95 protein-coding genes and 2 pseudogenes (2 of these 97 only partly in view) are annotated in these 115,343 nt (G+C 66.8%); 63 read left to right on the top strand and 34 right to left on the bottom strand.

The genetic code is table 11. The annotated features are described in order from the left end of the window. A protein-coding gene (locus tag JOF56_RS51090; RefSeq protein ID WP_245381014.1) for a bestrophin-like domain crosses the window boundary here: on the bottom strand, positions 1-620 show its 5' portion. It extends 154 nt beyond the left edge of the window; the window shows 620 of its 774 coding nt (coding positions 1-620); the start codon lies at positions 618-620; its stop codon lies beyond the left edge, outside the window. Between the two features lie 123 nt (positions 621-743). Here JOF56_RS51090 and JOF56_RS60570 point away from each other — a divergent pair, with 123 nt between their 5' ends. After that, the gene (locus JOF56_RS60570) at positions 744-2,882 is read left to right on the top strand and encodes a CLIPPER-2 domain-containing protein (protein ID WP_209646675.1); all 2,139 of its coding nucleotides are present in this window, start codon (positions 744-746) and stop codon (positions 2,880-2,882) included. Positions 2,883-2,886: 4 nt separating this feature from the next. Here JOF56_RS60570 and JOF56_RS51080 read toward each other — a convergent pair whose 3' ends face one another. Both JOF56_RS51080 and aspS read right to left on the bottom strand, forming a co-directional pair. Beyond that, a complete protein-coding gene (locus JOF56_RS51080) occupies positions 2,887-3,849 on the bottom strand; it encodes a magnesium transporter CorA family protein (protein WP_209646674.1) in 963 nt (320 codons plus the stop codon). 49 nt (positions 3,850-3,898) lie between these two features. Continuing rightward, the gene (gene aspS / locus JOF56_RS51075) at positions 3,899-5,140 is read right to left on the bottom strand and encodes an aspartate--tRNA(Asn) ligase (protein ID WP_209646673.1); all 1,242 of its coding nucleotides are present in this window, start codon (positions 5,138-5,140) and stop codon (positions 3,899-3,901) included. Positions 5,141-5,511: 371 nt separating this feature from the next. On the opposite strand from aspS, the gene JOF56_RS51070 reads away from it, so the two are divergent. From JOF56_RS51070 to JOF56_RS51045, 6 genes are all read left to right on the top strand, one after another. Beyond that, complete coding sequence (locus tag JOF56_RS51070) at positions 5,512-6,567, top strand: sensor histidine kinase (protein WP_209646672.1); 1,056 nt, start codon at positions 5,512-5,514, stop codon at positions 6,565-6,567. Next, on the top strand, positions 6,567-7,310 hold the full coding sequence (locus JOF56_RS51065; protein ID WP_209646671.1) for a LytR/AlgR family response regulator transcription factor: 744 nt from the start codon (positions 6,567-6,569) through the stop codon (positions 7,308-7,310). Before JOF56_RS51070 ends, JOF56_RS51065 begins: the two co-directional genes overlap by 1 nt. Beyond that, the gene (locus JOF56_RS51060; protein WP_372448335.1) at positions 7,310-7,657 is read left to right on the top strand and encodes a hypothetical protein; all 348 of its coding nucleotides are present in this window, start codon (positions 7,310-7,312) and stop codon (positions 7,655-7,657) included. The genes JOF56_RS51065 and JOF56_RS51060 overlap by 1 nt, the downstream gene beginning before the upstream one ends. Then, on the top strand, positions 7,654-9,393 hold the full coding sequence (locus JOF56_RS51055; protein WP_209646669.1) for a sodium/solute symporter: 1,740 nt from the start codon (positions 7,654-7,656) through the stop codon (positions 9,391-9,393). Before JOF56_RS51060 ends, JOF56_RS51055 begins: the two co-directional genes overlap by 4 nt. A gap of 64 nt (positions 9,394-9,457) precedes the next feature. Further along, a complete protein-coding gene (locus JOF56_RS51050; protein ID WP_209646668.1) occupies positions 9,458-9,802 on the top strand; it encodes a DUF485 domain-containing protein in 345 nt (114 codons plus the stop codon). Then, positions 9,799-11,394 (top strand): monocarboxylic acid transporter, encoded by a 1,596-nt coding sequence (locus tag JOF56_RS51045; RefSeq protein ID WP_209646667.1) that lies wholly within the window; start codon positions 9,799-9,801, stop codon positions 11,392-11,394. The genes JOF56_RS51050 and JOF56_RS51045 overlap by 4 nt, the downstream gene beginning before the upstream one ends. A gap of 105 nt (positions 11,395-11,499) precedes the next feature. Here the strand turns inward: JOF56_RS51045 and JOF56_RS51040 are convergent, their stop codons facing one another. Both JOF56_RS51040 and JOF56_RS51035 read right to left on the bottom strand, forming a co-directional pair. Beyond that, on the bottom strand, positions 11,500-11,913 hold the full coding sequence (locus JOF56_RS51040) for a hypothetical protein (protein ID WP_209646666.1): 414 nt from the start codon (positions 11,911-11,913) through the stop codon (positions 11,500-11,502). 30 nt (positions 11,914-11,943) lie between these two features. After that, complete coding sequence (locus JOF56_RS51035; RefSeq protein WP_209646665.1) at positions 11,944-12,288, bottom strand: YybH family protein; 345 nt, start codon at positions 12,286-12,288, stop codon at positions 11,944-11,946. Positions 12,289-12,872: 584 nt separating this feature from the next. Between JOF56_RS51035 and JOF56_RS51030 the strand changes: the two genes are divergently transcribed. Genes JOF56_RS51030 through pgfA form a run of 3 tightly spaced genes read left to right on the top strand, consistent with a single transcriptional unit; the run spans position 12,873 to position 15,836 of the window. After that, complete coding sequence (locus JOF56_RS51030) at positions 12,873-13,637, top strand: glycosyltransferase (RefSeq protein ID WP_209646664.1); 765 nt, start codon at positions 12,873-12,875, stop codon at positions 13,635-13,637. Between the two features lie 4 nt (positions 13,638-13,641). Continuing rightward, complete coding sequence (locus JOF56_RS51025) at positions 13,642-14,838, top strand: glycosyltransferase family 4 protein (RefSeq protein WP_209646663.1); 1,197 nt, start codon at positions 13,642-13,644, stop codon at positions 14,836-14,838. Continuing rightward, positions 14,823-15,836 (top strand): cell envelope lipid trafficking protein PgfA, encoded by a 1,014-nt coding sequence (pgfA, locus tag JOF56_RS51020; protein ID WP_209646662.1) that lies wholly within the window; start codon positions 14,823-14,825, stop codon positions 15,834-15,836. Before JOF56_RS51025 ends, pgfA begins: the two co-directional genes overlap by 16 nt. Here the strand turns inward: pgfA and JOF56_RS51015 are convergent. The 3 genes from JOF56_RS51015 to JOF56_RS51005 are packed head-to-tail and all read right to left on the bottom strand — an operon-like array spanning position 15,802 to position 18,377. Next, entirely contained in the window at positions 15,802-16,548 is a 747-nt protein-coding gene (locus JOF56_RS51015; RefSeq protein WP_209646661.1) for a class I SAM-dependent methyltransferase, read from the bottom strand. The two genes, pgfA and JOF56_RS51015, sit on opposite strands and share 35 nt — an antisense overlap. 1 nt (position 16,549) lies before the next feature. Further along, positions 16,550-16,717 (bottom strand): hypothetical protein, encoded by a 168-nt coding sequence (locus JOF56_RS51010; RefSeq protein WP_209646660.1) that lies wholly within the window; start codon positions 16,715-16,717, stop codon positions 16,550-16,552. Positions 16,718-16,721: 4 nt separating this feature from the next. Continuing rightward, positions 16,722-18,377 (bottom strand): MmpA family trehalose lipid delivery protein, encoded by a 1,656-nt coding sequence (locus JOF56_RS51005; RefSeq protein WP_209646659.1) that lies wholly within the window; start codon positions 18,375-18,377, stop codon positions 16,722-16,724. Between the two features lie 166 nt (positions 18,378-18,543). Here JOF56_RS51005 and JOF56_RS51000 point away from each other — a divergent pair, with 166 nt between their 5' ends. After that, positions 18,544-19,764: a lipopolysaccharide biosynthesis protein gene (locus tag JOF56_RS51000; protein WP_209646658.1), complete on the top strand. Its 1,221-nt coding sequence runs from the start codon at positions 18,544-18,546 to the stop codon at positions 19,762-19,764. An 891-nt stretch (positions 19,765-20,655) separates the two neighbouring features. Here the strand turns inward: JOF56_RS51000 and JOF56_RS61155 are convergent. The 5 genes and pseudogenes from JOF56_RS61155 to JOF56_RS50975 form a co-directional block, all read right to left on the bottom strand. Then, positions 20,656-23,691, bottom strand: a pseudogene (locus JOF56_RS61155) (alpha-(1->3)-arabinofuranosyltransferase); the annotation flags it as partial. A gap of 46 nt (positions 23,692-23,737) precedes the next feature. Next, a complete protein-coding gene (locus tag JOF56_RS50990; protein WP_209646657.1) occupies positions 23,738-24,472 on the bottom strand; it encodes a class I SAM-dependent methyltransferase in 735 nt (244 codons plus the stop codon). 64 nt (positions 24,473-24,536) lie between these two features. After that, positions 24,537-26,303, bottom strand: coding sequence for a hypothetical protein (locus JOF56_RS50985; RefSeq protein WP_209646656.1), 1,767 nt, complete (start codon positions 26,301-26,303; stop codon positions 24,537-24,539). Beyond that, complete coding sequence (locus JOF56_RS50980) at positions 26,300-27,823, bottom strand: substrate-binding domain-containing protein (RefSeq protein ID WP_209646655.1); 1,524 nt, start codon at positions 27,821-27,823, stop codon at positions 26,300-26,302. The genes JOF56_RS50985 and JOF56_RS50980 overlap by 4 nt, the downstream gene beginning before the upstream one ends. A 95-nt stretch (positions 27,824-27,918) precedes the next feature. Beyond that, on the bottom strand, positions 27,919-28,584 hold the full coding sequence (locus tag JOF56_RS50975) for an MmpS family transport accessory protein (RefSeq protein ID WP_209646654.1): 666 nt from the start codon (positions 28,582-28,584) through the stop codon (positions 27,919-27,921). Positions 28,585-28,703: 119 nt separating this feature from the next. On the opposite strand from JOF56_RS50975, the gene JOF56_RS50970 reads away from it, so the two are divergent. Continuing rightward, a complete protein-coding gene (locus JOF56_RS50970; protein ID WP_307855653.1) occupies positions 28,704-29,381 on the top strand; it encodes an SDR family NAD(P)-dependent oxidoreductase in 678 nt (225 codons plus the stop codon). A 10-nt stretch (positions 29,382-29,391) separates the two neighbouring features. Beyond that, positions 29,392-30,540 (top strand): galactonate dehydratase, encoded by a 1,149-nt coding sequence (gene dgoD / locus JOF56_RS50965; protein ID WP_209646653.1) that lies wholly within the window; start codon positions 29,392-29,394, stop codon positions 30,538-30,540. An 86-nt stretch (positions 30,541-30,626) separates the two neighbouring features. On the opposite strand, the gene JOF56_RS50960 is transcribed toward dgoD, so the two are convergent. Next, positions 30,627-31,337 carry a FadR/GntR family transcriptional regulator gene (locus tag JOF56_RS50960; protein ID WP_209646652.1) on the bottom strand — a complete coding sequence of 237 codons (711 nt, stop codon included), beginning with the start codon at positions 31,335-31,337 and terminating at the stop codon, positions 30,627-30,629. 194 nt (positions 31,338-31,531) lie between these two features. On the opposite strand from JOF56_RS50960, the gene JOF56_RS50955 reads away from it, so the two are divergent. The 5 genes from JOF56_RS50955 to JOF56_RS50935 all read left to right on the top strand — a co-directional run bounded on the left by JOF56_RS50955 (position 31,532) and on the right by JOF56_RS50935 (position 40,042). Further along, positions 31,532-33,085, top strand: coding sequence for a cellulose binding domain-containing protein (locus JOF56_RS50955; protein WP_209646651.1), 1,554 nt, complete (start codon positions 31,532-31,534; stop codon positions 33,083-33,085). 190 nt (positions 33,086-33,275) lie between these two features. Beyond that, the gene (locus JOF56_RS50950; RefSeq protein ID WP_209646650.1) at positions 33,276-34,019 is read left to right on the top strand and encodes a carbonic anhydrase family protein; all 744 of its coding nucleotides are present in this window, start codon (positions 33,276-33,278) and stop codon (positions 34,017-34,019) included. Positions 34,020-34,176: 157 nt separating this feature from the next. Beyond that, complete coding sequence (locus tag JOF56_RS50945) at positions 34,177-34,854, top strand: ABC transporter ATP-binding protein (RefSeq protein WP_307855652.1); 678 nt, start codon at positions 34,177-34,179, stop codon at positions 34,852-34,854. After that, positions 34,851-37,097, top strand: a complete 2,247-nt coding sequence (locus tag JOF56_RS50940; protein ID WP_209646648.1) for an FtsX-like permease family protein — start codon at positions 34,851-34,853, stop codon at positions 37,095-37,097. Before JOF56_RS50945 ends, JOF56_RS50940 begins: the two co-directional genes overlap by 4 nt. Before the next feature lie 191 nt (positions 37,098-37,288). Next, entirely contained in the window at positions 37,289-40,042 is a 2,754-nt protein-coding gene (locus JOF56_RS50935; RefSeq protein WP_209646647.1) for an AfsR/SARP family transcriptional regulator, read from the top strand. A gap of 120 nt (positions 40,043-40,162) precedes the next feature. Here JOF56_RS50935 and JOF56_RS50930 read toward each other — a convergent pair whose 3' ends face one another. Then, positions 40,163-40,576: a nuclear transport factor 2 family protein gene (locus tag JOF56_RS50930; RefSeq protein WP_245378758.1), complete on the bottom strand. Its 414-nt coding sequence runs from the start codon at positions 40,574-40,576 to the stop codon at positions 40,163-40,165. 588 nt (positions 40,577-41,164) lie between these two features. On the opposite strand from JOF56_RS50930, the gene JOF56_RS50925 reads away from it, so the two are divergent. From JOF56_RS50925 to icmF, 5 genes are all read left to right on the top strand, one after another. Then, a complete protein-coding gene (locus JOF56_RS50925; protein ID WP_307855651.1) occupies positions 41,165-43,903 on the top strand; it encodes a DEAD/DEAH box helicase in 2,739 nt (912 codons plus the stop codon). Further along, on the top strand, positions 43,904-44,755 hold the full coding sequence (locus JOF56_RS50920) for an SWIM zinc finger family protein (protein ID WP_209646645.1): 852 nt from the start codon (positions 43,904-43,906) through the stop codon (positions 44,753-44,755). Continuing rightward, the gene (tnpB, locus tag JOF56_RS50915) at positions 44,752-46,116 is read left to right on the top strand and encodes an IS607 family element RNA-guided endonuclease TnpB (protein WP_209646644.1); all 1,365 of its coding nucleotides are present in this window, start codon (positions 44,752-44,754) and stop codon (positions 46,114-46,116) included. The genes JOF56_RS50920 and tnpB overlap by 4 nt, the downstream gene beginning before the upstream one ends. Positions 46,117-46,146: 30 nt before the next feature. After that, entirely contained in the window at positions 46,147-46,812 is a 666-nt protein-coding gene (locus JOF56_RS50910; RefSeq protein ID WP_307855650.1) for a hypothetical protein, read from the top strand. A gap of 81 nt (positions 46,813-46,893) precedes the next feature. After that, positions 46,894-50,121 carry a fused isobutyryl-CoA mutase/GTPase IcmF gene (gene icmF / locus JOF56_RS50905; RefSeq protein WP_209646643.1) on the top strand — a complete coding sequence of 1,076 codons (3,228 nt, stop codon included), beginning with the start codon at positions 46,894-46,896 and terminating at the stop codon, positions 50,119-50,121. A gap of 56 nt (positions 50,122-50,177) precedes the next feature. On the opposite strand, the gene JOF56_RS50900 is transcribed toward icmF, so the two are convergent. Then, on the bottom strand, positions 50,178-51,302 hold the full coding sequence (locus tag JOF56_RS50900; protein ID WP_307855839.1) for an RNA-guided endonuclease InsQ/TnpB family protein: 1,125 nt from the start codon (positions 51,300-51,302) through the stop codon (positions 50,178-50,180). A 68-nt stretch (positions 51,303-51,370) separates the two neighbouring features. Here JOF56_RS50900 and JOF56_RS50895 point away from each other — a divergent pair, with 68 nt between their 5' ends. The 3 genes from JOF56_RS50895 (at position 51,371) to JOF56_RS50885 (ending at position 54,241) form a co-directional block, all read left to right on the top strand. Continuing rightward, positions 51,371-52,237, top strand: coding sequence for a 3-hydroxybutyryl-CoA dehydrogenase (locus JOF56_RS50895; RefSeq protein ID WP_209646641.1), 867 nt, complete (start codon positions 51,371-51,373; stop codon positions 52,235-52,237). Positions 52,238-52,552: 315 nt separating this feature from the next. After that, positions 52,553-53,203: a TetR/AcrR family transcriptional regulator gene (locus tag JOF56_RS50890; RefSeq protein ID WP_209646640.1), complete on the top strand. Its 651-nt coding sequence runs from the start codon at positions 52,553-52,555 to the stop codon at positions 53,201-53,203. Between the two features lie 66 nt (positions 53,204-53,269). Then, the gene (locus JOF56_RS50885) at positions 53,270-54,241 is read left to right on the top strand and encodes a beta-ketoacyl-ACP synthase III (RefSeq protein ID WP_307855649.1); all 972 of its coding nucleotides are present in this window, start codon (positions 53,270-53,272) and stop codon (positions 54,239-54,241) included. Here JOF56_RS50885 and JOF56_RS50880 read toward each other — a convergent pair. From JOF56_RS50880 to JOF56_RS50865, 4 genes are all read right to left on the bottom strand, one after another. Next, on the bottom strand, positions 54,228-54,842 hold the full coding sequence (locus JOF56_RS50880) for a TetR/AcrR family transcriptional regulator (protein ID WP_209646638.1): 615 nt from the start codon (positions 54,840-54,842) through the stop codon (positions 54,228-54,230). The genes JOF56_RS50885 and JOF56_RS50880 overlap by 14 nt on opposite strands. 79 nt (positions 54,843-54,921) lie before the next feature. Beyond that, entirely contained in the window at positions 54,922-55,758 is an 837-nt protein-coding gene (gene ku / locus JOF56_RS50875) for a non-homologous end joining protein Ku (protein ID WP_209646637.1), read from the bottom strand. 59 nt (positions 55,759-55,817) lie between these two features. After that, entirely contained in the window at positions 55,818-56,534 is a 717-nt protein-coding gene (locus JOF56_RS50870; protein ID WP_209648980.1) for an RNA polymerase sigma factor SigF, read from the bottom strand. A gap of 44 nt (positions 56,535-56,578) precedes the next feature. After that, positions 56,579-56,998: an ATP-binding protein gene (locus JOF56_RS50865; protein WP_209648979.1), complete on the bottom strand. Its 420-nt coding sequence runs from the start codon at positions 56,996-56,998 to the stop codon at positions 56,579-56,581. A gap of 49 nt (positions 56,999-57,047) precedes the next feature. Between JOF56_RS50865 and JOF56_RS50860 the strand changes: the two genes are divergently transcribed. Beyond that, on the top strand, positions 57,048-57,719 hold the full coding sequence (locus tag JOF56_RS50860) for a TetR/AcrR family transcriptional regulator (protein WP_209646636.1): 672 nt from the start codon (positions 57,048-57,050) through the stop codon (positions 57,717-57,719). A 46-nt stretch (positions 57,720-57,765) separates the two neighbouring features. On the opposite strand, the gene JOF56_RS50855 is transcribed toward JOF56_RS50860, so the two are convergent. Further along, positions 57,766-58,398, bottom strand: coding sequence for a hypothetical protein (locus JOF56_RS50855; RefSeq protein ID WP_209646635.1), 633 nt, complete (start codon positions 58,396-58,398; stop codon positions 57,766-57,768). A 234-nt stretch (positions 58,399-58,632) separates the two neighbouring features. Here JOF56_RS50855 and JOF56_RS50850 point away from each other — a divergent pair, with 234 nt between their 5' ends. The 3 genes from JOF56_RS50850 to JOF56_RS50840 are packed head-to-tail and all read left to right on the top strand — an operon-like array spanning position 58,633 to position 61,318. Next, a complete protein-coding gene (locus JOF56_RS50850; RefSeq protein ID WP_209646634.1) occupies positions 58,633-59,589 on the top strand; it encodes a sensor histidine kinase in 957 nt (318 codons plus the stop codon). Further along, a complete protein-coding gene (locus tag JOF56_RS50845) occupies positions 59,586-60,710 on the top strand; it encodes a sensor histidine kinase (RefSeq protein ID WP_209646633.1) in 1,125 nt (374 codons plus the stop codon). The genes JOF56_RS50850 and JOF56_RS50845 overlap by 4 nt, the downstream gene beginning before the upstream one ends. Next, positions 60,707-61,318 (top strand): response regulator transcription factor, encoded by a 612-nt coding sequence (locus JOF56_RS50840; RefSeq protein ID WP_209646632.1) that lies wholly within the window; start codon positions 60,707-60,709, stop codon positions 61,316-61,318. Before JOF56_RS50845 ends, JOF56_RS50840 begins: the two co-directional genes overlap by 4 nt. On the opposite strand, the gene JOF56_RS50835 is transcribed toward JOF56_RS50840, so the two are convergent. After that, positions 61,315-62,784 carry a serine/threonine-protein kinase gene (locus JOF56_RS50835; RefSeq protein ID WP_209646631.1) on the bottom strand — a complete coding sequence of 490 codons (1,470 nt, stop codon included), beginning with the start codon at positions 62,782-62,784 and terminating at the stop codon, positions 61,315-61,317. The genes JOF56_RS50840 and JOF56_RS50835 overlap by 4 nt on opposite strands. A gap of 106 nt (positions 62,785-62,890) precedes the next feature. Between JOF56_RS50835 and JOF56_RS50830 the strand changes: the two genes are divergently transcribed. Beyond that, on the top strand, positions 62,891-63,604 hold the full coding sequence (locus JOF56_RS50830) for an NAD-dependent epimerase/dehydratase family protein (RefSeq protein WP_209646630.1): 714 nt from the start codon (positions 62,891-62,893) through the stop codon (positions 63,602-63,604). 60 nt (positions 63,605-63,664) lie between these two features. Here JOF56_RS50830 and JOF56_RS50825 read toward each other — a convergent pair whose 3' ends face one another. Further along, positions 63,665-64,894 carry a serine hydrolase domain-containing protein gene (locus JOF56_RS50825; protein ID WP_209646629.1) on the bottom strand — a complete coding sequence of 410 codons (1,230 nt, stop codon included), beginning with the start codon at positions 64,892-64,894 and terminating at the stop codon, positions 63,665-63,667. Between the two features lie 248 nt (positions 64,895-65,142). On the opposite strand from JOF56_RS50825, the gene JOF56_RS50820 reads away from it, so the two are divergent. Genes JOF56_RS50820 through JOF56_RS50780 form a run of 9 tightly spaced genes read left to right on the top strand, consistent with a single transcriptional unit; the run spans position 65,143 to position 73,835 of the window. Next, the gene (locus tag JOF56_RS50820) at positions 65,143-66,012 is read left to right on the top strand and encodes a fumarylacetoacetate hydrolase family protein (RefSeq protein WP_209646628.1); all 870 of its coding nucleotides are present in this window, start codon (positions 65,143-65,145) and stop codon (positions 66,010-66,012) included. Position 66,013: 1 nt separating this feature from the next. Then, positions 66,014-67,315: an enolase C-terminal domain-like protein gene (locus tag JOF56_RS50815; protein WP_209646627.1), complete on the top strand. Its 1,302-nt coding sequence runs from the start codon at positions 66,014-66,016 to the stop codon at positions 67,313-67,315. Beyond that, the gene (locus JOF56_RS50810; RefSeq protein ID WP_209646626.1) at positions 67,294-68,073 is read left to right on the top strand and encodes an SDR family NAD(P)-dependent oxidoreductase; all 780 of its coding nucleotides are present in this window, start codon (positions 67,294-67,296) and stop codon (positions 68,071-68,073) included. The genes JOF56_RS50815 and JOF56_RS50810 overlap by 22 nt, the downstream gene beginning before the upstream one ends. A 59-nt stretch (positions 68,074-68,132) precedes the next feature. Beyond that, entirely contained in the window at positions 68,133-69,191 is a 1,059-nt protein-coding gene (locus JOF56_RS50805) for a sugar ABC transporter substrate-binding protein (protein WP_209646625.1), read from the top strand. 8 nt (positions 69,192-69,199) lie between these two features. Further along, entirely contained in the window at positions 69,200-70,708 is a 1,509-nt protein-coding gene (locus tag JOF56_RS50800; protein WP_307855648.1) for a sugar ABC transporter ATP-binding protein, read from the top strand. Continuing rightward, positions 70,708-71,739 carry an ABC transporter permease gene (locus JOF56_RS50795; protein ID WP_209646623.1) on the top strand — a complete coding sequence of 344 codons (1,032 nt, stop codon included), beginning with the start codon at positions 70,708-70,710 and terminating at the stop codon, positions 71,737-71,739. The genes JOF56_RS50800 and JOF56_RS50795 overlap by 1 nt, the downstream gene beginning before the upstream one ends. 2 nt (positions 71,740-71,741) lie before the next feature. Next, positions 71,742-72,053: an L-rhamnose mutarotase gene (locus JOF56_RS50790; RefSeq protein WP_209646622.1), complete on the top strand. Its 312-nt coding sequence runs from the start codon at positions 71,742-71,744 to the stop codon at positions 72,051-72,053. Then, a complete protein-coding gene (locus JOF56_RS50785; RefSeq protein ID WP_209646621.1) occupies positions 72,050-73,012 on the top strand; it encodes an aldo/keto reductase in 963 nt (320 codons plus the stop codon). The genes JOF56_RS50790 and JOF56_RS50785 overlap by 4 nt, the downstream gene beginning before the upstream one ends. Beyond that, the gene (locus JOF56_RS50780) at positions 73,002-73,835 is read left to right on the top strand and encodes an amidohydrolase family protein (RefSeq protein ID WP_209646620.1); all 834 of its coding nucleotides are present in this window, start codon (positions 73,002-73,004) and stop codon (positions 73,833-73,835) included. The genes JOF56_RS50785 and JOF56_RS50780 overlap by 11 nt, the downstream gene beginning before the upstream one ends. Positions 73,836-73,873: 38 nt before the next feature. On the opposite strand, the pseudogene JOF56_RS50775 reads toward JOF56_RS50780, so the two are convergent. Next, positions 73,874-74,068, bottom strand: a pseudogene (locus tag JOF56_RS50775) (MFS transporter); the annotation flags it as partial. Positions 74,069-74,188: 120 nt separating this feature from the next. On the opposite strand from JOF56_RS50775, the gene JOF56_RS50770 reads away from it, so the two are divergent. Further along, the gene (locus tag JOF56_RS50770; RefSeq protein WP_209646619.1) at positions 74,189-74,656 is read left to right on the top strand and encodes a MarR family winged helix-turn-helix transcriptional regulator; all 468 of its coding nucleotides are present in this window, start codon (positions 74,189-74,191) and stop codon (positions 74,654-74,656) included. 784 nt (positions 74,657-75,440) lie between these two features. Continuing rightward, complete coding sequence (locus tag JOF56_RS50765; protein ID WP_209646618.1) at positions 75,441-75,908, top strand: DUF4383 domain-containing protein; 468 nt, start codon at positions 75,441-75,443, stop codon at positions 75,906-75,908. A 24-nt stretch (positions 75,909-75,932) separates the two neighbouring features. Here the strand turns inward: JOF56_RS50765 and JOF56_RS50760 are convergent, their stop codons facing one another. Then, the gene (locus tag JOF56_RS50760; protein WP_209646617.1) at positions 75,933-76,670 is read right to left on the bottom strand and encodes an ATP-binding protein; all 738 of its coding nucleotides are present in this window, start codon (positions 76,668-76,670) and stop codon (positions 75,933-75,935) included. Positions 76,671-76,883: 213 nt separating this feature from the next. Between JOF56_RS50760 and JOF56_RS50755 the strand changes: the two genes are divergently transcribed. From JOF56_RS50755 to JOF56_RS50745, 3 genes are all read left to right on the top strand, one after another. Then, entirely contained in the window at positions 76,884-78,416 is a 1,533-nt protein-coding gene (locus tag JOF56_RS50755) for a DUF4331 domain-containing protein (RefSeq protein WP_307855647.1), read from the top strand. A gap of 68 nt (positions 78,417-78,484) precedes the next feature. Then, the gene (locus JOF56_RS60565; protein ID WP_209646615.1) at positions 78,485-79,810 is read left to right on the top strand and encodes a tetratricopeptide repeat protein; all 1,326 of its coding nucleotides are present in this window, start codon (positions 78,485-78,487) and stop codon (positions 79,808-79,810) included. Then, the gene (locus JOF56_RS50745) at positions 79,807-81,222 is read left to right on the top strand and encodes a nickel/cobalt transporter (protein ID WP_245378757.1); all 1,416 of its coding nucleotides are present in this window, start codon (positions 79,807-79,809) and stop codon (positions 81,220-81,222) included. Before JOF56_RS60565 ends, JOF56_RS50745 begins: the two co-directional genes overlap by 4 nt. Before the next feature lies 1 nt (position 81,223). On the opposite strand, the gene JOF56_RS50740 is transcribed toward JOF56_RS50745, so the two are convergent. Next, on the bottom strand, positions 81,224-82,372 hold the full coding sequence (locus tag JOF56_RS50740; RefSeq protein WP_209646614.1) for a cytochrome P450: 1,149 nt from the start codon (positions 82,370-82,372) through the stop codon (positions 81,224-81,226). Positions 82,373-82,447: 75 nt separating this feature from the next. Here JOF56_RS50740 and JOF56_RS50735 point away from each other — a divergent pair, with 75 nt between their 5' ends. The 13 genes from JOF56_RS50735 (at position 82,448) to JOF56_RS50680 (ending at position 94,735) form a co-directional block, all read left to right on the top strand. Continuing rightward, a complete protein-coding gene (locus JOF56_RS50735) occupies positions 82,448-83,269 on the top strand; it encodes a class I SAM-dependent methyltransferase (protein ID WP_209646613.1) in 822 nt (273 codons plus the stop codon). A 119-nt stretch (positions 83,270-83,388) separates the two neighbouring features. Continuing rightward, a complete protein-coding gene (locus JOF56_RS50730) occupies positions 83,389-84,081 on the top strand; it encodes a helix-turn-helix transcriptional regulator (protein ID WP_209646612.1) in 693 nt (230 codons plus the stop codon). Positions 84,082-84,302: 221 nt separating this feature from the next. Beyond that, positions 84,303-85,895 (top strand): phage tail sheath family protein, encoded by a 1,593-nt coding sequence (locus JOF56_RS50725; RefSeq protein ID WP_209646611.1) that lies wholly within the window; start codon positions 84,303-84,305, stop codon positions 85,893-85,895. A gap of 29 nt (positions 85,896-85,924) precedes the next feature. Beyond that, positions 85,925-86,365, top strand: a complete 441-nt coding sequence (locus JOF56_RS50720; RefSeq protein WP_209646610.1) for a phage tail protein — start codon at positions 85,925-85,927, stop codon at positions 86,363-86,365. 1 nt (position 86,366) lies between these two features. Next, positions 86,367-86,720 carry a hypothetical protein gene (locus tag JOF56_RS50715; RefSeq protein ID WP_209646609.1) on the top strand — a complete coding sequence of 118 codons (354 nt, stop codon included), beginning with the start codon at positions 86,367-86,369 and terminating at the stop codon, positions 86,718-86,720. Further along, positions 86,669-86,887, top strand: a complete 219-nt coding sequence (locus JOF56_RS60560) for a DUF6760 family protein (RefSeq protein ID WP_307855838.1) — start codon at positions 86,669-86,671, stop codon at positions 86,885-86,887. Before JOF56_RS50715 ends, JOF56_RS60560 begins: the two co-directional genes overlap by 52 nt. Then, complete coding sequence (locus tag JOF56_RS50710) at positions 86,877-87,347, top strand: phage tail protein (RefSeq protein ID WP_209646608.1); 471 nt, start codon at positions 86,877-86,879, stop codon at positions 87,345-87,347. The genes JOF56_RS60560 and JOF56_RS50710 overlap by 11 nt, the downstream gene beginning before the upstream one ends. 997 nt (positions 87,348-88,344) lie before the next feature. Further along, positions 88,345-89,481 (top strand): eCIS core domain-containing protein, encoded by a 1,137-nt coding sequence (locus tag JOF56_RS50705; protein ID WP_209646607.1) that lies wholly within the window; start codon positions 88,345-88,347, stop codon positions 89,479-89,481. Then, complete coding sequence (locus JOF56_RS50700) at positions 89,482-90,156, top strand: CIS tube protein (protein WP_209646606.1); 675 nt, start codon at positions 89,482-89,484, stop codon at positions 90,154-90,156. Beyond that, positions 90,149-91,804 (top strand): VgrG-related protein, encoded by a 1,656-nt coding sequence (locus JOF56_RS50695; RefSeq protein ID WP_209646605.1) that lies wholly within the window; start codon positions 90,149-90,151, stop codon positions 91,802-91,804. The genes JOF56_RS50700 and JOF56_RS50695 overlap by 8 nt, the downstream gene beginning before the upstream one ends. Positions 91,805-91,818: 14 nt before the next feature. Continuing rightward, on the top strand, positions 91,819-92,235 hold the full coding sequence (locus tag JOF56_RS50690) for a GPW/gp25 family protein (protein WP_209646604.1): 417 nt from the start codon (positions 91,819-91,821) through the stop codon (positions 92,233-92,235). Next, the gene (locus JOF56_RS50685) at positions 92,232-94,193 is read left to right on the top strand and encodes a putative baseplate assembly protein (protein WP_209646603.1); all 1,962 of its coding nucleotides are present in this window, start codon (positions 92,232-92,234) and stop codon (positions 94,191-94,193) included. The genes JOF56_RS50690 and JOF56_RS50685 overlap by 4 nt, the downstream gene beginning before the upstream one ends. After that, positions 94,190-94,735, top strand: coding sequence for a hypothetical protein (locus tag JOF56_RS50680; RefSeq protein WP_307855646.1), 546 nt, complete (start codon positions 94,190-94,192; stop codon positions 94,733-94,735). Before JOF56_RS50685 ends, JOF56_RS50680 begins: the two co-directional genes overlap by 4 nt. Before the next feature lie 563 nt (positions 94,736-95,298). On the opposite strand, the gene JOF56_RS50675 is transcribed toward JOF56_RS50680, so the two are convergent. From JOF56_RS50675 to JOF56_RS50655, 5 genes are all read right to left on the bottom strand, one after another. Beyond that, the gene (locus tag JOF56_RS50675; RefSeq protein ID WP_209646602.1) at positions 95,299-96,834 is read right to left on the bottom strand and encodes a COG1470 family protein; all 1,536 of its coding nucleotides are present in this window, start codon (positions 96,832-96,834) and stop codon (positions 95,299-95,301) included. A gap of 168 nt (positions 96,835-97,002) precedes the next feature. After that, a complete protein-coding gene (locus JOF56_RS50670) occupies positions 97,003-99,054 on the bottom strand; it encodes an InlB B-repeat-containing protein (protein ID WP_209646601.1) in 2,052 nt (683 codons plus the stop codon). A gap of 4 nt (positions 99,055-99,058) precedes the next feature. After that, positions 99,059-101,473: a transglutaminase TgpA family protein gene (locus JOF56_RS50665; protein WP_209646600.1), complete on the bottom strand. Its 2,415-nt coding sequence runs from the start codon at positions 101,471-101,473 to the stop codon at positions 99,059-99,061. Beyond that, on the bottom strand, positions 101,470-102,615 hold the full coding sequence (locus JOF56_RS50660; protein WP_209646599.1) for a DUF58 domain-containing protein: 1,146 nt from the start codon (positions 102,613-102,615) through the stop codon (positions 101,470-101,472). Before JOF56_RS50660 ends, JOF56_RS50665 begins: the two co-directional genes overlap by 4 nt. Before the next feature lie 7 nt (positions 102,616-102,622). Continuing rightward, a complete protein-coding gene (locus JOF56_RS50655) occupies positions 102,623-103,603 on the bottom strand; it encodes an AAA family ATPase (protein ID WP_209646598.1) in 981 nt (326 codons plus the stop codon). 172 nt (positions 103,604-103,775) lie between these two features. On the opposite strand from JOF56_RS50655, the gene JOF56_RS50650 reads away from it, so the two are divergent. The 5 genes from JOF56_RS50650 to JOF56_RS50630 all read left to right on the top strand — a co-directional run bounded on the left by JOF56_RS50650 (position 103,776) and on the right by JOF56_RS50630 (position 111,134). Beyond that, positions 103,776-106,367, top strand: coding sequence for an Hsp70 family protein (locus JOF56_RS50650; protein ID WP_209646597.1), 2,592 nt, complete (start codon positions 103,776-103,778; stop codon positions 106,365-106,367). 117 nt (positions 106,368-106,484) lie between these two features. Then, the gene (locus tag JOF56_RS50645; RefSeq protein WP_209646596.1) at positions 106,485-107,147 is read left to right on the top strand and encodes a Crp/Fnr family transcriptional regulator; all 663 of its coding nucleotides are present in this window, start codon (positions 106,485-106,487) and stop codon (positions 107,145-107,147) included. A 91-nt stretch (positions 107,148-107,238) separates the two neighbouring features. Further along, a complete protein-coding gene (locus tag JOF56_RS50640) occupies positions 107,239-108,234 on the top strand; it encodes a hypothetical protein (RefSeq protein ID WP_307855645.1) in 996 nt (331 codons plus the stop codon). Then, entirely contained in the window at positions 108,231-110,369 is a 2,139-nt protein-coding gene (locus JOF56_RS50635; protein WP_209646595.1) for a hypothetical protein, read from the top strand. Before JOF56_RS50640 ends, JOF56_RS50635 begins: the two co-directional genes overlap by 4 nt. A 6-nt stretch (positions 110,370-110,375) precedes the next feature. Then, positions 110,376-111,134 (top strand): hypothetical protein, encoded by a 759-nt coding sequence (locus JOF56_RS50630; protein WP_209646594.1) that lies wholly within the window; start codon positions 110,376-110,378, stop codon positions 111,132-111,134. 80 nt (positions 111,135-111,214) lie between these two features. Here JOF56_RS50630 and JOF56_RS50625 read toward each other — a convergent pair whose 3' ends face one another. The 3 genes in view from JOF56_RS50625 to JOF56_RS50615 are tightly spaced (each overlapping or abutting the next) and all read right to left on the bottom strand, a layout consistent with a single transcriptional unit that may run on beyond the window. Next, positions 111,215-113,017 carry a dynamin family protein gene (locus tag JOF56_RS50625; RefSeq protein WP_209646593.1) on the bottom strand — a complete coding sequence of 601 codons (1,803 nt, stop codon included), beginning with the start codon at positions 113,015-113,017 and terminating at the stop codon, positions 111,215-111,217. Then, complete coding sequence (locus JOF56_RS50620) at positions 113,014-114,870, bottom strand: dynamin family protein (RefSeq protein ID WP_209646592.1); 1,857 nt, start codon at positions 114,868-114,870, stop codon at positions 113,014-113,016. Before JOF56_RS50620 ends, JOF56_RS50625 begins: the two co-directional genes overlap by 4 nt. Next, a protein-coding gene (locus JOF56_RS50615; protein ID WP_209646591.1) for an NlpC/P60 family protein crosses the window boundary here: on the bottom strand, positions 114,867-115,343 show its end. Its footprint extends 1,359 nt past the window's final position; 477 of the gene's 1,836 nt are visible here — the last part of the coding sequence; its start codon lies beyond the right edge, outside the window — the gene reads right to left on this strand; its stop codon occupies positions 114,867-114,869. The genes JOF56_RS50620 and JOF56_RS50615 overlap by 4 nt, the downstream gene beginning before the upstream one ends.

The raw sequence follows: 115,343 nt of genomic DNA, 5'->3' as shown, positions 1-115,343 counted from the left end.
TCGGCGCTGAAACCGATCAGCAGCGGAAACGTCACCATCGCCACGCCGCCGACAATTGTTCCGAACAGCAACAATTTTAGTAGCGAACTATCTCCGGTCGCCTGTTCGATTCGGGCGCGTCGCTCGTCAGTGACGGTACGGACGTTTTCCAGAGCGGCGTCGCGAGCTGCCGCGACCGGTTCCGGTTCGGCGGGGATCCGGGTGATTTCGGCGCGCAGCGCGACGAGAAGATCATCTGCTTTGGGGTCCGATTTTCGCTGATCCATCAATGACCATTCGCGGTCGGCGACCTCGGCTGTGTACTCGCGTACCAAAGCGCGGACCTGGTCGCGTTCCGGTTCCGGAACGCTTGCGACCTGCCAGTAGATCTCCACGAGACTGGCGGCCTCGGCCGCCGTGTGCTGCTCGGTGGTGTCGGCCTCGGTCCAGGTGATCACCGTGTAGAACGCGAGGACCACGATGAAGAGCGCGTTGAACACGCCGCCGACAAAGCCGAGAGCGTCGGAGTTGTACTCACCCTCCTTTGCGCGTTTTCTGCGACCCGCGAAAACCATGACGACCGCAGTGATCAACATTGATCCGACAACCAGCAGATACACGTAGCCCGGCACGGCAATCATGTTTGACACACCGTTGTGGATAAATCCATGGTGTCGGTGGAAATCCACCGATAGGGGTGAACGTTCTGGCGGGTCGTCACAGACGTGACCTATGGTCCGGTTACTCGTCGTATGGAGGTCGATGTGCGCATATGGGGCCTGATGGGCACACTCTCATTGCTCATTCTCTCAGCGCCCCCGGCGGCCTCCGCAGTCGATCCGATGGCATTGCCGGTGGCCTACGACGAAACCGTTTACGGCGATTTTGCCGCAATAGGCAATACTGTCACGGCTTGTCCGGCGAAACCAGGACACTATCCGGTGAAACTGTGCCTCGACGCGCAGAACCGGGTCGGCAGCGGTCCGTCGGCGCAGAACAACGGACACCCGATGACCTGGGCGGACGTCGATTCCAACGCGAGCACCTTCAACTCCTCCACCGCCCGGCTGACCATTCCGGCCGGCGCCAGGATCGCGTACGCCAAACTGACCTGGGCGGGCGACACCGGCGAGCCGGCGAACGTCCCCTGTGGACGCGGCACGAAACCGCCGGGCCTGCCGCAGCAGCAGGCAGTCTCACTGACCGTCAACGACAAGACCGCTGCCGTGAAACCGGCTCGCTACACCGAAGACGCGTTGAACGACCTGTCCAACATCGACCACCAGTTCTACAGCGCATCTGCAGACGTGACCGGCGAGTTGCGTGCGGTGACCGGCCCGGTGACCGTGACCGTCGGCAATGTCTGGACGCCACAAGGGTTTGACTGCTTCGGCGGCTGGTCGCTGGTGGCGGTCTGGGCGTTCGACCGGCCGCAGCCCAAGGTCGCACCGGCTCGCAAGCAGGTCACGGTGTTCGACGCCCACGTCCACGCCTTCAGCGGCCGAAGCCAGGCGGATGCCCGGCTCCCGGCGGTCAAACCCGCTGGTGGGACGTCTCGTTTCAGCGTCACGGGGTTCGAAGGCGATTGGGCGGTCCCCGGCGACGAGCTGGTGATCAACGGCCGCAACGCCGGTGGCACCGGCAACTTCTTCGTGTCCAGTGCGGACGGACGCGTGAATCCCAACGCACTCAACAACATGAGCGTGGATGTGCAGACCCTGGACGTCGGCGGTGATGTGCTGAGGCCAGGCGACGCCGGCGCCAACCTGTCGTTCACCAGCGGGATGGATGCATACCTGGTCGGCGGTATCGCCGTGTCTGCTCCCCGTCCTGAGCTGACCATCGTGACCTCGTTGGAGCAAAACGCCGCACATCCAGGTGACCAGATCACCCAAATGGTTCTCGTCACCAATACCGGTGGTGCGCCTGCGGTGGACGTCCGGCTGACCGAGGATCTCGGCTGTGACCACACCATTGATCAACTCAAAGCCGGGCAGTCGGTGAAAGCCAGTTGCACCCGCGCCGCGCCCGAACAGGACAAGCAGTTGACCGCGCGAGTGACCGGCCAAAGCCTGATCGGCGACAAGCTTGCCGCCGAGGCCACGACATCGCTCGACATCATCCGGCCCGCGATCGCGGCCACGAAGACCGCATCGCCGACGACTGTCCTCAGCGGACAGACAGTGAACTACACGATCACGGTCCGCAACACCGGTGACACGCCTCTGACCGGTGTCGCTGTGGACGACAAGCAAGTCGACGCCTGCGACAAACTCGAGCCCGGCGAACTCCCGTCAGGCATGGAGAAGATCTTGGAGTGCACAGTCGTCGCAGGTGACGAGGGCTTCACCAACATGGTGACCGCGACCGGGACCGACAAGATCGGCAAGAAGGTCACCAGCGAATCCCGCGCGGCCTTCACGGTCGTCCACCCCAAGATCGACTTCACCGTTCAGCCGTCCACCCGAGCCGCGCGCCCCGGCGAAGTCGTGACGTTCACGGTGACAGTGGGCAATCCAACCGGCATCCCACTCGGCGCAGTGCGCGTGACCGGCACCCCACCCCAGTGCACGCGCGAAATCGGTGACCTCGCCCCCAAGAAGTCGACGACGTACACCTGCCAGGTCGTCATGGGGGAGCGGCTCACCACCGAGCTGACCGTGACCGCGTCGCCGATCATGAACGGCCAACTCATCGCCACCCGCCGCGACACCGTGACCAGGTCAATCACGACGACCGTCTCTGTCGTCACGCCAGTGACCGAGCAGCCTCCGGTGAAGAAGGCGGCCGCTGTCCCCCCAGCCCCACCTGCTCCAATAGCGATGTTCGTCGCCGGCCTCGCGGCCGTGAGCACCTTCGTCACTGTCGGCGCTATCAGCGCAACGGCCCGGCCGAAAAAGTGAGGTCCTACAGCCAGTCTTTGCGTTTGAACGTCGCGTACAGGGTGATCGAGACCAGGACGATGGCGATGGTGGAGATCCACAGGCCGAGGGGGTGGTCGACGCCGGGGACGGGGACGTTCTGGCCGTAGAAGCCGGTGATCGCGGTCGGGACGGCGATGATCGCCGCCCAGCTGGTGACCTTTTTCATGATCAGGTTCATCCGGTTGCCCTGGAGGTTGAGCTGGGTGTCGCGGATGGTGGCGACCAGGTCGCGCAGGGATTCCACCTGCTCGGACGCCCACAGGACATGGTCGAGCACGTCCTGGAAGTAGGGGAGCATGTGCTCGCTGTAGATGGCGCTGTCGCGGCGCATCAAGGGCGTCAGCACCTCGCGCATCGGCGAAACCTTGCGCCGCAACTGCCCCAGGCTCTTGTGCATCGACAGGGACCGGCGTTGCATGTCCGCGGAGTTCGGCGCCTGGGTGAAGATGTCGTCCTCGAGGGTCTCGGTGCGGTCGTCCAGGGCGACCACAGCGTCCAGGTAACTGTCCACAATGTAGTCGAGGACGCCGTGCAGGAGGTAGCCGACGCCGTCTATTTCGGACTCGGCGTCCCAGCGGGTGACCACTTTCTCCATGTTGAAGGCCGGGTCCTTGCGCACTGTGACAAGCGTTTGCTTCGCTATGAAGACAGCCAGTTCGAAGGCTCGCAACTCGCCGGATTCCAGGGTTTCCACGGCATACGCGATGATCAGCGCGTGGCCGGGGTAATGGCTCAGTTTGGGGCGTTCGTGCTGTTGCGTGGCGTCTTCCACCGCGATTTCGTGCAGGCCGAGCAGGCGGCTGATCTCGGCGAGGTCCTGCTTGCCCGGTGCGGCAAGGTCCAGCCAGACGGTCGTGTCCGGATCGGCCAGATTGTCCGCGAGCTGCTCGGGTGCGAAGTTCTCTGATTCCAGCCGGCCATGCCGATACACCCGCGAACGCGTCATACCCAGCCACTTTAGTGCGGGTCCCCGAATGCGCGGGGACCCGCGTCGGTCATGGCGAGAGACGGTTCAGGTCACGTGGGAAGAGCGTGGTCTGGCGAATGTTCGCCGCGCCGACAAGCCGGGCGGTCCAGCGTTCGAGGCCGAGTGCGAAGCCACCGTGCGGTGGCATGCCGTAGGCGAAGGCGTCCAGATAACTCCGATACGGCTCGGGGTCCGGCAGGACCGCGAGGTAGTCGGCGTAGCTGTGCAGCCGTTGGCCTCCGGTGACCAGTTCGACTCCGCGGAACAGCAGGTCGAAACTGTTGGAGTGGTCTGGTCGTCCGGGTTCCGGATGTGTATAGAAAGGACGTTTCCGCATCGGGTATCCGGTGACGTACAAGAACTCTGAGTCGTGTGTGCGCAGCGCCCAGTCCGAAAGGGAGCGTTCGTGCGCTGGCGCCAGGTCGGGTTCGTCCGGCTGTGCGCCGATGAGTGCCAACGCGTTCGCGAAGTGGATCTCCGGGATCTCGGCTGGGACCACCGGCAGTTCGACCTCCGGCAAGCGTTCCCCGATCGTCGAGACCATCGTGCGCAGGGTCTCGGTGAGCACGGCCATCACGTCGTGGTGGTCGGTGATGAAGCCCAGTTCGGCGTCCAGGCTGGTGTACTGGGCCAGGTGCCGGGTGGTGTCGTGCGGTTCGGCCCGGAAGACCGGTCCGACCTCGTAGACCCGCTCGAACACACCCACCAGCGACTGTTTGAACAGCTGAGGGGACTGGGCGAGGTACGCACGGCGGCCGAAGTAGTCGATGCCGAACACGTTCGCGCCGGACTCGGTGACCGTGCCGACGATCTTGGGCGTGTGGATCTCGGTGAACCCCTGGGCGTCCAGGGCTGCCCGGAACCCGGCGACGCTGGCCGCGGTGATCGCGAACTGCGCGCGCATTCCGGGGTGCCGCAAGGCGACGGGCGCGTTGTCCAGGATCGTCGGCAGCGTGGCGGAGAGCCTCGGCCGGTAGAGGTCGAACGGCGGTGCTTTCGCGGGCTCGCTGAGCACGGTGATCACCGGCTGGGTGATCTCCGCGCCGCCGGGCGCCTGTTCGCTGGCCGTGACCATGCCTTCGACCTGCACAACGGTTTCCTCGGTCAGCTCGACCGGCTCGGTCAGCACGACCTGGACCAGTCCGGACCGGTCGCGGATGACGAGGAATGTGACGGATTTCAGCTCACGCCGGCGGTGGATCCAGCCGGCTGTCCGCACGCGGCTGCCGATGTGCCGGGGCACGTCTGCCGCGAGGATACGGGTAATCATCGGGACTCCCTGGTGAAGGAACATCCCCTTGGGAGTGCGGGCGAGAAGGGAACTCGCGGTGCCACCGCACTTTCACCGCCGAAGCGGCCTCTGAAAGCCCGATGACGGGGGCCGGCCGGCGGGGCATTTCCTCCCCGCACTCAGGAGTGTCTTCACCGCGGGGACGCGAGGCCACCTTTCCAGCTACCGGTGGCTCTCTCCGGCTCGCGCGTTCCCTGGCTACTTGTCTCCGTCGACGCGTTGCCAGAAGGATAGGCAGTCAGCTCGCGGAGCACTTACCGATTTTCGCGCAGCTTTGCTCACGTCGAGCGTCTGACCAGGGCAGGCACGTAAGATCTGGGGCTTGGTCGGTCGACGCGGTTGGAGCGGCGATGTCGGTGGTGCCCGGCGCGGGGGCACGGCAGCCCTGGAGAAGGGGCGAGCTGGCGACCCTGGGTGTGGCCAGGCGTGTGGCAGGCGACCTCGCGGGCGGCCTGTCGGGGCCGCGAGTACGTGCGGCGGTGCGTGGAATCCGCAGGTTGCTGGGCGTCAGTGGGGTCGGGCTGGCCGACCTGTCGGGCCGTCTTGAATGGGTCGGGCAGGCGCCGAAGGGCGTCGACACCGACGAGCTGGTCGACGACGTGCTGCACCGCGAGACCCGGGCCGGGCGGTTGCCGACAGTAGCGGTTCCGTTGCACGCGCGGGACGAACTGCTGGGTGTGCTGGTCGTGGCCGGGGCGAGCCGGATGTCGCCGGTGCGGGAGATCGCGGACTGGATCGGCGACGCGCTGGAGCGCAACCGGCTCGAGTCGTTGGCCGACCAGGCCGCCCAAGCCGAACTGCGCGCCCTGCGTGCCGAAATCTCGCCACATTTTGTCTACAACGCGCTGACGGTGATCGCGTCGCTTGTGAAGTCTGATCCGGACCGTTCCAGGGAACTGATGCTCGATTTCGCCGACTACACGCGCTACAGCCTGGCTCGTCACGGCGACTACACAACGGTCGCCGACGAGTTTCATGCGATCGAGACCTATTTGGCGTTGCAGCGCGCGGTCCTGGGCGACAGGCTGCGTGTGCAGATCCGGGTGGCGCCGGAAGTGCTGGCGGTCGCGATTCCGTATCTGGTGTTGCAGCCGTTGGTGGAGAACGCGGTGCGCCACGGGATCGAACCACGGGCCAGGACAGGGCTCGTGCAGGTGCGGGGCGAAGCCGAGGGGTCGGACTGCGTGATCAGCATCGAGGACGACGGGGTCGGCATGGACCCGGTCGTGGCCGAGCGCATTCTCGCCGGTCAGGGCAAAGGGGACAGTGTGGGGTTGACCAATGTGGACCGTCGGCTGCGGAACGTCTACGGTTCGTGGTTCGGGCTCGTGGTGGAGACCGCGCCGGACGCCGGCACACGCGTGGTCGTCCGCGTGCCGATGTTCCAGCCAGGGGTGATGCCCTGATGGGCCTCAACGTCCTCGCGGTCGACGACGTTCCCGCAGCGCTCGACGAACTCTGCCGGCTGCTCAACGACGCCCCGGAAGTCGACGAGGTGGCGGGCGCGGGCGACCCGATCACCGCGCTGAAAATGATCCAGAGCGGCCGGTTCGGCGCGGTGTTCCTGGACATCTCCATGCCCGGACTCGACGGCCTGGAGCTGGCTTCGCTGCTGACGAAGCTGAGCGACCCACCCGCGATCGTGTTCGTGACGGCACATGAGGAGCACGCGGTCGCCGCCTTCGGCATCGGCGCGGTCGACTACTTGCTCAAGCCGCTGCGAGCGGAGCGTCTGGCGGATACCTTGGCACGGGTCACCCGGCACGCCGAGCCGGCGCCTCGCCTCGACGCCATGGCCGCGTTGCCGGTGGAGACCGCTGGGCGGACTCACTATGTGCGCCGGAGCGATGTGCATTTCGTTGAGGCGCATGGGGATTACGTGCGGCTGTACACCGAGGCCGGTTCCCACCTGGTCCGGATGCCGATCTCCCGGCTGCAGGAATACTGGGAGAGTTCGGGTTTCGTCCGGGTGCACCGAGGATTCCTGCTGGCACTGGGGTCCGTCCGCGAGTTGCGCAGCGACTCCGCCGGCGGCCTGCTCGCGCACACAGACGTGGGCGACGTGCCTGTGTCCCGACGGCATTCCCGGGAGTTGCGCGAACGCTTGCTCGCCGCGGCCCAACGCGGCGAACTCGATCGGCGGTCTTGATGCCGCATCGTCGGGTTGCTGTTACCAGTCCGCAGACTCGGTTGGCGCATGCGCGCAGGCGGGCGCGGGGGCGGTGGCGGGTTCCTGTGCTTGATCCGGCGGATGTGGAGCGGGCGCAGCGGCTTTTCCGGGTTCAGCGGCGGCGGGCCATGGTGGCGGTCGGCTGGTTGTTCGCGCTTGTTCTGTTGTTGCCGTTGGGGTTTGAGGTGTGGCCTCAGTTGGATTCGATGCGGGTGTGGGGGATTCCGGTTTCCTGGCTGGCTGTTGTCGTTGTTCCGTTTCCGGCTATGGTTTTTCTGGCGGTCTGGCAGTTGCGGCGGGCTGAGCGGCCGGAGGATGAGGCGTGATCGCCGCTCTGGCTGTTACTCCGGTTGTCCTGATCACTTTGCTGATCGGTCTGCGTGGGGTGGCCGCGATGCGGACGACGTCGGACTTTCTTGTTGCGTCGCGCCGGGTTTCGCCGTTGCTCAACTCGGCGGCTGTGTCGGGGGAGTATCTGTCGGCCGCTTCTTTTCTCGGTGTGGCTGGGCTTGTGGTCAAGGATGGGGTGGGGGCGCTGTGGTACCCGGTCGGGTTCACCGCCGGGTATATCGCGATGCTGGCGTTGGTGGCTGCGCCGATGCGGCGGTCGGGGGCGTTGACTGTGCCGGACTTCGCCGAAGCGAGGCTGGCGTCGCCGCCGTTGCGGAGGCTGGCCGCGGTCGCGATTCTGGTGATCGGCGTTCTTTACCTTGTGCCGCAGTTCCGGACCGCTGGGCTTGTGCTGAGTGTCGTGAGTGGATCGCAGTACTGGGTCGGGGTGGTCATCGCCGGCGCCGTGGTGAGTGTGACGCTCGCGTTGGGCGGGATGAAGGCGGCCACGTACGTCCAGGCGTTCCAGTTCTGTTTGAAACTCGTGCTTTTCATTATCCCGGCCATCTGGCTGCTGCTGCGGGTCGGACCGGACATCCGGGAAGAGGCGCTGCACCCGGTGGAGTTCACGCACTTCGGCCACGACACGTCTGTGACGTTCCGTAGCGCCGTCACGCTGGAAGTCCGCGAGCCGACGAGAGTCCGGACCAGAGGCAGCACGATCACGTTGCCTGTTGGGGATTTTCCGGTTCAGGCGGGCAGCGAGTACACGTTTTTCAAGAACGCTCCGGTGCCCGGCGTTCGAGGGCAGACCCCGCCGGGTGGACCGGGCTGGGAGCGTCCGCTGATCGATCTGCAGGGCGCCGGATATCCGTTGCTGGGAACGTGGGCCGTCCTGCTCGCGACCATGCTCGGCACGATGGGGCTGCCGCATGTGCTCATGCGCTTCCACACCAGCCCGAACGGCCGTGCCGCAAGGAGAACCGCGGCGCTGACGGTCGTGTTGCTGAGCGCGTTCTACTTGTTCCCCGGCATCTACGGGGTGCTGGGCCGGGTGCTGGTACCGCAGCTCTACCTAACGGGTGCGACGGATACTGCAGTTGTCGCACTACCGTCCCAAGTGGATAACGGAGTGTGGGGGGATGCGTTCACCGCGTTACTGACCGCGGGTGCGTTCGCGGCTTTCCTGGCTACCTCACTGGGTTTGCTGCTCGTTGTGTCCGGCGCGATCTCCCATGACCTACTCGCTGGTGGTCTCCGGCAACTGCGTGTGACCGTCGTGTTGTCCGCCGCGGTGGTGGTGCTCCTGGCGTTGCCTGCGGCCCGGCTGGACGCGGGAACCCTTGTGACATGGGGATTCACGGTCGCGGCGTCCACCTTCAGCCCGTTGCTCGTGCTCGGCATCTGGTGGTCGAGGCTCACAGCTCCGGGCGCGATCGCAGGCGTGGCAGTGGGTTTGCTCGCCACCGCCGCCTCGATCGTGATGACGCTGTTCGGCCCGCCGGTCGGCGGCTGGCTGGCGATTCTGGTGGCACAGCCCGCGCCCTGGTCGGTTCCGCTCGCATTCGGCACCATGGTGGTGGTTTCGCTGTTCGGCCGCCCGCCACCCTGGGCGACCACGGCGATGTTGCGGCTGCACCTGCGTGAACAGGAACGTGATCCAGGCCACTCGACCTTCGGTCTCGACCGTTCGTCAACCGTTCGTCGCATGGTTCGGCGGTTTGTCCGATGAGCGAACCAAGGTCCAGACCTCCCTCCTAAGGTGTCGCGGAACACATTCGCGACAGGGAGGTTGCGTGAGTACCGTCTCGCCTGACACACGGCCGCCAGACGCCCAGGATTGGGAGGCGGTCCAAGCCAGCCCCGATTTTGTCGAGTTACGGCGCAGGCTGCGCCGGTTCGTGTTCCCGATGACCGGACTGTTCCTGGTCTGGTACCTGGTCTACGTGCTGCTGGCCGACTACGCGCACGGCTTCATGTCCACCAAGGTCATCGGCAACATCAACGTGGCTCTGATTCTCGGGCTGCTGCAGTTCGTGTCCACCTTCGTGATCACGATGCTGTACGTGCGCTACGCCAACAAGGATCTCGACCCCCAGGCTCAGAAGATCCGTGACGAGATCGAGGGGGACGGCAAGTGAACCTCGCTCAGGCTGTCGCGGGCAGCAACCCGGCACTGAACATCTCGATCTTCGGTGCGTTCGTCGTGGTCACGCTTGTTGTCGTGTTCCGCGCCAGCAAGAACTCCCGCACGGCGGCCGACTACTACGCCGCCGGACGCGCCTTCACCGGCCCGCAGAACGGAATCGCCATCTCCGGCGACTACCTGTCGGCGGCGTCGTTCCTGGGTATCGCGGGTGCCATCGCGCTCAACGGCTACGACGGCTTCCTGTACTCGATCGGCTTCCTGGTGGCGTGGCTGGTCGCGCTGCTGCTCGTCGCGGAACTGCTGCGCAACACCGGCAAGTACACGATGGGTGACGTGCTGGCGTTCCGGATGCGGCAGCGTCCGGTCCGGGCCGCGGCGGCCACGTCCACGCTCGCGGTGAGCTTCTTCTACCTGCTGGCACAGATGGCCGGCGCCGGCGGTCTGGTCGCGTTGCTGCTGGGTATCACCAGCAAGACCGGTCAGGCACTGGTGATCGCGGTCGTCGGCATCCTCATGATCGTTTACGTGCTGATCGGCGGCATGAAGGGCACCACCTGGGTGCAGATCATCAAGGCCGCCCTGCTGATCACCGGTGCCGCCGCGATCACGTTGTGGATCCTCGGCAAGTACGGCTTCAACCTGTCCGCGCTGCTGGGCGACGCGGCGCAGAAGGGCGGCGCGGCCGTCCTCGACCCGGGCAAGCAGTACGGCAAGACCGGTCTCACCCAGATCGACTTCGTCTCGCTGGCACTGGCCCTGGTGCTTGGCACAGCAGGACTTCCGCACATCCTGATGCGCTTCTACACCGTGCCCACGGCCAAGGAGGCCCGCCGCTCGGTGGTCTGGGCCATCTGGCTGATCGGCATCTTCTACCTGTTCACCCTGGTCCTCGGCTACGGCGCCGGTGCGCTGGTCGGGCCCGCGGCGATCAACGCCGCGCCCGGCAAGGCGAACTCCGCCGCACCACTGCTGGCACAGGCACTGGGTGGACCGGTACTGCTCGGATTCATCGCGGCCGTGGCGTTCGCGACGATCCTGGCGGTGGTCGCAGGTCTGACCATCACGGCGTCCGCGTCGTTCGCCCACGACGTGTACGCGAGTGTGATCAAGAAGGGCAAGGCGGACCCGGCCGCAGAGGTCAAGGTCGCCCGGATCACCGCGCTGGTGATCGGCGCGGTCGCGATCGCCGGCGGCATCGTGGCCAACGGCCAGAACATCGCCTTCCTTGTCGCCCTGGCGTTCGCGGTGGCCGCCTCGGCGAACCTGCCGACCATTCTGTACTCGCTGTTCTGGAAGAAGTTCAACACCCGCGGTGCGCTGTGGAGCATCTACGGCGGTCTCGCGGTGTGCCTGTTGCTGATCGTCTTCTCACCGGCGGTGTCCGGCAGCGCCTCGGCGATGTTCCCGTCCGCGGACTTCGACCTGTTCCCGCTGTCCAACCCGGGCATCGTGTCCATCCCGGTCTCGTTCCTGCTGGGCTGGATCGGCACCATCACCTCCAAGGAGCGTGACGACGCCAAGTACGCCGAGATGGAGGTGCGCGCGCTGACCGGTGTGGGCGCCGAGAAGGCAGTCGCGCACTAGGAGAATCACAGCCCTTGGGGCAAGCCTCGGCCGCAGTGTTGGGGTTGGGGCTGGGGAAGAGAAAGGGCCATCCTGCCGCCTGCGGAGGATGGCCCTTTCGCCTGTTCACCAGGTTTTGTAGGAAGTGCCGAGGTTCACCACGACACCGGTGTGTCCTTCGGGGACCGGCCCCTCACCATCGCGAAACATGCTTCCGGCGGGGAACGTCTCGAACGAGAAAGAGGGAAGTTTCTCCTGCCGCGCGAACGTCCAGTAACGCTGCGGGCCGCCGGTCACCAACTTCTGGCCGGTGTAGCCCGCGCTGGACGCTGACTCCAACTGCTGCTGGGTGACCTCGTCCTCACTGCCGGGGCGAATCGTCACGATGAAAAGTCCGGGTGGGGTCAGCAGGTCGCCGGCCCGATAGTCCTGGACAACGGTTCCCCTTCGCGCGCCCAGAACTCTGGCCGCCGCGTTCATCGTGCGCCACGCGATCCTGCGCTGGATGAAGCCGCTGACGATGTAGCGGAGGATGCCCATCGCCCCAGTATGTCCGCGCCACCCGCTTGGCTAGGCAGTTCCGAAGGGATTGTCGACGACGTAGTGCCACTCACCGTCCGGGCCGCGTCGCAGGACGTCAGTCGCGGTGCCCGTCATGCCGACGCCTTCGATGGACCAGTCCACGATGACCAGCGCGATGTCGCAGGCCTGATAGATGTGCCGGATCTCGGCCTTCATGGGCGCACCGAAGCCGAGCAGGTGTGCGGTCGCGGCGCGGCGCTGATCGCCCGTCAGGGGCCGGCCGGGAGCGGGAACAAGGACGCTGTGCTCGTCGTAGAGCTTGTCGAGTGCGTCGGCGTCACCGCGATTGAATGCGGCGACAAAGGTTTCGATCTCGTCATGAATTGTCGTCATGACTCTGTGAGCGTATCACGCGGGTAATCGACTCAAGATCGCGTCCAGTCGGTTATCAACCAGTGCTTGACGATTCGAACATCATGAGTTGGGCCGCCCGGCGGTACGCATCCGGTGCATGCGGGCGTGAAGATCGGCCAGGCCGGGTCCAGCATCGATTCTAGGCGTTGGCAAGATCGATGCCGAGCCCTGAGGGAGATCCACTCCGTGGTCTCGAAAAGTGGCTCTGAACTGTGGAAACTATGGTCTTTAGGGCGGGCGTCAGCGGACCGGTCTGTGAACTTTGTCAGTCGCGAACTGAAACGTGTTCTAGGAGTACAAAATAGTTGGGACGGCTTTGTTCGTGGGAACAATGCCGCCTGTCTCGCTAGTCCACCTGACGCAATTTGGCGAGTCCGGATGGGTGATACCGGCAGTACACTCTCCGGTCGCGGAATTCGAGTGACGTGGATCACAGTCGGGTTCTATTTGCAGGGGCCTACCGTTGGGTAACTTTCTGACCCTGCGATCTGCATCACGTTCACGGGAGGACCGTTGCAACGCCGCGCCGGTTTCACCATGCCAAAATCAGGAGCTCGTCCGACATGACTCTGCTTTCCATTGTCGTGCCGGTACGCAATGAGGAGTCACGGCTGCCTGGCACGTTGCGTGGCTTGACCACCGCGCTGACCGGCATCACCAAGAGCGCCGAGATTGTCGTGGTGGACAACGCGAGCACGGACGGCAGCGTGGACGTCGTCCGCGCGCACCAGTCCGGCCCGATCCCGATCCGGCTCGTGCACTGCCCGCAGCTTGGCAAGGGTGCCGCCGTACGCGCCGGCGTGCTGTCGTCCGACAGTGCCTACGTCGGATTCTGTGACGCCGACCTGGCGACCGATATGGACGCCCTGGGGCCCACACTGCTGCAGCTGGGCGCGGGCGTGAACGTGGTCGTCGGTTCCCGGGCGCACCCGAGCTCGATCGTGCATGCCCGGCACAGCAAGGTCAGACAGGCCGGTGCGTGGTTCTTCCGGCGCGTGGCCAACGGTTTCGTGCCCGGTGTCGGTGACACACAGTGTGGTTACAAGTTCTTCGACCGCAAGACGGCCGACGCTGTGTTCGGTTCGTTGCGCACCATGGGTTTCGCGTTCGACGTGGAGCTTCTGGCGCGGGCGCAACGGATCGGCGCGGTCATCTTCGAGCTGCCGGTGTGCTGGACCGACATCCCGGGGTCGACCTTCCATCCGCTGCGCGACGGCTACCGCAGTTTCGCCGCGCTGGCCCGGATGCGCGCCGTTCTCGCGGAAGTCCAGGAACAGCAGGCCGAAGAGCCTGTCCCGGTCGCGGCGCCGATGCCGGAGGTGGCCTGACTTGGTGTCACCGCTCAACGGTGTGCGAGTGGTGCTGGTGAACTGGCGCGACCGCGAGCATCCGCTCGCCGGTGGCGCCGAGGAATACGCCGTCCGGATGGCCGACGCGATGACCGCGGCAGGCGCCACGGTCACATTCCTCACAGCACGTGGAGAAGGGCAAGGCCCCGGCGATGAGTCGGCCGAAGACCTGCTTGCAGGGTCGAGCATGAGCACAGTCCGCCGGGGTGGCCGGTGGACGGTCTATTTTTGGGCGCTGTGGTGGTTGTTGCGCAACCGAAGCCGGATCGACGTCGTCGTCGATTGCCAGAACGGCATCCCGTTCTTCAGTCCGCTGGTGGTACCCCGGCGGACCAAAGTCGTGCTGGTGATGCACCACGTGCACGACGCCCAGTTCGCGGTGCACTTCCCGCCGTGGCTGGCCCGGATCGGCCGTTGGCTGGAAGGCCCCGCGGCGCGCCGGGTCTATCGGCGTGCGTTGACTGTCGCCGTGTCGGACTCGACCGTTCGCGCGATGCGAGAGCGTTTGGGTTGGCGTGGCAAGGTTGTCGTCGTTCCCAATGGGATGGTCCAACCGCCGGAGGCCGAGCCCGCCCGTTCGGTGCAACCTACTTTGGTCTGCCTAGGACGCTTGGTGACACACAAGCGGGTCGATCGGTTGATAGACATCACCGGCGGCCTGCTCGGCGAATGGCCAGGCCTTCGGCTGCACATCATCGGCACGGGTCCTGAGGAAGACGCGCTGCGAGCTGCGGCGAAACCCTTTGGCGACGCCGTTGTCGTGCACGGCTTCGTCGACGACCCGACAAAAAGCGCTCTGTTACGGCAATCCTGGCTCAACGTGACGCTGTCCGACGGTGAGGGCTGGGGACTGGCTGTGATCGAGGCCGCCGCGCACGGTGTCCCGACGCTGTGCCGCGAGGTCGACGGCCTGTGCGATTCGGTGCGGCACGGGGAAACCGGCTGGCTGGTGGCCTCTGGGGCGGATATCGGCGGAGCCGTCCATGACGCGTTGCGGCTGCTTTCCCGGCCGGACGACGCGGAAATCGTCGCCAAATCGTGCCAGGAGTGGGCCGCGGCCTTCGACTGGGTCTCGAGTGGACATCGGTTTGTCACACATGTCTCGGACCTGCTTTACAGTTCAACCCCGGGCCGTGCCAACGGTCCAGCTTCTCAGGAGGACCTGTGCGACGCGTTGTGAGCCTTGTCGTGCTCGGACTGGGCGTTTTGGCTGTCACAGCCGGAATCACGCTGCGATTCTATGCCTATCCGGCACTGGCCAAGATCCCACACAACATCGAATCCCTCTCGTATGCCAAGGGCAGCGGGATCACCGCGCTGATGTACGTGGAAAAGCCGGGCCAGCCCGCGATCCCCGAGATCCGTCGCAACCTCAGCCTGACGTCGTCGACCTACGTCACCGCCGACATGCAGGCGCCGGAAGTCAAGAAGGACGGCAACATCGCGGTCTGGATCGAGACCAGCCTCGTCACCGAGGACTCGACCAAGTCCACGGTCAACGGCAGTGTCCGTGAGCTGTGCCTGGACCGGTTCACCGCCGAGGCGGTCGGCCCGTGCACCAACGGATACCTGCAGAACACCCTGGAAAAGGGCAAGGACACGCGCAAACGGGCCGACACCAAGGATCCGCAGTTCCCCGGCCTGAACTTCAAGTTCCCGTTCGAGACCGAGAAGAAGACCTACCAGTGGTACGACATCTCCCTGCGCAAGCCGATCGACGCCAAGTTCGAAGCGGTGGACGAGATCGACGGCCTTGAGGTGTACCGGTTCAAGCAGAGCGCGCCGTCGACGAACATCGACAGCCGTGAGGTGCCGGGCTCACTGGTCGGGCAGACCGAGAACACTGTCAAGGCGGGGCTCTACTACGAGGTCGACCGGACGATCTGGATCGAGCCGAACACCGGCGCGGTGATCAAGCTGCGGCAGTGGAGCAAGCAGGAGCTGCGTACCGACACCCAGGGACCCGGTAGCGGCACAGTGGTGTTCGACGGCGCGCTCGAGCTCGACGGGCCGTCGGTGGCCAAGAACGTGTCCATCGCCAAGGAGAACATGTCCCAGCTGTGGCTGCTCACCGGCCTGCCGGTGATCCTGTGGATCGTTGGTGGCGTGCTGACGCTCGCGGGGATCGTGATGCTGGTGCTGTTCAGCCGCCGGCGGGGCGCGCACTCGACTTCCTGAGAACCAGTACCAGGTTCCAGGAAGCCACTTCACGCAGGCCGGGAACGCGCACTACCCAGGTCGCCCACCACGGGTGATAACGGGGCAGTGCGCGTTCCAGCGTGGCGTCCGGATGGTTTCGCGCCCAGCGCAGTGCCGAGCCGATGGATACCGCGAAAAGACTTTCGCCGTAGCAGTTCTTGGGCTCACGGCCGTTTTTCGTGCGGAATCGCTTTCGCGCGTAGTCGCCGCCCAGGAAGTGCCACGGTGACGTTTCATGCCCGCCCCACGGCGAATACCAGGGCGTGAAAGACAGGAAAACCGTGCCGCCCGGTTTGGTCACGCGGACCATCTCGTCGAGCATCCGGCGTGGGTTGCCGACGTGCTCCAGCACGTTGGACGAGTAGCAGATATCGACCGAACCGGTTCGTACCGGCAGTTGCGTGCCGCTGGCGCGAATCATTCCGGGGGTGTACTCACCACGGGCCGAGAGTTCGCCCACATCCGGGTCCAGGCCCAGGTAGTAGGCCCCGGCGGCGCGGAACGCGTCCGCGAAATACCCAGGGCCACCACCGACATCGAGCAATGTGCCGCCGCGCAGGGGCGCGAACTCGGAGACCTGGCGGACAGAGTCGTCGGCCAGGATCCGATAGAAAGTGTCCCGATCGGTCTGTTCGTTGCGGAATGCCTGAAACAGCCGGACCGACCGGTCGAGCGTCGCCGAGCGCGGCACTTTACCGCCGGCCGTAGTCGACAATGCCGTTCGCGTTGTTCGGGGCCGGCAGGTTGTTCCACTCGATCGCACTGTCCGGAGCCCGGTTGTCGACCAGCAGATATGTTCCGCCGCCCGCGATGCCGAGTCCGGCGACCACTGCGATGATCGCACCGACCAGTGTGCCCACGTGCTTACTCCTCGGCTGTGCGTGTCCGGTTTCGAAGCCTGAATCTACCGGCAGGTAACACGAGCCACAATAGCGCTCCGGTCACAACTGTCAATGCTAGTAAATCCCCTGCCAGAACAGGCAAACGCGGCGGTCCCGCCGGTGCGCGGGCGAGCATGCCCGGGACTCGGTAGAGCGTCAGCCACTCGCCCTGCCAGACCGGCTGCAGTCGTTGCAGCACAGCCTGGTCGATCCGGCCAGGGGTCTGATGCTCGACCAGCACCCAGCCGATGCCCATGGCCGCGAGGTTCTCGTTCTCCTCGACAGTGCGGCGGACCTGCTGGGCCCGGGCGTCCTCGCCGGCGATCGGCCGGCCGCCCACCACCACGGTGTCGTCGGTGATCACTGTGCGGGGCAGGATCCTCGGCGCGGGATCGAGCTGGGTCCGGTTGTCGTTCCAGGGAAAACGCCGGAACGCCGACAGCGGAAGGGCGACCACGTCACCGGTCTGCCGGTCGCGTCTGAGCAGGTCGGCGACTGCGGTCCAGTCGCTGGGGTAGGCAGTAGTCGCCAGCCGGTTGAACCCGGCCCACGCGAAGTCCGGCATCGTCACCAGGGGAAGCAACGACGCCACGGTGATCAGGGCGATCCGGTTGGTCAAGTACTTGCTTGCCACCTGGACACCCAGCGCGAACCCGATTGCCATCGGCAACGCCCACCAGGCCGCGTACTTCTGGGAATCCCGCAACAGGCCCGCGCCTGGGATGTGCTCGACCGCCCATCGCAGCGCCACATCACCACCTGGCAGCGTCCCGAACACCGCGATGACCACACCGGCAGCGCCCAGCAACAGCAATCCCCGCAACCACTTCTCGGTCGCGGACTGCAGGCCGATGAACACGACGAGCAACGCGAACAGCGTGAATACCGGCAACAGCGGCATTTCCCGGCTGCCCGGCACCACTTCGGCGTTCCAGATGCCACCGGTGCTGAGCACACTGAGCACTGGTGTGGCCCAGTTCTCCGCCCTGGCCGTGAACGCGCTGATTCCGTCCGGAGAGGACAGTGTCGACTGCAGGATCGACGGCACCCACCAAGGTGCGTTGAGCGCGACCATGGCAGGAGCGGTGACGACAAGCGCCTGCCGTCCGGCGCACACCAACGCCATCCCAGCCGCGAGGATCCCGCCGGTCGGCGTGATCACGGCCGGAGCGCACGCGAGAATGAGCTTGGGCAAGGCCTTGGGCTCGGCGCGCCGCACGGCCAGCCCGGCGGAGGCGATCCACGGAAGACAGGCATACGCGACGAGATACGGCCAATGCCCCATGAACAGCCGCTCGGCCAGATATGCACTCCACCCATACCAGACCGCCGCCACGACACGGATCGGCATGGCGTTGGCCGGCACCAGCCGCCCGGCGCCCCACGGCCCCATCATCAGGGCCAGGAACAGGATGATCTTCTGCACGATGTCGCCGGGCAGAATCGCGGTGAACAACGACATCACGGCGTCCGCGGGCACCGACCGCGGCACGGCCGACCCGAGCCCGAGGCTGTCGGGCACGAGTGGCTGGGCCGGCGCGAAAACCATGTCGTAGTTCAGGACGAACCCGCGTCCGAGCAGCGGGGTGAGGACCAGCAGGGCGAGCAATGCGGATACTGCGGGCAGAACGAACCGCATCTCACCAACTCTCTCCGCGTCGAGCGCCAGATCCGATCATTATCGCCCAGCAAGTACCGGGTATCGCTGTGGTTGCTCCGTGCGGGTGAGGATGATCAGGCGGCCGGGTACCGGCTTCGCGGCTATAGTCCCTTGCGTCCTACCCGTCGGTAGCAAGGGGGACCGTATGGCGAGCACGTTGCCGGCCCGGGCGCGCGTGGACGCTGTCCTGGTCGCGGTGGCATTCGCCGGGTCGAACATCGCGAGCTATCTACTGACGGTGATCGCGGCGCGGACCCTGGCGCCTGCGGTGTTCGGCGAGTTCGGCTCGCTGCTGGCGATCCTGGTGATCGGCGCGGTCCCGGCGATGGGCCTGCAGACCGTCGTCGCCCTCAAGGTGGCGCGAGCGCCGGAGCAGGACCGGGGGCCGCTGGTCACGCTCGGGCTGATGACCAGCGGGACGATCATGGTCGCGGCCTTGGCCGCGTCACCGCTGCTGATGAAACTGCTGCACCTGAACACGCCGTGGGCAGTGCTGTTGCTGGCGCTCGCGCTGGCGCCGATCACCCTTGTGGGGCTCTGCTACGGGATCCTGCAGGGCACGGAACGGTTCAGCCTGATGGCCAGACTGATCGCGACCGAGGCGGTGGGCCGGGTCGGTGGGACGCTGGCCGGGTTGCTGATCGTGCGGACCCCGGTGGGAGCGTTCGCGGGAGCCGCGATCGGCGGCACGCTGGTGGCGCTTACCGGGTGGCTGCTTTGCGGCAGGCCGATGCCGGGTCGGCGGGGCGCAGGGCATGTCAGCGAAGTGCTGCACGCCGTGCAGGCGTTGCTGGCGTTGGTGTTGCTCGTGAACCTCGATCTCGTTCTGGCGCGGCACAGTCTGCCTGCGCACCAGGCGGGTGAGTACGCGGTCGGCGCGGTGGTCACCAAGATCGCGTACTGGCTGCCGTACGCGATCGCGGTCGTCGTGCTGCCGAAGCTGGCCAATGAGGACGTCCGGCGCAAGGTCGTGCCCAAGGCACTGGCGATCGTGGCCGCCGCGGACGCGATCGTCGTGGTGGGGTGCATGCTGTTCGGCCGGACCGTCGTCTCACTGATCGGGGGATCGGCGTACGCGTCGAGCAGCATTCCCGTCTGGCCGTTCGCGCTGGTCGGGTCGTTGCTGTCGCTGGTGCAGATCCTGCTGTACTCCCGGATCGCGAGTGCCGACCGGCGGTCGACCCTGCTGACGTGGCTGGCCGTGGGCGTGGAGATCGCTCTGGTGCTGGGCTGGTGGCACGGGTCGCTGACGCAGGTCGTCTCCGGGGCCGTCGTCGCGACCGCCGCGCTGGCCTGCTTCGGAGCCGTCATCGAGTTCCGCGGCGCCGACTCCCGGTCGCGGGTCGAACCAGTCGATCGACGCTGACGCGGCCGCCGCGAGCGAGAGCAGGATCGCAGCCTGCGCAACGGTTCCGTACGCCCAATCCTGGCCGTGGCCCTGCACCCGGCCGATCACCGCGACGACGGTCGCGATCGCCATGCCACCGCCTGCGAGCAGGCCGGAAACCGCCCGCCGTCGCCGGAACACATAGGCGACAAGCAGACTCGCGATCAGCAGCACAATCGCCAGGACCCCGCCGAGCGCCGCCAGCAGAATCACCAGTGCCACCGGCACCCAGCGACGGCCGCCGGGCGAGGTGCTCACCGGGACACGGCGGCGCACCGGCAGCAGTGTGACGATCAGCAGCAGACCGGCCGCGATCGCGCCGATCAGAAGCCGTTGCCGGTAGGGGATGTCCGGCTCGAACTGCAGGCTGACCGTGACCTCGCCGCCGCCCGGCAGGACCCAGGCCTGCTGCCAGCCGTCGACACGGGTGCGCGCCAACGGCGTCCCGTCGACCTTGGCCACCCAGCCCTCGTTCGCGTTCTCCGGGATGCTGAGGATCGCGGCCTCACCAGGGGCCACGCGTAGTTCCCGTTGCGCCACACCCCATTCCCGGACATCGATCGCACGCTGCCGGGGCGCGGCCGCCGGCGGAGTGTTGGGCAGTACCCGGATGTCCTGCACCACAAAGGCTTCCGACTTCGCGGTGAGCAGTTCGTGCTCACGCGCTTGCAGATCGATGCCTTCGACGAGGTCCCGGCATGTGCCCAGGGCCAGCGGCCGGTGGTTGACGATATCGGCCAGCGTCCCGGAAACCGTTGTCTGGTAAGCGACCCCGTCGACGGTCACGGCTGGGCCCGACCCGCACGGCACGGTGAACGGGGTGGTCTGCGGGATCGGCTTGAACAGATCCTCGGCACCGTTGATCTTGACTTCGCTGATGCCCGCCGGGCCCGCCGGACGGCCGGGTTGCCCCTCGGTCTTGGTGATCGTGATGTCGAGCCGGTTGGTGCTGGCCACGAAATCCACTGAGCCGTCAGAGAACACGGGCACCGTGCGGCTCAGGATCGGTGTACGGATCTCCACCTCGGTCGGCCGGGACGCGCCCGAGGTGGCCGACGTCGTCAGCTTGAGGCCGTTGACGTTGCGGACCTGCGGCCACTCCATCACGATCGTCGGGTCCTGGTCGGTGTAGTCGGAGATCCAGGTCGTCGCCGCGTCGCCGTCGATGGCCGCCCACGCGCCTGCGGCCTGATCGCCCGCGAGCTGGGTGGATGCGGATATCTGGGCCGGAACCGGGACCTTGCCGCCGATCGAGGGCAGGACTGTCCCTTCGAGACGGTAGTTGCCCGGCTGGGACGTGCGGAACAGCCGGTGCACCCCGTCGGGTTCCTCACCGAGCCGGGTCAGCCCGGAATCGCAGCGCTGTTCGCGATCGATCGCGGCACAGGCATAACGGGGCTGCGCCCCACGGCTGAACACGAAACTCGTGCGCTGGCTCGCGCTCGGCGTGACGTCGCTGGGCGCCTGCAGGGCGCGCTGAGCCGTGACACCTGGCACGGCCAGTTCCGCGATCCCGACGGCGCCGGTGTCGCGGTTGGCCGCCACCGACAGCACAGTCACCCGGATCTTGCTGGTCAGACCCGGTGAGACCGGGAACTTCTGCGGCGTTCCGCCACGGCCCACGTCGTGATCACGTGACCCGGAGTCGGTGGTGATCCGGATCCTGGTCACCGGCCAGCCGACCCGCGAGTCGTCCACGATCCTGAGGTCCACCTCGTCGACCACCCGCGGTGTGTCCAGCTCGACCTCCAGCCACTGGCCGGCGGGGCCGCCGACAGTCGAGGACTGCCAGGCGGAGAACGGATCGCCGTCGATCGCGGCGAACGGCATCGAGGACGGGTCCGAGCGTTTGACCGAGTCGGCGAAAGCGGTCGAACTGGACGCGGTGACGCCACGGATACCGCGGTACGCCGCCACTGTCTGATGCTGCAGCCCCTGGAACGGCAGGATGTCGGTGGCCGGGCGATCCTGCCGCGGCTGCTCGTCGGCGGCCAGCGTCTGGCTCAGGTTGTCACGCACGCGCCCGACATTGCGTTCACGGTGCCGCAGACCGTCGGTGACCAGCCAGTCCTGGCCCGGCGCCTGGTTGCTGTCACCGGCCAGGACAGCCGGGCGATCACGTTGCAGCACACCGGCATCCAGCAGCGGCAGGAGCGATTCGGGGCCGCCGCTGACGGTCGCGATGTCGGTGGCGTTGACCGCCATCGCCCGTGCCACAGGCCGTTTGACCTCGTAGATCTCCAGCGTGGGCGAGGCCGGGGCGTCCAGGTCGACCGAGCTGACCGCGGGCTGGTCGCTGGGCTTGGCGTCCGGGCCGAACGTCTTGATCAGCTCGATCCCGGGGGAACGGGCCAGCGCGTCGCGCATCATCGTGACCGGCGGTGCGTTCGTCGCCGCCCGGTCGATGTCGTTACGCAGCAACAGGAAACGATGCCCCGAGCGAGCCAGGAAATCTGCCAGTCCGGGTGAGCCGCGGCCGTCGGCCAGCGCGTCCTCGACCGCGTCCATCAGCCGGGTGTTGCCCTCGGACCCAAGCGGGATCTGACTTCTCAACGCCCATGGCGAACGCGCCAGGGCCTGAGCCGGCTCATCAACGGTCTTTCCCCACGTGTACTCGCCGAACCCGGTGCCGGGCACCAGAAGCGTGCGTGCGTCCGGATCGTTGTCGCCCAGCCACGTCATCGCTGTACGCCAGTAGTCCGGCACGCTCTGCCAACCCGGGCCTGGCCGCAGCGTGAACAACCACGCGGGCGCGGCCATGACCAGCACAAGCGCGACACCAATCGAAAGCCGTGCTCGCGCCGGAACGCCCAGCCGCGATACGGCGTGCATGAACCCGAGCATCAACGGCAGCCGTAACCCGGGCTCGAACTTGTGCACGTTGCGCAGCGGCGCGAGTGGACCGTCCAGCAGCGCACGGACGGTCGTGGACAGCGGGCTGTCGAGCTCGCCGACGTAGCCGATGGTCAGGAAGGTGACGGCGGTGATCACGCCGATCGTGATGAACATCCGTTCGGGCAGGCCACGCCGGACGATTCCGACCAGCCCGACGGCTGCCACCAGGCCGGTGGCGAACATCAGCACGGGGTTGTCGATCAGCATGAACCCCGACGGCCACCAGGGGCTGCCCTCGAAGACGTACGCCACCCACTGGTTCGTCCCGCGCAACGCCTGGAACAGCGACATCGGCGCGGTCGTGTTCGTGGCCGACTCGACGTAGTCCACGAACGGCAGGCTGTACTCGCCGAGCAGCATCAGCGGCAGGAACCACCACACCACCGCCGCGACAACTGCCGCGCACCACCACAGCACAAGCTTCACGTGCTGCTTGGTCCATTGCCGCGTCAGCAGCCAGAGACCTGGCAAAAGCAGCACCATCATCACGACGGCGCCGTTGATACCGCCGATACACAGGATCGCCAGCCCGGACAGGCCTGCCGCGCGCCGCGGCGACCCGATTCTGTCGGCTTTGATCAGCGGCAACAGAACCCAAGGCAGCATCACCGCGGCCAGCATCTCGGCCGACAGCGGGCCGATCTCGGTCAGCATGCGCGGCGCCAGGGCGTACGCCACAGCGCCCGTGTACTGCGCCGCAGGCGTGCCTATCTTCAGCGCTCGTGCGACCGCAAGCACACCAGCGAAGGCGAGGCACAGCAGCAACGCGCACCACAGCCGCTGCGCGATCCAGGGCGGGACCCCGATCAGCTGGAACCCGGCGAAGAACGGCCCCATCGGGAACAGGTAGCCGTACGCCTGGTTCTGCAGCTCACCGCCGGTCGCCGCCGGATTCCACAGGTGCAGCGCGCGCCCGAGGAACGCCACCGGGTCCACGGCCAGGTCAAGCTTGGTGTCGAAAGTGGTGGTACCAGGGCGTTGCAGGAACGAGAGCACGGTCAGGCCGAGCATCACCAGCACGGTGGGATTGCGAAGCCTGGTCAGCACCCGAGAGAGATTAGCCCTTACGGACGACATACCGCGTGGACTGCCAGTGGGTTGCCGGGATGTCCTCGGTCAGACTGTCGACGACTTCGCCGCCGTGTGCGCTCACCACGGATCTCAGACGGTCCGGTGCCAGCGCGGTCATCCGCATGGGAGCCGGGTAGCGCAACACGATCCGCTGTCCGAGCGCGACCAGCCGGTACGGCGCGAACCGCCACATCGCGCCCTTGACCGTCCACAGGGGACGGGTGGTGCACTGCAGGACCGCGACGCCACCGGAATTCAGCACACGCATGAACTCCGCGAGATAGCCGTCGATCACGTCGGCGGGCAGGTGCTGCAGCACGAGTTCGGAGTAGACGAGGTCGAACTGCCCGTCGCCGAACTGCTTGAGGTCCGGTGTGTCGTTGTGCACGAACTGGCACTTTCCACCGGAACGATCCAGTTTGCGGGCCGTGGCCAGCATCGGCTCGGAGACGTCCACACCGACGACCTCGTCGGCGTGCTCGGCCAGCGCCTGCGAGAGCCGGCCGGCGCCGCAGCCGAAGTCCAGCACCCGCTTCCAGCTGGCCGGCAGGGCGAGCCTGGTCAGCCACTCCCGGGCGATGCCCACGTCCGCGCGGCCCAGCTCAAGGAACTGGTCGACATCCCATTTGCCGCCGCGCTTGTCCGGCGCGACGTGTACTGCCCACAGCGGGTCCTCTGCGCCGAGCGTTGTCCAGTCGCGCCGCACCTCGTCGAAACTCACCGCGGCATTCTAGGGACGCCTGAACGATATTCAGGTTTTCCGTTATCCATGTGGTATCAGCCGATCACCGCAGCAGCGGCGCACCGACCTGGACATTCACCACGCACATCGGGTCGACCGGGGTCGCGCGGTTGATGTCGACCCGGTCGAAACCGCCTTCCACCACGATGTACAGCACATGCAGGCCGTCCGGGAAGTAGACATCCTGGGTGGCTTTGCCCAGCCTGATGGTGACCGGGCCCTTGCCGGTGGAGTAATACTCCATTCGCAGCAACGAGTGGTGGTCGACGCGCCTGTTCAACGGGATCGTCGCGGTCTGGTAACCGACCGCGTAGCCGCACTTGTCATACGGCCCAGGCCTGCCGATGGCGGGCTCCTTGATACCGGTGACCTTCTTGGGCGTGCCGGTGTCGTCCAGGGCCCACATCGTCTCGGCGGGCTGGTCGAACTTGGGCGGGCCGGGCAGCAGGCCGATCACGCGCGAGGCCTTGCCGTCCTCGACGAACCACTCGTGCATGATCTCGCGCGGCACAGGGGTGTCGTACAGCGTGATCCCCGGATTCGCCTCAAGGCCGGCCCGTGCGGTGTCCACGTACTGGCGTGACTGGGCGAATTTCAGGCCGGGCGCGAGCTGGAGGAAGCTGAAAGTCGCACTGGCGCCCAGCAACGCCACCAGGCCGATCACCAGCGGCCGCCGGAGCCCGGTCTCCGTTCCACCCGGTTTGAGGAACGCGAACGCACCACAGAGCACCGCGATCGGCACGGCGTCGGCGATGTAGCGCGGGTCGTTGCCGATCAGCGGCCCGACCTGGTGCAGGCGTGTGGTGATCACCAGCGCCAGGTCGACCGCGACGTATCCGAGCAGCAACACCCAGGCCAGCACCGCGCGGGACCGTCCGGCCAGCACGCCGAAGATGATGATCGCGATGGCCAGACCGGCGGCCACCAGCCGGAGCGTCAGCGAAGGCGTGGAAATGGCGCCACCGAACGACGAGTTCGTCCACGGCCCGCCGAGAACACCGGGCACGAACGTGTCCACCACTGTCCGGCGGGCAAGTTCTGCCACGGCCTGGACCGACAACGGCGAATCGCGTACCGGGGTGGCGGTCGACGTGATGTAGATGACCAGATACAGCGCGGTCAGCACGCCTTGAACGAGCCAGACCCGCCAATGCTGCTTCAGCGCGGCCAGCCGTTGCCCGGCCGGCGCGAGCAGGAGCGTGATCCCGGCCAGCAGAGCCACGAACAGGACAGCCTTCTCATAGAAGGCCATTCCGGCCACGCTCCAGATGACTGTGAACCAGATCCGCCGCCGTTCCCCGGTCTCCAGGTACTTCACGTGCGAGCCCAGCGCGCCGAACATCGTCACCAGCAGTGGCAGCAGTTCCATCCCGTACGCCCACCACAGCGTGGGGAACGCGATCAACGGCGAGAACGTGAACACCGCGAACGGCAGCAGAACCGGCCATCGGTGCCCGAAAACCCGGGCGAGCAGCCGCCACAGCAGCACCGACGCGGCCAGTTGCATGGCCAGCAGCGGAATCACCGCCACGGTGTGGCTCAACGGCGCGATCGCGGTGACCAGCCAGGCGATCAGGAACGTACCCGGCTTGATGTGGCCGTTGTAGTCCTGGAAGAGGTACGCCGGGTCGAACGGGCCCTTGCCTGCGGCCCGGTAGAGCACCACGAAGTCGTCGTGTCCGAAGTAGCCGGTGAACAGCACCCAGGCGTGCAGGACGAAGGGGATCCCGGCGACGAGGATCGCCGCGATGGTCACAGGACGGGGAATGGCCAGGGTGGTGGTCACCGGCCGGGTCGCGGTCGCGGTCATTTCTCCAACAACCTGCCTAACGCCGCGTAGAACGTGTCGGTGATCTTGGTCGGGTCCGGGGTCGGGTAGGCCTCGCCGCCCGTGGCATGGGTGATCGTGCGCAGCTCGACCGGGTCGATGTCGGGACCGATGCCGATGCCGAGGATCTGCAGCGGCCGCTTGGGGTCCTGCAGCTTGGCCAGCTCTTCGAGCAACTGCTGCTGGCTGATGCCTTTGCCGTCGTCGTCGTTGCGGCCGTCGGTCAGCACGACGACCAGGTTGATCCGGCCGGGTTCCCAGTTCTGCCGTGCGGACTGGTATGCGGCGAGAACCGTGTCGTACAGGCCGGTTCCGCCGCCGTTGATCGCCTTGATGGCCTGTAGTTTCGCCAGGCCACCGTCGGCCAGCTGCTCGCTGAGCGGCCGCATGGGCAGGACTTCCTGGTAGTCCTTGTCGCCGTCGAGCCTGGTGGAGAACCGCCACAGGCCGATCTTCGTGGTCGGCTTGAGCAACGAGATGCCCACTTCGGCGGCCTTGAGGGTGAGCGTCATCCGGTTGGCGTTGGCCTTGGGCACCGCGGCGGCCATCGAGCCGGAGACGTCCAGCACGACCTGGATCCGTGCGCTGCGGTTGGCCGCGGCCCACTGGTTGAGCAGCTGGTCGACGTCAGCGGGTGGCTTGACCGGCGCGACGAAGGGCTCTCCGGTGCCGTTGGGCGGACGGAATCCCGCTTCGGTGAGCGCCCCGGGCTGCTCGATCAGCTTGCCCAGGAACTGTTGTGCGACAGCACGCCTGTTGTCGGGCGTGCCGGGAAGCACCACATAGGGGAAATCCAGCGAGGGGATCGCCGGGTCGGCGTACGCGCCGACCAGATTGTGCTTGCGTGCCAGGACCTCTGAGGTCACCGCGCCGTCGAGGCCCGGCGCGAACAGTTCGGCCTGCTTCTGGACGGTGTGCTTGGTCAGCTTTCGCAACGTCTGCGCGTACGCCGCCGGTGGATCCGGCGCGGTCTTGGTGAGGTCGCCGGTGCCGATCAGCGCGGACAGGCCGACCGGGTCGGCAGCCGGGTCGACGAACCCGATCGCCGGATCCCCGCTGAACACCTTCGCCCAGGTCAGCGGGGCCTCGGGCCAGCCGTTCTTACGCGCCGCGGCGTCGGTCATGCCAACCACGACCGGTGACGAGGCGACCGACGTTCCCGAGACCGGGATGTTCCATGCGCCGCGTTCCTGTGCCCGCTGCAGCCACAACGAGGATTCCGGGATCCAGACGTCAGGGTTGTTGGTGCCCAAGGCGTCCATCACCGTGCCGGATTCGACCGGAAGCACCTCGACCCGATAACATGCGCCGACGTCCTGTTCGGACACCCGGCTGACGGCGGGCGCGACGTCCGGCGCGGCCATCACACGCAACGTCGTGACCACGTCGCAGTCCGACGAGCCCAGCCGGTCGCGCAGGTAGTCGAACCCGAACCAGCCCGCCAGAGTCAGCACGAGCAGGACGCTCAGGATCACCACCGGCGAGCCGGACCGCCGTGCCATCCGCCTGAACCTCCGTCACTGGGCTACGCAGTGCCGGTCAGACTAGGGGAAACGGCCTCAGTGTGGTCGTCCTGACCGCAACCGTTATCAGATGATCACTCCACAACGGCGTCGCACATCTCGTACGGGGAATCCCTGGTCACGTTTTTCACGTCTTTTTCCTGACCGTCCACCAGAATCCGGCACTGCGCCTTGCCGCCGGCCTGCAATGTGACCGAGAGGAACACCTGCGATTTCGGTGCGAGTTTCTCGAGTTTCTTGGTCCACGGCGGTTTCGCGACCGTTTCCTCGGTGTGGTCGACCTTCCTGAGTACCTCGTAGGTCACATCGACGGCAGCGGTCCCGGTGACCTCCAGGGTGACGTCCTTGGCCACGATCTTCGTGTGCGCCTGGCATTCGAAGGCGGACCCGACCTGCGTGTTGTCGCTCTTGAGGGTCTTGGTCTCCATCTCTTGGCCGTCGAGCGTGGTGCGGCAGGAGACGGTGGACTTGGCCTCGCCGACGACCATCATCTCCATCTTTTCGGTCTTGTCGGTTTTCACGCTCTTCGACCACGGCAGCTGTGTGTTCTCGGTCTGCTGCTTTTTGCCGTCGAAATAGCTGATGGTCGCTTTGCCGGAACCAGTCGCCTCGTAGACCACTTCGTGTTTGCCCGTCGCGGCCTGCGGTGTTTCGCTGCTGCTGGCGGGTTTGTCACTGCCGCATCCGGTGATCAGGACACCGGCGGCGGCGAGCGTCAAGGCGGCTCGCATCGTCTGCATGGCGGAGGATCTTGGTCCAACCGGCCACACGGAATGACCACAGTCGGTGAATAGGTGACAGGTCATTAATTAGTAATAAATATTGACAGCGCCGGGTCATATCGGCCAGCCTCGAAGCTGTGAGCAAGTGTGCGGTGGTGACGGGCGCGGCGTCGGGAATCGGTGCGGCGACCGCTCGTCACCTGTCCTCCTCGGGATACCGGGTCGTCGGGATCGACATCAAGCCTGGTGAGTTCGTGTCGATCGTCGGTGACGTGACCATGGACTCGACCTGGGCGCAGATTCCTGCGGACGTGGATGCCTTGGTGTCCAATGCTTTCGCGGTGACCATCAAGCCGTTGGGAGCGACCACCCGTGAGGAGTGGTCACGTCAGGTCGACGTCAATCTGACGGCGGCGTACCTCGCTGTGCACGCTTGCCTGTCTTCTCTTGTCGCACGCCGGGGTTCGATCGTTCTTGTGTCGTCGGTGCACGCGCGGTTCGGGCTGCCAGGGCATCCGGCTTACGCGGCGGCCAAGGGCGGGTTGGTCTCTCTGGCCGGACAGCTCGCCGTGGAATACGCGCCTGACGTGCGCGTCAACTCCGTGCTGCCGGGGCCGGTACTTACCGCTGCTTGGGACCGGGTCAATGCTGAGGACCGTGCTCGCAGTGCCGCGGCCACACCGTTGGGGCGCTTGGGAGATCCGGCCGAGGTCGCTTCAGTCATCGCGTTCTTGTTGTCAGCACAGGCATCCTTCGTCACGGGTGCCAGCCTCGTCGTGGACGGCGGCTGGTCGGTGGCCAAGGACTCGTCGTGAGGGGGCAGGCTTGAAGATCACCGGTGTCGAGACGTTCCTGGTGGCGCCACGCTGGTTGTTCCTGAAGATCAGCACGGACGACGGCATCTGCGGCTGGGGCGAACCGGTCGTCGAGGGACGCGCCGAAACCGTGCGGGCGGCCGTGCACGAACTGGCCGACCTGGTGATCGGCCAGGACCCGCTGCGGATCGAGGACCACTGGCAGGTCCTGCGTCGCGGCGGCTTCTACCGCGGCGGTCCCGTCCTCTCCAGCGCGGCGGCCGGATTCGACCAGGCCTTGTGGGACATAGCTGGGAAATATCGTGGCGCGCCGGTGCACGAACTGCTGGGCGGACCAGTGCGCGAACGTGTCCGGGTCTATTCGTGGGTCGGCGGTGACCGGCCCACAGGGATAGCCGAAGCCGTTGCCGCGCAGGTAGATCAGGGCTTCACGGCGATCAAGATGAACGGCTGCGGGCCGTTGGACGCGATCGCCACCCCCGCCGAGGCGGCGGCGGTTCTGGAACGCGCCCAGGAGGCACGCGCCGTCCTCGGGCCCCATCGTGACCTGGCCATCGACTTCCACGGCCGGGTGTCCCCGGCAATGGCCCGCCGGCTGCTGCCCATGCTCGAGGAAGTCCAGCCGCTGTTCGTCGAGGAACCCGTCCTGCCCGAGACCCAGGGCGACGTCTGGGCTTCGCTGGTCGCCTGCAGCAGCGTGCCGATCGCGACGGGGGAGCGACTGTATTCCCGGTGGGACTTCAAGTCCGTGCTGGACGCGGGGATAGCCGTGATGCAGCCGGACCCGTCGCACGCCGGCGGAATCTCCGAACTCCGGAGGATCGCGGCGCTGGGCGAGATCTACGGCGCCAGCCTCGCCCCGCACTGCCCCCTGGGCCCGATCTCGCTGGCCGCCGCCCTGCAGGTCGCCTTCGCCACCCCGAACTTCCTGATCCAGGAACAAAGCCTGCGCATGCACTACAACATCGGTACCGAATACACCGACTACCTCGTCGACCCCACCCCGTTGACCTTCACCGACGGCTACGCAACCCGGCCCGAAGCCCCCGGCCTCGGCATCGAGATAGACGAAGCCCAAGTCCGTCAGGCCGCGGAGACCGGCCACCGCTGGCGCTCCCCAGTCTGGCGCCACCCCGACGGCAGCTTCGCCGAATGGTGAGCTGACCGGCGGTCGTGGTGCCCGTGATGCCCCGAAAGCCACTTTGGGGGCATCCAGTGCCCCCAACGCCACTTTGGGGGCATAGCTCAGCCCGTGCGGTGCGGTTCTTTGGTGGTGGCGATCCGGGCGAAGTCCTTGGTGGATTCGTCGAGCAGGGCACGCATGGCTTGTTCGGCGCCGATGGGGTCTCTGGCGCGGATTCGGTCGAGGACGAGGCCGTGGGTGGGGACGGGGTTGCCGGCCTGGGCGGAGCCGTGGACGATCTTGTCGCGCATGGCGAGGCCGTTGGCGAGGACTCGTTGCATTTCGATCAGCAGTTGGTTGTGGGTCGCGCCGAAGAGGGCCCGGTGGAAGTCGAGGTCGGCTTCGACCGCGTCCTCGGTCGGGTCGGCCATGCAGGCCAGGGCCGAGGTGAGGTCGGCCAGGTCCTGCTCGGTGGCGCGTTCGGCGGCCATGCGGGCGGCGGCCGGTTCGACGACCGAGCGGACTTCGGTGAGATTGGACAGCAGGTCCATGTCGGGCGGGCCGGCTGAGCGCCAGCGCATCACGTCCACGTCCAGCGTGTTCCAGAAGGTTCTGGGGCGCACGAAGGTGCCGCGTTTCTGCCGGGCGTCGACGAGACCTTTGGCCGACAACACTTTCAGGGCTTCGCGCAGCGCTGTGAGGCTGACATCGAGCTCTTCGCGCAGGGCCGTCAGGTCCAGTGTGGCGCCCTCCGGGATCTCGCCGGACAGGATGCGGCCCGCCAGCGCCGCCACTGTCTGCCCGTGCACCCCGCGAAGCTGGTAGTCGGCCACTGCTGTCCTCCCGTCGAGAAGTATCACTGTACTAATAATTCAGTAATTATTGGCGCCGGTCCCCGGGGCAAGACCCTTGACGGCCGGATTGGTCTATGCCAATACTTCATGCACGTGAACCACCCGGTCAGGGCGCGTGACCGTGGTTGCTCCGGCTGTTTCTCCTGCCGTCTCAGACCAGAGGAGCAATCTCGATGCGCACCAGACGTATGCTCACCGCGGCTCTCGCCGCGATCGCAGCGGTCGCGTTCTTACCCGTGGCCCAGGCCGGCGCCGCCAACGGGTTGAGCGCGAGCTTCACCAAAGTGTCCGACTGGGGCAGTGGCTTCGAAGGCAAGATCACTGTCACCAACGGCACTTCGGCCGCCCTGCCCAGCTGGACGGTCGAGTTCGACATGCCGTCCGGCGCCCAGATCACGTCCTCATGGGACACTGTCCGCACCAACAGCGGGCAGCACTACACGTTCAAACCGCCGACCTGGGCCGGTCCGCTCGCCGCGGGGGCGAGCGCGTCCTTCGGCTTCAACGGCAGTCCCGGCAATTTCGGCGGAATCCTGAACTGCCGGCTCAACAGCGACACGTGTACCAGCGGTCCCAGCAACCCTGGCGCTCCCGGGATTCCCGGCGCGCCGAGCGTCACCAGCACCACGAACTCCAGCATTTCCCTGTCCTGGGGCGGTTCCACCGGAACGGTCACGGGTTATCGGGTCTACGAGGGCACAACCGTCCGCGCGACCGTGACCGGAACCTCGGCCACAATCTCCGGCCTGGGCACGTGTTCCTCGTACACGTACTCGGTCGCCGCGTACAACAGCCTCGGCGAATCCGGTAAGAGCAGCACTGTCACCGGGACGACAACGGGCTGCCCGCAACCGGTCGGCGGTCGTGGCGCGCCGTACCTCTACATGGGCTGGGGCAATCCACCGAACCCGCAGACGGTCATGAACGCGACCGGCGTCAAGTGGTTCACCATGGCTTTCGTGCTGTCCGGTGGCGGCTGCAGCCCGGCATGGGACGGCAACCGGCCGTTGCAGGGCAGTGCGGACGCGACCGCCATCCAGCAGATCCGTGCCGCGGGTGGGGACATCGTCCCGTCCTTCGGTGGCTGGAGCGGCAACAAACTCGGCCCGAACTGCGGCACGCCGGAAGCGCTTGCCGGGGCGTACCAGCAGGTGATCAACGCCTACAACCTCAAGGCGATCGACATCGACATCGAGAACTCCGACGAGTTCGAGAACGAGACAGTGCAGGAGCGGATCGTCAACGCGCTGCGGATCGTCAAGCAGAACAACCCGGGCATCCAGACGATCGTCACCTTCGGTACCACGACCACCGGCCCGAACTACTACGGCAACCGGTTGATCGAACGGGCGCGGTCGTTGAACGCCAACATCGACATCTTCACGATCATGCCGTTCGACTTCGGCTCCGGCAACATCGGCGCCGACACGCAGAACGCCGGCGAGGGACTGAAGAACAAGCTGAAGTCCACCTTCGGCTGGACCGATGCGCAGGCCTACGCGCACATGGGCATCTCCGGTATGAACGGGCTTTCCGACCAGCAGGAGCTGACCACGACTCAGACGTGGACCCAGATCCGTGACTACGCCAAGTCCCGTGGCCTGGGCAGACTGGCGTTCTGGTCGGTCAACCGTGACCGTGGTTGCCCGGGTGGCGGCGTGGTGTCCAACTGCAGCGGCATCGCGCAGCCCGACTGGGAGTTCAGCCGGATCACCGCAGGCTTCTAGAAGTCCTCAATAGACCCTCGTCTGAGGTGTGTCCCCAATGTGGCATTGGTGGCATCAGATGCCACCAATGCCACATTGGGGACAAAGCGAAGGTGTTGTCGCATGGCGGAAATTCGCCGCGCGTGAATATGTCTGATAACCGACGAAAGTAGCTTGTATACAATCTTTGGTCGTCTGCAGGATCACGCATATGGCAAGAAGAAGAGCTGTCGCCATCCTGGTCCCCTTGGCGCTTTCCCTTGGTGTGGTCGCGTTCACCGGCGCGCCCGCCCAGTCCAAGCCGCCCCAGCAGAGCCCGATCAACGTCACGGTCGGGGCCCTGCGCTTCGATCCGGCCGCACCGCCGTTGAACGTCTCCTATGGTCACTCGGACATCGACCTCGAGTACATCCGCAAGGACGAGTCCAGCCCGACCGGCTGTACCACGCGGAATCACGAGGAGACCGAGGAAGCCGACGTCGAACCAGGCAAGGGATACGTCACCCTGTCCGGCGTCCGCTACGACCTGATCCAGTTCCACTTCCACACGCCGTCCGAGCACAGGTTCGAGGGCCAGAGCACGCCGCTGGAGATGCACCTGGTGCACCGCAACGCGGCGGGCGAGCTCCTGGTCATCGGCGTCCCGCTGCGGGCCGGTGCACCTTCCACAGTGGACAAGGTCTTGTCCAGGCTCGCGCCCGAGTGCGGCGAGGACGTGCACGTCGGCGAGATCGACCTGAACACGCTGCTGCCGCACGACCGGACCACGGCCCGGTACATGGGCTCGCTGACCACCTATCCGTTCAGCGAGAACGTGAAGTGGTTCCTGATGCGGGACAAGACCGTCAGCCAGGCCACCATCAACCGGTTCCAGCACCTGTTCACCAGCGGAAACGCCCGTGCGACGCAGCCGCTGAACGGCCGGACGGTCACGGTGGACCGGCCGCACATCTGATTCCCAGGGCAACGACCCTACGGCCGACCACATGGCCGACCAGCGCATCGGTCATCCGGCCGATGCGCTGTTGCTTTTCCCCGGCTCCGCGGCTGAAGCGGTGACCCGATCGGTCCCGGCAGTCTCCTCACCGTTCCTGCAAACGAGGGGAGTAACGGTGACAGAGCCGATTCTGGCCGGACGTGGTGTGGTCAAGCGCTACGGCGAGGTGACCGCGCTGGCCGGGGTGGACATCACCATCGGGGCCGGCGAGGTGGTCGCGATCGTCGGGCCGTCCGGATCAGGCAAGTCCACCCTGCTGCACGTGCTCGCCGGGATCCTGCCCGCGGACGGCGGCGAGGTGTTCCTGGGCCGCACGCCCATCACCAAACTGTCGGAGACCGAGCGCAGCAAACTGCGCCGCACGTCCTTCGGGTTCGTGTTCCAGTCCGGCATGCTGGTCGCCGAACTGACCGCCGAGGAGAACGTCGCCCTGCCGATGCTGCTGGCCGGCACGCCCCGCGAGCAGGGCATCGCCGCGGCCCGGGAATGGCTGCTCAAGCTGGGGCTGGGCGGGCTGGCCGGCCGACGGCCGGGAGAGGTCTCCGGTGGACAGCTGCAGCGCATGGCGATCGCCCGCGCGCTGGCCCACCGCCCCCAGGTGATCTTCGCGGACGAGCCGACCGGCGCCCTGGACACCAAGACCGGTCAGGAGACGATCAGCGCACTGCTGACCGTCGCCCAGGAGACCAATGCGGCTGTCGTCATCGTTACCCACGATGTATCCGTTGCGAATCGGGCGCAGCGGGTCATCGAGATGCGCGACGGTCTTATCGCAGTGCGAGCGGCGGCGTGAACCCCGTCCAGCTCGCGCTGCGGGTGCTGAGGGGCGATTCCCGGAGCCGGATGTCGGCCATCTTCACAGCAGTGGGTGTCGCGGTCGGGGTGACACTGGTGCTGTGGCTGGCAACGGTTCCGGGCGCTCTGCAGTCCCGGGCCGACCGGGGGACCTGGCGGGGCGAGGCGACCTCCAGCCAGGCCAGTCGCGACGACAAGGACGACGTCGGTGTGCTCGTCGCCCAGACCCGGGACAACGTCGGGGCTGAGCAGATCGTGCGGTTCGACGTCGCGGCCCTGAAACAGAATGTCCCGGTGGCGCCTGGGATTCCGCGAGTTCCCGGGCCGGACGAGGTGCTGCTGTCGCCTGCTTTGGCCAAGCTCGCCGCGAGTATGCCGGCCGATCAGCTGGCAGACCGGTTCAAGGGGACCGTGATCGGGCAGTTCGGGCCGGAGGCGTTGATGTTCCCGGACGAACTCGTGGCCATGGTCGGGCATGCCGAGGCCGACATGCCGCCCTACAGCAATTCCCGCAAAGGTATGACCTCGGCCGTGTCGTCCGGCCGGGTGAACGAGATCCTGGTGATTCTGAGCCAGATCGGGCTTGTGGTGCTGATCGCGCCGTGCCTGGTGCTGGTCGCCTCCGCCGCCCGGTTGACCGCTGCTCGTCGGGAACGGCGTCTTGCGGCGTTGCGTCTGGCCGGTGCCACGCCACAGCAGGTCGTTTCGATGACGGCTGCGGAGACGGTCCTGGCGTCGGTCGCGGGTGCGGCGCTCGGAGTGGCGTTGTCGTTCCCGTTGCGGGATATCACGGCTTTGATTCCGTGGGACGGGGGCGACTGGTATCCGTCGGACTGGACTCCGTCCGGAGCCCTGATCGCGCTGGTCCTGGTACTGGCGCCGGCTCTTGTCGTCGGGGCCGCGGTGCTGGGGCTGCGGCGGGCAGTCAGCCGTCCGCTGGGCGCGGCGCAGCAACAGACCAAACGGCAGCCCAACGTTGCCCGGCTGCTGTTGGTCGCGGGTGCCGCTGTTGCTTTTGTGGTGGCTCTGGGGATTGCCAAGGAGAGCACCGGCGACAGCGGGATGACGTTCGTCCTGCTGGGACTCGCGGCGGTGGCCGTATCCCTGGTGTTCGCCGGGCCGTTGGTGACTTCGTTGCTGGGCAAGATGTTCACCTCGCGGTGGCGGTCGCCTGCGACCCTGCTGGCCGGCCGGCGGCTGCGTGACGATCCGAAGGCGGCGTTCCGGGCTTCGGCCGGCGTCGTGCTGGCCGTGTTCGCCGGTTCCATGGCGCTTGCCATGTTCCCGAGCGTGGAGGAGCAGATCGGCTTCAGCACAGGGCGATGGCGTGACGGTGTCTACATCGCTTACGGCGCTTCGGAGACCAACCGGCAGCAGATCGAGAACGTCCGGACGGACCTGGCCGCACGGGGTGTGGACGCGCCCGTCGTGGGGATCACCGAGGGCATGTTCAGGTCCGGGAAGGACCAGGTGGCGTCCGGGATGATCATTTCGTGCGCCGATGCCGCCAAGGTCATCGGCGGGCAGATCGACGGATGCAAGCCTGGGCCCGCCATCTACGTGCCCAAGGCGACCGCGGTCGACGCGGCCCGGTTGCAGTTCGAGACGAACGGGGGCGCGACCGAAGAGGCTTTGGCTTTGCCGAAGGGGATCTCGGTCCGGGAGTACGTGCCTGCCGGGTACAACGGCATTCTCATCGACCCTGCCGTGTTCCCGCAGATCACAGACGCGAGCACGGTTGCCGTGGCGACCACCCCGGCCAACAAGGAGGTTGTGCACACCATGCTGGTGCGTAACCTCCCGGGGTTTTCGCTCTACAGCAATGAACGGTATGACGCCCGGGGCGACACCCTGGCCGGGGACCTCCGGCGGGCGACGTTGATCGGGCTCAGCATCGCCACTGTGCTCGGTGGGGTGAGCGCAGGGGTCGCTGCTGCCGGGTCTGTTGTGGACCGTCGCCGGACGTTCGGCGCGCTCATCGCCGCCGGGACGCCGGTCGCGGTGCTGACTCGTGCACTCCGGCGGGAGGCCATGTTGCCCGCCCTGGTGGCCACGGTCGGGGCCGGTGCTGCGGGAGTGCTGGTCGGGTCCGGGCTGCTGGGCCTGGTCAAGGGGTCACTGCAGCTCAATCCGTGGATCGTCACTCCGATCGTGCTCGGGCTGGTCGTCGCCCTCATCGCGGCGGCGGCATGCGGGCCGGTCCTGCGGAAGGTCACCGCCCAGGACTACGCCGACGAATAGCCGGCGTTCACGGGTAGGCCGGTGCGAGCCCCTCGCTCGCACCGGCCTACTGGTTGCCGATCGGTGACAGGCAGTGACTCAGGTCACGCGAACTGCTCGGCTCTTATTTCCGCGACGCGGGGTGAACTTGACCTGACCATAGGAGCTCGACACACTGCGCGAATGCGGCGGATAGCGGTAGTCACAGAGCCATGAGGTTCCGGCTTCTGGGCCCGCTGGAGATCCTGGGCGTCCGGATCCCCGCGGACAAGCAGCGCACCGTGCTCGCGATGCTGCTGGTCCACGCCGGAAACGTGGTCCCCGTCAGCACTCTGATCACCGAGGTCTGGGGCGAGCAGCCACCCCGCTCGGCCGCGCCGAACCTGCGTGGTTACGTGATGCAGCTGCGCCGGTTGTTGCCTGCCGACGACCAGCTCGTCACCTCCAAATCGGGGTACCAGCTGCTCGTCGATCCGGACGACTTCGACCTGCCCCGGTTCGAACAGCTGGCCGCGGCGGGCAGGCAGGCCTTGGCCCAGGCAAACCTCACGGCGGCGAACGAGGCGTTCACGGCGGCCGTGAGCCTGTGGCGAGGCGACGTGGCCGAGGACGTACCACTTGGCCCGATCCTGGGAGAGACAGTCACCCGGCTGGCCGAGCTGTACCTGGCCACGGTCGAGGATCACGTCGAGGTCGAGCTGGCCCTGGGCAGGCACGCGCAGATCACCGCGCCGCTGCGGACGTGGATCAGGCAGCATCCGTTGCGGGAGAAGCTGCACAGCCAGCTCATGCTCGCGCTGTACCGCTCAGGCGACGTGCCTGGGGCTTTGGAGGCGTTCACCGCCGCGCGCCGGACCCTTGCCGACGAGCTGGGCATCGATCCCGGGCCTGAGCTGAGCCGCCTGCACGAGCAGGTTCTGCAGCGCGATCCCAGCCTGCTGCTGTCTCGCGTCCAGGCGTCCGTGCCGCATCAGCTGCCGCCTGAGCCTGCCGTGTTCGTCGGCCGGGCTGCGGAGCTCGCTTCGGCCGACGGCCCGGTTGTGGCGTTCCATGGGCCTGGCGGGGTCGGCAAATCCACGCTCGCGCTGAAGGTCGCGCACAGCGTCGCCGACCAGTACCCGGATGGTCAGTTGTACGTTGACCTGCAGGGATCCAGTCCAGGACTGTCCCAGTTGGAGCCCGCCGAGGTCGTCGGCCGGTTCCTGCGGGCGCTGGGTGTCCCGCCCAACGAGGTCGCCGTGGAGCCCGCTGAGGCGTTCGCCCGGTACCAGTCGTTGCTCGCCGACCGGCGTGTCCTGGTGGTGCTCGACAACGCAGCCGACGCCGGCCAGGTGAACCCGTTGCTGCCGGCCAACCGGGACTGCGCGGTCCTGATCACCAGCCGTACCCCGCTGACCACTGTGGACGCCCGGCAGGTCCCGGTCGACGTGCTCAACTCTCAGGACTCGTTGCACCTACTGGGTTTGCTCGCCGGCAACGCGCGCATCGCGGCAGAGTCCCGTGCGGCGGCGGAGATCACCATGTGGTGTGGCGGGCATCCGCTGGCCCTGCGGATCGCCGGTGCCCGCCTGGCCGGACGGCCGGACTGGACGTTGTCGCAGTTCGGGGCACGATTGGCCGACCGGCGCAGGCGTCTGGACGAACTGCGGGTCGCGGATCTGACGGTGCGGACCAGTTTCGCCATCGGATACGAATCGCTGGGCCGGGACGTCATGGCGGCCAAGGCTTTCCGGCTGATGGGCGTGCTCGGCGTGCCCGAGGTCGGTGTGGAGCTGGTCGCGATGCTGCTCGATGTGGACGATTTCCGGGCCGAGCAGGCGTTGGACCATCTTGTCGAGGTGCGTCTGCTCGACCCCGTCCCAGGTGCTCGGTTCCGTACCCACGACTTGCTGCGGCTTTACGCGGCGGAACTCGCCGCAGCGGAGGATCCTTTCGCCGAGCGGACCGAGGCGCTGCGCCGCGCCCTGGACTGGTACCTCGAAATGTGCCGGCGGGCCGAAGCACAGGAGTTCGACTCGTTCGACGCCGAACTGCCATGCCTGGTCGCGGCCGCGACACAGGCCGCCGAACGTGAGCCCGCGATCGCCCGCTTCGCCATCGACCTCGTCCCCGAGATCCGATCGCTCACCATGAAACGCAGCCACTGGCGTGAGCTCGCGACCATCACGGATCTGGCGCTCACTGTGGCCCGGCGCGACAAGGACAGCCGAGGCGAAGCCGCCACCCTCGCGATCTCCAGCACCATGGAATGGCGCGCCGGCCAGATCGACCAAGCCCGAGCCGGCATGCGGCGCGCGCTCGCCCTGTGGCGTGAGATCGGCGACCCCGAAGGCGAAGGCCTCGCCCTGCACAACCTCGGCTGGCTCAGCATGTGGACCAACGACCTCGACCAGGCACTGGAACACCTGACCGAAAGCCTGCGCCTGCTGCGCGCCCACAACTCGGCCAAAGTCATCATCGCCCAGCACAACCTCAGCGAAGTCCTGCTGCGTCTGGGAAAACACACCGAAGCCGTTGACAGCTTCCACGCCTGCCTCGACCTCAGACTGCGCACCGACGACAAAATAGGAGAGAGCGTCACCCTGGTCGCCCTCGGCCGCGCCTACTGCCTGATGGACCAACGCGCCGACGCCCTGCGCACACTGGACAACGCCATAGCCTGCTGCCGACAGGTCGGCAACCGCGACGACGAATGGGAAGCCCTGCTCTGCCGCTCGGAGATCTGGCTGCGCGACGGAAACCCCAACGCGGCCCTGGCCGACGCCCTGGCCGTCCAAGCCCTCACCACAGAAATAGAAGACGACTACGGCCAGGCCACCGCGGCCCGCCAACTGGCCCGCGCTCACACAATCCTCGGCGACCTCCCAGGAGCCGCGGCAGCCAGGCGTCGCGCCTACGAGCTGCTCGCCTGCCCAGCAACCCGCCGGGACCCAATCCTGGAGCAGTTGCTGGCAGAGACCCTGTAGCCCGACTGTACGGGCCGCTGTACACACACCGATTACGCTGTTGTTTTACATGAGTGGATCGCACCTGGGCACACTGTGGTCCGGCGGCTGCTGGAGGTGTCGCCGGCCCACGACCAGGCCCTAACCGAAGACCATGCGGTGCCCCCGAGCAGTGTCCATATACTCACGAACCCGGTGAATCAACCCACCCCGAAGCTCAAAAACAAAGCAATAATCATTGGAATAACGGCGGCCATTGGCAAGCGTCGCCGTCATAGTCTCCTCAATGATCACGCGCTCACCATCGGCATAAAACCCATGGAAGTCGATGGTCACATCCCGCACGAAGAAGCGCGGAAAATCCTCAGCAAGAAATCGCACGATCGCATCCCGGCCAACCATATGACTAGATCCCCCCAACGCAACAGCCGTAGCATTCCCGGCAGGCGCCAACCACTCGGCATCCTCAGTAAAGACCGAGGAAATCAGCTCAGAATCATGACTGCCGAAAACCTTCCAAGCACGCTTCACGACATCCCGACTCTCCAGTGCCATAACCAACGACCTTAGGTGAGCGAAGCCAGAGGAACCGGCGAATTTCGGACACCACCGGCAAACCCGAAAGAGAGGCGGCCAGCCAGTGCCCGACCTGAAGGTCCACTGAGCCCCGGTTACCGAGCCCCAGAAGAGCAAAAAGCGCGTCAGCGCAGCAGAGATCGGCTCTGAGTGTCCTCACCCTCGGTCGGCAGTGAGGATGGGTGTGCGTCCGTGAGGATGTGACCGGTGGTGGTTGCTGGTCTGGTCTGACTCTTCGTTCGGCTGGTTTCGTGCCTTTCCCAGGATCTGTCGTCCGGCCCGGCAGCCACCGTCCGGACGGTAGAGGATGGGGTGGCGGCCGGGATTGTCGGTGGGTGCGGATAGTGTCCTGGCATGCTTGTTGTGCACGCTGCCTGGACCTCCGGCGGGGGAGTGTGTCTGTGGGCTGAGGATGCGACGTTGCCGGCTGGCGTCGCGAAGGGACGCGCGCCCAAAAAGCCTCGGCCGCATCCGTTTGGGGCCAGGCCGGAGACCTTGCGGAAGCTCTTTGACTGCGGGGGCGAATCTGAGCTGAGTCTGCTGCTGCCGTCGCATTCCGGTGGCCCGGTGGCGGCGCCGGAGCTGGTCAGGGCGGCGCCGGAGAAGATGGGCAAGCTCCGGCTGCTGCCGTGGACGGTTTCCACTGTGGAGCTTGAGGGTAAAGAGGCGCTGGAGGTTCTGGGGCGGGAAGCGCCGGAAACGCCGAGTGGGTCGTGGCGGTGGCTCAAGGCTGTGGCCGGGTTCGCGGGTGCGTTGGTGGGCCGAGGGCAGGTTCTGCCTGGGCTGCAAGGGGATCAGGCGAGGTGGATTCCGCAACTGGTCGGTGAGGACGGTGAGTACGCCCGCGCCCTACAGAACGCGATGCCTGCGGTAGTCAGGGCGGAGTACCCGAACGGGAACGCGGACGTCTTCCCGGATGTGCTCAACGCTCTCACGGACGCCACAGCCAGAAGCAGGATCACCACATCCGCAAAGTCCGGCAAGACACCCGCCGAGCGGTGGCTGAAAGCCCTCACCACAGACGAGGCGACGGTCGCGGGCGATCTCACCCGGCTCGAATCGGCCATCAAAACTTGGCATGAGTCGGCGGCGCCGCCTGTTGGGCCGTTGCGGACGTGTTTCCGGCTGGCTCTGCCGGATGAGGACAACGACGACTGGCGGGTCGAGTTCTTCCTGCAGGCCACCGCTGATCCGAGTCTCACCGCGTCGGCCAAGGATGTCTGGCAGGGTGCGGGAGCGGCGAAGTTGCTGGCCAGGCATGCCGAGCATCCCGAAGAGGTACTGCTGGCCGGATTGGGCCGGGCGAGCCGGGTCTACCGGGAGCTGGACGCCGCGTTGAAGGTGAGTGCCCCCAGAGCACTCACCACGGATCCTGAAGGCGCGTACCGTTTCCTCCGGCAGAGTGCGAACGCGTTGACGCTGGCGGGATTCGGGGTTCAGCTGCCGTCGGCGTTGCAGCGGGGCCCGGCGCTGGGGCTGAAACTCAAAGCCAGCTCGGCCAAGCAACCCGGTGCTGTGGTCAAGGGTGGCATGGGGCTCAGCGAGATCCTGAGCTACCAATGGGAACTCGCCGTCGGTGAGAACGAGCTCACCGCCGAGGAGATCGCCGAGCTGGCGAAAGCCAAGGCGCCGCTTGTCCGGCTGCGCGGCCAATGGGTCGAGCTGGACAACGCGAGACTGCGCCGTGCGCTGGACTTCCTGGAGAAGGCAGGCACGGGGGAGATGACCGCGGGCGACCTGCTGCAGGCGGATGCCGAGCTTGCCGCCCATGGTGTCGACGTGCCGGTCACGGATGTGGTGGCCGATGGCTGGTTGGGCGATGTGCTGGCCGGCAAGATCGAGGATCAGCTCGAGCCTGTGTCCACTCCGGACAGTTTCACCGCCACCCTCCGGCCGTACCAGCAGCGGGGCCTTGCCTGGCTGAGTTTCCTTTCCAGGCTTGGGCTCGGCGGCTGCCTCGCCGACGACATGGGGCTGGGCAAGACGGTTCAGCTGCTCGCGTTGATCGCCGCTGAGGGCAGCAAGCCGAATCTGCTGGTGTGCCCGATGTCTGTGGTCGGCAACTGGCAGCGGGAGGCCGCGCGGTTCGCGCCCGGGATGAACGTCTATGTCCACCATGGCGCGAGCCGGGTCGCAGGGGAGAAGCTGACCGCGGCCGTCGCCGAGGCCGACCTGGTGATCACCACTTACGGTGTGGTGGCCAGGGAGACCGAGGAACTGGCCGGTCTGGGCTGGCACCGAATCGTGCTCGACGAGGCCCAGAACATCAAGAACTCGGGGTCGAAGCAGGCCAGAGCCGTACGGGCGCTCCCGGCCGCGCATCGCGTCGCCCTGACCGGAACGCCGGTGGAGAACCGGCTTTCGGAACTGTGGTCGGTGATGGAGTTCGCCAACCCGGGCCTGCTCGGCCCGGCGGGCACGTTCCGCAGCCGGTTCGCCGTGCCGATCGAACGGGACAAGAACCCGGAGGTCACGGCCGCGCTGCGGCGCCGCACCCAGCCGTTCATCCTGCGCCGGGTGAAGACCGACCGGGACATCATCTCCGACCTGCCCGACAAGATCGAGATGACCGAGGTCTGCCAGCTCACCGCCGAGCAGGGCTCGCTGTACCAGGCTGTGGTCGCCGACATGATGGACCGTATCGAGAACAGCGAGGGCATGGAACGCCGCGGCCTGGTGCTGTCCACGCTCTCTCGGCTCAAGCAGGTCTGCAACCACCCGGCGCATCTGCTCAAGGACGGCTCACGGATGCCTGGCCGGTCGGGAAAACTGGCCCGGCTGGAGGAAATCCTGGACGAAGCACTGTCCGAAGGGGACAAAGCACTCTGCTTCACCCAGTTCGCCGAGTTCGGCGAGATGCTGCGCGCCCATCTGACCGCGAGGTTCGAGCAGCCCGTGCTGTTCCTGCATGGCGGCGTCACCAAATCGCAGCGTGACGCGATGGTCGAGCGGTTCCAGTCCGATGCCGGGCCGCCGATCTTCGTGTTGTCGCTCAAGGCAGGCGGCGTCGGGCTCAACCTCACGGCCGCCAGCCATGTCGTGCACGTCGACCGCTGGTGGAACCCGGCTGTCGAGGACCAGGCCACCGACCGGGCGTTCCGGATCGGCCAGCGCCGCAACGTCCAGGTCCGCAAGTTCGTCTGCGCGGGCACGGTGGAGGACCGGATCGACGCGATGATCCGCAGCAAGAAGGCCCTGGCCGAGATGGTCGTCGGCAGCGGTGAGGACTGGCTGACCGAGCTGTCGACCGGCGCGCTGCGGGAGCTGTTCGAACTGGCGCCCGACGCGGTCGGGGAGGCGGCCTAGATGCCCTGGTGGGAGGACTATCCGTCGTCCGGCCCGATCAAGGTCGAGAACGGCATCAAAGCCCGCAGCACCCGCGGCAGGATGGCGAACGCGTGGTGGTCGCAGCGGTTCATCACCGTGCTCGAGCAACTGCAGCTCGGCGGCCGGATGACCAGGGGCAAGACGTACGCCCGGTCCGGCCAGGTGATGTCGCTGGACATCTCGGCCGGCAAGGTCATCGCCCAGGTGCAGGGCTCCCGGCCCAAGCCCTACGCGGTGAAGCTGATCTCCAAACCGCTGAGTGCCGGGCAATGGGACCTGGTCACCGAGAAACTGGCCGGCAAAGCCTTGTTCGCGGCGAAACTGCTGGCCGGCGAGATGCCACCGGAGATCGAGGAGATCTTCGCCGAGCTGGGCATCCCGTTGTTCCCGGCCGCCGCCCGCGATCTGCCGATGCACTGCAGCTGCCCGGACTGGGCCGTGCCGTGCAAACACGTCGCCGCGGTCTGCTTCCTGCTCGCCGAACGCTTCGACGACGACCCGTTCCTGATCTTCGAGTGGCGCGGCCGATCCAAAACGGAGTTGCTCAGCCGCCTGCGTCGCAACCGCGCCGAGACACCGGCCGCCGCAGGTCCCGCGTTGGACGACTTCATCGACGACTTCTTCACCGCCGGCCAGCTGCCACCACTGCCCGAACCCGAGGAGACCGAGGCGGTCATCCTGCGAGTGGACGCCCCGGCGATCAAGGCCCACGGCAGTCCCTTGATCGAAGCGCTTGTCCCGCTGTACCGGCAGTTCGCGCCGCCGGATGACGCTCGCTCCACAGGCGATGACGTGGTTGGCGATGTCGCTACTGATAGCGGGCATGGATGAGTGCGGTCACGGTGATACAGGCGTATCGGTTCGCGTTGGACCCGAGCGCCGCGCAGGCTCGTAATCTGGAACGTCACGTGGGGGCGGCCCGGTTTGCGTTCAATTGGGCGCTTGCGCGGGTGAAGGCAAACATCGGCCAGCGGGCGGCCGAACGTTCCTACGGCCTGGGTGGTGAGGAGTTGACCCCGGCGTTGGCGTGGAACCTGCCCGCGTTGCGTCGCGCGTGGAACGCTGCCAAGCCCGAGGTCGCCCCGTGGTGGAGTGAATGCAGCAAGGAGGCGTTCAATACCGGTCTGGACGGTGTGGCTCGTTCGTTGCGGAACTGGGCGGACTCCGCGTCCGGTAAGCGGTCTGGCCGTAAGGTGGGGTTCCCGCGGTTCAAGGCTCGCCGCCGCACCACACCTAGCGTGAGATTTACCACCGGGGTGATCCGCGTGGAGAGCGACCGTCGGCATGTGACCTTGCCCAGGGTCGGCACGATCAAGACGCATGAGTCGACCCGGAAACTGGCCCGGCGCTTGGAGAGCGGGACCGCGCGGATTCTGTCCGCGACGGTGCGCTTGGAGGCCGGTCGCTGGCATTGCGCGTTCACTGTCGAGGTCGTCCGTCAGGTGCATGTTCCGGCACGGCCTGACGCAACGGTCGGGGTGGATTTGGGTATCAAGGTTCTGGCTGTGCTGTCCACCGGTGACCTGGTGCCCAACCCACGACACGTGACCAGAGCCCTGAAGGCACTGCGAACCGCTTCCCGCACGCTGTCGCGGCGAGTAGGCCCCGATCGGCGTACCGGGCAGCGGCCCTCGGCTCGCTGGGAATCCGCCCAGCGGGAAGTCACACGTATCCACGTGCGGGTCGCGAATCTGCGCAAGGACGCGATCCACAAGCTGACCAGCGAGTTGGCCGCCATCTACGGCGTCGTCGTGGTGGAGGACCTCAACGTTTTGGGCATGCTGAAGAACCACAAGCTGGCCAGGCATATCGCTGATGCCTCCTTCGGTGAGATCAGACGCCAACTCGGCTACAAGACCGGATGGAACGGTGGGCGACTGGTCATCGCCGACCGGTGGTTCCCGTCGAGTAAGACGTGTTCTGGCTGCGGCACAGTGAAACCCAAACTGAGCATGGCAGACCGGATTTTCACTTGCGATGCCTGCGGTTTGGTTATCGACCGGGACCTCAACGCCGCGCTCAATCTCAAGCAGTACGTCGACCTGGAGTGGCCGGGCGACGTGAAAACAGGGCGTGGAGCCGACCAGAAGACCAAGCCCAGCTTGGCAGGTGGCTGTGAAACGCCAACCCCGCACCATCCTGGTGGGCAAGACGGGGACCGCCGACCGGTAACGATCGGCTGCGAGCGGTGAATTCATCAGAGTTCCCCAGTTCGTAACGGTGTGGCCGCCCCACATCTCACCTTGATCGGCTGCCAGGATTACGTCGTGGTCGCCGAGACGAATGATGTCCCCATTGCCCCGAGCCCGGGCCTCAAGCTGGCGAAGATCCTCACCGAGGTGCTGTCGCCCGCGACGATCGTGGTGCTGCTGCCGTTCGCGGTGGCGTGGAACGCCACTGGGCACGGGGTGGTGCCGACGATCCTGTGGTCGCTGGTCGTGGCCGTGTTCTACAGCGTGCTGCCGATGGCGTTCATCATTCGTGGCGCGCGGCGCGGCAAATGGGACGGCCACTGGGTGCGCGAGCGTGAACGCCGGTTCCTGCCGCTGATGATGTGCCTTGCGTCCGCCCTGGTCGGGCTGGTGATCCTGCTCGTCTGGGATGCGCCGCGGGACATCGTCGCGCTCGCGTGGTCGATGGTGACCGTGCTGATCGTGTGCGTGGTGATCACCAAATGGTGGAAGGTCTCCCTGCACGCGACTGTCGCGGGCGGTGCCGTGGCGACGGTGGTGTTGATCTACGGCTGGGTGATGACCCTGCTGATCCCGCTCGTCGCGCTGGTGGCCTGGGCCCGCGTCCGGGTCGCCGACCACACCGCCGCGCAGGTCGCAGTTGGTGCATTTCTGGGCCCGGTGGTCGGCGGCGTGGTGTTCGTTCTTCTTCGCTGATCGGCAGGTAGGGGGCCCTTTCCAAGGAGACTCGGGACACACCGGGTTGTCCGGCAGAAGGTTGGACGTCAAACTATTCTCATGACACCTCAGGCGCCGTTGCACCGGCCGGCGAACCCCGTCCGGTTCGTCACGGCCGCCAGCCTCTTCGACGGTCATGACGCCGCGATCAACATCATGCGGCGAATCCTGCAGTCGCAGGGCGCCGAGGTGATCCACCTCGGGCACAACCGCTCGGTCAAGCAAGTCGTGGCCGCGGCGATCCAGGAGGACGTCCAGGGCGTGGCCATCAGCGCCTACCAGGGCGGGCACGTCGAGTACTTCTCGTACCTGGTGGAGCTGCTGAACGAGCGCGGCGCCGGGCACATCAAGGTCTTCGGCGGCGGGGGCGGCGTGATCGTGCCCGCCGAGATCGAGCTGCTGCACTCGCGCGGTGTCGCGCACATCTTCTCGCCGGCCGACGGCCAGAAGATGGGCCTGGCCAGGATGATCAACACCATGGTCGAGTCCTGCGACTACGACCTCGCCCAGCGCTCGCCGCAGTCGTGGGACGGCCTGCCCGCGGGCAACCAGGACGTGCTGGCCAGGGCGATCACCCAGATCGAAGCGGGCGTGTTCACCGGGCAGGACGCCATCCGGACCAGCGGGCAGGTGCCGGTCCTGGGCATCACCGGTACCGGCGGCTCGGGCAAGTCGTCGCTGACCGACGAGATCGTCCGGCGGTTCCGCCAGGACCAGCAGGACAAGGTCCGGGTCGCGGTGCTGGCGATCGACCCGACTCGCCGCAAGGGCGGCGGTGCGCTGCTGGGCGACCGCATCCGGATGAACAGTGTCGATGGCGAGACGGTTTTCTTCCGCTCGCTTGCCACTCGCAACGCGGGTTCGGAGATCCCCGAGGGCCTCGCGGACGTGATTTCCGCGTGCAAGGCCGCCGGGTATGACCTGGTGATCGTGGAAACCCCTGGTATCGGCCAGGGTGACGCGGCGATTGTGCCGTTCGTCGACCTCTCGCTGTACGTGATGACGCCGGAGTTCGGCGCCGCGTCACAGCTGGAGAAGATCGACATGCTCGACTTCGCCGATGTGGTGGCGATCAACAAGTTCGAGCGCCGGGGCGCCGAGGACGCGCGCCGTGACGTCGGGCGTCAGCTGGTCCGCAACCGGGAGGCGTTCGGCAAGTCCTGGGAGGACATGCCGGTTTACGGCACCAGCGCCGCGACCTTCAACGACGACGGTGTTACCGCGCTGTACCAGCATTTGCGGGACGCGCTCGTGGAGAAGGGCCTCGCGGCGAGCGAAGGCATCCTGCCTGTGGTCGACCACAAGACCTCCACGTCGGCCGCGACGGTCGTGCCGGCTTCACGGGCTCGCTATCTCTCCGACATCGCCGACACGATCCGGGACTACCACGCCACCACCGAACAGCAGGTCGGCGCGGTCCGGGACCTGAACCACTTCTCCGCGACTGAACAAGCGCTTGCTCGTGCCGATCTGTCCACAACGGACGTATCCGGGCTGGTCGCCCAGGCTTCGGAGAAGGTCTCTCCCGGCAGCAGGCAACTGCTGCAGGAGTGGCCGTCGGTCAAGGCGGACTACACCGGCGACGAGCTCGTGGTCAAGATCCGTGACAAGGAGCTGCACACCCCGCTGGTCCGGGAGACGTTGTCCGGCAGCAAGATCCGGCGGGTGGCGTTGCCGTCCTTCGACGACGACGGGGAAGTGTTGCGCTTCCTGCGCAAGGAGAACCTGCCGGGCCGATTCCCGTTCACCGCAGGGGTTTTCCCGTTCAAGCGGGACGGTGAGGACCCGGCCCGGATGTTCGCCGGTGAAGGCGACGCGTTCCGTACCAACCGGCGTTTCAAGTACCTGTCCAGTGGTTCGGAAGCGACCCGGTTGTCCACCGCGTTCGACTCGGTCACGTTGTACGGCCGCGATCCCGACACCCCGCCGGACGTTTACGGCAAGATCGGCACCTCGGGTGTGTCGATCGCGTCCCTGGATGACATGAAAGCGTTGTACGACGGGTTCGACCTGACCTCGCCGACCACGTCCGTGTCGATGACGATCAACGGCCCGGCGCCGACGATCCTGGCGTACTTCCTCAACACCGCGATCGACCAGCGCGTGGACGCCTTCCGCGCGGAACACGGCCGCGAGCCCAATGCCGGGGAGCACGCCGAGCTTTCCGCGTGGGCGCTGGCGAACGTGCGCGGCACTGTGCAGGCCGACATCCTCAAAGAGGACCAGGGCCAGAACACGTGCATCTTCTCCACCGAGTTCTCGCTGCGGATGATGGCCGATGTCCAGGAATGGTTCATCCAGAACAAGGTCCGCAACTTCTACTCGGTGTCGATCTCCGGCTACCACATCGCCGAGGCCGGGGCGAACCCGATCAGCCAGCTGGCGTTCACCCTCGCCAACGGCTTCACGTACGTCGAGTCGTACCTGGCGCGCGGCATGGACATCGACGACTTCGCGCCGAACCTGTCGTTCTTCTTCTCCAACGGGATGGACGCCGAGTACAGCGTGATCGGCCGTGTCGCCCGCCGGATCTGGGCCGTGGCCATGCGCGAGCGTTACGGCGCCAACGAGCGGTCGCAGAAGTTCAAGTACCACGTGCAAACATCAGGCCGCTCGTTGCACGCGCAGGAGATGAGCTTCAACGACATCCGTACGACCCTGCAGGCGTTGTGTGCGCTGTACGACAACTGCAACTCCTTGCACACCAACGCTTATGACGAGGCAATCACCACGCCGACCGAGGCCTCGGTACGCCGCGCGATGGCGATCCAGCTGATCGTCAACAAGGAGTGGGGCCTGTCGAAGAACGAGAACCCGCTGCAGGGCTCGTTCATCATCGACGAGCTGACAGACCTGGTCGAGGAAGCCGTGCTGGCCGAGTTCGACCGGCTGTCCGACCGCGGCGGCGTGCTCGGCGCGATGGAGACCGGTTACCAGCGCGGCCGCATCCAGGACGAGTCGATGCTCTACGAGACGCGTAAGCACGACGGTTCGCTGCCGCTGATCGGCGTGAACACCTTCCTGCCCGACAACGGCTCCGAGGAGCCGATCGAGATCGAGCTGGCGCGTGCGACCGAGGAGGAGAAGCGCTCGCAGGTCGACCGGACCCGGGACTTCCAGGCCAAGCACCGCGACGAGGCCCAGGATGCTTTGAGGGGGCTGCGCGAGGCTGCTTCCTCGGGCGCGAACGTGTTCGCTTCGCTGATGGCCGCGGCGCGCGTTTGCACTCTTGGGCAGGTGACCGAGGCGTTCTTTGAGGTCGGCGGCCAGTACCGCCGTAATGTGTAGCTCCTTGACGTCCTCCCCACGGCTGAAGCCGAAGGATTCCAACCCACCACCAACACTCAGAGAGCGAGGGCAGCGAGTTGAGGTTCGCGGTTCGCAGCCCTGCCCAGTGGCTGGAGGGCTCCCCGCGCTGTCACCGCCCGCCCGGCGGCGATGTTCTTCGCCGCGTTCACGTCAGCGTGACAGGCGAACCCGCAGGCGACGCACTGGAATACCGCTTGGCTCTTACGGTTCTCCGGTGCGATATGCCCACAAGCCGAACACTGCTGCGAGGTGTACGCGGCTTTGACCTTTTCCACCCGGCCTGGCGCCTTGTGCTCCAGCCGGGCTACCAGCATTCCCCATCCGTTGGCCAGGATGCCACGGTTGAGCCCGGCTTTCTGCCGCACACCACGGCCCGGGTTGTCCACTGTGCCCTTCGCCGACAGGGTCATGCCCCGGATCGCGCGTTTGGCTCGGCCTCGCCGGTTCGATCCGCGCTTGCGGCGAGCCAGGGCGCGACGCACGCGGCCCAGTCGTTGTTTCTCACCGGGCGTCAGGCCAGGCACACTCAGCAGTTCCCCGGTCGACAACGCGGCCGACACCACCACACCCCGATCCACCCCCACAACCTTGTTGTTGCCCGGCGCGGGGATCGGAGTGGGCACTACGGCAAACGCGACATGCCACCGATCCGCCCGGTCACGGGTGATTCGGTAGGACTTGACTGCGTTAGGCACGGCACGCGTCCAGCGAAACCGGACCCACCCGACCTTGGACACCCACACCCGCCCCCACCGGCGGTTGAGCCGCTGGATGTGCTCTGGTTTCACCGCGACCTGCCGGAAGCCTTCATGCCGGCTGGCTTTGCGCCAGGTTGGCCTGCGGTGCGTGCCACCAAAGAAGTTCCGCATCGCCTGGGCGAAATCCCGCAACGCCTGCTGCTGCACCGTCACCGACCCGGCACGCAACCACGCGAACTGCGCTCGCGCCTCAGTCAGTTGCCGCGCTTGCTCCACATACCCTGGCGCCGCACCACGTTCCGGCCGCCACCACGAATGTTGCTCCACGGCCAGATTCCATACGAATCGAGCCTGCGCGCAGTGCTCCAGCAACCCGACCTCTTGCTCGAACGTCGGAGACAAGCGGTAGCGGGGCGCGCACGCAACGTTAACATCCGATGCCGACAACTCCGGACACGCCACGCTCGGACCAACGGCCTCGGTTTCCTCCCACACACGGAGGCGGGAGCTCCCGCCGATCAGGAGTCACAATGAGCGAAGGGACAAGCGTGAGCCGCGTTGGTGTGGTCGGGTGCGGTCTGATGGGATCGGGCATCGCGGAGGTGTGCGCCCGGGCCGGCCTGGACGTCAAAGTCACCGAGGCGTCCGTGGACGCCCTGACAGCAGGCAAGGCACGGATCGAGAAATCACTCGACCGAGGTGTCCGCAGCGGCAAACTGTCCGCCGAAGACCGCGACACAGCCTTCGGCCGAATCACCTTCGTCACCGACATAGGTGAACTCGCCGACCGTCAGATCACCATCGAAGCGGTCGCCGAGAACGAGCAGATCAAGACGGACATCTTCGCGGCCCTGGACAAAGTCGTCGAGGACCCGGCGGCGATCTTCGCCTCCAACACCTCCTCGATCCCGATCATGAAGCTCGGCATGGCCACCAGCCGGCCGGAGCAGGTCATCGGCATCCACTTCTTCAACCCGGTCCCGGTCCTCAAACTGGTCGAGCTCGTCCCCTCCCTGCTGACCGGCCCCGAAACCCAGTCACGGGCCGACTCATTCGTAACGGGCGTGCTCGGCAAACAGGTGATTCGTTCCCAGGACCGCGCCGGATTCGTCGTCAACGCGCTGCTGGTGCCGTACCTGCTGTCCGCGATCCGCATGATGGAATCCGGCTTCGCCTCCGCCGACGACATCGACAACGGCATGGTCCTCGGCTGCGCCCACCCCATGGGCCCCCTCCGCCTCACAGACCTGATCGGCCTCGATACAACCAAGGCCATCGCCGAATCGATGTACGCCGAATTCAAAGAACCGCTCTACTCTCCGCCTCCGCTCTTGCTCCGCATGGTCGACGCCGGCCTCTTGGGTAAGAAGAGCGGTCGCGGCTTCCACCAGTACTGAGCCTTTCGTGCCTTGCCCGCGAGGATTTCTTTCTTCGCGGGCACTGGTTTTCCTGGAATATCGTTGATCTTGTGGTTGCTTCGGTGTCGCCGCTGCCGCCGTCGAGCGCCGGTCCTCACTCGACCCTTACTCGACGATGTTGAGCCGATCAGGTGATCCCGGTGCGAACGGTCCTTTCGCGCGGGTTCACCTCTTGCAAACCCCTGCTGACCTTGCTTCCCCGCTCGGGTCCGCCAGACCTTCAAGCTCGGTGACTGGGCGCGCCTGCATCCTCTTCTCAGGGATCGGTGGGGTGGGGGTTCTAGGCTGTTCGGTGTGAAGCCTGCTGAGGCGAATGCGCTGCTGGGTCTTGTGCTGGGTGAGGGGCGGGAGACTGATCCTGTTGGGCAGGGGATTCTGGATGCGGCGTTGGCTGAGTTCCTGGCGTATGGGTTGCGGCGTGCGAACGTGGACGCGGTGGCGAAGCGGGCCGGGGTGTCCAGGGCGACGCTTTACCGGCGGTTCGAGAACAAGGATGTGCTTGTTCAGGCTGTCCTGATCCGGGAGTGCCGGAGGTTCTTCGGGAGTGTCGCGGAGGCGGTCGAGGGGTTGCCGACTGCTACGGAGCGGCTTGTGGAGGGGTTTGTCGTCGGGGTTCGGTACGCGCGTCAGGATCCGTTGCTGCCGAGGCTGCTGGCGAGTGACCCTGAGGCGTTGTTGCCCTATCTCACGGTCAACGGGGGGCTGGTGGTCGCGGTTGCCCGGGATTTCCTGGTCAGTCAGGCAGAAGGGCTGCCGGGCGGTAACACGCCGGTTGACGGGCGGGATCCGGCCGGTGTCGCGGAGCTATTCGTAAGGCTCGCCATCTCGTTCACGCTCACGCCCGACAGTTGCATTCCGCTGGACGACGACGAGTCGGTGCGGGCATTCGCGAGAAGTTACTTGGCAGTATTGATGCGGCCGGCCGCGACACCCAAAGAAATGTAGACCAGAGGATGACACTCTTACTCATTGGTAGGCCCCAAGATGGGCCTCATGGGTGGAGTTTCCGCGGTGAAAGTTTCTCGTCTTCGTCAGGCCAGGCCGGTGGCCGGTGCCCGGATCGTCGGGTTCGGGGCGTATCAGCCGTCCACTGTGGTCACGAGCGAGGAGACGGCTCGCAGATTCGGGCGTACGGGGGAATGGGTGCAGGGGCGCACGGGCATTGTCTCGGTGCGTAAGGCGCAAGACGCCGAAACCGTGCATGAGATGGCAGTCGCCGCCGCTCGGCAGGCGCTGGAGAACTGCAGGCTGGAGGCCGGCAAGATCGGGCTGGTGATCGTCGCGAGCTGCAGTGCCGACCGGCCGATGCCGGATGTGGCGTCCGGGGTCGCGCGTGATGTCGGGGCCGTGACGGCAGGTGCCTTCGATCTCAATGCGGCGTGTGCCGGCTTCTGCTATGCGCTGACGGTCGCGGCGGACGTGGTGCGTAGCGGGTCGGCTGAGCATGTGCTTGTTGTTGGTACGGAACGGATGACGGCCTGGGTCGATCCGGAGGATCTGGGGACTTCGATCATTTTCGGTGACGGGGCCGGTGCCGCGATCGTGGCCGCGTCACCCGATCCGGGCATCGGTCCGGTGGTGTGGGGTAGCGACGGTCAGGGTGCGGACCTGATCCGTATTCCTGATTTCACCCACGGCATGCACATGGAGGGTCAGGCTGTCTTCCGGTGGGCCACCACTGAGCTGTATCCGATCGCGCTGGCCGCGTGCGAACGGGCCGGGGTGAAACCCGAGGATCTGGCCGCGATCGTGCCGCACCAGGCGAATCTGAGGATTATTCACGCCATGGCCAAGAAGATCGGCGCCCCCGGTGCCGTGGTCGCCCAGGACGTGGTCCGCTCCGGCAACACCTCGGCCGCGTCGATTCCCCTTGCGCTGCAACGGCTTGTCGAGGCCAAGGCGGTCGAGCCGGATTCGCTGGCGTTGCTGATCGGCTTCGGCGCCGGGCTGAGCTATGCCGCGCAGGTGGTCACGTTGCCCTGACTTTCGGGAACGTGTCCCGGACCAGGGTGAGCAGGGTCTGGCTGAGCAAAAGGTGAACCTGGTCGCGGCTGAGGTGATTGCCCATCACCCATTCCCGCCCGGCCGCTTTCACCATGGCCGCGTATGCCCGGACCATCGCACGCAACTGTTCCCGGTGTTCGTTGACTTCGGTCAGGCCGACGAATTCCAGAACCCGGTCGGCGGCCAGTTCGTCCGCTTCGGCGAGGATTCGTTCGACATCCGCGTCGTGCCCCACGCCGCCGACCGCGACGAGCCACGTCCTGCTGTGCCGCAGCACCCGGTCGAGGAACCAGTTCACACTCGCGGCGATCCGCTCCTCGAGTGAACCGGGCGGCAGGCCCTGGATCGTCGAGGAGGGAATGGTCACCATTCTGCGGACCACTTCCAGATACAGATCGCGTTTCGTGCCGAAATAATGGTTGATCAAGCCGCGGGCGACGCCCGCTTCCTGTGCGATGTCCGTTGTCGACACCGCCGGGTACGGGCGCTCACCGAATAGCCGGATAGCGCAGACGAGGATCTGTTCCCGCCGTGCGTCTGGTTCGAGTCGTCGCCAGCGTGGTTCGGAAGCAGAACTCATGCCATTACTCTTGCATGCTGCGCCAGGCAGCGTGGAATGACCGGTTAACCCGTTCGGGTTGCCGGCCTGTTCGGTAATGTCAAGCGGTTCGCTTCCCCGACTTGCTCTTCGAAGCCGGCTTCTTCTTCGCGGGTGGCTGCTCGCCTGCCGCCCGGCTCTGTTCGACACTGCGTTCCAATGCCGTCATCAGGTCGATCACATCGCCCTGGTCTTCCTCTTCAGGGCGTTCGGGCAGTTCCGCGCCTTCGGCCTTGGCCGCCACCAGTTCGGCCATGGCGTCGCGATATTCGTCGGTGAACTGCTCGGGCCGGAAGGAGCCGGCCATGTTGTCGATCAATGAAGTCGCCATCTTCAGCTCTTGTGAGCGGACCTCGATGTCCTGGTCGAGGAACCCGAAATCGGGTTTGCGGATCTCGTCGGGCCAGAAGATGGTGTGCAGAACGAGCACGTCATCGCGTGCGCGCAGGATCCCGAGCGATTCCCGCTGCCGGATGGTGATCTTCACAACCGCGTGCCGATCGGTGTCCTCAAGCGCCTGACGCAACAGCACATACGGACGGCCCGCGGTTTTGTCCGGCTCCAGGTAGTACGTCTTCTGGAAAAAGATCGGGTCGACCTCCTGGGTCGGCACGAACTCCAGCACCTGGATCGACTTGTCGGTCGACACCGGCAGCTTGGCGAAATCCTCGTCGGTGAGGATGACCACGCGCCCGTCGTCGAGTTCGTAACCTTTGGCTATGTCGCGGTATTCGATCTCGTTTCCGCAGATCTCGCAGACGCGTTTGTAGCGGATCCGCCCCCCGTCCTCGGGGTGGACCTGGTGGAACCGGAAGTCGTGTTCCTCCGTCGAGCCGAACATCCGCACGGCGATGGTCACCAGGCCGAAGGAGATGGCACCTCGCCAAACGGGTCTCATATGCAGTGCGTACCGACTACACCGTCGTTTTTCAACCCCCCACGCCGGAAAAGGCCTGGTCAGCCGTTGCCGAGCCCGGCCCGCAGCGAGTCGAGGCTCTTGGCCAGCAGCCGGGAGACGTGCATCTGGCTGATGCCGAGCCGGTCAGCGATCTGGGTCTGGGTCAGGTTGCCGAAGAAGCGCAGCGTGATGATCTTCTGCTGGCGTTCCGGCAGCCGTTTGATCAGCGGATACAGCGCTTCACGGGCGTCGACCACGCTCAGCTCGGGGTCGTCGGCGCCGAGCGTGTCGGCCAGCGAGGCGGAGTCCGGATCGTCGGTGAGCAGGTAGTCCAGCGAGAGCGAGTGGTGGGCGTTGGTCGCCTCCAGGCCCTCGAACACCTCTTCCCGGGTGATGCCCAGGTGCTCGGCGATCTGGCTGGGTGTCGGCGCACGGCCGAGCCGCTGGGACAGGTCCGTGACCGCGCCCGCGATCGACAGCCGCAGCTCCTTGAGCCGTCGCGGCACGTGCACCGCCCAGCTCGTGTCCCGGATGTGCCTGCGGACCTCACCCATGATCGTGGGTACGGCATACGACATGAAGTCCGAGCCGTGCTCGGGGTCGAACCGGTCGACCGCGTTGATCAGGCCGATCCGCGCCACCTGGGCGAGGTCCTCCAGGGGCGCGCCCTGGTGGCTGAACCGGCGCGCGATGTGCTCGGCGACCGGCAGGTGCTCGGTGACGAGCCGCTCACGCAGTTCCGCGCGCTCCGCACTGTTCTCCGGAAGGGATGCCATCTGGTCGAACAGCGGGGCGAGGTGGTCGTAGCCGCCGCGTGGGTTCACTCGTGTCCCAGCCCGTTACGTTTGGACAGCTCGATGCGCAGGGTGAAGCCACCCGGATCGGCTGAGGCGGGCGCGACACTGGCGTCGACCGTGTCGGTGAGGGTGGAGAGCACGTGCCAGCCGAACGAACCGGTGTCCGGCCACTCGTCGTTGTCCGACAGCGCGGTCGCCAGCACCCGGATCTCGGCCTTGGCGGGCTGGAACCGGCACGACAGGATCGAGCCCTTGGCCGCGTTGAGTACGAGCATCGAGCACGCCTCGTCCACGGCCATCTTCAGGTCGGCGATCGCGTCAAGGTCGAAATCCTGGCGCATCGCCACCACCGAGGCGATCGCGCGCAGCACCGGCAGCTGGGCGGGGTCGGCTGCGACCCTGACCTCTATCTCGTCGCCGGCAGGCTGTGCCTGGTCAGACATCGTCACCCGGACAACACTAGCCCGTACACACGTTTGCAAGAATGACGGCATGACGGTCCGCCGCCAGCCGCCGGAGTGGACACCACCCGGCGAAGGCGCGAACGAAGAGCAGGCTCGCAAGCCGACCAAGGGTGATCTCACCGCGCAGGCCATTTTGGACACCGCGGCCCGGCTGCTGGCCAAGCGTTCGCTGCGCGAGATCGCCATCGACGAACTCACCTCGGGCGCAGGGGTTTCGCGCTCGACGTTCTACTTCCACTTCGAGTCGCGCGACGCGGTGTTGTACGCCTTGTCCGAGCGTGTGCTGCACGAGATCTACGCCTCGGGCGTGGTGTGGTTCCGTCGTAGCGACGAGACGCCTGGTGTCGCCGTACGCCGGGCGTTGACCGCGACGGTGGCGTTGTGGCGTGAGCACGGCTCGGTGTTGCGTGCGTCGGTTCGTGGCCGGGAGTCGGACCCGCGGCTGGCCGAGCTGTGGGACCAGGTCGCCCGGCGGTTCATGCGGTCGACGGCCGTGCAGATCGAGAGCGAACGCCGGACCGGACTGGCTCTGCCAGGCCCGCCGTCGGCGCAGACGCTGGCCCGCGTGCTCGTACTGATGAACGAGACGACCTGCTACCACCAGTCACTGGCCAAGGTGTCCGCGAAATGGGACGCCGACATGGTCGAGACGCTGGCCTCCATCTGGCTGCGCACGATCTACCGCCCGGAGGTGCTCTGAAACACCCAGGTCGCCGGGCAGGGGACGCTGCCCGGCGACCTGGGCGTCAGATCCGGCGGGAACGCCAGAGCGTCATCCCCAACCAGACGCATCCGACTGCCAGCAGGACGCCGTGCGCGGTACGGACCGCGGCGGGTGTGTAGAACTGCGGGAAGAACAGCAGGAGACCGGCCGCGAACGGCACGCCGCTCCAGCGCTGCAGCGTGCCGGATCGCCAGACGGCGAGCGCGGCGAGCACCCCGGCCACTGCCAGCAGGATCAGGCCTGCCGCGAACATGCCTGCGGCCAGCGGGTCGAAGCGGAACGCTTCGGCCAGTTCCGTGAAGCCCACGTTCGGTTCGCGTACAGCCCGCGCCGCGATCACATGCAGCCCGAAGTCCTCGGCGCCGTAGTACGGCAGAACCAGCCCCGCGCCGATCCAGCTCGTCACGAGCGCGTAGCGGGCGCGTCTGTCGTCGGTCATCTGTAACAGGGCGTACAGGCCGAACGGGACGAGGATGAAGCCGATCATGGCGAAGAAATGCGACGCGACCCAGGCGCCGCTCGCCACCACTTCGGCCGCGTCGCCGGCCGGTCGCACTGCCGGATAGAGCAGGAACATCGCACCTGCCGCCACCGTGGCCGCGCCTGCGAGCCGCGTGGGAACAGGCCGGGTCCGCAGTGAGCTGTCGTTTGTCATGTGCGGAGTCTCGGCCGCCGGAGCACCTGCCCGGCAGATGTCGATGTAGCCGGTTACCGATGATGTTCATCATCACCGGATGTGGACATTCACATCTGCCGGGCCCGTCGGCCGGTCCGGCACGCTGGCCCGTGGCTGCCGGCGGCCGGAAAGTGAGACATGCCGCAGATGTCCGCACCGCTTGTCGGGATGCGTCTCGCACCCATAGCGTTGCCTGGTATTGATCTATGCCAGGTGAGGGTCGTACTGAACACACACGAGCATTCGGGCCGCCTGCCCGGGCTCGCCACGGCCGGTGTGGTCACAGGCAGCTTCGTCCTGATGACTGTGGGCGTTTTCCGGGTGATCTACATCCAGCCTCAGCACGCGGCGGTCACGGTCATTGCCATGTTCGCCTGCATGCTGGTCCTTGTCTGGCACATACGCCATGTGGCGCGGGGCGTTCAGCCGGTCGGCGCGCGATGGGGGCTGACGGGCATGGCTGTCGTGGTGGCGGCTGTGCTTCCGGTTGTCGGAGTGCAGTGGCTGGGTGCGTTGTATCCGCTGGCGGCGTCTGCGCTGCTTGTCTTGCGTTTGCCGTGGTCGCTGGTCGTGTTCGCGATTCTGGCTGTTGTTCCGGTTCCGGTGACGTTCGCGTATGGACAGCCTGAATGGATCGCGTACTTCTCGCTCGGCGTAGTACTCAACGGGCTGACAATCGCCGTTCCGGTCCGGTTCATCGCCGCGGTCCGGCAACTGCGGGCCGCCCGCAATGAGCTGGCCGGTCAGGCAGTCGTGCAGGAGCGAGTGCGGATCGACGCGCGACTACGCGATTCGCTTGGCACCGCACTGGAATCCATTGCCGACACCGGGGACCGGGCCGCAGAACTGGTCACGACGGCACCTGATGACGCGGCCGGGCACCTGCGCGAGGTGGTCGCCGACGCCCGGTCGACGCTGGCCGAGGCACGCCGGACGGTTGCCGGGATCGGGGATTCTCCGCTGCGAGCGGAGCTGGACGCGGCCGTGCGGCTGCTCGCCGCGGCCGGAATCGAGGCAAGGCTGGCACTTCCGCCGGGCGGGCCGCCGGACCACGAAGACATGCTGGTGAGCCTGCGTGCCGAAGTGTCCCGGGTGCTGGCCGACGACACAGCCGGCCGATGCGTGATCAAGGTCGAACCGTCCCAGGTGATCATCGAGGTGGACCGATGACCGCCCGGCACGCCCGATGGCTGCTCGTCGTCCTGCACTTGCCGGTGACCGTCATTCCGGTGTGGTACACGGGATTCGGCGTCGCGGGTTACGCCGGACGGGATCTCGCCGTCGCGGTCGTCTTCGGCCTTGTACTCGGCGGGCTGCAACTGCGTCACAGCCTGGCAGCGTCGCGGGACACACGCCCGCGAGGCTGGGCGTGGACGCTGGCGGCACTGATCGCCATCGTCTACTTGCCGCTGTTGTTGCTGGACTGGTGGCCGAACTGGCAGGCGGCGATGTTCTCCGCCGGGGCATCCGCGCTGATGCTGCTGCGCGGCTGGGTCAGAATCGGGGTCTTCGCCGGGATGACGGCGTTCGCCGTCGTCGCGGAGCTGGCCTCCGACCCGCTGGACTCGGTGGTCGGGATCGTGTTCGCAGTGCTCTACGGAGTCGTTGCCGCCGTCCCGCCGGTGATCATTTACCTGGCTGCCCGGCTGGTCGCGGTTCTCGGCGAACTGGAGTCGACCAGGGCCCGGCTGGCTGAGGCCGCCGTCGCCCAGGAACGGTTGCGTTTGTCGCGTGACCTGCACGATCTGTTCGGGCAGAGTCTGTCGGCCATCTCGTTGAAGGGTGGTCTCGCGTTGCGGCTGCTGCCGGACGATCCGGACGGCGCACGCGAGGAGATCACCGGGCTCACTGGCGTGGCGCGCGATACGTTGCGCACCATGCGTGCCATTTCCCGTGACGAGCACGCGGTGTCGTTGGCCACCGAAGCCCGGGGCGCGGTGGCACTGCTGGCGACCGCCGGTGCCCGTACGACGATCGACGTGGATACGGCTGGGCTGTCTGAGGGAGCCCAGCGGATTTTCGCCTGGGCGGTGCGGGAAGGCGTGACGAACATGTTGCGGCACAGCGAAGTCCGCTGCTGTTCGATCGTCGTGTCCAGGCAGGCGGGCAGTGCGCGGCTGGAGATCGTCAACGACGGGGTACGCGAACAGCCTTCCTCCGACGGCAACGGCCTGACCGGTCTCGCCGCCCGGGCCACCGCGATGGGCGGGTCCCTGATCAGCGGACAGCGGGATGGCGAGTTTCGCGTCGTCGTCGAGATACCGGCCGATAGTGACTGGGGGAACCGATGATCCGGGTGCTCATCGCCGAGGACATGCACATGATCCGCCGTGCGCTGGCGGCGTTGTTGCTGCTGGAGGACGACATCGAGGTGGTCGCCGACCTCGACCGTGGCGACGAGATCGTGGCCACGGCGCTGCGGACGCGCCCGGACGTGGCCGTGCTGGACATCGACCTGCCGGGAATCGACGGGCTCACCGCCGCGGGGCAACTGTACGAGCAGCTGCCGGAATGCCGGACACTCGTGCTGACAGGCCTCACCCAGCCGGGCAACCTGTTGCGCGCGCTCAAACTGCACGTCCGCGGCTTCATCACCAAGGACGCCCCGCCGGACGCTTTGGCCGACGGTATCCGCCGGGTCGCTGCGGGCCAACGCGTCATCGATCCCGACCTGGTGGCCGCGGCTCTGGAAACCGGCGCGAGCCCATTGACCGTGCGGGAAACCGATGTCCTGCGTGCGGCCGAGACGGGGATCTCCACCGAGGAGATCGCCGTCCGGTTGTCGCTGTCTCCCGCGACTGTGCGCAACTACCTCTCGAACTCGATCAGCAAAACCGGTGGCCGCAACCGGATCGACGCGATCCGGATCGCCCGCAACGCCGGCTGGCTGGGCACCTAGCCCTTGGTCATCACGGGCTCGGTGAGCTTCGAGCCGTCCGCCTTGCCGACGAAGCAGTACGTGAGGCGGTTGGAGATGCGGTATCCGTTGGTGGTCTTCACCTTCCATGCCTCTGCGTTGGGCACGACCACCCAGTACTTCAGCGTCTGTTCCTTGTCGGCTCCGATCACCGTGGCGGACAGGAAGATGCTGGTGCAGAACGCGCCCGTCTCGGCGGCCAGCCGCTCGAACGGCGGGTAGGGCACGTCTTTCTCCAGATCCCGGTCCGCCCAGCTCTGTTCGAGGACCTCGGTGTCGTGCGGGCCGTAGCAGCCGACGTCGGAATCCATGTCCGGTGCGGGTCCGCCCTTGACCGGGACCCACGTGAGGCAGTCCCCGGCGAACATCGGGCCGGACAGATCCGCGATGTCTCCTCCAGGGCCGTATGTCAGGACCGGCTGCATGGCTTTGGACGTCGTACGGACGCTGGTCGTCGTGGTCGGGACCGAGGAAGTAGTTGTCGGCGACGCGACCGAGGACTGCGAGTTCTGCACGGAGTAGATGACCACGGTCGCGAAGACCGCCACCGCCAGCACGGCGATCAGGCTGGCGTATACCGGTTTCCGGGACTTCTTCCTCGGTGGCGTTGCCAGGACGGTCGGCAGATCAGGGCTTGGCGCGTGACCCATCGCCTGTTCGATCAGCCGCCGGGCGGCCGGAACCCTGAGCCGCGACTCCGGGTCGGGCTCCAGCAGGCCCATGATCAGCTCTGCCAACGGGCCCTGGCACAGTCGCGGTGCCGGCCGTTCGGTCATCACCGCCAGCAGGGTCGCCGACGTGGTGCTCCGCTGATAGGCCGAATGTCCCTCGACAGCGAAGAAAAGCGTGGCGCCCAACGCCCACAGATCCCAGGCGGGCGAGACCTCGCCGCCCTCCAGGCGTTCCGGCGACATGTAGGCGGGCGACCCGATCAGCGTCCCGGTGGTCGTCAGCCGGGGATCCTCGAACGACTGCGCGATGCCGAAGTCGGTCAGCTTGGCCGAATCCCTCGCGGGCACCATGACGTTGCCAGGCTTGACATCCCGGTGCACAATCCCGGCATCATGAGCCGCTTCCAACGCCGACAGCAGCTGCCCGGCCAGCCTGGCCGCCTGCGTCGCGGGCATCGGCCCATCGCGTTCGACGAGCTCGGTCAACGTGGGAGCCTGAACGAACTCCATCACGATGTACGTGTCGCCCTCGTCCTTGATGAGGTCGTACACCGTGACCACACCAGGATTGGCCAGCCGGCCCGCGATCCGGGCCTCACGCAGAACGCGCTCCTGATACACAGCGCGCTCGCTGACAGGTATCCCGTCCGGCACCATCAGCTCTTTCACTGCCACAGCACGGCTGAGCACAGTGTCGTCCGCCAGCCAGACCACACCCATCCCGCCGCGCCCAAGCTCGCGGACAAGCGTGTACCGCCCACCACCGATCTGCCGCATGACGGCGCAGTGTTCCACCGTGATCGCTTACCCGTGCTGTCCGATCGGGCAGCCGGACGGACACCCTTCCGGGCCACCCCGGACGAAATGACTGCGAGGGGTATGAATGCTCGTCGTGACCGGCGGCCTGGGCCGCGTGGCAACCGTCCTGAGACCGGCCCTCCCCCCGGACACGCGTCTGATCGACCTCCGGCCCGGCGGGGAGAACCTGGATCTGTCCGACCCACGCCAAGCCGCTGAGGCAGTCCACGGCGCTGACGCCGTCCTGCATCTCGCCGCGACGCCCAGCCCGGGACAGGACTGGAGCACGGCCTATCAGGGCAACGTCGTTCTCACTGAGATCCTGCTTCGTGCGTGCGGGGGCAGGGTTCCGCGGATCGTGCTGGCCAGTTCGATACACGCGATGGGTCTGTACCACCGGCCCGATCGCGAGCTGATCAGTCCGGAGTGGACTCCGTGGCCGTGCTGTGCCTATGGGGTGAGCAAAGTCGCGGTCGAGAAGCTGGGACGGCGGCACGCTGAGCGGTATGGCGTGTCCGTGATCTGCCTACGGCTCGGATCCTGCGGGTATCCGCTCGACCAGCGGCGGATCGCCGACATGTGGCTGTCGGATCGCGACGCCCGGCACCTCGCTTCGGCCGCGCTGACCGCTGACGTGGAGTTCGGCACCTACTTCGGGGTCTCGGCCAACACACCCGCCCGCTGGGACACCACCAACGCCCAGGCCGAACTCGGCTACCGGCCCGCCGACGACAGCTCGGCGTTCGACATCCCGGAAGACCGGCCGTACGAGTTCCCGGACTGCCACATGTTCAGCTGACGCATTGCCGCTGACTCCGTCACAAAGCGGTTCGTCAGCGGCAATGCCGTCGGCTTCACCTCACTGCTTGAACCAGGAGCCGCCTTCGGTCATCTGGTGGTAGCCCAGGGCTCGGTAGGTGGCGTCGACCAGGGACTGGCCGCGTTCGTTGACGCCGATTCCGGTGCCCTGCTGGTTCATCGCGTAGCCGAAGGACAGTTTGGCCTTGAGGTCCGCGAAACCCAGGGCACCGCCCATTCCGCTGTGGCCGAAGGCTTCCTCGGACAGCAGGATGCCTTCCTGGTCGTTGGGGGCCAGGTGCCTGTTGTCGGTCGTCTTGCCGAAACCGCGGGCGAATCGGGTGGGCACGAGGACGGCCGCGTCCATCGAGCAGGCCGACGTCACCTGGCCCATGATGGCGACCTGGCTGGGTTTGACCAGCTGGACGTCGGCGAATGTGCCGCCCAGCGCCAAGGGCCGGTACATGCCGGCGAGGCCGCGGGCGTTGGTGCAGGCGCCGACCGCTCCGATGGTGGAGGCGTGCGCCTCCCGGGAGTTGAATCCGGATGGCAGCAGGTAGCCGCCGGTGTTCAGGACCATCAGGCCCGGGATCGTGGCCGGGTCGGCCATCGCGGTCAGATACAGGCTCGGCACCAGTACCCCGGGCTTGGTCATGTCCGGTGGCAGGGTCGGTGCGACCCGGTGTTCCTCCGACTCCGGCAGGCTCAGCCAGAAATCCAGCCCGAGCGGCCCGGCCACCTCCTCGGCGAAGAACTGGGCCAGCGGCCGTCCTGACACCCGGCGGACCACTTCGCCGACCAGGAACCCGAAGGTCAGGCCGTGGTAGCCGTGGGTTGTGCCGGGTGCCCAGAGCGGCTCGGCCGCCGCCAGGAGCCCGGTCATCTTCTCCCAGTCGAAGAACGCGCCTTCCGGCAGCGGTTCGCGGACGCCGCTCAGCCCGGCCTGGTGGTCGAGCAGCTGGTGGACAAGGACCGCCTCTTTGCCGTTCTGGGCGAACTCCGGCCAGTACTTGGCCACGGGCGCGTTCAGGTCCAGTTCGCCGCGGCTGGCGAGGATGTGCGCGCAGAGGGCTGTGGCGCCCTTGGTGCACGACCAGACGTCGACCAGTGTGTCCTCGGACCATTCGGCGCCGGTCGCCGGGTCGGTGACGCCGGCCCAGAGGTCGACGACTGTCTGGCCGTCGACGGTCACCGAGACCGAGGCGCCGACCTCGCCGCGCTCGGCGAAGTTGCGTTCGAATTCCGCCGCCACCTCGGCGAACGGGGGAGAGTACGTGCCCAGGATCGGCATTGATCCTCACTTTCTTGCCGGAGCGGGGGTCAATCCCATCACCACGGTGGCCGATAGGGCCAGTGGCGGAGTTTGTTCGGTCCATGACGAAAGAGGGGGCGATCCACCAGGGGCTTCGGCCGATTCATCGGACATCTCTTCTTTCGATGCGATCACAGCACTGGACGAACGCGCCCCTGAGGGGATATACATCGGATGTCTTGGCTGTGCTGGCCGTGCTGGCTGAGCGAGGAGGGAAGGGAACCGACATGCACCTGATGCGCCTCGGTGGGACCGGCGAGGAGAAGCCCGTGGTCCGTGCCGATGACGGAACGCTGTACGACATCAGCGGCCTGACCGGCGACATTGATGGTGCTTTCCTTGCCGGGGACGGGATCGCCCGCGTGTCCGATGCCGTGGCAGCGGGCTCGTTGCCGGTCGTCGACGACCCGGCTGACGGTACCGGTCTGCGCGTGGGCTCGCCTGTCGTACTGCCCACGAAGGTCGTGTGTATCGGCCTGAACTACCGGGAGCACGCCGCCGAGTCCGGCGCGCCGATCCCGGCCGAGCCCGTCGTCTTCATGAAGGCGCCGGACTGTGTCGTCGGGCCGTACGACGAAGTGCTCATCCCGAGAAAGTCCACGAAGACGGACTGGGAGGTGGAGCTGGCGGTCGTGATCGGCAAGACCGCGCGCTACCTCGACTCGCCGGACGAGGCGCTGGACCACGTCGCCGGCTACACGATCTCCAACGACGTCTCCGAGCGTGAGTTCCAGCTGGAACGCCCCGGCGGCCAGTGGGACAAAGGCAAGTCGTGCGAGACGTTCAACCCGCTCGGCCCGTGGCTGCTGCCCGCGTCCGAGGTCGCCAGCCCACAGGAACTGGGGCTGAGGCTGTGGGTGAACAACGAGCTCAAGCAGGACTCCAGCACCAAGGACATGATCTTCACGGTCGCCGGGATCGTGCACTTCCTCAGCCAGGTGATGGTGCTGCGGCCCGGGGACGTGATCAACACCGGCACGCCGCAGGGCGTCGCGCTCGGCCAGCCCGAGCCCAAGCCGTACCTGCGCGCCGGGGACGTGGTCGAGCTCGAGATCGAAGGTCTCGGCCGGCAGCGCCAGACCCTCGGGCAGGCCTGACATGCCCCGAATCGTCGGTATGGACGTACTGGACGTCCGTTTCCCCACATCCCGTGAGCTCGACGGCTCGGACGCGATGAACCCGGACCCGGACTACTCGGCGGCCTACGTCGTGCTGCACGCCGACGAAGGCCCGGACGGCTACGGGTTCGCGTTCACCATCGGCCGCGGCAACGACGTGCAGGCCGCGGCGATCCGTGCGATGGAGCCGCACGTCGTCGGGCTGCCGGTGCCGGAAGACGCGGCGGCGCTGGCCTCCTTGTCCCAGCGTCTGGTCGGCGACTCACAGTTGCGCTGGCTCGGCCCGGAGAAGGGCGTCGCGCACATGGCCGTGGGCGCCGTGGTGAACGCGGCCTGGGACCTGGCCGCGAGGCGTGCGGACAAGCCGGTCTGGCAGTTCCTCTCGGAGATGACGCCCGAGGAGATCGTCGGCCTGATCGACTTCCGGTACCTCTCCGACGCGCTCACGCCGGAAGAGGCGCTGGAAATCCTGCACAAGGCCCAGGAAGGCAAGGCCGAACGGATCCAGCACGTGCTGGACCACGGATACCGCGCGTACACGACAACGCCCGGCTGGCTCGGATACTCCGACGACAAGCTGGTGCGACTGTCCAAACAGGCCGTCGCGGACGGCTTCGACATGATCAAGCTCAAGGTCGGCGGCAGCCTGGAGGACGACATCCGGCGGTTGCGGCTGGCCCGGGAGGCGGTCGGCGACGACATCCGGATCGCGGTGGACGCCAACCAGCGCTGGGACGTTTCCACCGCGGTGGAATGGATGCAGGCTCTGGCACCGTTCAGTCCCTATTGGATCGAAGAGCCGACCTCGCCGGACGACGTGCTCGCCCACCAGGCCATCGCCCGGCAGATCGCGCCGATCAAGGTCGCGTCCGGTGAACACGTACAGAACCGCGTGGTCTTCAAGCAGTTGCTGCAGGCCGAAGCGATCTCGGTGCTGCAGATCGACGCGGCCAGGGTCGGCGGGGTCAACGAGAACGTGGCGATCCTGTTGCTGGCAGCCAAGTTCGGTGTCCCGGTGTGCCCGCACGCCGGTGGTGTCGGGCTGTGCGAGCTGGTCCGGCACCTGTCGATGTTCGACTACATCGCGGTGTCGGCGAGCCAGACCGACCGGTCCATCGAATGGGTCGACCACCTGCACGAGCACTTCACCGACCCGGCGATCGTGCGGGCGGGGTACTACCTCGCGCCGCGCAAGCCCGGCTTCTCCGCGCGTATGCACGATGCCACACTCCGCCGCTACCGTTTCCCGGATGGTCCTGAATGGACAGGAGAGAACTCGTGAGTGGGGACTTTGACGGTCTGGTCGCCATTGTCACCGGCGGTGCCTCCGGAATCGGCCTGGCCACGGCGAAGCTGCTGGCCGGCAGGGGAGCGCGGGTGGCGGCGCTGGACCTCAAGCCGGACGGTCTGCCCGACGACATCGCCGGGTTCGAGGCCAACGTCAGCGACGACGCCCAGGTCAGGACCGCGGTCGAAGCTGTGGTCGAGCGGTTCGGGCGGCTGGACGTCGTGGTCAACAACGCGGGCATCGGCGCGATTGGTGATGTCGCGACGAACCCTGACGACGAGTGGCTGCGCGTGCTGGATGTGAACGTCGTCGGCATGGCCCGTGTTGCCCGGCATGCGTTGCCGCACTTGCGGAAGTCGCCTGCGGCAGCGATCGTCAACACCTGTTCGATCGCGGCGTGGGCGGGTCTTCCGCAAAGAGCGTTGTACTCCGCCAGCAAAGGTGCGGTGTACGCGCTCACCTTGGCGATGGCCGCAGACCATGTCCGCGAGGGCATCCGGGTCAACTGTGTCGCTCCCGGCACCGCGGACACGCCGTGGGTGAGCCGGTTGCTTGACCAGGCAGCCGACCCTGCGGCCGAGCGTGCCGCCTTGAACGCGCGTCAACCTACGGGCCGGCTCGTGTCGGCCGACGAGGTCGCGAACGCGATCGCCTACCTGGCGAGCCCGTTGTCGGGCGCGACGGTGGGAACGGTGCTTGCCGTGGACGGCGGCATGCACGGCCTGCGGCTGCGGCCGCCTGCCCAGCAGTAGAGACAAGAACACAGCTTGTGACACCGTTCTAAAGACACCGCCGTCAAGGAGGACCTGTGGTGCCCGTCCGCAGATCAGTTCGTGCCGTCGCCACCGCAGCCGCGGTGGTGCTGGCCGCCACCGCGTGTGGCGAATCGTCTCCCAGTTCGGCCCCGGGCGGGGCAGCAGCAGGCGATGCCAACGCCAAGGTCGGGGTGGACTTCCCACGCGCCGACTCGGACTTCTGGAACTCGTACATCAAGTACGTCCCGCAGTTCGGCAAGGAACTTGGCGTCAACATGATGGCGCCGACCAACTCGCAGAACAAGGTCGAGAACCTGGTGGCCAACGTCCAGTCGCTGACCGGCCAGGGCGCCAAGGCGATCGTGATGGCCCCGCAGGACACCGGCGCGATCGCGACCACGCTGCAACGCCTGGAGCAGCAGAAGATCCCAGTGGTCACAGTGGACACCCGGCCGGACCAGGGCAAGGTGTACATGGTCGTCCGCGCGGACAACAAGGCCTACGGCGAGAAGGCCTGCAAGTTCCTCGGTGACAAGCTCGGCGGCAAGGGCAAGGTCGTCGAGTTCCAGGGCGCACTGTCCAGTGTGAATGGACGGGACCGCTCGGAGGCGTTCGCCGCCTGCATGAAGAAGGACTACCCGGGCATCACGGTGTTCGAGGAGCCGACCGACTGGGAGGGCTCGAAGGCCAGTTCCGCGTTGCAGACGCGGCTCAACCAGCACCCGGACATCAAGGGCATCTACATGCAGGCCGGTGGCGTGTTCCTGGCGCCGACCCTGCAGGTTTTGCGCTCGACCAACCACCTGCTGCCGGCTACGGACCCGAACCACATCTTCATCGTGTCCAACGACGGCATCCCGCAGGAGTTCGAGTCGATCCGCAAGGGTGAGATCGACGCGACCGTGTCGCAGCCCGCGGACCTCTATGCCAAGTGGGCGCTGTTCTACGCGAAGGCCGCGCTGGAGGGCAAGAGCTTCAAGCCCGGCCCGACCGACCACGACTCGACCATTGTGGACGTGGGCAACGGCAACCTCGAGGACCAGCTGCCCGCACCCCTGGTGACCAAGGACAACGTCGATGACAAGGCGTTGTGGGGCAACCAGATCGGCAAATGATGAGCTCTGTGAACGAAGCGGCGGCGGGCGGTACGCTCGCCGCCGCGGCGCGCAACATCACCAAGCGCTATGGCAAGACGGTGGCGCTCAACGACGTCGGTATCGAGATCCGCGACGGTGAGTCCCACGCCCTGGTCGGCCGGAACGGCGCCGGAAAGTCCACATTGGTCTCGATCCTCACCGGACTGCAGGCGCCCGACAGTGGTGAAGTCGCCTTCTTCGGGCGGCCCGCTCCGGCGTTGAGCGACCGCGAGGGCTGGCGGCGCAACGTGGCCTGCGTGTACCAGCGGTCCACGATCATGCCCGCGTTGTCGGTGGCGGAGAACCTGTTCATCAACCGCCAGGGCAAGACGGTGATCAGCTGGCCGAAGATGCGCAGGCAGTCCGCCGAGCTGCTCGAACCGTTCGGTGTGGATGTCGACGTGACCAAACCCGCGTCGGAGCTGACTGTGGAGCAACGGCAGCTGGTCGAGATCGCCCGCGCGCTCTCGGTCGGTGCGAAGTTCATCATCCTCGACGAGCCGACCGCCCAGCTGGACGGCCCGGCGATCGAGCGCCTGTTCGAGCGGCTGCGGGCGTTGCAGGACACCGGCATCACGTTCATGTTCATCTCCCATCACCTGGAAGAGATCTACGAGGTCTGCCAGACCGTCACGGTCTTCCGGGACGCCCGCCACATCCTCACCGCTCCGGTCAACGAGCTTGGCCGGGCCGAACTGGTCGACGCGATGACCGGTGAGCCAGGGGGGCTTTCGGTGCCCAGCGCGGCCGACCGGCCCAACGTCGGCCAGAAGGCCACGGTCGCGTTGACCTTGCGTGATCTCAGCGGGGATTCCTTTACTGGCGTGAGCCTTGAGGCCCGCAAAGGCGAGGTGATCGGGCTGGCCGGCAGTGCCTCCAGCGGCAAACACCAGGTCGCCGAGACGATCTACGGCCTGCGCAAGCCCACGTCCGGTGTGATCGAAGTGGACGGACGGAAGGTGAAGCCGGGTTCGGTCGTGGACGCGCTCAGGCACGGAATCGGCTGCGTGCCAAGGGATCGCCACCACCAAGGACTCGTACTCGGCCTGAGCATCGCGGAGAACGCGGCCCTGACGGTGATGGGCAAGCTCGGGCCAGCCGGTCTCGTACCGCCCAGACAGCTTGCCTCGGTGGGCGGCAGCGCGATCGCCTCCTACGACATCGTGGCCTCCGGTGCCGAGCAGCCGGTTTCCGATCTGTCCGGCGGAAACCAGCAGAAAGTCGTGATGGCCCGGGCCCTGGCGGGCGATCCGAAGGTGCTCGTGCTGATCAACCCGACCGCGGGTGTGGACGTGAAGTCCAAGGAGTCGCTGCTCGGGGTGGTCGACCGGGTCGCCCGCACGGGCGCCGCGGTGATCGTGGTGTCCGACGAGCTGGACGATCTGAAGGTTTGCGATCGGGTGGTGGTGATGTTCCACGGCGAGGTCGCGCACGAATTCGGCCGGGACTGGACGGAATCGGCACTGGTCGCGGCGATCGAGGGAGTTGCTGAGTGATGACCAAGACGCTCTCGCCGGACGCGGCGACCGCGACGGCCCCCGCCTCCGGCCGCCGCACGCCGATCCGGCTCGCCCGGTTCCGGGATCTGGCCCTGGTTCCGGCGATCATCGTGCTGATGGTGATCGGCGCGCTGATCAGCCCGACGTTCCTGACTGTGGGCAACCTGACCGACGTGCTGCAGCAGCAGAGCGCCCTGGCCCTGCTGGTGCTGGCCGAAGCGATGATCCTGATCACCGGCAAGTTCGACCTGTCGCTGGAGTCCACCATCGGCTTCGCCCCGGTGCTGGCGATCGCCTTGGTGGTGCCGGCCACCGACCAGGCGCACGGCCTGGGCACCGAGTGGCCACAGTGGATGGCGATCCCGCTGTGCCTGGCCATCGGCGCGGCGATCGGCGCGCTCAACGGCCTGCTGATCCTGAAGTTCCAGCTGTCGGCGTTCATCGTCACGCTCGGCATGCTGATCACGGTCCGCGGTCTGCACGTCGGTGTGTCCGGCGGCAGCAGTCTGTTCCAGCTCCCGCAGTCGTTCATGTACCTCGGCTTCGAGAAGTGGTTCGGGCTGGCGGCCTCGGTCTGGATCGCGCTGATCGCGTTTGTCATCGGCATCGTCGTGCTGTCCTACTTCCGGCAGGGCCGTTCGCTCTACGCCATTGGCGGCAACGTGGACGCGGCCAGGGCCGCAGGCATCCGTACCAATGCGGTGGTCTGGACGGTGCTGATCCTCGGCGGCGTGCTCGCGGCGCTCGCCGGCATCCTGGAGACCGGCCGGCTCGGCGCGATCGGTGCCAACATGGGTGAAGGCATGATCTTCACCGTGTTCGCCGCCGCGGTGATCGGCGGGATCAGCCTCAACGGCGGCAAGGGCACGCTGTTCGGCGCGCTGTGCGGTGTGCTGATGCTCGGGCTGATCCAGAACCTGCTGACGCTGATGAGTGTCGACGGGCACTGGTTCGGAGCGATCAACGGTGTCATCATCCTCATCGCGCTTGTGCTGTCCCGACTGACCACTGGCAAGGCTCAGGAGTAGCTTTGGAGACGGTTGCCCTGCACACCCGGCTCAAACCGGGCAAGGAGTCCGATTACGACCGCATTCATGCGGTGATCCCATCAGAGCTCGACACCGCACTGCGGGAAGCGGGGGTGCGGTCGTGGCGGATCTGGCGCAGCGGCCGGGATCTGTTCCATGTGGTCGAATGCGAGGACTACACCCGCATGCGCGAGAAGCTGCGTGACCACCCCGCCAACATCCCGTGGCAGGCCCGGATGGCCGAGTTGCTCGAGGTGTCCGACGACTACTCCGGCGCGCAACCGGACGTGAAACAGGTGTGGGAGCTCCCATGAAACTGGGTTCGACGAATGTCGGCGTGAGTACGTTCGGGTTCGGCGCGGCCGGGATCGGCAACCTGTACAACGAGGTTTCCGACGCGGACGCCGAAGCCGCGCTGCAGGCGGCGTGGGAAGCCGGTGTGCGGTACTTCGACACCGCGCCGCACTACGGCCTGGGCCTGTCAGAGCGCAGGCTCGGCAAGTTTCTCGCCGGGATCCCGCGGGACTCCTATGTGGTGTCCACAAAGGTGGGACGGTTGCTCGAGCCGTCGGACGGCAAGGGACTCGACCTGGACAACGGGTTCGCCGTGCCCGCGACCCAGCGCCGCATGTGGGACTTCAGCGCCGACGGTGTCCGCCGTTCGGTCGAGTCCTCTTTGGAGCGTCTGGGCCTTGACCGGGTGGACGTCCTGCTGCTGCACGACCCCGACGACCACTGGGCCCAGGCAGCGGGGGAAGGCGCCCCGGCACTGGCTGACCTGCGTTCACAGGGCGCGGTCGGGGCGATCGGAGTGGGGATGAACCAGTGGCAGATGCCTGCCCGGTTCATCCGGGAGACCTCCATCGACGTGGTGATGCTGGCCGGCCGGTACACCCTGCTGGAGCAGAGCGCCGCAGGCGAGTTTCTGCCACTGTGCGCCGAACGTGGTGTTTCGGTTCTGGCGGCGGGTGTTTTCAACTCCGGCCTGCTCGCCCGCCCACAGGTCGCCGACGACGCCAAGTACAACTACGCCCCGGCGCCCCGGGATCTGGTCGTCCGGGCGCAGCGGATCGCCGCGGTGTGTGAGCGCCATGGTGCGACACTGCCGCAGGCGGCCGTACAGTTCGTCCTGCGTCACCCGGCTGTCGCTTCGGTGGTACTCGGTGTGAAGTCGGCTGATCAGGCGGTACGCAACGCCGAACTGTTCGCCGCGCCGGTGCCCGAAGGGCTCTGGGACGACCTGCGTGCGGAGGGTTTCTTGGATGCGAGTTGACGCGCACCACCACCTTTGGGACCTCGCGGTCCGGGATCAGGACTGGATCTCCGCGCAGACGATGGCGGCGATCCGGCGGAACTTCTCGGTCGAGGATCTTCTCTCGGCCGCTGAAGGTTTCGACCGGACCGTGCTCGTACAGACCGTCACCGTTCCCGAGGAAACGCCTGAGTTCCTTGCCGTGGCGGAGTCTTGCGAGGTGGTGGGCGCGGTCGTCGGCTGGGTCGACCTGACGTCGCCTTCGGTCGCCGACGATCTGGCTGCTCTGCGGTCGGGCGCAGGCGGGCAGTGGTTGCGTGGAATCCGGCATCAGGTGCAGGGCGAGGAGGATCCGCGCTGGTTGTGCCGCAATGACGTGCAACGCGGGCTGAAAGCCGTGTTCGACGCCGGGTTGCTGTACGAGCTTCTGGTTCTGCCGCACCAGCTTGAGGCCTCGATCGAGACGGTGGCGGCGTTCCAGGACCATCCGTTCGTCCTGGACCACTGCGCGAAACCGCTGATCGCCAGTGGCGAGCTGGAGCCGTGGGCGTCGTCGCTGCGAGAGCTGGCGGGCTTCGAGAACGTGACCTGCAAGCTGTCCGGGCTGGTCACCGAGGCAGACTGGGCAAAGTGGACAGTGCAGGACCTGGGTCCGTACGCCGAGGTCGTGCTCGACGCTTTCGGGCCAGGCAGGCTGATGTTCGGCTCGGACTGGCCGGTGTGCCTGCTGGCAGGGTCGTACGCCGATGTCGTGAACGCTGCCGAAGAGCTGACCGCGGACCTCTCGGACGAGGAGCGCGGCCAGGTCTTCGGTGGTACGGCGGCTGCCGTCTACACGCTCTGAAGCGTCTTGCGGCGGTCGAGCGACCCGGAGAAGATCGCCACCGCGGGACCCGCCGCGGTCAGCAGCGGCCCGCCCACCATCACACCCAGCGCGTAGCCGGAGATCAGCAGGCCCGCGGTGGGGATGCTGACCGAATAGGTGGCGGCGACCTCGGGCAGCAGGCCCATGATCACGAACTCGGTGGTGCCGATGCCGAAAGCGCCGATTGCCAGGGCGAGAAGCGCGGCAGGCATGGTGTCCTCTCCCGTAAAGTGGTGGTGCAATTACCGGCTCGCGCGATAGTTGCACACGCGGGTAATTGCTCAAGCCTGATGATGCTCCGCGCATGGAGTAGGGGCAAGCGGAGGTGAAAGGTGTCACTGGACGATGACGCTGCTGAGGCGCGCGCTCAGGGCTGGCGCACGCTCGCGGCCCTGCATGCGTCTCTCGAGGACGCCCTTGAGCGCGCCTTGCAGCGTGAGCACGACTTGTCCGTGAGCGAATACAGCGTTCTGGATGTCCTCGCACGTCAGGACGGCTGGCACATGCGTATGAACCAGCTGTCCCGCGCGGTTGTGCTCAGCCAGTCCGCGACGACACGGCTTGTGACGCGCATGGAGAACCGTGGCTTGCTCGCGCGGTACCTGTGCCCGACTGACCGTCGTGGCATCTACACCGAGGTGACGCCCGCCGGGCACGAACTGTTGTCGCAGGCGCGCCCGCTGCATGACGTGACGTTGGCCGAGGCCTTGCGGGAGGCGGAGAAGCTCCCTGAACTGGCGCCTTTGGTCGACGCTCTGGCCCGGCTGCCGATCAGTCCCGCCACTGCCGGCGGTGAATGACGCCGACTGTGTCCGATGTGGACGCATTGCCGGTCGCGGTTCGTTTGTTCCGGCCCGCACCGGGGTAATCGGTTGTATTAAGGCAGTTCCTCGCCGTTGACGAAGCTCGCTTGAGTGAGGCTTTAGCCGCCTGCGAGATGGTTCATCCAGGCGGGGAGCCTGCTGGGAACGTGAAAGGAGACAGTCATGTCGCACACGCAGACACGCGAGGAAGAAGCCGTCGAAGTTCAGAACGAAGATCTCCCGTCGCCCAGAGAGGCCGAGGAGTTCGAGTTCGAGCCGACCATCGTGCGAGGCCGTGAGTGACAGCTGCCCTGCTGTGCACGGCGGGAAATAGTTCCCGCGTAGGCGAATCGACAGCTCGCTGACAGGTTTGCCCCGTGCTCACAATGAAATCCGTGTGAAGACGCGTCCACCCCCGGTCCGCGGAGGGGGACGCGGAAGCCGGGGGTGGACAAGGCGGCTCTGGGGGTAAGCCGCCTCATTCCGGGCGGTTCTGGGGGAGAACCGCCCTGGGAAAGGGCCTTTTAGGCCACCCCCGGCCCGCGGAGGGGGGAGGACGCGAGCCAGGGGTGGGCTTGACCGGTGCGGCGGTCGCCTCTCGGCGAGTGGCGCATGGGGGCTCCGGCTTGACCCGGTATTCCCCGATGGCTGGAGTTGAGGCCCGGGGACACGTTCCGCACCAGTCACTGAGATTAACTCGCCAACTGGCTCTTGTGTTCCGGCGCGGAGTGTGACGTGGCTTGCATCCGGGTAGTCACTGGGCAACAGGAAGGGAGCAGCCATGTCCGCCCATCGGCTACTGCGGCTTTTTGTCCTGGCAGTGGGACTTTTCTTTGTGGTGCTGTCGATCTCTGGCTTCGCCGCGATCAGCGACGAGAGCAGCAGGGGAGGCGATCTGCGGGGTGGCAACCCGCCGGGTCTGTTGTGGGATCTGTTCGGCGTCAGCACAGTACTGAACTTCATTCACTTCCTGTTGGGGGCGTTGACGATCGCCACCGCCATCGTGGCAGGTCGTTCGAAAGTCGGTCTCTGGACGGTCGTCATCGGTTTCGGGCTGGTCGTCGGTTACGACATCGTGTCGCTCGCGGCCCGTCCCGGCTACGACCCGCTCGCGGTCAATCCGGCCGATCTTTGGCTGCACGCGGTGACTTTGGTGATCATGGTCGCGATGGCGGTGCTGCCTGTCGCCGATGACAGGCGTCCGGCTCGCACGTCGCGGTCGGCAGGAGTGACCGTTCACTGGCGCTAGGTCGTCCACAGTGGACCGACCAGGTCATTCGGGGAGTTCGTGCAGACGCAGCACAGCCCAGACGGTCTTGCCGCCTGCCATTGTCGGCATGCAGCCCCAGGCCTGGGCGACCGCCGCCACGAGTAGCAGCCCGGAAGGTGCCACACCGCCTTCCGGGCGTTCATGCAGGATCGGCAGTCCCGGGTCGTCGTCGGACGCCGCGATCGTGAGCGTGCGATACCGCAGTTCCATCTGAAGCAACGCCGGGGAATCCGTGTGGATCAAGGTGTTCTCCACGAGGGCGGTCGCCACCGTCATGGCGTCGATGATCAATGTGGGCACCCGCCAGCGCTCGCAGCTGCACCGGACGAAGGATCGAGCCTCGCGAGTGCTGGCCGGCAACGGCGGGAGTTCGATCACCGCACGCGAGCGGGCCAGTGGCCTCGCCATGCCGGCGGTAGCGGCCTGAACTGTGCCGTAGACCTGCACCTTGCCGTTCGCCAGTGCCGACCGCTGGTCGCCCAGCGGTGTGACCAGGGTCAGCGGTACGCCTGGCCAGTCGGCCACCCGGATCGCGACCAGGGCGAAGACCGAGAGCGCGTGCCTGGACGGCATCTCGAGCTCCTCGACCTCCACGATCAGTCCGTCGGGTTGCTCGGCGGCATACATGAGCAAGGTGTCCCGCAGGCTGGTGTATGTCGCCATGTCGAGCACGCCGACGGGGTGGGCGATGGTGATGCCACGCCGATACTGGACGTCGATTCGCAGGTTCCCGGTCCGCATGGTTCACCTCCCCTGGTGAGGCGCCCGTCACAGAGGTAGTACCCGGAGCGCCCGAAAATAATTCGCCACCGATCGATCCGGATCACTCGCCGTTCCGTATAGAAGGTGTCCAGGGAGGACAAGGCGTGTGCCTGTTCATAAGGAATGGTTATGCCACAACCCCATATCGTGCGTGGACCACGTCGGTCACGTGCTACAGCTGCCCTCTTGGCGGTGGGCGCGGCATTGGTGGGCGGGCTTGTACCCGGTCCGGCCAGCGCGTCCAGCCACCGGGAGGCGCCGCTGATCGCCGCCGACCCGACCGTGGACAACACCGATCTCTACGCGTTCGTCAGTCCGGACCGGCCGGACACGGTGACCGTCGTGGCGAACTACTTCGGGTTCCAGGAAGCCAACGGCGGCCCGAACTTCTACCCCTGGGCGGACAACGCCCGCTACGACATCAACATCGACAACGACGGTGACGCCAAACCCGACCTGATCTTCCGCTACACCTTCGACACCGACGATCGGCGCAAGAACGCCACCTTCCTCTACAACAACGGCGCGGTCACCTCGATCAACGACGAGAACCTGCTGTTCCGCCAGAACTACAAGCTTGAGCTGATCGACCAGCACGGCGGCAGCAAAGTGTTGCTCAAGAGCGCGCGGGCGGCGCCCTCCAACACCGGCCCGGCGTCCTTCCCCGACTTCCGCACCGTGCGTGATCAGGCCATCGCCCAAGTCCCCGGCGGCGCCCTGAGCTACGCCGGCCCGGCCGAGGACTCCTTCTTCGCCGACCTGCGGGTGTTCGATCTGCTGTATGGCGGCAACCTCTCCGAGGTCGGCCAGGACACCCTGCGCGGCTACAACGTCAACACCATCGCCCTGCAGATCCCCGCCCACCTGCTCGCGCTGAAAGGCGACGCGAAGCGCAACCCGGTGATCGGGGTGTGGGCCGACACCGAACGCCAATCCCTGAAGCTCTCGCCGGGCAAGGCCAAGGCCGAGGGTGACTTCGTGCAGGTCTCGAGGCTGGGCAACCCGCTGGTCAACGAGGTCGTCGCACCGGCCGGGCTCAAGGACGCCTTCAACGGCCTGACCCCCGATCAGGACGGCAAGGTCAAAGCCCTGCTCGATCGGGTGACCACGCCGGAGTTGCCGCAGTTGATCGAGCAGATCTACAAGATCAAGGCCCCGGCGGCGCCGCGTAATGATCTGGTGGAGATCTTCCTGACCGGGATCACCACCAAGGCCGGTGGCCCGATCAAGGCCGATCTGAACTCGCAGCTGAACAACAAGGACGTCGCCGCGCATATGTTCGTGCCCTCGGAGATGCTGCGGCTGAACCTCTCGGTGCCGCCGACCGCGAAGCCCAACCGGCTCGGTGTGCTGGGCGGGGACTTGCAGGGCTTCCCCAACGGACGCCGGTTGACCGATGACGTGATCGATATCGCGGTGCAGGCCATGGAAGGCGCCGCGCAGTCCGGTCAGCTGGTCGAGGCCCTGGCCACCGGCGACAAGGTGGATGCCAACGACGTCGCGTTCGAACAGCGTTTCCCCTATGTCGCTGTCCCGAACAACAAGTCGGCGAACGCCGCGGTCGAGGCCAAGGTGGAGACCAAGTCCGCCAACCTGCTCGCTGACCTGCCCGCCGGTGCTCTGGTCGGTGGCGCGCTCGGTGCCCTGGTCCTGCTGGGCGGCGCGGTCTACCTGTGGCGCAAGCGGCCCACCAAGGCCCGCCACCGCAGCAACCGTCCCTGGTGAGTGTCCGTATCGATGCCCGGAGGCGCGACGACAGCAGCCGCGCCTCCGATGATCCCCGAGGGGTAGGAGTGCAGTCGTTTCTCGAACCGGAGTCACCGGGTCTGGTGCGCTGGTGGCCACTGGCGGCGCTGGTGGTCGGCATCGCCACGGTGTTCTCGGTGTTCACCGGTTACCCGGCGGCACCCGCGCCTGCGGCCTCCTCGGCACATCCCACTCTGCAGAGCCGGGTGCTGCAGTCGGTGACCTCGTTGCAGGGCAAGCTGCACCGGTTGCCGAACGACTCCACCGGCTGGGCCCAGCTCGGCTCCTCCTACGTCGAGCTGGCCCGGATCACGGTCGATCCGGCGTACTACGCCAAGGCGCAGGGTGCCCTGGATCGGTCACTGCAACTCAAGCCGCAGGACAACGCCCTGGCGCTGCTCGGAATGGGCGCACTGGCCAACTCCCGGCACGACTTCGGGGCGGCCAGGGACTGGGGAATCCGGGCGCTGGCCGTCGCGCCGACGTCCGCCGAGGTCCACGGTGTGCTCGCGGACGCCTACACCCAGCTGGGCGACGACCAGGCAGCGACCGACGCCGTGCAGAAGATGCTCGACCTCAAGCCGAATGTCGCTTCCTTCACGCGCGCCTCCTACTACTTCGAGACGCACGGGCGCATCGACGAGGCCCGGATGGCGCTGGAGCGCGCGTTGCAGGCGGCCGGCGCACCGGACGAGATCGCGTTCTGCCGGTACTACCTGGGAGAGCTGGCGTTCAACGCCGGCCGGCTCGACGAGGCCGACAGCCAGTACAGCCGGGGACTGGAGCTCGTCCAAGACCAGACTTTGCTGCAGGGCAAGGCCAAAGTGGCCGCCGCCCGCGGCGACATCGACCGCGCGCTGGACGGCTATCGCACGCTGGTCACCCGCGCCCCGCTGCCGCAGTACATCCAGGAGTACGGCGAGCTGCTGGACGCCGCGGGCAGACCCGCCGAAGCCGCGGCACAGTACGAGATCCTGGCCCAGCAGCACAAGCTGATGGCGGCTCAGGGCGCCACCGACGACCTGAGCACGGCCCTGATGCTGGCCGATCACGGCGACAAGGCCGAAGCCCTGAGCCGGGCGGAGGCCGAATGGGGACGGCGGCAGAACGTGCTCGTCGCCGACGCGATGGCATGGGCGTTGCACGTCAACGGCCGTGACGCGGAAGCGTTGCCCTACATGGACAAAGCTGCCGCGTTCGGCTGGGACAACGCGCTGTTCGCCTACCACCGCGGCATGATCCACTCTTCGCTCGGTCAGCTCGCCGAGGCCGAGAAGTACCTGTCCCGAGCGCTGGAGATCAACCCGAACTTCTCCGTGCTGCACGCCCCGCTGGCCAAAAAGCGGCTCGCCGAACTGAGGGTCGTCCGATGAGACTGCTCGCCAAGGCCGGTCTGGTCGCGCTGGTCGCCGTGCCCGCCATGTTCTTCGTGACCGGGCACGCCGACGCGCACCCGCTCGGCAACTTCAGCGTCAACCACTACAATGGCCTGCAGGTGCATCCCGACCGGGTCGACCTGAAGTCTGTTGTGGACTTGGCGGAGATCCCGACCATGCAGGAGAAGTCGCTGGACGCCGCCCGGGAGTGCGGATCGCTCGCGGCCTCGGTCAAGTCCAGTGTGGACGACAAGGCGCTGGCCTTCGCAGTGCGCACGTCGCATGTGGAGCATCCCAAGGGGCAGGCCGATCTGGCGACGACCCGGCTGACGTGCGAGCTGTCCGCGCCCGCCGAGATCAAGGGCCCGGTGACGCTGTCGTTCACCGACACGTTCCGGCCAGACCGGATCGGCTGGCGGGAGATCACCGCTGTCGGCAGCGGAGTCGCACTGGATTCGCCGGTGCCGTCCCGTAGCGTCAGCGACGAGCTGCGCAAATACCCGGAAGACCTGCTGGCCAATCCGATGGATGTGCGGACCGTCAGCCTGAAAGCGCAGCCAGGGCAAGGAGGTACGGTCACGGCACCCGCCCAGTCCGTGGGCGAGGCCGGGATGCTGGATCGGGCTTCGATGGCATTGGCCGACTTCGTGGGCCGCCGCGAGCTGACTCCACTCATCGGATTGCTGGCCATCCTGTTGTCGTTGATCCTGGGCGCCTCGCACGCGGCGTTGCCAGGACACGGCAAAACCGTGATCGCTGCCTACCTGGTGGGCAGGCGGGGGACACCGCGAGACGCCATTGTGGTCGGCGCGACGGTGACGTTGACGCACACCGCCGGGGTTCTGGTCCTGGGGTTGCTGTTGAGCGTGTCGAGCGTGCTGGCGGGCGAGAGCGTGCTGCGGTGGCTCGGCATCGCGAGCGGATTGCTGATCGCCGGGATCGGTGTGGTCCTGCTGCGGTCCGCGGCCCGCAAGCGTGATCCTTTGCTTGTCGGGCACGGCCACGGACATGGCCATGGGCACGGTCGTGACCACGGACATGGGCATGGCCATGGTCACGGGCACGGACATGGGCACGGCCCGAGGTTCGGGCGGGGGAGCCTGATCGGGATGGGTGTGGCCGGTGGCCTTGTGCCCAGTCCGTCCGCGCTTGTCGTGCTGCTCGGTGCGATCGCGTTGGGACGCACCTGGTTCGGTGTGTTGCTCGTGCTGGCCTATGGCCTGGGTATGGCCGCGATGCTGACCGCGGCCGGGCTGCTGCTGGTGAAGTTCTCCGACAAGCTGGAGAACTTCTCGTCCGACCGGCTGAAGCTCCGGATGCGCCGTGTCATCGCCGCCGCACCAGTGCTTACGGCGGGGATGGTCATGGTGGTGGGCATGGGATTGACTGTCCGGGCGGTGCTGGGCTGATTCACCAGGTGACGGGCAGGCTCGCCACGCCGTAGATCCCGCGGCCGGTGTTCAGAGGGACATCCTCCGGCGCGATGGCGAGCTTCAGCCCGGGGAGCCCGGAGATCAGCGCGGCGAAGCCTGCGCGCATCTCGATCCTGGCCAGCTGCTGGCCGAGGCACTGGTGCACGCCGTGGCCGAAAGCCAGATGACCCGAGGTGGACCGGGTGATGTCCAGCTCGGCGGGATTGCCGAACCTGGTCTCGTCGCGATTGACGGCGGGCAACGAGACCAGCACAGTCTCACCGGCTTTGATCAGCTGGCCGCCGAGCTCGACATCCTCGAGCGCGGCCCGGTTCACCTCGTACTGCACGATGCTGAGGTACCGCAACAGTTCCTCGACGGCGCCGTCGATCAGGCCCGGGTCGGCGCGCAGCCTCGCGAGCTGCTCAGGGTGCTGCAGAAGCGCGAAAGTCCCCAGCCCCAGCATGTTCGCGGTGGTCTCGTGGCCGGCGAACAGCAGCATGGCCGAGATTCCGGTGAGTTCGACGTCGGTCAGTTCGCTGGTTTCGATCAGTCCGCTGATCAGGTCGTCGCCGGGGGTGGCACGTTTGCGGCCGACCAGTGCGGCGAGGTAGCCGAAGAGGGCTTCACCCGCGGTGTCCCGCTGGTCGAAGCTGTTGGCCGGGTCCACCATGTTCGCGGAGTTCCGCTCGAAGAACTCGTGATCCTGATAGGGAACGCCGATCAGCTCGCAGATCACGCGGGACGGCAATGGCAGTGCGAACTGTGTGACCAGGTCCGCGCCCGGCTGCAGGGCGTCGAGGAGTTCCGCCGCGATCTCCGCGATCCTTGGGGTGAGGGCCTGCATCCGGCGGACGGTGAACTGACCGGTCAGCAGTTTGCGGTAGGCCGTGTGCTCCGGCGGGTCCATGAACGCGAACGCTCCCGGTGCGGTCGGCTGCGTCTCGGGGCGGATCGGGGACTTGACGCGATCGCCCTGGGCGCTGAACCGGGGATCTGTCAGGACTTTGCGGGCTTCGGCGTGCGTGGTCACGATCCAGCCCGGTGATCCGTCGGCGAACCGTAAGCGGCTCACCGGTGGGCGGCTGGTGATCTCCGCGGGCGGCGTGAAGGGACAGGTGCGGCCGATCGGAAGTGCATCAGTCATGCGTACATCGTATATCGAGTAGTGCACTAGGTTCTGTGGATGCCGCACTAGTGCGCTTGTGCTAACGATGTCCTAATGCAGGACCGCGAGAAGATCACGCTCACTGGTGCGCAGGAGACCATGCTGGCCACGCTTTACGGCCGTGCGCTGGATTCCCGGCTGCCTGGGTCTGTTCTGAACGACCGCGCGGCTGACGAGGCGGTTGCCCGGATCGACTACGACTTCCGCAAAACCCGCGTCCAGGGTACGACAGCGATCGGGATTGCCATCCGTGCCAAGCAACTCGACATCTGGACGCAGCAGTTCCTGGGCGCGAACCCCTCCGCGACCGTGCTGCATCTGGCCTGTGGTCTGGACACCCGCGCTCAGCGGCTCGCCCCGGGGAAGTCTGTCCGGTGGATCGACCTCGACATGCCGGACGTGATCGCGTTGCGGTCCCGGCTGCTGTCGGAGCCCGAGGGCGACTATCGGATGGTCGCCGCTTCGGTCACCAGCGACGAGTGGCTCTCCGAGGTGCCGGCTGACCGGCCGACGGTCGCAGTGTTCGAAGGGCTGGCGATGTATCTGCATGAGCAGGACGGCAAACGGCTGATCCAACGGATCTGCCAGCGCTTTCCCAGTGGGCAGCTGCTGTTCGACGTCTACGGCAGTCTCGGGATCAAGCTGCAGAAGCTCGTGCCTGCCGTCCGCAACGCAGGTGCGACCCTGCATTGGGGCGTCGACGACCCGCGCTCGCTCGAGTCTCTGCATGACGGTCTGACCTGCCTCGACGCGTTGCGCAGCGTCGACCTGCCCTATCTTGACCGGCTCCCGCGGTCCGGCCGGATCAGCATGCGGATGGTGTCCCACATCCCTGCTCTGCGCGACGCCGGCCGGCTCCTGCGGTACCTGTTCTGAGCCCGGTTCGCCACCCGGATGGAGCAACTTTCGGAGATGGCCGGGACGTTTCCGCAGGTCGAACATGTGTTCGAATTTTCGTGTCCAAAACTGTCGTACCCCCGATGTAGCTTCGGGGTATGAACAGAACCGATCGGCAGTTCGCCCTGGTGGAGGAGTTGCAAGCGGCTGCGCCGCAACCGCGTGCGGCACGGTGGCTGGCAGATCGTCTCAACGTCTCGATCCGCACGATCGAGCGTGACCTGGCCGCGTTGCAGCGGTCAGGTCTCCCGGTGTACGGAGACCGGGGCAGACGTGGGGGCTACGTACTGGACAAGGAGCGGACCCTGCCGCTTCTGAACATGACTCCTGATGAGGCAGTGGCCATCTCGGTGGCGTTGCGCGAGTTGCGGGGTGCGCCGTTCGAGGCGGCGGCGCGTACCGTGTTGGACAAGCTGACCTCGATGATGGCCGAGCAGGACGTCGTCACGGCCGAGAAACTGGTCGACCGGGTCCGCCCGGTCACCGCCGCCGGCCCGCGATCGGCCGTGCCCAAGCAGGTGCAGCGGGCCCTGGACACCGGGCGCGTACTGCGTCTGCACTACCGGGATCGCTATGAGCACGAAACGTGGCGGACCGTGGAGCCGATGGGGCTCTTACACGGCCCGCGCGGCTGGTACCTGCTCGCCTGGTGCCGGCTGCGGGACGCACCCCGCGGTTTTCTGCTGGACCGGGTCTCAGGCCTAGAGGTGGGGGAGGAAGTCAAGGTCGACCGTCGAGTCGACCGCGACCCATCGGGGGCCGGCGCCCCCGCCCTGCGCAAAGCCGGCTGAGCAGAAGGCCAAGGGGACGGTCCCGCGGTATTTCGCGGGACCGTCCCCTTTCCCTGTCCAGGCCCGTTGTCCTGCGGATGGGTGAAGCGATCGGTCTTATCGCCCCGGCCGCCCCAGCAACCGGCAGGTCCGCACTCATAGCCGCCCAAAAGGGCGGTGTTGATCAGGTGTGCGCGCGAGAACCTGAAGGCCGAGCCAAGCCGAGGTAGAAGGAGCAATTCATGGCGGCGACTTACGGCGCCCCAGGCGTCTACATCGAGGAGCGTCCCAGCGGGTCGGTACCTGTTCAGGGTGTGGGCACCTCCGTCGCGGCGTTCGTGGGGTTCACCGCGACCTACAACGCAAGCGCGGGCGACTCGACCGACCCCGATGGTGTGAAACCCCAGCTGGTCACCAGCTGGCCGCAGTACGAGCGGATCTACGGCGGGTTCGCGCCCGGCATCCTGCTCCCGCACGCGGTGAAGGGCTTCTTCGAGAACGGCGGCGGCATCGCCTACATCGTCCGGATCCCCAGCGGCAAGGGGCAGGCCAAGGCGCTGCGCGCGCTGCCGGCGTCCGGCAAGCAGGAGATCGAGACCCTGAGCGTCGAGGCGCTCGACCCGGCGTCCTCCTACGAGGTCGTCATCGAGAACACCCCGCCCGCCGAGGGCGAGCAGCCCGGCCAGGAGTTCACTCTCAAGATCGTCGACAACGGCCAGGTCCGTGAGGAGTTCCCCAACGTCCACCTGGGACGCGGCCCCAAGAGCGTCGAGAAGACCGTGAACGAGCGGTCCAAGCTGGTGCGCGTCGAGGTCAAGAACGCGCAGGGCCTGTCGGTCGCCGAGCGCGCGCCGGCCCCCGGCAAGTACGCCATCCAGGCGACCGCGCCGGTCACCAAGTCCGTCTCGCCGGTCGAGTTCGAGGGCAGCGAGGTCACCCGGACCGGTTACGAAGGCCTGGCCATCGCCGAGGACGTCACCATGGTGGCCATCCCCGACCTGGTCACCGTCGCCACCCGCGAGGACGGCACCTTCGACACCGAGGGCTACCTGGCCGCCCAGGCCAAGCTGGTCGACTGGTGCGAGCGCAGCCACACCAAGATGGCCATCCTCGACTCCCCGCCCGGGCTCAACGCCCAGCAGGCGCTCGAGTGGCGGTCCGCGCTGGGCAAGGACAGCGCGTTCGGTGTCGCGTACTACCCCCACATCGTCGTGCAGAACCCGCTCGCGCGGCCGGGTGCGACCAACGGCGACAAGTTCCTCAAGGTCCCGCCGTCCGGTCACATCGCCGGTGTGTGGGCCCGTACCGACTCCAGCCGCGGCGTGTGGAAGGCCCCGGCCAACGAGGTCATCCGCGGCATCGCCCGGCTGGAGACCGACGTCACCACCGGCGAGCAGGATCTGCTCAACCCGCAGCAGGTCAACTGCATCCGTTCGTTCGGCGCCAACGGCATCCGGATCTGGGGCGCGCGCACGCTGGCCGCCACCGACCAGAGCTGGCGCTACATCAACGTGCGGCGGCTGTTCAACTTCATCGAGGAGAGCATCCGCCAGGGCACGCAGTGGGTCGTGTTCGAGCCCAACGACGCCAACCTCTGGGCGCGCGTGCGGCGCACGATCACCTCGTTCCTGCGCGGTCTGTGGATGCAGGGAGCCCTGGTCGGCAACACGCCGGAGCAGGCCTTCTACGTGCTCTGCGACGAGACCAACAACCCAGCGTCCTCTGTGGACGAAGGCAAGCTGATCATCGACATCGGAATCGCGCCGGTCAAGCCGGCCGAGTTCGTGATCTTCCGGCTCAGCCAGTGGCAGGGCGGCGCGGAAACCTCCGAGTGAGCGGCGATTTAAGGAGTAGGGACAGATAAATGGCCGGTACCGTAACCGTAACCAGCGGCTTCATGCTCGAGATCGACAAGGTCCAGATCGCCAGCTTCAAATCGGTGAGCGGGCTGAAGAACGAGATCGAGGCGATCGAGTACAAGAGCTCGACCGCCCAGGGAAAGCTGGAGATCAAGTACCACCCGGGCGCCAGCAAGTGGGGCGACGTCACCCTTGAGCGCAACTACGACGGCACCAGCAACCTCTATGACTGGTTCTACAACCTGACGCAGAACTTCAACCCGGACACCGACAAGGTCACCGGCGCGATCTACGCCAACGACAAGAACAACACCGAGACCATGCGGTGGGAGTTCGAAGGCGCGTGGCCGTCGTCCTACGAGGGCCCGGAGCTGAGTGTCGACAAGAACGAAGTCGCCACCGAGAAAGTCACCATCAAGATCGAGGGCCTGAAGAAGGTCAAGTGACATGGGTCTGAACACTGAGTACCCGTTCACGTTGCCGAAGGGGTTCGTCGACGACGAGGGCACGTTGCACCGCCAAGGCGTGATGCGGCTGGCCACGGCCCGCGACGAGATCGAACCCCTGCGCGACAACCGGGTGAAGGACAACGAGGCGTACGCGACGGTGATCGTGCTCGCGAGGGTGGTCACCGAGCTGGGCACAGTCCGGGTGAACACGGCCACCATCGAGAAGATGTTCGCCAGCGACTACCGCTACCTCCAGGACTTCTACCGGGTGATCAACTTCGGTGACCCCTCGATTCTCGAATCGATGGAGCCGGGCAGCCCTTTCCCGGAGGAGGCGGCGACAGTGGGCTGACACGCTATGCCGCCCAGACGCTGTGGCGCGAGATCACGTACCTGGCCTATCACCTGCACTGGGGGTTGGACCAGCTGCTGGATCTCGAGCACGGCGACCGGATCGTGCTCCTTGAGGAAGTCGGCAGTCTGAACAAACGTTTCTGGCAGGGGATCGATGGCGACTAATTCTTCACCAACCAAGAACCCGGTTCCGCCGTTCACCGCCAGGTTCGTGTTCACCGTCGACGGTCTGACCATCGGCTCGTTCACCGAGGTGACCGGGCTGACGGTGCAGATGGACACCGAGGAGCTCGTGGAGGGCGGCAACAACCAGTTCACCCACAAGCTGCCCAAGCAGCTCAAGTGGCCCAACCTGGTGCTCAAGCGCGGGATCACCGACTCGGACGTGCTGTTCGAGTGGTTCGCGCGCTGCTCCGGGGAGGGCCTGGAGGCTGAGGGCGACAAGCTGGACCGGCGCAACGGGTCGGTCCAGCTGTATGACAACAACGGCAAGGTCGTGCGCCGGTGGAACTTCACGGACGCGTATCCGGTGAAGTGGACCGGGCCGAAACTGGCCGCCTCCTCCAAGGATCTTGCCACCGAGGAGCTGGAGGTGTGTCACTGTGGCTTCAAACCCAGCAAGTAACCGCAAGCCGGCCTCCAGTGGCAAGTCAGGCAGTGGCAGATTGCGCAGCCTGATCCCGTTTTTCCGCAGGCGGCCGCGGCCGGCGACGGTCCCACCGCAGGTGACGACCTCGTCGTTGGCTGTGCGGCCGCCGTGGTGGCGTGGGGTTGTGCAACGCATGACCGGTGGGCTCTGGCCGGGGTCCCGTACCGGCCAGGACAGCCCCAGCTCGCCGAGTTCCAGCGAGGCAACAGGTTCGCCGCGCCGTCCGCTCGTCGTCCGCCGGCGTCCGTTGGGGGACAAGGCTTCTTCTTTGGTGCAAGTGCGCCGTGAGGTCAAGCGCGTCCCGCTGACAGCTCCGCGCGTGCACGACACCGCGATGACCACCACGAATGCTGCCAAGAAGACCGCTGTGTCAGGTGCTTTCAGTGAGCCTGGAGGGCTCGGTGGGCTGACGCTCCCGCCGACGCCGCCCCTGACCATGGCGCCTCCACCTGGGGCGCCTTCCGCTGCCGGCCAAGGACCCGCGCCCCTGGGTGAGTCACCGCGGGGCGAGTCCGCGCCCGGTCAACTGGTGCCAAATCCTTCTGTGTCAACCGCTTCCGCGAAAGGCATCGCGGAATCCGCCGACGCCGCGCCGCTCGCGAAACAGCCGCACCATGTGATTGTGCAACGGGAAGCCGCCAGGCTCGCGCTCGCGACGCCGCCTTCCCGGTCGCTGGCGCACCCGCCGAAGCACACGAGCCCGCAGCCTCAGTCAGGCGTGCGCACAAGCCAGGTGCGAGTGCAGCGATCCGAATCGGCGGTGGCAGCGCGTTCGCTTTCACAGGGTCACACGCACGAGGATTCGCCAAGCATTTCGCATTCACACGCTTCTCATTCGTCTGCTTCTCACTCACACGGTTCGCACGGGCATGACGAGAACCAGACGCTGGCAGCAGAACAACGCTGGCGCGAGGTTGTGTCACAGGTTCCGCTTGAGACTCCGCTGCCGTTCCCGAAGCACATGCAGCCACTGGTGGCTCAGCTGACCGGAAAAGCCCACGGCGCGAGGTATACGACCGGTTCGGCCACGCGCCGCGCGCTAAGAGAGGTCGGCGCACTGGGCGCGACCACCGGCTCGGTGGTGCACCTCGCACAGCAGCCCAGCATGGCTCCGTCTTCGATGGGAGTGCTGGCACACGAACTCACGCACGCCCGCGCACCGGTGTCCCGGCCGCGGTTCATGCTCCACAACCACACCGGCGCAATGGATTCCGACGAGCGGCAGGCCCGTTCGGTCGGCTCGATGTTCGAAGGCGCTTCACTCAGCCCGGCTTCAGCCATGCCGGCCGCTGCGCCCGTGCGGGTGCAGCGTTTTGGGCTTCCCAGCGCTTCCGGTCTGGTGGGCGGGCTGCGCGACCAGGCCAGTGGCGCCTTGGGCGGGCTGCGCGACCAGGCGACCGGTGCCGTTGGTTCGCTGGGCAACCAGGCGGCTGGAGCTGTCGGCGGCTTGCGCGACCGGGCCACGTCGGCGATCGGCGACGGCGCGAGTGCGGTGACCAATCAGGTCAGCAGTGCGGCGAGTGGCCTGAGCGACCGCTTTACCTCCGCGGCAAGCGATTTCGGCAGCCGGATGGCCAACGAGGCGAGCACGGTCACCGCGGGCATCGTGGACAACCTGCCTGTCGGTGGTGGCGCGAACGGCGTCGTGGGCGCGGTGTCGCAAATGGCCCAGACAGTTGTGGAGAACGCGGTCCGTGAGGCCACACAGACCGCCACGGCACAGGCCAGCCAGGCGGTCGGCGAGGTCAGCCAAGCCGCTCAGAACATGGCGAGCAACCTGCAGAGCATGGCCACCGATGGCGTGAGCGGTCTGGCCGGTCAGGCCAACCAGATGGTCAGCGGCGCCATGGGCCAGGCCACCGGCGCGCTGCAAGGCCTGGGAGACCAGGCAATGGGTGCGCTCGGCGACGCTCAGAGCGCCGTCACCAGCGGCCTGGGCAGCCTGGGCGGTATGGCGAACCAGGCGATGGGCGCGGTGGGCAACGCGCTTGGTCCTGGCGCCAGCCAGGCGATGTCCGGTCTTGACCTCGACCGGCTGGCCGAGGCATTGGAAGAACGACTGCTCCGCCAGCTCGAACGCCGCGGCGGGCGCTACGCGGGGGTGTTCTAGATGGCGACCAAGGCATACCTGAAGACCGAGTCGGGCGACCAGATCGACTGCATGTTCAACCCGGCCGAGCTGACCATCAGCAAGTCCAACAGCTGGCAGGGCGGCGAGGCCAAGGGCAAGAACGCGCCAGAGCTGCGGTTCCAGTCCGGCCAGTCGGCCACGCTGACGCTGTCGCTGACGTTCGACACCACCCGTGAGGGCAAGGCGGTCACCGAGTACACCGACAAGCTGCTCAACCTGATGAAGGTGGACACCGCGCTGGCGGGTGCCGACCCGAGCCGCAACAAGGCCCGTCCGCCGTGGGTGGAGTTCCACTGGGGCGGCACGAAGTCGTTCAAGGCGATCGTGGAACGCGTGCAGATCAAGTACACCTACTTCGCCAGTTCCGGAAAACCGTTGCGGGCCAAGGCGGACATCTCGCTCAAGCAGTGGAAGGACGAGGGCGAGCTGCCGCTGCAGAACCCGACGTCGTCCACGCCGACGCTGCACACTGTGCACCAGTTGCGTTCGGGCGAGACGCTGGACCGGATCGCCGCGACGCACTACGGCGATTCCACCCGCTGGCGCCAGATCGCCGAGGCCAACGGCATCCTGGACCCGTTGCGGCTGCCCAAGGGCAAGCAGCTGGCGATCCCGGAGCAAGGCACCCGCCGCCGGGACGGCGGCTATGCCTGAGCAGCGGCGCCATGACGGCGTCATCCTCAAAGTGGACGGCTCGCCGTTGCGCACCGAGCTTTACGGGCGCCTGATGCTCGTACACGTGGAGGAGTCCGTGCAGCTGCCGGACTCCTTCGCGCTGCATTTCGACGACCCGCATTTCGACCTGTTCGACGAGGACAAGTTCCGGCCGGGCACCAAGATCGAGATCGCGTTCCGGGCCGAGGGCGAGCCGGTGGTGGTGACCTCGGGCGAGGTCACCGCGGTGTCGGTGGAGCCGGGTGCGTCCGGCCGGCACGAACTGGTGGTGACCGGGCTGGACCTGACCCACCGGATGGCCCGCGGCGGGAAGTCCCGGGCGTTCACCAACATGACCGACGCGGACATCGCGCGGCGGATCGCCGGTGAGTACGGCCTTGAGCTCGACATCGACGCCACCTCCGAGGTGCGGCAGCACTCGTTGCAGCACGGCGAGACCGACTACGCGTTCCTGCGCCGGATGGCCAGCTCGATCGGGTACGACTTCTGGATCACCGAGAACAAGTTCCACTTCAAGCAGAAGCCCAAGGGCCGGGGCCAGTCGCCCAAGCTGACGTGGGGCGAGAACCTGCGCAGCTTCAAGGTCCGGTTCACCTCCGCGGACAACTGCGACGAGGTCGTGGTCACCGCGTGGGACCCGATGAACAAGAAGACGATCACCGGCCGGGCCAGCACCCCTGACCACGGCACCGACGCGCCGGCCGCGGCCCAGATGGCCAAGGCCGCCAAGAGCGCGTTCGGCAAGGTCACCCGGACGGCCGGGCAGTTCCCGGCGGCCAGCCAGTCCGAAGCGGACGCCCGCGCGCAGTCGTTGATGGCCAAGGCATCCGGCGGCGGCGTGATCATGCGCGGTGAGGCCGTGGGCAATCCGTGGATCGGCGCGGGCAACGACGTGACGATGGACAAGGTCGGCAGGCGCCTGGCCGGTAAGTACCGGGTGACCGCGGTCGAGCACGTCTACGGCGCGGACCGCCCGTACGTCACCCGATTCACCTGCGGCGCCAAGGAAGCCAACGGTCTCGTGGACTTCCTCGGTGGCGGCGGGACGGCCAACCGGCAGGAGAACCGCGGCTGGGGCAGCCTGGTCGTCGGCGTGGTGACCAACAACGACGACAAGGAAAGCCAGGCCCGCGTCAAGGTCAAGTTCCCGACCCTGTCGGAGGACGAGAGCGCCTGGGCACGGGTGGCCACGATCGGCGCGGGCGCCAGCCGCGGCATCGAGTGGCTGCCCGAGGTCGGTGACGAGGTGCTCGTCGGGTTCGAGAACGACGACAAGGCCAGGCCGATCGTGCTCGGCGGGCTGTGGGGCCGCAAGGACCAGCCGCCGGAGCCGAAGCCGACCCAGGACGGCAAGGTCAAGGACCGGATCATGGCCAGCCGCAAGAATCACCGGATCGTGCTCACCGACGATCCGAAGAGCAAGATCACGATCAAACTCGGCGACGCGGAGTGCGAGCTGACGCTGGAGAAGGACGAGTCGAAACTGGGCGGCGAGAAGAAGCTGGTGATCTCGGCCGAGCAGATCGAGATCAAGGCCACCCAGAAGCTGACCATGGAAGCACAGACCGTGGACATCAAGGCCAAGGCCGGCCTCACGGCCACCGGCAAGCCGATCAAGCTCAATTAGGGGAGTAGGAAGCGATGAGCGAGCCACGCAACGGCGACCTGATCGGCTCGGGGTGGGCGTTTCCCGGCCAGATCACGCCGGGTGGCAGCGTGCGCCTGGTCGAGGGCGGGGAGGAGATCGACGCCGCGCTGCGGATGATCCTCACCACCGCGCCGGGCGAACGGGTGATGCGGCCGGACTTCGGCTGTTCCATGTGGGAGCAGGTGTTCGCGCCGGTGAACGCGAACACCCTTGGCCTGATCGAGCAAAGCGTGAAGGAGGCGGTGACCCGGTGGGAGCCCCGGGTGGAGCTGACCACCGTGGTGGCGGCGCCGGAAGGTGACGGCTCGGTGATCGCGATCGAGATCGCCTACCGCGTCAAGGCCACCAACGACCACCGCAACCTTGTCTACCCGTTCTACGTCATCCCCCAGGAGGAACCGGCGCCATGAGTTTGCCCGCGCCCAATCTCGACGACCGCCGGTTCCAGGACATCGTCGACGAGGCCAAACGGCGGATCGCCCGGCACTGTCCCGAGTGGACCGACCATAACGTGTCCGACCCCGGCGTCGCGCTGATCGAGCTGTTCGCCTGGATGACCGAGATGATCCTCTACCGGCTCAACCAGGTGCCCGACCGGCTGTACGTGAAGTTCCTCGAGCTGGTCGGGATCGAGCTGGCCTCGGCGTCGCCCGCCCGCACCGACATCCTCTTCACCCTGGCCGCGCCGCCCGAGCAGTCGATCAGGGTGCCCGCTGGCACCCAGGTCGGCACCGAGCGCGGGCACGGCGAGGACCAGATCGTGTTCATGACCGACATCGATCTGATGCTCGTGCGCCCGAAGCTGACCGCGCTGCTGACCAGGACCGACGGCCGGTTCGAGAACCGCACCGAGGAACTGGGCCTGGAGGGCACCGAGATCCCGGTGTTCCCGTCGCTGCACATCGACGACGCGATGTACCTGGGGTTCGAGGAAAGCCTTGAGGGCAACCTGATCCGGGTCGACATCGAGGTCAGCGGCGCGGCCGGTCGCGGTATCGACCCGCGTAACCCGCCGCGCGTGTGGCAGAGCTGGAACGGCCGGGACTGGACTGATGCCAAGGTCCTGACCGACACCAGTGACGGCTTCAACACCACCGGCGAGGTCACGATCCTGCTCAAGGGCAGGCACGACCAGCTGGCGATCGGCCCGGTACGGGCGCACTGGGTGCGGGCCAAGCTGATCGACCCGGCCATCGAAGGTCAGACGTACGACACGCCACCGTTGCTCACCTCGGTCGAGGTGATCGGTCTCGGCGGTGCTGTGGCCGCGCACCACGCCGAGCCCGCGCCGCGCGAGCTGATCGGAACGAGCACAGGCGAAGCCGGTCAGGTGCACGAAGTCCGTCGGGCTCCGGTGCTGCCGAGGCGTGGTGGCGAGCGGGTGGAGGTCGTGCCTGTCCGCCGCGAGCCTGGTGTGGACGAGGATCCCGTGCCGTGGACCGAGGTCGCGGACTTCACCGACGCGACGGACGACGACCACGTCTACACGTGGAACGGTGCGACCGGCGAGATCCGGTTCGGGCCGCGCGTGGTCAACCGGGATGGCCGGATTCGCCAGTACGGCGCGGTTCCCGAGGAGGAGTCGCAGATCTGGGTCACCGGCTACCGGTACGGCGGCGGCCGTCGCGGCAATGTCGGCGCCGGAAAGCTCACCGTGCCGTTGAGTGCCATCCAGTCGGTCGATTCCGTGCGCAACCTCGAGCCCGCGACCGGCGGCGTCGATGCGGAAACCGTTGAGAACGCGAAGGTTCGCGGCCCGCTGTACCTGCGTGGCGGCCACCGTGCGGTGACCGGCAAGGACTTCGAGCGCCTCACGCTGGCGGCCGCGCCCGGTGCGGCCCGCTCGCGATGCCTGCCTCCGCTGAAGGCGGGTGAACCTGTCCGGCTGCTGGTCGTGCCACGCGTGGACATCGCCCCGGAGGCGTTGAAACTGCAGGATCTGGCGTTGAAGCCGAACCTCGTCCAGCAGATCCAGAGCTACCTCGACGGCCGCAGGCTGCTGACCACCCAGGTCCGCATCGATTCCCCGTCGTATCAAGGGATCACGGTCGTCGCGGAGGTGCACGCGGCCCCGACCGTACGCCCGGAGAAGGTCCGCGAGGATGCCGAGCGGGCGCTGTACGCCTTCGTCAACCCTGTCACCGGCGGCCCGGACGGCCGCGGCTGGCCGTTCGACACAGACCTGTCGATCGGTGACATCTTCTCGGTGCTGCGTGGCGTCGCGGGCGTGTCCCGGGCGGAGACCGTGCACATGTTCCTTGCCGATCTGCGCGGTCAGCGGCAGCCTGAAGAGGTCGGGCAACGTGTCCGGCTGGCCAAGGAGGAGCTTTTCATGTCGGTGTCACACAGGGTGGTGGTCCGGCAGTGAGCGTCAATGGACATGCTGGTTGGCTGCTGGAGCAGCTGCCCGCGGGGATGCGCCGGGACCGGGTCATCGCCGGGTTCGTGCGTGCCTTCGAGGAGATCGGCGACTCGGTCCGCGAACAGGTCACCGACATCGAGTACGAGCTCGACGTCAACCTGGCCTCGCCGGACATGCTGGCCTACATGGCGTCCTGGATCGGGGTGGACGTCGACGCGGCCATGCTCGGCTCCGAGGACCCGGAAGTACGCGACGCGCAGCGCCGGCTGATCCGTGCGGTCGGCCAGGCGCTCGTCTGGCGTGGCACCAGCCGCGGGCTGGAGATGCTGCTGGAGGCGCTCACCGACAGCCGGGTCGACGTCATCGACTCGGGCGGCATCTTCGGGCCGTCCGACACCGTGCCCCAACCGTCCCATGTGGTCACAGTCGAGCTGGACCACACCGGTCTGCTGACCAAACAGCAGGTGATGACCTTCCTGGCCGAGGAACTCCCGATCGGTGTCCGAGTCGATCTGGTTGTGCGATCCGAGCGTCAGGAGCGGAGATGAACTGCCCCGAGTGCGGTCGTGCGGTGCCGCCACAGGGAACAAAACTGTGCCCGCACTGCGGCTACCCATTGCTGCTGGACAAGCCCGCCCACGTGGAGGTCCAGCCTCAGAAGGTCACGCACAAGCCCACTGCTGAGGGTGGGAGTGTGAATTACACGGGTGCGATGCCCGCGGCGCCGCCTCCGCCGCCGCGGGGGAATATGTATGCGCCGCCGCAGCCTCAGTATCAGCAGCGTCCGGTGCAGCAGGTGATGCGGGGGCCTGAGCCTGCGCGTGTGTTGGGTCCGCATTGTCCGCAGTGTCGTCAGGTGAATCCGCCGCATCGTAAGCGTTGTGAGATTTGTGGTTGTGAGTTGTGGCCTGGTGCGGCGTTTCCGCCTCGGTGGATGCCGGAGCCGCCCGCGGTGGCTTCTGGTCCGAAGCGTAGGAGTGATTGGTGGAAGACGGCTTTGCTGATCGGTCTGCCGTTGCTGGCGATGGGGACAGTCTGGGCCCTGGCCTACTTCCTCTGACGCGGACATGAAAAACGGCCCCTGGTCAGGGGCCGTTTTCCATGTCCGTTGTCACCCGACTGTGGTGAAGCCGATCTTTTTGAGCATGGTGATGCTCTTGGTGTTCTCGGGCACGGTGCGGCTGTGGCCGAAGATGATGGTCTTGATCGGGCTTCCGCCTTTGGGGACCTCGAAGGGGATTGTGGCCTCCTCGCCGATCGCCCGGGCTGAGCCTTCGAACGACTGGGACTTGCCGTCGGCGAAGAAGAACGTCGCTGTGTACTTGACGTCCGGCAGGCCGGTGTACACGACGTTGGCCACCGTCAGCGCTTTGGGGAAGTCCAGCCGCAGCGGCACGGCATTGCACCGGTTGACCTGGGTGCGCAGGGAACTGGCCAGGTAGATGCCCGCGCCGGACACCGGGTTGGTCTGGGTGAAGCCTGGGCTGGAGATACGCAGTGCCTGACCGGCTGCGTCGCGGCAGTCGAAGGTGGCCTGCTGGATGTCGGTGTTCACGATGACACCGGCCTTGCTCCAGACGGTCTTTCCATCGACGAACGAGTCGACTGGCAGGGGGCGGCCGTCGGCGTCGAACTGGAAGTCGATGAAGTTCTGCGTCGCCGGGCCCTGGGCCGGTTTGACCGGGGCGCTGGGGTTCTGCGCCTGCGACGGCTGCTGCTGGCCCTGGGATGGCTGCTGGCCTTGAGACGGTTGCTGGCCCTGGGATGGTTGCTGGCCCTGGGATGGCTGCTGACCGCCGTTGTTGCCGCCGTTGTTGCCCCCGTTCGGGTCCTGCTGTTTCTCCTGTTGCTCGTTGCCTGCCTTGTTGGGGTCGGCGATGACCTGGGGTGGCTGGGGTTTGAGGTCCTGCAACAGTTTCGCGCCGCCGTACGTCATGCCGCCGAGCACTGCCAGGCCTGCCGCGATCGCCGCGAACTTGGTCCAGCCGCCACGGATCTTCGGCCGTTGCACGAACGCGACCGGTTTCTCCACAACGGTTTCGCCCGCGTGCGCCTTGAGCGTCGCGGTGCGGCGTTTCTCCTGGCCAGTCCACGGCTGGTCGGAGTGCACGTCGACCTGCGCGCCGGCCACTGTGCCCGGCTCCAGCCGCAATTCCTTGGGCGCGATCTTGAAGCCCACCCGGTTCTCCGGGTCTGAGCCCGAGAGCGTCACCGCCATCGGCATGTTGCCCTCGTTGGCCAGGTTCACCACGAAACTGCCGGTCTTGCCGCCGTTGGCGACCTCCGGCTGCACGTTCATGGTCAGCGCGGGCGCCGGCTGGACGTCCAGCGGCAGCTCCTCACAGCGCGAGACCTCCTGGCTGTAGGGCGATTTCACCACCACACCGAGGGTGTACGGCCCCGCCACCAGCCCGCCGCGTTCCGGCACGCTGATCGTCATCCGCAGCGTGCCGACCTCTTTCGGGCGCAGCTTCACCACATCGGGTTCGGCCGTCCACAGATCGTTGCTGGGCAGCCCGACGATCGACGCGGCGAAGTGTTCGACGACCTGGCTCGCGTTCTGGACGGTCACCTCGATGTCGGCGGTCTCCGCCGGCCGCAGAGCGATCCGCTCCGGGCTGACGGTCACTTTCATCGCGATAGCCATTGGTCATCATCCTTCAATCCGCGGGCCGAACCAGTAACGCTGTCATCTTCCGCGTCCCCGTTGAGGTTTACGCACAAAGGACGAGGACACAACGGGTCCGGTTGCACTCGGCCGCAGATATGCACCGAAGTCCTCATGTCCTGCCCATTCGGGCGGCCGGCGTATCCATCAGCCCGGCGCCCGGAACGTCGGCGTCGGCGTGGGTGTCGGTGTTGGTGAAAAGGCCTGGAAGGTCGCGGTGATGGTCTTGGACTTCTCCGCCCTGGTGGTGCAGCTCGGCACGGTGTCGTCGCCGCAGGTCTCCGCCGGTGCCCACCTCACGAACCGGGAACCGGGCTTGGGAGTCGCGCGGATGTCGAAGTTCTGTCCCGGATCGACCTGCATAGTGCAGGTGGGCGGGCACGTCCGGCCGTTCATGGTGGCCGTGCCGTTCCCGGTCACCTTCATGGTGATGATCACCGGGGTGGTGAAGTCGTAGAAGTCGGCGGTCACCGCCTTGTCCTTGTCCATTGTCACGTCGCAGTCGTCGGTGCCCGTGCACACACCCGCCCAGCCCTCGAACCTGTGGTTGGCCGCCGGCTGCGCGGTGAGAGTGACGTGCGTGCCTGGTTCGAAGTTCGCGGCACAGGTCGGCGGGCAGTTGATGAGGCCGTGCGCGCCGGTGACCGTGCCGCCTGGCTTCGCGGTGACAGTCAGTCGTGGCTTGGGCTTGTCGGTGACCGTGATGGCGATCGATGCGGTTTTCCGCTGACCCGCGACAGTCGCGTCGACGGTGACGTGGAAGACCTGAGCGTGCTGCCAGCGGTGCGAAACGGTCACACCGCGGCCGGTCTGGTTGTCTCCGAATGTCCACTCTGGACTATCCGGCGTACCGGCGCTCGCCCGGACCTGCAGGGTGAGGTCCTCGCCGACCAGGACGGTCGACTTGGCGGGCACGATCCGGAGCGTCGCCGCGGGCGGAGTCGCGGGACCGCCCGGCGTCTGCGGCTGTGTGGGCTGAGTGGACGTGGAAGGCTGGCCGGACTGCTGTGGGGTTTGAGACTGCTGTGAGGATTGGGATGCCTGTTGCTGGGTAGGTGTGCTGTTCAGGCCTTTGCCCGGGTCGGCGGGATCGTATTTGGCGATGTTCTGGATTGACCCGTCCAGGTGCACCACGCCGGCTCGCTGCGTGCCGGGGTCGTTGAAGAACACCATGCCGTCGCGGGTCAGCAGCTGGAACGGTCCTGGCGGCGTCAGCACCTGCGGGCGCGCGGAGACGTTGCCGGTGATCAGGTCGACGATCCAGACCCGGCCGCTGGTGTGGTCGGGCACGAACAGTTTGCTGCCCGCCTCGACCGCGGCACCGAGCTTGTTGCCCGGCTCCAACGGGATCGCCTGGTCACATCTGCCCGCCGCGACATCGCAGATGGTCAGAACGCCACGCTCGGCGACGATGTACGCGCGGTCGTTGTGCGGCGAACCGCTGACCTGGATGACGTCCTCGGCACGCAGATCCAGATCGAAGGCGGCCTGCGCGGTACCCTGCTCCGGATCGATCAGCAACGCCTGGCGAGCAGCCGTGTTGACGATCAACGGCTTGTCATTGGCGAGCGTGAGAACGCTGCTTCCCGGCTGGGTCACTTTCCGTTCGATCGAACGGCTGTCGCCCTGAATACGGGTCAGGTCGCCGGATGCGTTGTCCACGAGCCACAACCGCCCAGCGGAGTCCAGCGCCGCTGTGCCGTCGCCCAGTTGCGCGGCAAGCGTTTGAGCTTCGCCGCGCCTTGCTCCGGTTCGGGGGTCGGCGTTCGCGTACATTCCGCGCCGGATGTCCAAGGCGTACAACGTGTCCGGCCCGGCGAACGCTGTCAGGCCGAAGTCCGCGCCAGGCAGCGGGGCCTCAGGCGCGGTGACCGTGAACGTGGCGCCGTCGATACGCCGGATCGTGCCCGCGGTCTTGTCCACCACGTAGGCGTCCGATCCGGATTGGACGGACTGCAGGGTGTTCCCGGCGGGTGCGACCTGGATCTGGGCCGCGAGCTCGGCGGACGATCCGTCGAGCAGGGACAGCTGGCCCACTCGATCCGAGGCAAGCCATGCCATGCCCGACAACAGCCGGATATCGGTAGCCGGGTGACCACTGTCCGATCCGAACACCGCCGCGCCGCCGACAACCACGGCACAGCTGAGTGCGACCAGGCCGGTACGGACTGAGGGCTGGTGTAAGAACCCGAAACCCATCCGTTCACCCCCTGGTCAACCTATCCATGGCGCGTCGGCGCCGGCGCTCGTCGCGCCAGCGGGCGAACAGGGGACGCGGGTCGAGCCAGGCTCTTACAGTCAACAATGGACTGCGCGCCTTGCGCAACTCCCGGCGTAACTGGCTTTCCAGCGCCCACGCCTCGGTGACGGTGTTATCGTCCGGCTCGGCCGGATTGAACACAGCCGCGGTCACGATCGGAGCGAGCATGGCGAGTGACCCGGTACCCGCCTCGCCGATCCTTTCCCTTGCCTGTGCGCTGACTTCGCTTGCGGTCGCGGCGGCGGTGACCGGCACACCGTGTTCGATCAGCCGGTCGGTCACCTGCTGCCACGCGCCGATGATCCGGGCGGCCCGGCTGCCGGTCCGGCGCATCCGGCGGCGCCGGAACTTCTCGACCGCCACCGCGATCGGGATGACCACGACGATCGCGCCCAGTCCGATCAGGACGATCAGCGCCCAGTCGAACAGGGTCAGCTCGCCCGTGGCCAGCTTGGGCAGGCTCGGGTCCTCGGCGGGCTCGGACGCGGTGGAGTTCTCCTGCGGCTTGTTGTTCTCCGCCGGCGTCTCGGCCGGGTCCTTGCGGGGCACGTTCGCCGGGCGCCGGGCCGGGTCGGTCGGCTCGAACGAGACCCAGCCGTATCCGGCCAGGTTCACCTCGGCCCACGCGTGCGCGTCGCCGGACTTGACCTGGTAGGTGTCGCCGTTGCGCCGGTCCTTGTTGAGCAGGTAGCCGACCGCGACCCGGGCCGGGAACCCTTGTGTCCTGGCCAGAACCGCGAACGCCGAGGCGAACTGCTCGGCGTAGCCGACCTGTTCGTTCAGGTTCGCCCCGAACAGCCGGCTCAACGCGTCGTACGAGTGCCCAGGCCGCGTGTTCAGGTTGTACGGGAACGACTGCATGTACTTCTGGATCGCCAGCAGCTTGGCATACGGCTCGGACACCTTGCCCGCGAGCTCGGCTCCTTTGGCGCGTAACACTTCCGGCAGCGGAGGATCCTGCGGCAGCCTGGTGTACCGGTCGCTGCTGGAGGCCAGCGGCACGCTCTTGTCCAGCCCGGCCTGCCGGCCGACCTCGGTGACCATGTCGTAGCGCCAGCCGGCCGGTGACCGGTCGGTGGCCAGCATGCCGGAGTCCTTGCTGAACCCGGCCCGGGGCGCACCGTCGATCGACACCGGCGCGCCGAGTTCCGGCAGATACTGCCCCGGCATCCCGCTGATCTCGACCCGCATGGTGATCCGGCGCGGGTCGACCAGCGTCTCGTCGGCCGGCAGCGTGCGGCCGGCGAGCAGGAACTGGTCCGAGGAACTCCACATCGCGCCGTCGAACTGGTCCAGCGCCGCGGTCCGGATCCGGTCGATGCCGTTGGTGTCACCGGTCAGCCTGACCGTGAACATGTCGTTGTCCGGTTTGCGCAGCTGGGCTTTCAGCATGGACAACGGGTTGATCTGATCGTCGATGTCCAGTGGCGGCGGTATGACGGTACGCAGGTCGAACCGTTGGTCACCGTCGGCGAGCGGCACGAACTGCATCCCGGCCAGTCCCGCGCCCGCCGCGACGATCACCACCGGCAGGCCGAAGAGGAACCGGCCCCACGCGGCACGTGTGTTGATCGTGCGCGCCATCGGGTCGGACGCGCCCGCCCGGATCAGCGTCAGCAGTAACACGACCGCGAGCAGGACGCCGACGATGACCATGCCGCCGACCGAGCGCGGCGCCACGATCGGCAGCGAGATCATGAACGCGATGACCGGTGGCAGAATCGGCGCGAGCAGTGATTTCGTCCGCAGCACAAGGGTTGCCGACACGACCGCGGCGATCCAGCACACCAGCGCCGGGGTCAGCTCCAGCTCGCCGGTGGGGTCGGCGGGCAGGTTGACCGAGAGCATCTTCGTCCAGCCGGATATCAGGCCGGAACCCAACGACTTCACTGTTGTCCACGTGGGGATGCCACGGCTGAGCGTGCCGCGGAACACCGCGAAGATCGCGAGGACCAGGAATCCAAGCACCGAAACGCCGACCGTCACGAGCAACGACCAGCGCCGGATGGCTGCGAACGCACCGATGGCGACGCCGACCGCGGCCGCGGTGAGCGTCGAGATCAGGAAAGCCAGGCCGCTGAAGTAACGCAGGTACTGCAGGCTGGTCACGCCGATCGCAACGCCTGCAAGCACGAGTTGCGCGTACGCCGGCATGCTCATCCGCATACGTGGGCGTCTGGACGACTGCTGCTGCAGATGCTGTCTGTTGCGCCGGTTCTTTCTGGCCATCTGGGGCGTCGGGCCTGCGCGCAGCGCCGTCTGGGTCTGGCTGACCGTCTGCGTGACGTTCCCGCCGGCACTGGCCGGACCGGCGGGCGGGGACTGGGGGCGGATCGCCGCGTTGTTGTTGAGACTCACGTGCGTACCAGCTTGTTCCAGGCGTCGGCGAACTCCTCGGCGCTGCGCACGGTCAGCGACACCACGCCGTTCAGCGGTGTGGGCGGCGCGTTGTACTGGCTGGAGAACTGGATCAGGCTGAGCATCAGGAAGTGCCGCCGGACCGTCGGCAGGACCGACAGAATTCGCGGATCAGGCGTTCCGGTCACCACACCCAGCGCCACACTGTCGTCGATCGACACCATGCCGGGCAACGCGGCCAGCCCAGGGTCGTCACGCGTGGCTTGTGCGGCAGCAAGGAGGTCCAACGCAGGCACAGCGCCGTCGTAGGCCCGGTCGCTTGCGGCAACCGCGCCGCCGGTCGTACGCAGCTCGAGCGGGAAACCGCCGCGGATCGCGGCGATCGACAGCGAGGCCGCGGCACTGACGGCGGCCTCGAACGACTCCTCGGAGTACCCGAGGGAGTTCGTGTCCAGCACGACCATCAGTCTCGGCTGGTTGGGGACTACGTTGTGGCGCACCATCATCTGGCCGATGCGGGCGGTCGACTTCCAGTGGATCAGCCGCCAGTCGTCACCCGGGACGTACTCCCGCAGGCTGTGGAACGCGACACCGCCCTGCGGCGCGTAACTCGAAGTGGGACCGTCCATGTCCCGGGTCTGGCCGGTCGGCACAGGCTCGACGTTCAGCAGCCGCGGATGCACGTACAACGTGGAGAACGCGGAGAACACCTGCCCGACCCGCATCAGCCGCAGCGGGTCCGTGTGCCCGATCGACATCGGGCCGACCTGGAAGATCCCGCGCCGGTTGGTCGGCAGGTAGTAGGTCGTGGTGTGCTCGCCGTGCCCGGCCAGGCTCGGGATCGGCACCTGCACCTGGCGGTTGGCCATCTGCTCGGTGGCCAGGATGGGCGGGCTGCGGCGCTTGGACTCGTTGGTCAGCGTGATCACGCCCATGGCCTTCTCGCCCTCGGACACACGCTGCGGGCGGACCTCCCGCACAGCCGACAGGTCGGGTCGCAGCGTCATCCATGCCGCGGCCATCAGCAGCGCGGCCAGCCCGGCGAAGCCGAGTGCGATCAGTTCGGGATAGTCCGCCAGCCAGCCGAGGGCGAGCAGTACGACCGCGGCGACGGCCACTGCCACTCCGGACTTGGTAGGCATCTGCGGCTCACGCGCCGACTGGGGCCTGCGGCACCGGTACCGCCGCGAGAATGCGGTCCACGATCCCCTCGGGCTTGAACTCCTGGACGGCGGCCTCAGGGGTGAGCACCAGCCGGTGCGCGAGCACAGGCTTGGCCATCTGCTTGACGTCGTCGGCGGTGACGAACGCCCGGCCGTCGACCGCGGCCCTGGCCTGCGCAGCGGTGGCCAGTGCGTTGCTGGCACGAGGGCTGGCGCCGAGCTTGAGTTGCGGGATGGTCCTGGTGGCGTTGGTGATCGTGACGATGAACGCCTGCAGCGCGGGCGCGACGTAGATCCCGCGCACGACCTCGATCATCTGCTGCAGGTCCTCGATCGTGGCGACCGGCTGCAGCTGTTCGGGCAGCCTGCGCGCGATGGCGTCGCCGACGATGCGGACCTCGTGCTCCGGCGTCGGGTAGCCGATCCGCAGCAGCATCATGAACCGGTCCAATTGGGCTTCCGGCAGCGAGTACGTGCCCTGCTGGTCGACCGGGTTCTGGGTGGCGATCACGAAGTTCGGCTTGGGCAGCGCATAGGTCACGCCGTCCACCGTGACCTGGTGCTCGGCCATCGCCTCCAGCAGCGCGGACTGGGTTTTCGGCGACGCCCGGTTGATCTCGTCGGCGAGCACGATGTTGGCGAAAACCGGGCCTTCCTTGAACTGGAACTCGCCTTTGTGTGTGTCGTACAGCTGCACACCGACCACATCGGACGGCAGCAGGTCGGGGGTGAACTGGATGCGGCGCATCGATCCGCCGACCGAGTGCGCCAGTGCCTTGGCCAGCGACGTCTTGGCCACCCCGGGGACGTCCTCGATCAGCAGATGGCCCTCGGCCAGCAACCCGACCACGGCGTTCCAGATCACGCCGGTCTTGCCGTGGATGAAGTGCTCCACGTTGCGGACCAGGTCGTTGCATCGCCGTTGGACCCAGCCGACGCGCTCGGCGAGCTGAGTGCCGTAGGTCATCGCGCCCCCTGAATTTCAAAACACAGATATGCCAAAGCAAAAGGCTAATCCGATTGGCCCTGGCCGGGCCTGCCCGAAGGGGCAGCGATACGGGCGCCGGGCCGCAGACATTTGTGAGTGGGCGAGGGGGATCGGCGACGGAGCGCGAGCCGCCACCACTACTGTTTGACAGGTGACCTATCCGCTGGGTGTCGACATCGGCACCACGTACACCGCTGCGGCGCTGTGGCGCGATGGCCGGGTACAGACCGTGCCACTGGGCAACCGCGCCAACGCCGTGCCGTCCGTGCTGTTCCTGCGCGACGACGGCGCCATGGTGGTCGGCGAGGCGGCTGCCCGGCGCGGTATCACCGACCCGGACCGGCAGGCCCGCGAGTTCAAGCGGCGGATGGGTGACGATATCCCGATCCTGGTCGGCGGCCGTGGGTTCACCGCCCACCAGTTGACCGGCGAGGTCCTGAAGTGGTCGCTGGAGCGGGTGTCGGAGCTGCAGGGCGGCCCGCCACAGCACGTCGTGCTCACCCACCCCGCCTCCTGGGGCGACTACCGCAAGAACCTGCTGGTGCAGGCCGCCATGTCGGCCGGACTGCGGGAAGTGGGCCTGCTGCCCGAGCCGGTCGCGGCGGCCACCTGGTACGCCGCTCAGGAGCGGATCGAGCCGGGTTCGCTGATCGGCATCTACGACTTCGGCGGCGGCACGTTCGACGCGAGCGTGGTCCGCAAGACCGCGACCGGGGTGGAGATCCACGGCGAGGCCGGCGGCGACGACTCCATCGGCGGCATCGACTTCGACCACGCCCTGTTCCGGCACGTCGGCCAGCAGGCCGGGGTGGACATCACGCAGCTGGATTTCACCGATCCGGTGGTCTCCAGCGCGATGGCGCAGCTTTTCAGCTCGGTGGTGGAGGCCAAAGAGGCACTGTCGGCCGACACCGAGGTAGTCGTGCCGGTGGTGTTGCCGGGGGTGAGCCGGCAGGTACTTGTCACCCGATCGGAGTTCGAAGAGCTCATCCGGCAGCGCGTGCTCGGCACAGTCGGCGTGTTCGGCCAGGTGGTCCGCCGGGCCGGGGTGGATCCGTCCAAGCTGCACGGCGTCCTGCTGGTCGGAGGGTCCAGCCGGATTCCGCTCGTGCGTCAGCTGCTCGGTGCCGAGCTGAACATCCGGGTGGCCCTGGACGCGCACCCCAAATACACAGTGAGCCTCGGCGCGGCCATCGCCGCCGCGCCTCGTGTCGTCGGCGTTCGCTCGTCCGGTGGATTCGCCCCGCCCGTGCCTGGCCCGCCCGGCCCAGTGCGGCCGATGGGCCCGCCACCGTCCGGTCCGCCGCCGCACCTGCACCCGACCCAGTCCCGGCCGATGCAGTACCCAGCGGGCTACCAGCAGCCGCGCCCGGGTTTCCACCCACAGCACGGGCCTGGACAACGTAGTCAGGGCGCGATCCAGATGCCGGGCAACAACGGGCCCGCGCCCGCTGTGAGTGAGAAGGTCGACCTGGCTCGGTCCGGCCTGACCGGGATCACCGACATCCGGACTGTGCTCGCGGCGATGCAACCACTCGAACCGGTGACCATGACGCCGCCGCCTGCCCGCGGTGACCAGTTCGCCCAGATCCGGACCCGTGACCCGGAGACCACCGGTGGTGGCGCGGGCCGCGGCAGGCTGATCGCCGTACTGGTGGTGGTGATCATCCTCGCGGTGGTGGCCGCGCTGGTCTTCTTCGTGCTCAACAACAAGTCGAACACTTCCAGCAATGGCGGTACCCCGCCTGCCACGGAGTCCCAGGCGGCGGGTCTGCCCGCGGTCGGCAAGATCACTTTGACCGGTCAGCCTCTGGTGATTCCGCCAGAAGGCACGGACGAGATGTTCGCTGTGACCGGGCTTGGCAATGGTGACGTCATCGCGGTCGGCGCTTCGCAGGATCGCAAGGCTCGAGCCTGGCTTTCCAAAGGTGGTGGCGCCTTTACCGCGGCGGAGGTTCCTGTTGATTCTCAAGGGGAACTGCGGGATGTGGCTGTTGTCGGGTCCACTGTGGTCGCTGTCGGCTGGACCGGGACGGGGCCGACGAACCGGGCGGCGGTCTGGACCTCTCCGGACGGGTTGAAGTGGAATCTCTTGCCGCCACAGGGGGATTTCACTCCTAATTCCGGCTTCAAACGTCTGACTGCTGTGACGTCGGGGCCTGGCAACAAGTTGTTCGCATTGGGGCGGGACGATCGGGCGGATCGGACCGAGGGGGACGCGTCGGTCTTCACCTCGACCGACGGTAATACCTGGCAGATCGTCAACGGGGTGACCGGGCTTTCCGGGACTGGGCCCCAGGACGTGGAGAAACTTACCCGTACTTCTGACGGCACGTTCATCGCCGTCGGCTCGGTTCTGGCTGGTGCGAAACGCGGTCCGGCTGTGTGGACGTCGAAGGACGGCGTCAAGTGGGATCTTTCTCCCTATACGCCAGGCCCGCCGGAAGCTTCTCCCAACCTCAAGGGCGTGGCCAGGCTTTCGGATGGAACTCTCTTGATCTGTGGCTCCGTCGGGACAGGTCAGCCTCCTCCGCTCAGTTGCTGGACCCAGGCCAAAGATCAACATTGGGAACGGTGGTCCATCGCCACCGACCCGGCTGCGCCTCGGGCCTTTTTCCTTAACGGCTTATACCCGGTTGCCGACAAGAAGGCTGTCGCCGTGGGCGTTGGTCAGTCCATAGTGGACGGCAAGAACGTCAATGATGCCGCTATGTGGGTCACCAACTTCGGTCCTCGGCAGTAATGCTCCTCGAGCATTTGCGCTATTCATTCTTGGAAAGGCCGCGCCGGACGCTGCTGTTCGGGTGAAATAGGCGTGGATCGCCCCACAACGGCAGGCTGCCGCGCTAGAAACGGACCGGTGACCGAGGTGCACCCGCTCCGCCGATCGCGTGGCTTTCGTTCTCTCATCCCGACCGGCGCCTGGACCGAAATCGTGCGGCACGGCGTCCGCACCCACCACGACACAAGGGATCGCCTGCTGTACCAGGGTGATGCCGGGGGCTGGGTGCTGTTGTCGCTGTCCGGTCGCCTGAAGGTGGTGTACGCCGAACCAGACGGCGCGGAGATCATGCTGGCCATCCGCGGCCCCGGCGACGTCATCGGCGAATTGTCGGCGCAGGACGGCTTACCGCGGTCGGCCACAGTGCAGGCGATCGAGCCGGGCATCACGTCCAAAGTCCCAGCGCGGCGATTCAACGAACTCGTCCGGCGTCTGGATCTCGGTTCCCGGCTGGATGGCTACATCTCGGGAAAGCTGCGTGAGAGTGCGCCTCATGCGTGGCAGCTGGCTCACCGGACCACGGCGTCACGGCTCGCCGCGCTGATCACGGCGATCATCGACGCCGCGGGTCCAGACCACCCGTCGCCCACCACGATCGCCATGTCGCAGGAGGAGCTGGCGTCCGCGCTCGGCCTGGTGCGCTCGGCGATCACACCTGTGCTCAAGGAGTGGAAATCCGCCGGGCTGGTCCGTACGACCCGTGGCCGGCTGGAGATCGTGAAGGTCGCGGCGCTCACCTGAGGTGATGTGTCCACTTCTGGACAGAACCACCGGCAGCGTTCCTGGAGGCTGGGGTCACCGATCACGCGCGCATTCGCATGGAGGAACGCTGGTGAGCTCGAAGCCCTCGGAGACCAATCGCTCGCTTGGCGATTACATCGGGATACTCGCGGTCGACGTCCGCGGATTCAGCAAGCATGACGATACTCAACAGCGAGTCATCGTGGACAGGCTGGCTGAGGTGCTCGCAGTGGCAGCAGACCGTGCGAAACTCATCTCGTTGTGGGAAGGCAGAGACAAACTCTTCAAAGCCTTCCGCGGTGACAGCTACCTCATCGGATTCACAGCAGACCTGGTCGCGGCCGTGGTCGACCGGTTCTTCGACTCCCTGCAGAGCGAGCTGCGCCGACGTGCCGGGGAATTTCGCGCCGAGGGCATTGACTTTCGGCTGCGCGCCAGCCTGCACCTCGGCCTGGCGGCGTCGTTCGACGAGCCGCAAACCGACTCACCAACGGGCCGGATCATGGTCGAGGCAAACCGGATGCTCGACGCGGAATCCGTCCGGGCGTTGCTCGACAACTCTGACCCCGCAGTCACTTTCGTCGCCTCGGTGCTGTCCCACACCGTGATGGAGAACGTCGTCGAGGCAGGTCACACCACCCGGCGGCCTAGCGAGTTCGTCGAAGCACCGCTGTCCGTGGCGGCCAAGGGGTATTCGGGCAAGGGATATCTGCGCGTGCCCGCGCCATCCGGCGACTTGCTCCGGTTCGGTCTGCTGAGTGGCCAGTCGGAACCGCACCCGGCAGATGAGGCGGACTCGGCACAGCCGGAGGAGATCTACGGCGAGGTCACCAACAGTGTGAGCGGAACCGCGGGCAGTGTGCTGCAGGCTCGCGACATCAGCGGCGGGGTCGCCAGTCATTACTTGCAAGGCGTCAACAGGGGGATCACAGTGTCCGGGAACAACAACACAACCGCGGGGCACAGTGTGGACCAGTCGTCTGGAAAGCAAGAATTCTCGGGCAACTTCCATACGGCGGGCGACGCCAACTTCGGTCCGTCCAGCGGCCGCCGCCTCGGCGGCGACACCGACCCGAAGGCACGGTGAAGACCTTGGAGGAGCACGATGTCGACGCCTTCGGCATGCTCGACTCACCCGCGCCCGAACAAGATCGCCTCCAGCCGGAGCCTGTCCTGCCCGAACCCGTCGCCGAACCGGCTGAGCCAGAACCACGTCAAGTCCCGCCGCTTTCGATTGACGGAAACGGCAATGACACCGCGCTGAGAGACATCAACAAGCCCAGGTTCGACATCGGGGCCTTGGTGCTCACTGACGGGTTGCTCCAACTGGCCCGGGCATCGTCGGAAAAACGAAGCGGGCGTGGCCTTCAGGATCGTGACGCGCTTGTGCACCTGGCCGACAGGTATGTGGAGCCACCGGGTCTGCTCGGACTTTCTTCCGGCGGGCAGCCCAAGACGGCAATCGAGATCCTGCGTGACCGCCGGGTGTTGCTTCTGACCGCGGAGGCGCACGACGGTGGTCAGTTCGCGGCGTGCATGCGCTTGGGGCACGAACTGCGGAAGGGGCATCCTGACCTCGTCGTTCGTGAGGAACTCATCGACGAGTTGCGTGTCGCCGATCTGCTCGTCGACCATGAGCCCGCCGTAGTGATCGGTGACTTGCGCGACGCGCACGACAAGCTTCAGTCCGTACGCCGGGGGCTGGTGGAGTTCGTCGAAGAACTCGAACGCCATCTCAGCTATCTCATCCTCATCATCCCGAGCGACCAGGCCCGCCGGTTCGAGGATTTCCTTCCCGGCCGTGTGCACCACCTGAGCCGGCCGACGCCGCTCAAAGTCTTTGCGCGACATGCCATCGGCCTTGACAGCGAATCGTTCGCCCACGACTCGGTCCTGACCGACCGGCTGCGTAACTTGTGGCCACCTGAGGTCAAGGAGCTCGCGGACGCTGTCTCGGACAGGATCGGCCAGGACGAGGACCCTGCGCACGCGCTCCAGGAGGTGTTGCGCAGCCAGCGAGACGAGCAGGGTCCGTCGTTGCGGGAACTTGTTCGAAAAAGGCAGGACAGCGGCGATATCGAGTGGCTCGCGTTGCTGCTGGCCGCGACCCTGCTGGAGGGCGCCGAGACCTGGCACATCGTCGATGCCGCCGATCGCCTGCTTGCTCTCAACGGTGCGCAGCGCAAGAAGACGGTGCCTCTTCTTCGGCCCAGTCCGTACACCAGGCTGCTCGCACTCGACTACGAATCATTCAACTGCGATGACCGCAAGTTCCAGCCACGCGGTACCGGGACATCGGTACTCCGGTTCTTCTGGCGTGAGCATCGCGACCTGCGCAAAACGTTGAAGCGGTGGATCGGCGAACTGCCCCGGCAGATCAGCGACCTGACGCGCGAGGAGTTGGAACGCCTTGCTGACCGGTGTGCCGAGCTCGCCGGCGAGGACAGTGCCGAGGTAGCGCTGGAGCTTGCCGAGGGATGGGCCGCGACCAAGTCGGGCACAGACTCCGACGGCGATCGGACCTCGGATCACCCAACAGCCCGGTACCGCCGATCGATCGCGGTGCGCTTGCTGACCACGACGGCGACCGACCCGGCGGTGGGCACACGGATACGGCAGAAACTCCTGGAGTGGTCGAAAGGCGCGAACTCGGACCTTCAGCTGCTGACGGCCGAGGTCTGCGCGGGCATCGGGGAGTCGTTTCCCCGCATCGCGCTCACTCGGCTCAAGCACTTGGCGAATTCAGAAAACCCGCATGTACGGATCGCCGTTCTCGAAGCCACCCGGCAAATAGGCACAGACCTCGGTGTCTCCAGTTTCTTGCGGTACGTGTCGGAGTGGTTTGACAACGCTGCTCCGGCCCGGCTGAGCCTGCTGGCGGACAGCGTCGCTACTGTACTGATGAAAGACAAAGAAGACGTTGACATCGAAACCGCGGCGGCGTTCTGGCGGCAGGCCCTCGACACGATGCCCCCGGAAAGCCTGCGCCCTGTTGTCGCGAGCTGGTTGCATGTGGCCGCAGGCGCATCACCAGCTCAGCGGGACCTCATGGTGGAACCCCTTGTACTGGCCACAGAGTCGAAAACGCAGCGCATCGCACAAATTCTCTATGCGAGCCGGTCCGCGCCGAACCAACCGGACCCTGCCGAGAGCGATCCACTGGCCGCGACCTTGCACCGGCTGTCGGTCCGGCTCGACGAAGTCGACCCGGTCTGGCGGTAGGCATCGATGGCTGGATGGAGTTTCCGGCGGCGACGTGGCCCGGAGGAGAACACCGTACGGCAACCGGCTGCAGTGGATTCAGTGCTCGCCTGGGAGATCACTTTGTCGCTGCCCAGCTCGGATGAAATCCTGCGTTTCGAGGCCCACTTCGCCATCGAGGCGAAGTGGCAGGGTGATGAGCCACCGCCCAGCCTGCCTGATATCGCGCGGGAAGGCATTGCCTACCGCGCTGAAAGGCTGAGCAGGCGGCACACGTTGACCGCAGCCGAGCGGTTGAGGGGTGCGTTGAGCGTGGCGTTATGCCAATGGCTGCCCGTGCGCGGAACCGAGGCGCTCGCTCGCGGCCACTGCGTATCGGTCGACGCTGACACCGAATTGATCGCGGCGGTCGCGGCCCGCGAGGAGGCGGCGAGCCGCCGGTTCGCCTTCTCCTGGCAGGACGAACGCCGAGCGCATCAAGCAGAGCAGATGCGCTCACAACTCCTTGACCCCCTTCGCGCGACAGCGTGGTGGTTGATGGAGAACCAGGACAAGCCCGAGCGTGTCGTGGAAATCGCGCGCGCGTTCAAGGACGCACGCGACGCACTTGCGCCTGAGGACTTGCCGGATTCCCCAGGGCGGATCTTCGACGGGATGATGGCCGTGCCCGACCCGGCGGCGAAGGCCTACCAGCTGGGCATACTACGGAAGTTGATCTCCGAGTCCGGCCGGGAGGACCTGCGCGCAAGGCTGGCGGAGTACGAGGAGAACGCCAGAGAACCTTGATGGACAGCAGGTTGCACTCTGCGCGCGTCGGTATGCCCTGCGGGCGGGGCCGAGGGCCGCCCTGAAGGTGCTGGGGGCCTTCAGGTGTTGTTGTTCCGGGGTGTGTGGATGTTTCCGGGGACTGGTTTTGGGCGTTGGAAGGCCGTGGTTTCTTCTTCGGGGCCGGTTCCTGGACGGAAGTTCTCGGTGGGGGCGACCGGCTGGGGCTGGGCGGGCTGGGGTTTGCCGGGCGGCGGCTGGACGGGTTGGTGCTGGGCGGGCTGAGGTTGGCGGGGAAAGCCACCTGGTGGGGTGCCTGGGGGAGGAGCGGCTGGGCGCTGACCCGGACCCGGCTGGTTTTGCCGGGCCGGCTGGCGCTGGGGACTGCCTGGCTGTCCCTGTAGCCGAGGGCCTGAGCGTTGGCCTGGAGATTGGTTGGGCTGGGGGGCGGTTCTGATGGCGGCGGCCAGGCCCTCGCAGGTTCGTTGCAGGACTTGGGCGGCGCGGGTGAAGCTGGGGTCGATGAGGGCGTTGCCTGCTACGCGGCGCCAGTGGCCGTGCATGCCTGTTATCGCGGCCTGGACTGTCTCGAACGGGGCGTCGGGGCGGAGGTTGAGGCGGTCGGCCACGGAGGCGCCCTGGCCGCCGAGGAGGCGTTCCATCACGGCCAGTTGTTCGGCGGGGGCTTGGACTGAGCCGGTGCGGAGTTCGGTCAGCAGGCGGAGTTCGGTTAGTTCGTGGGCGCCGGCGCGGAGGCGTTCCACGGCTTGGCGCAGGCGTGGGGCGGCGGGGATGGGGTCGTTGCGGGTTACCGTCTCGATCGCGCGGAGGGCGCCGTCGGCTTTGAGGACGTCTCGGCGTTGGGCGAACTGGGTGAGGAGCAGTCGGCGGAGTTCGGCCAGGCCGCTGCGTTCACGCAACACGTTGCACAGTGCGATTCGGTCTGCCTCGCCGGCGCGGAGGGTTTCCAGGCTCAGGCGGACTCCGTACATGCCAAGCATTCCGAGGAGTCGGCGCCGTGCGTCTGGGGACACACTGACTGTGCGTGAAGGGGAAACGAATCGTGCGGCCGACAGCATCAAGGGCATTGTCGCGCCCTCGCTGGCTTTGGCGATCGAGGCGAGGTCGGCGAATTCCGCGTCGCCCAGGGTTGCCGCGGTTTCGGCGAGCAGGCCTGCGACTGGCATCACTGTGTGGACGAGGCTGCGGATGCGGGAGTCCGCCCGATAGCCTGCCGCGACTTTGCCTGCATGGGCTATTGCGTCTTCTTCGCCGCCGCCGACTTCGTCTGCGCGGGAGAGGACGCCGACTGCGTTCACCGGTGTTGTCTCGGCGGCGTCTCCGTCGTGGAAGGCGTCCAGGAAGTCGATGTCCGTCGAGTGCAGGTGCCGCATCAGGTACAGCACCGCGTCCACGCTGCCGGTCTCGCCGAGGAAGTCCTGGGTACGCCGTCCTGCGGACTCCGTCAGCGAGCCCATTCCTGGGGTGTCCACCAGGGTCATCTGGTTGAGCCAGTCGCTCGGCAGGGACACTTCGACTCGGTCGACGCTGTCCGCGTCCAGCCTTCCCAGGTCCAATGTGTACCGATTGCCGTCGTTCTCAATGGACAGACCGATTGGCCTTGTGCCATGAGGGAAAGCGGTTGCGCGTGGCTCTGGTCCACGGGCGTACCAGGTGACGATGCGGGTGCACTCGCCTGCGTCTGTCGCGGCTATCCGGGTGCCGACGAGTGCGTTGAGCAAAGTGGACTTGCCGGCTTTCACGCGCCCGGCGATCGCCACGCGCAACGGCCCGTCCAGATGTCTGGCCACGTCGTTGAGTACGCGGCCGCCCTGTCTGCCCTGATATGCCGCAGTGGCCTCGCTCAGCAGAGCGCGGACCCGTTGAGCCAGAGAAACGGTCACGACCGGCCCCTTTGCGTCGAATCGGCCATCCGGTCGGCGGAGGCCATCAGGGCCGAGACCCGATCCAGTTCGGATTTCGCGGCCGCGCCGCGGGCGGCCGCGGCCTGTGCGTCGACCTGCATCGCGCGCATGGCGGCTTCCTGCTCGTGCTTGGCGGCCGACACCAGTTCCTGCGCCTCGTCGAGGTAGTAGTCACGGATCCGGCCGCGGCTGTGCCTGATCAGGTCGTACGCGGCACGGTTGGCGTCCACGCGGGCCTGGTTGAGGTACACGGCCGCCGCACGCAGCGCCTCGGCACGCGCCGCGTCCACCTTCGTGGTCTTGTAGCTGCGTACGGCCCGCCATGCGAACACCGAGCCCAACGCGGCGGTGATCGGCAGGACGATGAGCAGGCTCGGCGCAAGCGTTGTCACCAGCACCGTTGTCACGATCGAGCTCGACAGTGACCAGCCGCGTGCGGCGTGCATGCCGACCTCGAGCTTGCCGCCTTTCTTGCTCGCCAGGCCTTCCAGCTTGAGGTCCTGGCCTGGGGTCATGTCCGCGCCGCGGGCGATCGCGTCGACGTGTTCGGCGGTCGCGTCGAACAACGCGGCCACTTCGTCGGCCAGTTCGTCGATCTTGCGGATCAGCCGGGTGTGCGCGTCGGTGAGCTCTTCGTTGGCCCGCCGCTGCAGCCACGGCACGATCTCCGACCACTCCTTGGTCGGATCGCCTTCCTTGATCCGCTTGGTGACCTCGTTCTCCAGCCGCCGCGCGCAGTCGGTGAGATCGGCGTCCAGGGCGGCCTGGATGTCGGCGAACCGGTCGGTGATCGTGTTCAGCCAGCGCGCGGACGGCCCGGCCAGCGCCTGGGCGCGTTCCCCGCTCGCGGCGACCTTGCGCATCGTCGCCTGGCGTTCCTCAGGTTTGGTCAACGCCGTGTGCTCGGTCACGAGCGTGTGAGCCACCTGCTGCAACGAGTTGCGCACGACACCGGCCGCGGCCAGCACGGACTTGGCCGCGTGGTCGGCGAGCAGCCGCGATCCCAGTCGTTCCACCAGGACTGGGAAGCCGCATTCCGCGTTGAGCGCAGGGTCGCCGGTGTCCAGCGCCAGCTCGCGCAGGGTCGAGGACACCGAGACGATCTCCGCGTCGATCTCCGCCGCTTTGAGGTGGGCCCGGTCCAGCTCGAGGATGCGCTGCCACTGCGGGTAGAAGTCCGTCTTGGTGAGCGCGATGATCAGGTTGGGGCACATGTCGATCGCGTGCTTGATGAAGTCGACTTCCGCCGCGGTCAGCTCTTGCGACGCGTCGGTCACGACGATCACGCCGTCCGCCAACGCAAGCGCTCGCATCGTGGCCGACGCCGCGGCCGCCGCGAAGCCGCCGCCCAGGCCAGGAGTGTCCACGAGCACGAGACCGTCGGACAGCAGTTCACGCTTCAGCGTCGCCTCGATCGCCCGCAGGCGGGTGCCGTTGTCGGCGACACCGGTCCGGCCGTACTCCGCCGCCTTACGGATATCGATCTTGATCGGCGGGGGATCCTGGGTCGCGTCCGGCGCGGCCTCGGGCACGAGCACCGCCGACGGCTTGTCCCCGTGCTTGATCAACGTCGGCACGGCGGTGAACGCGACCGGGTCCACCCCGCACACCGGCACCCCGAGCAAGCCGTTGACCAGCGCGCTCTTGCCCTTCTTGAACTCACCCGCGACCAGCACGTGCCACGCGCCGGTGGTCAGCTGGCGCCGGCACTTGATCAGCTTCTCGGCCAGGTCCGGCCGGCCTGCCGAGCGTGTCTCGGTGATCGCGGTGTCGATCAGCTCGAGCATCTCGGCGGTCTCGGCGGCGCTGCGGGCCGGATTCGTGGTCGTCATGTGTGCCCAGGGAGGTTGTCGTGGTAATCGTCGTGCTGGTCAGGCACCGAGTGGTCCTGCGGGGCCACCCAGTCCTGGATGTGCTGCAGAAGGTCGTCCTGGTTGTCCTGGTCGAGGTCGTGGTTCGACGAGGCCTCGGTCCGGTCCAACGGCACTGCGGCCGCCGCGTCACCCGGGGGCGCGTTCAGGTCGATCGGCGGTGGCGCCTGCGGCAGCGCGATCGGCTCCGGTGGCGGATCCGCGCTGGTTATCGTGTGGCTGGCGGCGACGACAGACGGGTTGCGGTCCATCTGGATCGGGTCTGTGGTCAGCCGGTGGGTGAACCCGTCGACTGGCGGTTGCTGCGGCGGGGGAGCGGGCGGGACGCCACCGATGCCTGCGCCCATCTCCGGGATGTAACCGGCGTACTGGAACCGTTTGGTATTCGCCTCCCACGACCCGACGCCGTACTGGGTGCCCCTGGCCTCGATCGT

Source organism: Kibdelosporangium banguiense (assembly GCF_017876405.1).
Taxonomy (GTDB): Bacteria; Actinomycetota; Actinomycetes; order Mycobacteriales; family Pseudonocardiaceae; genus Kibdelosporangium; species Kibdelosporangium banguiense.
Note: the sequence above shows the minus strand (reverse complement) of the source record. Positions and strands in the feature narration are given on the sequence as shown.

Coding starts and splice junctions, on each gene's coding strand:
- JOF56_RS51080 (WP_209646674.1), bottom strand. CDS start 3,849: ATGACGCGTTCGCGGGTGTATCGGCATGGCCGGCTGGAATCAGAGAAC.
- aspS (WP_209646673.1), bottom strand. CDS start 5,140: ATGATTACCCGTATCCTCGCGGCAGACGTGCCCCGGCACATCGGCAGC.
- JOF56_RS51070 (WP_209646672.1), top strand. CDS start 5,512: ATGTCGGTGGTGCCCGGCGCGGGGGCACGGCAGCCCTGGAGAAGGGGC.
- JOF56_RS51065 (WP_209646671.1), top strand. CDS start 6,567: ATGGGCCTCAACGTCCTCGCGGTCGACGACGTTCCCGCAGCGCTCGAC.
- JOF56_RS51060 (WP_372448335.1), top strand. CDS start 7,310: ATGCCGCATCGTCGGGTTGCTGTTACCAGTCCGCAGACTCGGTTGGCG.
- JOF56_RS51040 (WP_209646666.1), bottom strand. CDS start 11,913: ATGGGCATCCTCCGCTACATCGTCAGCGGCTTCATCCAGCGCAGGATC.
- JOF56_RS51035 (WP_209646665.1), bottom strand. CDS start 12,288: ATGACGACAATTCATGACGAGATCGAAACCTTTGTCGCCGCATTCAAT.
- JOF56_RS51030 (WP_209646664.1), top strand. CDS start 12,873: ATGACTCTGCTTTCCATTGTCGTGCCGGTACGCAATGAGGAGTCACGG.
- JOF56_RS51005 (WP_209646659.1), bottom strand. CDS start 18,377: ATGCGGTTCGTTCTGCCCGCAGTATCCGCATTGCTCGCCCTGCTGGTC.
- JOF56_RS51000 (WP_209646658.1), top strand. CDS start 18,544: ATGGCGAGCACGTTGCCGGCCCGGGCGCGCGTGGACGCTGTCCTGGTC.
- JOF56_RS50985 (WP_209646656.1), bottom strand. CDS start 26,303: ATGACCGCGACCGCGACCCGGCCGGTGACCACCACCCTGGCCATTCCC.
- JOF56_RS50980 (WP_209646655.1), bottom strand. CDS start 27,823: ATGGCACGGCGGTCCGGCTCGCCGGTGGTGATCCTGAGCGTCCTGCTC.
- JOF56_RS50975 (WP_209646654.1), bottom strand. CDS start 28,584: ATGCAGACGATGCGAGCCGCCTTGACGCTCGCCGCCGCCGGTGTCCTG.
- JOF56_RS50955 (WP_209646651.1), top strand. CDS start 31,532: ATGCGCACCAGACGTATGCTCACCGCGGCTCTCGCCGCGATCGCAGCG.
- JOF56_RS50950 (WP_209646650.1), top strand. CDS start 33,276: ATGGCAAGAAGAAGAGCTGTCGCCATCCTGGTCCCCTTGGCGCTTTCC.
- JOF56_RS50935 (WP_209646647.1), top strand. CDS start 37,289: ATGAGGTTCCGGCTTCTGGGCCCGCTGGAGATCCTGGGCGTCCGGATC.
- JOF56_RS50930 (WP_245378758.1), bottom strand. CDS start 40,576: ATGGCACTGGAGAGTCGGGATGTCGTGAAGCGTGCTTGGAAGGTTTTC.
- JOF56_RS50920 (WP_209646645.1), top strand. CDS start 43,904: ATGCCCTGGTGGGAGGACTATCCGTCGTCCGGCCCGATCAAGGTCGAG.
- tnpB (WP_209646644.1), top strand. CDS start 44,752: ATGAGTGCGGTCACGGTGATACAGGCGTATCGGTTCGCGTTGGACCCG.
- icmF (WP_209646643.1), top strand. CDS start 46,894: ATGACACCTCAGGCGCCGTTGCACCGGCCGGCGAACCCCGTCCGGTTC.
- JOF56_RS50895 (WP_209646641.1), top strand. CDS start 51,371: ATGAGCGAAGGGACAAGCGTGAGCCGCGTTGGTGTGGTCGGGTGCGGT.
- JOF56_RS50880 (WP_209646638.1), bottom strand. CDS start 54,842: ATGAGTTCTGCTTCCGAACCACGCTGGCGACGACTCGAACCAGACGCA.
- ku (WP_209646637.1), bottom strand. CDS start 55,758: ATGAGACCCGTTTGGCGAGGTGCCATCTCCTTCGGCCTGGTGACCATC.
- JOF56_RS50870 (WP_209648980.1), bottom strand. CDS start 56,534: ATGGCATCCCTTCCGGAGAACAGTGCGGAGCGCGCGGAACTGCGTGAG.
- JOF56_RS50865 (WP_209648979.1), bottom strand. CDS start 56,998: ATGTCTGACCAGGCACAGCCTGCCGGCGACGAGATAGAGGTCAGGGTC.
- JOF56_RS50860 (WP_209646636.1), top strand. CDS start 57,048: ATGACGGTCCGCCGCCAGCCGCCGGAGTGGACACCACCCGGCGAAGGC.
- JOF56_RS50855 (WP_209646635.1), bottom strand. CDS start 58,398: ATGACAAACGACAGCTCACTGCGGACCCGGCCTGTTCCCACGCGGCTC.
- JOF56_RS50845 (WP_209646633.1), top strand. CDS start 59,586: ATGACCGCCCGGCACGCCCGATGGCTGCTCGTCGTCCTGCACTTGCCG.
- JOF56_RS50840 (WP_209646632.1), top strand. CDS start 60,707: ATGATCCGGGTGCTCATCGCCGAGGACATGCACATGATCCGCCGTGCG.
- JOF56_RS50835 (WP_209646631.1), bottom strand. CDS start 62,784: ATGCGGCAGATCGGTGGTGGGCGGTACACGCTTGTCCGCGAGCTTGGG.
- JOF56_RS50830 (WP_209646630.1), top strand. CDS start 62,891: ATGCTCGTCGTGACCGGCGGCCTGGGCCGCGTGGCAACCGTCCTGAGA.
- JOF56_RS50825 (WP_209646629.1), bottom strand. CDS start 64,894: ATGCCGATCCTGGGCACGTACTCTCCCCCGTTCGCCGAGGTGGCGGCG.
- JOF56_RS50820 (WP_209646628.1), top strand. CDS start 65,143: ATGCACCTGATGCGCCTCGGTGGGACCGGCGAGGAGAAGCCCGTGGTC.
- JOF56_RS50815 (WP_209646627.1), top strand. CDS start 66,014: ATGCCCCGAATCGTCGGTATGGACGTACTGGACGTCCGTTTCCCCACA.
- JOF56_RS50810 (WP_209646626.1), top strand. CDS start 67,294: ATGGACAGGAGAGAACTCGTGAGTGGGGACTTTGACGGTCTGGTCGCC.
- JOF56_RS50795 (WP_209646623.1), top strand. CDS start 70,708: ATGACCAAGACGCTCTCGCCGGACGCGGCGACCGCGACGGCCCCCGCC.
- JOF56_RS50785 (WP_209646621.1), top strand. CDS start 72,050: ATGAAACTGGGTTCGACGAATGTCGGCGTGAGTACGTTCGGGTTCGGC.
- JOF56_RS50780 (WP_209646620.1), top strand. CDS start 73,002: ATGCGAGTTGACGCGCACCACCACCTTTGGGACCTCGCGGTCCGGGAT.
- JOF56_RS50765 (WP_209646618.1), top strand. CDS start 75,441: ATGTCCGCCCATCGGCTACTGCGGCTTTTTGTCCTGGCAGTGGGACTT.
- JOF56_RS50760 (WP_209646617.1), bottom strand. CDS start 76,670: ATGCGGACCGGGAACCTGCGAATCGACGTCCAGTATCGGCGTGGCATC.
- JOF56_RS50745 (WP_245378757.1), top strand. CDS start 79,807: ATGAGACTGCTCGCCAAGGCCGGTCTGGTCGCGCTGGTCGCCGTGCCC.
- JOF56_RS50740 (WP_209646614.1), bottom strand. CDS start 82,372: ATGACTGATGCACTTCCGATCGGCCGCACCTGTCCCTTCACGCCGCCC.
- JOF56_RS50735 (WP_209646613.1), top strand. CDS start 82,448: ATGCAGGACCGCGAGAAGATCACGCTCACTGGTGCGCAGGAGACCATG.
- JOF56_RS50730 (WP_209646612.1), top strand. CDS start 83,389: ATGAACAGAACCGATCGGCAGTTCGCCCTGGTGGAGGAGTTGCAAGCG.
- JOF56_RS50725 (WP_209646611.1), top strand. CDS start 84,303: ATGGCGGCGACTTACGGCGCCCCAGGCGTCTACATCGAGGAGCGTCCC.
- JOF56_RS50720 (WP_209646610.1), top strand. CDS start 85,925: ATGGCCGGTACCGTAACCGTAACCAGCGGCTTCATGCTCGAGATCGAC.
- JOF56_RS50715 (WP_209646609.1), top strand. CDS start 86,367: ATGGGTCTGAACACTGAGTACCCGTTCACGTTGCCGAAGGGGTTCGTC.
- JOF56_RS50710 (WP_209646608.1), top strand. CDS start 86,877: ATGGCGACTAATTCTTCACCAACCAAGAACCCGGTTCCGCCGTTCACC.
- JOF56_RS50700 (WP_209646606.1), top strand. CDS start 89,482: ATGGCGACCAAGGCATACCTGAAGACCGAGTCGGGCGACCAGATCGAC.
- JOF56_RS50695 (WP_209646605.1), top strand. CDS start 90,149: ATGCCTGAGCAGCGGCGCCATGACGGCGTCATCCTCAAAGTGGACGGC.
- JOF56_RS50690 (WP_209646604.1), top strand. CDS start 91,819: ATGAGCGAGCCACGCAACGGCGACCTGATCGGCTCGGGGTGGGCGTTT.
- JOF56_RS50685 (WP_209646603.1), top strand. CDS start 92,232: ATGAGTTTGCCCGCGCCCAATCTCGACGACCGCCGGTTCCAGGACATC.
- JOF56_RS50675 (WP_209646602.1), bottom strand. CDS start 96,834: ATGGCTATCGCGATGAAAGTGACCGTCAGCCCGGAGCGGATCGCTCTG.
- JOF56_RS50670 (WP_209646601.1), bottom strand. CDS start 99,054: ATGGGTTTCGGGTTCTTACACCAGCCCTCAGTCCGTACCGGCCTGGTC.
- JOF56_RS50660 (WP_209646599.1), bottom strand. CDS start 102,615: ATGCCTACCAAGTCCGGAGTGGCAGTGGCCGTCGCCGCGGTCGTACTG.
- JOF56_RS50655 (WP_209646598.1), bottom strand. CDS start 103,603: ATGACCTACGGCACTCAGCTCGCCGAGCGCGTCGGCTGGGTCCAACGG.
- JOF56_RS50630 (WP_209646594.1), top strand. CDS start 110,376: ATGGCTGGATGGAGTTTCCGGCGGCGACGTGGCCCGGAGGAGAACACC.
- JOF56_RS50620 (WP_209646592.1), bottom strand. CDS start 114,870: ATGACGACCACGAATCCGGCCCGCAGCGCCGCCGAGACCGCCGAGATG.